Origin of the sequence: Streptomyces humi, from assembly GCF_001005085.2 — a bacterium.
GTDB classification, from domain to species: Bacteria; Actinomycetota; Actinomycetes; order Streptomycetales; family Streptomycetaceae; genus Streptomyces; species Streptomyces humi.
On the sequence record NZ_LBMU02000040.1, the window covers coordinates 57672 to 172169 of the forward strand.

General features: G+C 70.7%; 101 protein-coding genes and 3 tRNA genes (1 of these 104 cut by a window edge). 59 read left to right on the plus strand and 45 right to left on the minus strand.

Features of this window, described 5'->3' with window-relative positions; genetic code table 11:
- A protein-coding gene (gene trxA / locus AAW13_RS18715; RefSeq protein ID WP_046727607.1) for a thioredoxin crosses the window boundary here: on the plus strand, positions 1–19 show its end. 314 nt of this gene lie to the left of the window's left edge; the window shows 19 of its 333 coding nt (coding positions 315–333); its start codon lies beyond the left edge, outside the window; the stop codon is at positions 17–19.
- Between the two features lie 66 nt (positions 20–85).
- On the opposite strand, the gene AAW13_RS18720 is transcribed toward trxA, so the two are convergent.
- From AAW13_RS18720 to rpmH, 9 genes are all read right to left on the minus strand, one after another.
- Entirely contained in the window at positions 86–703 is a 618-nt protein-coding gene (locus tag AAW13_RS18720) for a GNAT family N-acetyltransferase (protein WP_046727608.1), read from the minus strand.
- Positions 704–1050: 347 nt separating this feature from the next.
- Positions 1051–2166 carry a ParB/RepB/Spo0J family partition protein gene (locus AAW13_RS18725; RefSeq protein WP_046727609.1) on the minus strand — a complete coding sequence of 372 codons (1116 nt, stop codon included), beginning with the start codon at positions 2164–2166 and terminating at the stop codon, positions 1051–1053.
- Positions 2163–3236, minus strand: a complete 1074-nt coding sequence (locus AAW13_RS18730) for an AAA family ATPase (protein WP_079178859.1) — start codon at positions 3234–3236, stop codon at positions 2163–2165. Before AAW13_RS18730 ends, AAW13_RS18725 begins: the two co-directional genes overlap by 4 nt.
- Before the next feature lie 288 nt (positions 3237–3524).
- A complete protein-coding gene (rsmG, locus tag AAW13_RS18735; protein WP_046727611.1) occupies positions 3525–4244 on the minus strand; it encodes a 16S rRNA (guanine(527)-N(7))-methyltransferase RsmG in 720 nt (239 codons plus the stop codon).
- A 117-nt stretch (positions 4245–4361) separates the two neighbouring features.
- Positions 4362–4874 carry a Jag family protein gene (locus AAW13_RS18740; protein ID WP_046727612.1) on the minus strand — a complete coding sequence of 171 codons (513 nt, stop codon included), beginning with the start codon at positions 4872–4874 and terminating at the stop codon, positions 4362–4364.
- A gap of 15 nt (positions 4875–4889) precedes the next feature.
- Positions 4890–6182, minus strand: coding sequence for a membrane protein insertase YidC (yidC, locus tag AAW13_RS18745; RefSeq protein ID WP_046727613.1), 1293 nt, complete (start codon positions 6180–6182; stop codon positions 4890–4892).
- Between the two features lie 3 nt (positions 6183–6185).
- The gene (gene yidD, locus AAW13_RS18750; RefSeq protein WP_046727614.1) at positions 6186–6548 is read right to left on the minus strand and encodes a membrane protein insertion efficiency factor YidD; all 363 of its coding nucleotides are present in this window, start codon (positions 6546–6548) and stop codon (positions 6186–6188) included.
- A complete protein-coding gene (rnpA, locus tag AAW13_RS18755) occupies positions 6545–6916 on the minus strand; it encodes a ribonuclease P protein component (RefSeq protein WP_071659599.1) in 372 nt (123 codons plus the stop codon). The genes yidD and rnpA overlap by 4 nt, the downstream gene beginning before the upstream one ends.
- Positions 6917–6936: 20 nt before the next feature.
- Complete coding sequence (rpmH, locus tag AAW13_RS18760) at positions 6937–7074, minus strand: 50S ribosomal protein L34 (RefSeq protein WP_015659252.1); 138 nt, start codon at positions 7072–7074, stop codon at positions 6937–6939.
- Between the two features lie 373 nt (positions 7075–7447).
- Here rpmH and dnaA point away from each other — a divergent pair, with 373 nt between their 5' ends.
- From dnaA to AAW13_RS18810, 9 genes are all read left to right on the plus strand, one after another.
- Entirely contained in the window at positions 7448–9448 is a 2001-nt protein-coding gene (dnaA, locus tag AAW13_RS18765) for a chromosomal replication initiator protein DnaA (RefSeq protein ID WP_071659600.1), read from the plus strand.
- Positions 9449–10422: 974 nt separating this feature from the next.
- On the plus strand, positions 10423–11553 hold the full coding sequence (gene dnaN / locus AAW13_RS18775) for a DNA polymerase III subunit beta (protein ID WP_046727617.1): 1131 nt from the start codon (positions 10423–10425) through the stop codon (positions 11551–11553).
- Between the two features lie 176 nt (positions 11554–11729).
- On the plus strand, positions 11730–12605 hold the full coding sequence (gnd, locus tag AAW13_RS18780; protein WP_046727618.1) for a phosphogluconate dehydrogenase (NAD(+)-dependent, decarboxylating): 876 nt from the start codon (positions 11730–11732) through the stop codon (positions 12603–12605).
- Between the two features lie 40 nt (positions 12606–12645).
- Positions 12646–13767: a DNA replication/repair protein RecF gene (gene recF, locus AAW13_RS18785; RefSeq protein WP_046727619.1), complete on the plus strand. Its 1122-nt coding sequence runs from the start codon at positions 12646–12648 to the stop codon at positions 13765–13767.
- Entirely contained in the window at positions 13764–14297 is a 534-nt protein-coding gene (locus tag AAW13_RS18790; protein ID WP_046727620.1) for a DciA family protein, read from the plus strand. The genes recF and AAW13_RS18790 overlap by 4 nt, the downstream gene beginning before the upstream one ends.
- Positions 14298–14717: 420 nt before the next feature.
- Positions 14718–16757, plus strand: coding sequence for a DNA topoisomerase (ATP-hydrolyzing) subunit B (gene gyrB / locus AAW13_RS18795; protein WP_046727729.1), 2040 nt, complete (start codon positions 14718–14720; stop codon positions 16755–16757).
- A 42-nt stretch (positions 16758–16799) separates the two neighbouring features.
- Positions 16800–19394, plus strand: coding sequence for a DNA gyrase subunit A (gyrA, locus tag AAW13_RS18800; protein ID WP_046727621.1), 2595 nt, complete (start codon positions 16800–16802; stop codon positions 19392–19394).
- A gap of 19 nt (positions 19395–19413) precedes the next feature.
- Positions 19414–20208 (plus strand): DUF3566 domain-containing protein, encoded by a 795-nt coding sequence (locus AAW13_RS18805; RefSeq protein WP_046727622.1) that lies wholly within the window; start codon positions 19414–19416, stop codon positions 20206–20208.
- 110 nt (positions 20209–20318) lie between these two features.
- Positions 20319–20395 (plus strand) — tRNA-Ile (locus AAW13_RS18810).
- A gap of 220 nt (positions 20396–20615) precedes the next feature.
- On the opposite strand, the gene AAW13_RS18815 is transcribed toward AAW13_RS18810, so the two are convergent.
- The 3 genes from AAW13_RS18815 to AAW13_RS18825 form a co-directional block, all read right to left on the minus strand.
- Entirely contained in the window at positions 20616–24650 is a 4035-nt protein-coding gene (locus AAW13_RS18815) for an NACHT and WD repeat domain-containing protein (RefSeq protein WP_046727623.1), read from the minus strand.
- A gap of 316 nt (positions 24651–24966) precedes the next feature.
- Positions 24967–25425: a hypothetical protein gene (locus tag AAW13_RS18820; RefSeq protein WP_046727624.1), complete on the minus strand. Its 459-nt coding sequence runs from the start codon at positions 25423–25425 to the stop codon at positions 24967–24969.
- Between the two features lie 219 nt (positions 25426–25644).
- Entirely contained in the window at positions 25645–26094 is a 450-nt protein-coding gene (locus AAW13_RS18825) for a DoxX family membrane protein (protein ID WP_046727625.1), read from the minus strand.
- 184 nt (positions 26095–26278) lie between these two features.
- Between AAW13_RS18825 and AAW13_RS18830 the strand changes: the two genes are divergently transcribed.
- From AAW13_RS18830 to AAW13_RS18840, 3 genes are read left to right on the plus strand one after another with little or no spacing between them, the layout of a single operon-like run.
- Complete coding sequence (locus AAW13_RS18830; RefSeq protein ID WP_046727626.1) at positions 26279–27490, plus strand: amidohydrolase family protein; 1212 nt, start codon at positions 26279–26281, stop codon at positions 27488–27490.
- 43 nt (positions 27491–27533) lie between these two features.
- Positions 27534–27809 carry a ferredoxin gene (locus AAW13_RS18835; protein WP_046727627.1) on the plus strand — a complete coding sequence of 92 codons (276 nt, stop codon included), beginning with the start codon at positions 27534–27536 and terminating at the stop codon, positions 27807–27809.
- Between the two features lie 3 nt (positions 27810–27812).
- Positions 27813–28742: an FkbM family methyltransferase gene (locus AAW13_RS18840; protein WP_046727628.1), complete on the plus strand. Its 930-nt coding sequence runs from the start codon at positions 27813–27815 to the stop codon at positions 28740–28742.
- Positions 28743–28849: 107 nt separating this feature from the next.
- On the opposite strand, the gene AAW13_RS18845 is transcribed toward AAW13_RS18840, so the two are convergent.
- The 3 genes from AAW13_RS18845 to AAW13_RS18855 form a co-directional block, all read right to left on the minus strand.
- On the minus strand, positions 28850–29629 hold the full coding sequence (locus AAW13_RS18845; protein WP_046727629.1) for a glycosyltransferase family 2 protein: 780 nt from the start codon (positions 29627–29629) through the stop codon (positions 28850–28852).
- Positions 29626–30414, minus strand: a complete 789-nt coding sequence (locus tag AAW13_RS18850) for a GntR family transcriptional regulator (protein ID WP_046727630.1) — start codon at positions 30412–30414, stop codon at positions 29626–29628. The genes AAW13_RS18845 and AAW13_RS18850 overlap by 4 nt, the downstream gene beginning before the upstream one ends.
- 188 nt (positions 30415–30602) lie before the next feature.
- Complete coding sequence (locus tag AAW13_RS18855) at positions 30603–30950, minus strand: DUF6344 domain-containing protein (protein WP_046727631.1); 348 nt, start codon at positions 30948–30950, stop codon at positions 30603–30605.
- Positions 30951–31289: 339 nt separating this feature from the next.
- On the opposite strand from AAW13_RS18855, the gene AAW13_RS46795 reads away from it, so the two are divergent.
- Together AAW13_RS46795 and AAW13_RS18860 are read left to right on the plus strand one after the other, a co-directional pair.
- Positions 31290–31418 (plus strand): DLW-39 family protein, encoded by a 129-nt coding sequence (locus tag AAW13_RS46795; RefSeq protein ID WP_003999697.1) that lies wholly within the window; start codon positions 31290–31292, stop codon positions 31416–31418.
- Positions 31419–31610: 192 nt separating this feature from the next.
- Complete coding sequence (locus tag AAW13_RS18860) at positions 31611–32981, plus strand: hypothetical protein (RefSeq protein WP_240528650.1); 1371 nt, start codon at positions 31611–31613, stop codon at positions 32979–32981.
- On the opposite strand, the gene AAW13_RS18865 is transcribed toward AAW13_RS18860, so the two are convergent.
- Complete coding sequence (locus AAW13_RS18865) at positions 32945–34471, minus strand: serine/threonine-protein kinase (RefSeq protein ID WP_046727632.1); 1527 nt, start codon at positions 34469–34471, stop codon at positions 32945–32947. The two genes, AAW13_RS18860 and AAW13_RS18865, sit on opposite strands and share 37 nt — an antisense overlap.
- A 163-nt stretch (positions 34472–34634) precedes the next feature.
- A complete protein-coding gene (locus tag AAW13_RS18870) occupies positions 34635–35183 on the minus strand; it encodes a helix-turn-helix domain-containing protein (RefSeq protein ID WP_046727633.1) in 549 nt (182 codons plus the stop codon).
- 184 nt (positions 35184–35367) lie between these two features.
- Between AAW13_RS18870 and AAW13_RS18875 the strand changes: the two genes are divergently transcribed.
- A tRNA-Ala gene (locus AAW13_RS18875) sits at positions 35368–35440 on the plus strand.
- A gap of 100 nt (positions 35441–35540) precedes the next feature.
- Here AAW13_RS18875 and AAW13_RS18880 read toward each other — a convergent pair.
- Positions 35541–36233, minus strand: coding sequence for a DUF5324 family protein (locus AAW13_RS18880; protein ID WP_046727634.1), 693 nt, complete (start codon positions 36231–36233; stop codon positions 35541–35543).
- Between the two features lie 327 nt (positions 36234–36560).
- On the opposite strand from AAW13_RS18880, the gene AAW13_RS18885 reads away from it, so the two are divergent.
- Entirely contained in the window at positions 36561–37094 is a 534-nt protein-coding gene (locus AAW13_RS18885; RefSeq protein ID WP_046727635.1) for a peptidylprolyl isomerase, read from the plus strand.
- A 95-nt stretch (positions 37095–37189) separates the two neighbouring features.
- Positions 37190–38089 carry a rhomboid family intramembrane serine protease gene (locus AAW13_RS18890; RefSeq protein ID WP_046727636.1) on the plus strand — a complete coding sequence of 300 codons (900 nt, stop codon included), beginning with the start codon at positions 37190–37192 and terminating at the stop codon, positions 38087–38089.
- Positions 38090–38376: 287 nt separating this feature from the next.
- Here AAW13_RS18890 and crgA read toward each other — a convergent pair whose 3' ends face one another.
- The gene (gene crgA, locus AAW13_RS18895) at positions 38377–38631 is read right to left on the minus strand and encodes a cell division protein CrgA (RefSeq protein ID WP_046727637.1); all 255 of its coding nucleotides are present in this window, start codon (positions 38629–38631) and stop codon (positions 38377–38379) included.
- Positions 38632–38783: 152 nt separating this feature from the next.
- Between crgA and AAW13_RS18900 the strand changes: the two genes are divergently transcribed.
- From AAW13_RS18900 to AAW13_RS18925, 6 genes are read left to right on the plus strand one after another with little or no spacing between them, the layout of a single operon-like run.
- Positions 38784–39584: a DUF881 domain-containing protein gene (locus tag AAW13_RS18900; protein WP_071659601.1), complete on the plus strand. Its 801-nt coding sequence runs from the start codon at positions 38784–38786 to the stop codon at positions 39582–39584.
- Between the two features lie 27 nt (positions 39585–39611).
- Entirely contained in the window at positions 39612–40295 is a 684-nt protein-coding gene (locus tag AAW13_RS18905) for a class E sortase (RefSeq protein WP_046727639.1), read from the plus strand.
- Between the two features lie 52 nt (positions 40296–40347).
- A complete protein-coding gene (locus AAW13_RS18910; protein ID WP_046727640.1) occupies positions 40348–40509 on the plus strand; it encodes a hypothetical protein in 162 nt (53 codons plus the stop codon).
- Complete coding sequence (locus tag AAW13_RS18915) at positions 40506–41144, plus strand: aminodeoxychorismate/anthranilate synthase component II (RefSeq protein WP_046727641.1); 639 nt, start codon at positions 40506–40508, stop codon at positions 41142–41144. Before AAW13_RS18910 ends, AAW13_RS18915 begins: the two co-directional genes overlap by 4 nt.
- The gene (locus AAW13_RS18920; protein ID WP_071659603.1) at positions 41141–42190 is read left to right on the plus strand and encodes a class E sortase; all 1050 of its coding nucleotides are present in this window, start codon (positions 41141–41143) and stop codon (positions 42188–42190) included. The genes AAW13_RS18915 and AAW13_RS18920 overlap by 4 nt, the downstream gene beginning before the upstream one ends.
- 28 nt (positions 42191–42218) lie before the next feature.
- Positions 42219–42968 (plus strand): class E sortase, encoded by a 750-nt coding sequence (locus tag AAW13_RS18925; RefSeq protein ID WP_046727642.1) that lies wholly within the window; start codon positions 42219–42221, stop codon positions 42966–42968.
- Positions 42969–43064: 96 nt separating this feature from the next.
- On the opposite strand, the gene AAW13_RS18930 is transcribed toward AAW13_RS18925, so the two are convergent.
- From AAW13_RS18930 to AAW13_RS18965, 7 genes are all read right to left on the minus strand, one after another.
- Positions 43065–44096: a restriction endonuclease gene (locus AAW13_RS18930; RefSeq protein WP_046727643.1), complete on the minus strand. Its 1032-nt coding sequence runs from the start codon at positions 44094–44096 to the stop codon at positions 43065–43067.
- A gap of 192 nt (positions 44097–44288) precedes the next feature.
- Positions 44289–46274: a Stk1 family PASTA domain-containing Ser/Thr kinase gene (gene pknB, locus AAW13_RS18935; RefSeq protein WP_046727644.1), complete on the minus strand. Its 1986-nt coding sequence runs from the start codon at positions 46272–46274 to the stop codon at positions 44289–44291.
- A gap of 169 nt (positions 46275–46443) precedes the next feature.
- The gene (locus AAW13_RS18945) at positions 46444–47928 is read right to left on the minus strand and encodes a peptidoglycan D,D-transpeptidase FtsI family protein (protein WP_046727645.1); all 1485 of its coding nucleotides are present in this window, start codon (positions 47926–47928) and stop codon (positions 46444–46446) included.
- Complete coding sequence (locus tag AAW13_RS18950; RefSeq protein WP_046727646.1) at positions 47925–49364, minus strand: FtsW/RodA/SpoVE family cell cycle protein; 1440 nt, start codon at positions 49362–49364, stop codon at positions 47925–47927. The genes AAW13_RS18945 and AAW13_RS18950 overlap by 4 nt, the downstream gene beginning before the upstream one ends.
- 27 nt (positions 49365–49391) lie before the next feature.
- A complete protein-coding gene (locus tag AAW13_RS18955; protein ID WP_206306238.1) occupies positions 49392–50951 on the minus strand; it encodes a Stp1/IreP family PP2C-type Ser/Thr phosphatase in 1560 nt (519 codons plus the stop codon).
- Between the two features lie 98 nt (positions 50952–51049).
- A complete protein-coding gene (locus tag AAW13_RS18960; RefSeq protein ID WP_046727648.1) occupies positions 51050–51571 on the minus strand; it encodes an FHA domain-containing protein FhaB/FipA in 522 nt (173 codons plus the stop codon).
- Positions 51572–51581: 10 nt separating this feature from the next.
- Positions 51582–52466, minus strand: a complete 885-nt coding sequence (locus tag AAW13_RS18965; protein WP_046727649.1) for an FhaA domain-containing protein — start codon at positions 52464–52466, stop codon at positions 51582–51584.
- 405 nt (positions 52467–52871) lie between these two features.
- Here AAW13_RS18965 and AAW13_RS18970 point away from each other — a divergent pair.
- Positions 52872–52955: transfer RNA gene (locus AAW13_RS18970), tRNA-Leu, on the plus strand.
- 532 nt (positions 52956–53487) lie between these two features.
- On the plus strand, positions 53488–53772 hold the full coding sequence (locus AAW13_RS18975; RefSeq protein ID WP_063777044.1) for a helix-turn-helix domain-containing protein: 285 nt from the start codon (positions 53488–53490) through the stop codon (positions 53770–53772).
- A gap of 19 nt (positions 53773–53791) precedes the next feature.
- Here the strand turns inward: AAW13_RS18975 and AAW13_RS18980 are convergent, their stop codons facing one another.
- Positions 53792–54586, minus strand: coding sequence for a hypothetical protein (locus AAW13_RS18980; protein ID WP_046727650.1), 795 nt, complete (start codon positions 54584–54586; stop codon positions 53792–53794).
- A gap of 620 nt (positions 54587–55206) precedes the next feature.
- On the opposite strand from AAW13_RS18980, the gene AAW13_RS18985 reads away from it, so the two are divergent.
- Genes AAW13_RS18985 through AAW13_RS19000 form a run of 4 tightly spaced genes read left to right on the plus strand, consistent with a single transcriptional unit; the run spans position 55207 to position 58280 of the window.
- The gene (locus AAW13_RS18985) at positions 55207–56625 is read left to right on the plus strand and encodes a DUF2252 domain-containing protein (protein WP_046727733.1); all 1419 of its coding nucleotides are present in this window, start codon (positions 55207–55209) and stop codon (positions 56623–56625) included.
- 15 nt (positions 56626–56640) lie between these two features.
- Positions 56641–57090 carry a hypothetical protein gene (locus AAW13_RS18990; RefSeq protein ID WP_046727651.1) on the plus strand — a complete coding sequence of 150 codons (450 nt, stop codon included), beginning with the start codon at positions 56641–56643 and terminating at the stop codon, positions 57088–57090.
- Positions 57091–57099: 9 nt separating this feature from the next.
- Positions 57100–57912: a hypothetical protein gene (locus AAW13_RS18995; RefSeq protein ID WP_046727652.1), complete on the plus strand. Its 813-nt coding sequence runs from the start codon at positions 57100–57102 to the stop codon at positions 57910–57912.
- Positions 57913–57950: 38 nt separating this feature from the next.
- Entirely contained in the window at positions 57951–58280 is a 330-nt protein-coding gene (locus tag AAW13_RS19000; protein ID WP_046727734.1) for a rhodanese-like domain-containing protein, read from the plus strand.
- A gap of 301 nt (positions 58281–58581) precedes the next feature.
- Here the strand turns inward: AAW13_RS19000 and AAW13_RS19005 are convergent, their stop codons facing one another.
- Complete coding sequence (locus AAW13_RS19005) at positions 58582–59724, minus strand: acyl-CoA dehydrogenase family protein (protein WP_046727735.1); 1143 nt, start codon at positions 59722–59724, stop codon at positions 58582–58584.
- 160 nt (positions 59725–59884) lie between these two features.
- Here AAW13_RS19005 and pepN point away from each other — a divergent pair, with 160 nt between their 5' ends.
- The 4 genes from pepN (at position 59885) to AAW13_RS19025 (ending at position 65229) form a co-directional block, all read left to right on the plus strand.
- A complete protein-coding gene (gene pepN / locus AAW13_RS19010) occupies positions 59885–62317 on the plus strand; it encodes an aminopeptidase N (protein WP_046727736.1) in 2433 nt (810 codons plus the stop codon).
- A 238-nt stretch (positions 62318–62555) separates the two neighbouring features.
- Positions 62556–63293, plus strand: coding sequence for a DUF5819 family protein (locus tag AAW13_RS19015; RefSeq protein WP_046727653.1), 738 nt, complete (start codon positions 62556–62558; stop codon positions 63291–63293).
- The gene (locus tag AAW13_RS19020) at positions 63290–64498 is read left to right on the plus strand and encodes an HTTM domain-containing protein (RefSeq protein ID WP_046727654.1); all 1209 of its coding nucleotides are present in this window, start codon (positions 63290–63292) and stop codon (positions 64496–64498) included. Before AAW13_RS19015 ends, AAW13_RS19020 begins: the two co-directional genes overlap by 4 nt.
- Positions 64495–65229 carry a TrmH family RNA methyltransferase gene (locus tag AAW13_RS19025; RefSeq protein WP_046727655.1) on the plus strand — a complete coding sequence of 245 codons (735 nt, stop codon included), beginning with the start codon at positions 64495–64497 and terminating at the stop codon, positions 65227–65229. The genes AAW13_RS19020 and AAW13_RS19025 overlap by 4 nt, the downstream gene beginning before the upstream one ends.
- 427 nt (positions 65230–65656) lie before the next feature.
- Here the strand turns inward: AAW13_RS19025 and paaN are convergent, their stop codons facing one another.
- Positions 65657–67348 (minus strand): phenylacetic acid degradation protein PaaN, encoded by a 1692-nt coding sequence (gene paaN, locus AAW13_RS19030; RefSeq protein WP_046727656.1) that lies wholly within the window; start codon positions 67346–67348, stop codon positions 65657–65659.
- A 149-nt stretch (positions 67349–67497) separates the two neighbouring features.
- On the opposite strand from paaN, the gene AAW13_RS19035 reads away from it, so the two are divergent.
- On the plus strand, positions 67498–69012 hold the full coding sequence (locus AAW13_RS19035; RefSeq protein ID WP_046727657.1) for a 3-hydroxyacyl-CoA dehydrogenase: 1515 nt from the start codon (positions 67498–67500) through the stop codon (positions 69010–69012).
- A complete protein-coding gene (locus tag AAW13_RS19040) occupies positions 69009–69596 on the plus strand; it encodes a TetR/AcrR family transcriptional regulator (protein WP_046727658.1) in 588 nt (195 codons plus the stop codon). The genes AAW13_RS19035 and AAW13_RS19040 overlap by 4 nt, the downstream gene beginning before the upstream one ends.
- A 28-nt stretch (positions 69597–69624) precedes the next feature.
- Here the strand turns inward: AAW13_RS19040 and AAW13_RS19045 are convergent, their stop codons facing one another.
- Positions 69625–70113, minus strand: a complete 489-nt coding sequence (locus AAW13_RS19045; RefSeq protein ID WP_046727659.1) for an Lrp/AsnC family transcriptional regulator — start codon at positions 70111–70113, stop codon at positions 69625–69627.
- 186 nt (positions 70114–70299) lie between these two features.
- On the opposite strand from AAW13_RS19045, the gene pdhA (AAW13_RS19050) reads away from it, so the two are divergent.
- The 7 genes from pdhA (AAW13_RS19050) to AAW13_RS19080 all read left to right on the plus strand — a co-directional run bounded on the left by pdhA (AAW13_RS19050) (position 70300) and on the right by AAW13_RS19080 (position 78477).
- Positions 70300–71448 (plus strand): pyruvate dehydrogenase (acetyl-transferring) E1 component subunit alpha, encoded by a 1149-nt coding sequence (gene pdhA / locus AAW13_RS19050; protein ID WP_046727660.1) that lies wholly within the window; start codon positions 70300–70302, stop codon positions 71446–71448.
- A complete protein-coding gene (locus tag AAW13_RS19055) occupies positions 71445–72449 on the plus strand; it encodes an alpha-ketoacid dehydrogenase subunit beta (protein ID WP_046727661.1) in 1005 nt (334 codons plus the stop codon). Before pdhA (AAW13_RS19050) ends, AAW13_RS19055 begins: the two co-directional genes overlap by 4 nt.
- Positions 72449–73885 (plus strand): dihydrolipoamide acetyltransferase family protein, encoded by a 1437-nt coding sequence (locus AAW13_RS19060; protein ID WP_046727662.1) that lies wholly within the window; start codon positions 72449–72451, stop codon positions 73883–73885. Before AAW13_RS19055 ends, AAW13_RS19060 begins: the two co-directional genes overlap by 1 nt.
- A 73-nt stretch (positions 73886–73958) precedes the next feature.
- Positions 73959–74915: an NTP transferase domain-containing protein gene (locus AAW13_RS19065; RefSeq protein ID WP_046727663.1), complete on the plus strand. Its 957-nt coding sequence runs from the start codon at positions 73959–73961 to the stop codon at positions 74913–74915.
- Positions 74912–76339 carry a molybdopterin molybdotransferase MoeA gene (locus AAW13_RS19070; RefSeq protein ID WP_046727664.1) on the plus strand — a complete coding sequence of 476 codons (1428 nt, stop codon included), beginning with the start codon at positions 74912–74914 and terminating at the stop codon, positions 76337–76339. Before AAW13_RS19065 ends, AAW13_RS19070 begins: the two co-directional genes overlap by 4 nt.
- Entirely contained in the window at positions 76336–77433 is a 1098-nt protein-coding gene (locus tag AAW13_RS19075; protein ID WP_046727665.1) for a potassium channel family protein, read from the plus strand. The genes AAW13_RS19070 and AAW13_RS19075 overlap by 4 nt, the downstream gene beginning before the upstream one ends.
- A gap of 63 nt (positions 77434–77496) precedes the next feature.
- A complete protein-coding gene (locus AAW13_RS19080) occupies positions 77497–78477 on the plus strand; it encodes an NAD(P)H-quinone oxidoreductase (RefSeq protein WP_046727666.1) in 981 nt (326 codons plus the stop codon).
- Positions 78478–78544: 67 nt separating this feature from the next.
- Here AAW13_RS19080 and AAW13_RS19085 read toward each other — a convergent pair whose 3' ends face one another.
- Positions 78545–79138 carry a hypothetical protein gene (locus tag AAW13_RS19085; protein WP_079178863.1) on the minus strand — a complete coding sequence of 198 codons (594 nt, stop codon included), beginning with the start codon at positions 79136–79138 and terminating at the stop codon, positions 78545–78547.
- 189 nt (positions 79139–79327) lie between these two features.
- Between AAW13_RS19085 and AAW13_RS19090 the strand changes: the two genes are divergently transcribed.
- The gene (locus AAW13_RS19090) at positions 79328–79867 is read left to right on the plus strand and encodes a bacterial proteasome activator family protein (RefSeq protein WP_046727667.1); all 540 of its coding nucleotides are present in this window, start codon (positions 79328–79330) and stop codon (positions 79865–79867) included.
- A 143-nt stretch (positions 79868–80010) separates the two neighbouring features.
- Here AAW13_RS19090 and AAW13_RS19095 read toward each other — a convergent pair whose 3' ends face one another.
- Positions 80011–81663, minus strand: a complete 1653-nt coding sequence (locus AAW13_RS19095; RefSeq protein WP_046727668.1) for a protein kinase domain-containing protein — start codon at positions 81661–81663, stop codon at positions 80011–80013.
- 319 nt (positions 81664–81982) lie between these two features.
- Here AAW13_RS19095 and AAW13_RS19100 point away from each other — a divergent pair, with 319 nt between their 5' ends.
- Positions 81983–83563 (plus strand): protein kinase domain-containing protein, encoded by a 1581-nt coding sequence (locus AAW13_RS19100; RefSeq protein ID WP_071659605.1) that lies wholly within the window; start codon positions 81983–81985, stop codon positions 83561–83563.
- A 79-nt stretch (positions 83564–83642) separates the two neighbouring features.
- On the opposite strand, the gene AAW13_RS19105 is transcribed toward AAW13_RS19100, so the two are convergent.
- On the minus strand, positions 83643–84689 hold the full coding sequence (locus AAW13_RS19105) for a phosphotransferase (protein ID WP_240528651.1): 1047 nt from the start codon (positions 84687–84689) through the stop codon (positions 83643–83645).
- A 486-nt stretch (positions 84690–85175) separates the two neighbouring features.
- On the opposite strand from AAW13_RS19105, the gene pdhA (AAW13_RS19110) reads away from it, so the two are divergent.
- Genes pdhA (AAW13_RS19110) through AAW13_RS19120 form a run of 3 tightly spaced genes read left to right on the plus strand, consistent with a single transcriptional unit; the run spans position 85176 to position 88805 of the window.
- Positions 85176–86402 (plus strand): pyruvate dehydrogenase (acetyl-transferring) E1 component subunit alpha, encoded by a 1227-nt coding sequence (gene pdhA / locus AAW13_RS19110; RefSeq protein ID WP_046727670.1) that lies wholly within the window; start codon positions 85176–85178, stop codon positions 86400–86402.
- A gap of 2 nt (positions 86403–86404) precedes the next feature.
- Positions 86405–87382 carry an alpha-ketoacid dehydrogenase subunit beta gene (locus AAW13_RS19115; RefSeq protein WP_046727671.1) on the plus strand — a complete coding sequence of 326 codons (978 nt, stop codon included), beginning with the start codon at positions 86405–86407 and terminating at the stop codon, positions 87380–87382.
- A gap of 10 nt (positions 87383–87392) precedes the next feature.
- The gene (locus AAW13_RS19120) at positions 87393–88805 is read left to right on the plus strand and encodes a dihydrolipoamide acetyltransferase family protein (RefSeq protein ID WP_046727672.1); all 1413 of its coding nucleotides are present in this window, start codon (positions 87393–87395) and stop codon (positions 88803–88805) included.
- A gap of 126 nt (positions 88806–88931) precedes the next feature.
- On the opposite strand, the gene AAW13_RS19125 is transcribed toward AAW13_RS19120, so the two are convergent.
- Positions 88932–89831, minus strand: a complete 900-nt coding sequence (locus tag AAW13_RS19125) for a D-alanyl-D-alanine carboxypeptidase family protein (protein ID WP_046727673.1) — start codon at positions 89829–89831, stop codon at positions 88932–88934.
- Between the two features lie 197 nt (positions 89832–90028).
- Here AAW13_RS19125 and AAW13_RS19130 point away from each other — a divergent pair, with 197 nt between their 5' ends.
- Both AAW13_RS19130 and AAW13_RS19135 read left to right on the plus strand, forming a co-directional pair.
- A complete protein-coding gene (locus AAW13_RS19130) occupies positions 90029–90679 on the plus strand; it encodes a GntR family transcriptional regulator (protein ID WP_046727674.1) in 651 nt (216 codons plus the stop codon).
- Positions 90676–91977 (plus strand): MFS transporter, encoded by a 1302-nt coding sequence (locus AAW13_RS19135; RefSeq protein ID WP_046727675.1) that lies wholly within the window; start codon positions 90676–90678, stop codon positions 91975–91977. The genes AAW13_RS19130 and AAW13_RS19135 overlap by 4 nt, the downstream gene beginning before the upstream one ends.
- A gap of 139 nt (positions 91978–92116) precedes the next feature.
- Here the strand turns inward: AAW13_RS19135 and AAW13_RS19140 are convergent, their stop codons facing one another.
- Together AAW13_RS19140 and AAW13_RS19145 are read right to left on the minus strand one after the other, a co-directional pair.
- On the minus strand, positions 92117–92881 hold the full coding sequence (locus AAW13_RS19140; protein WP_046727739.1) for an SAM-dependent methyltransferase: 765 nt from the start codon (positions 92879–92881) through the stop codon (positions 92117–92119).
- A gap of 68 nt (positions 92882–92949) precedes the next feature.
- Positions 92950–93774, minus strand: a complete 825-nt coding sequence (locus AAW13_RS19145) for a maleylpyruvate isomerase family mycothiol-dependent enzyme (RefSeq protein ID WP_046727676.1) — start codon at positions 93772–93774, stop codon at positions 92950–92952.
- Positions 93775–93958: 184 nt separating this feature from the next.
- On the opposite strand from AAW13_RS19145, the gene AAW13_RS19150 reads away from it, so the two are divergent.
- Complete coding sequence (locus AAW13_RS19150) at positions 93959–94756, plus strand: carbon-nitrogen family hydrolase (protein WP_046727677.1); 798 nt, start codon at positions 93959–93961, stop codon at positions 94754–94756.
- A 24-nt stretch (positions 94757–94780) separates the two neighbouring features.
- On the opposite strand, the gene AAW13_RS19155 is transcribed toward AAW13_RS19150, so the two are convergent.
- Entirely contained in the window at positions 94781–95275 is a 495-nt protein-coding gene (locus AAW13_RS19155; RefSeq protein WP_046727678.1) for an LURP-one-related/scramblase family protein, read from the minus strand.
- Entirely contained in the window at positions 95272–96279 is a 1008-nt protein-coding gene (locus AAW13_RS19160) for a GlxA family transcriptional regulator (RefSeq protein ID WP_046727679.1), read from the minus strand. Before AAW13_RS19160 ends, AAW13_RS19155 begins: the two co-directional genes overlap by 4 nt.
- 53 nt (positions 96280–96332) lie before the next feature.
- Here AAW13_RS19160 and AAW13_RS19165 point away from each other — a divergent pair, with 53 nt between their 5' ends.
- Together AAW13_RS19165 and AAW13_RS19170 are read left to right on the plus strand one after the other, a co-directional pair.
- On the plus strand, positions 96333–96725 hold the full coding sequence (locus AAW13_RS19165) for a cupin domain-containing protein (protein WP_046727680.1): 393 nt from the start codon (positions 96333–96335) through the stop codon (positions 96723–96725).
- A 65-nt stretch (positions 96726–96790) separates the two neighbouring features.
- A complete protein-coding gene (locus tag AAW13_RS19170) occupies positions 96791–98626 on the plus strand; it encodes an NHL domain-containing thioredoxin family protein (RefSeq protein WP_046727681.1) in 1836 nt (611 codons plus the stop codon).
- A 44-nt stretch (positions 98627–98670) separates the two neighbouring features.
- Here the strand turns inward: AAW13_RS19170 and AAW13_RS45945 are convergent, their stop codons facing one another.
- The 5 genes from AAW13_RS45945 to AAW13_RS19190 form a co-directional block, all read right to left on the minus strand.
- Positions 98671–98829, minus strand: coding sequence for a hypothetical protein (locus AAW13_RS45945; RefSeq protein ID WP_165941480.1), 159 nt, complete (start codon positions 98827–98829; stop codon positions 98671–98673).
- A 30-nt stretch (positions 98830–98859) separates the two neighbouring features.
- Positions 98860–99966, minus strand: a complete 1107-nt coding sequence (locus tag AAW13_RS19175) for a glycosyltransferase family 2 protein (RefSeq protein ID WP_046727682.1) — start codon at positions 99964–99966, stop codon at positions 98860–98862.
- Between the two features lie 166 nt (positions 99967–100132).
- A complete protein-coding gene (locus AAW13_RS19180; RefSeq protein ID WP_046727683.1) occupies positions 100133–100384 on the minus strand; it encodes a DUF6458 family protein in 252 nt (83 codons plus the stop codon).
- Positions 100385–100471: 87 nt separating this feature from the next.
- A complete protein-coding gene (locus AAW13_RS19185; RefSeq protein ID WP_046727684.1) occupies positions 100472–101758 on the minus strand; it encodes a M18 family aminopeptidase in 1287 nt (428 codons plus the stop codon).
- 73 nt (positions 101759–101831) lie between these two features.
- The gene (locus tag AAW13_RS19190; protein ID WP_046727685.1) at positions 101832–103658 is read right to left on the minus strand and encodes an acyl-CoA dehydrogenase; all 1827 of its coding nucleotides are present in this window, start codon (positions 103656–103658) and stop codon (positions 101832–101834) included.
- A 176-nt stretch (positions 103659–103834) separates the two neighbouring features.
- Between AAW13_RS19190 and AAW13_RS19195 the strand changes: the two genes are divergently transcribed.
- The 4 genes from AAW13_RS19195 (at position 103835) to AAW13_RS19210 (ending at position 108759) form a co-directional block, all read left to right on the plus strand.
- Positions 103835–104317: an SseB family protein gene (locus AAW13_RS19195; protein ID WP_046727686.1), complete on the plus strand. Its 483-nt coding sequence runs from the start codon at positions 103835–103837 to the stop codon at positions 104315–104317.
- A gap of 205 nt (positions 104318–104522) precedes the next feature.
- Entirely contained in the window at positions 104523–106472 is a 1950-nt protein-coding gene (locus AAW13_RS19200; protein WP_052768474.1) for a YncE family protein, read from the plus strand.
- Between the two features lie 111 nt (positions 106473–106583).
- The gene (locus tag AAW13_RS19205; protein WP_046727688.1) at positions 106584–107561 is read left to right on the plus strand and encodes a pirin family protein; all 978 of its coding nucleotides are present in this window, start codon (positions 106584–106586) and stop codon (positions 107559–107561) included.
- Between the two features lie 121 nt (positions 107562–107682).
- Positions 107683–108759, plus strand: a complete 1077-nt coding sequence (locus tag AAW13_RS19210) for an AI-2E family transporter (protein WP_046727689.1) — start codon at positions 107683–107685, stop codon at positions 108757–108759.
- Here AAW13_RS19210 and AAW13_RS19215 read toward each other — a convergent pair.
- Positions 108756–110894 carry a SpoIIE family protein phosphatase gene (locus AAW13_RS19215; protein WP_046727690.1) on the minus strand — a complete coding sequence of 713 codons (2139 nt, stop codon included), beginning with the start codon at positions 110892–110894 and terminating at the stop codon, positions 108756–108758. The genes AAW13_RS19210 and AAW13_RS19215 overlap by 4 nt on opposite strands.
- A gap of 157 nt (positions 110895–111051) precedes the next feature.
- Here AAW13_RS19215 and aspS point away from each other — a divergent pair, with 157 nt between their 5' ends.
- Both aspS and AAW13_RS19225 read left to right on the plus strand, forming a co-directional pair.
- Entirely contained in the window at positions 111052–112815 is a 1764-nt protein-coding gene (gene aspS / locus AAW13_RS19220; protein ID WP_046727691.1) for an aspartate--tRNA ligase, read from the plus strand.
- Between the two features lie 119 nt (positions 112816–112934).
- Positions 112935–113861: a dioxygenase family protein gene (locus AAW13_RS19225; RefSeq protein WP_079178860.1), complete on the plus strand. Its 927-nt coding sequence runs from the start codon at positions 112935–112937 to the stop codon at positions 113859–113861.
- A 27-nt stretch (positions 113862–113888) separates the two neighbouring features.
- Here the strand turns inward: AAW13_RS19225 and AAW13_RS19230 are convergent, their stop codons facing one another.
- Complete coding sequence (locus AAW13_RS19230) at positions 113889–114365, minus strand: hypothetical protein (RefSeq protein ID WP_046727693.1); 477 nt, start codon at positions 114363–114365, stop codon at positions 113889–113891.
- Between the last annotated feature and the right edge of the window lie 133 nt (positions 114366–114498).

Consider the following 114498-nt stretch of genomic DNA (forward strand, 5'->3'; position numbering starts at 1 on the left):
GGCCTTCATCGCCGAGTGATGTTTCACGTGAAACACGAATGGGCCAACCCCTCGGGGTTGGCCCATTCGCTTTGCAGCGGCCGCTTCAGAGCGGCCGGAGCGCCGGTTCCTTCTGTACCGCCCCCAGCAGCCGGTCGAGCGCCAGCTCCACGTCCTCCTTCCAGGAAAGCGTGGTCCGCAGCTCCAACCGCAGCCGGGGATGCACGGGATGCTGCCGCACGGTCTTGAAGCCCACGGCGAGCAGATGCTCGGCGGGCAGCAGACAGGCCGGCTCCTGGTACCGGGCATCGCCGAACGCCTCGATCGCCTTGAAACCGCGCCGCAGCAGATCCTTGGCGACCGTCTGGACCATCACCCGGCCGAGTCCCTGCCCCTGATAGCCGGGCATGATGAAACCAGTGATGAGCTGCACGGCGTCCGGCGAGACCGGGCTCGTGGGGAACGCCGTGGAACGCGGGACATAGGCCGGCGGAGCGTAGAGCACGAAGCCCACCGGAACGTCGTCGACATAGACCACGCGGCCGCAGGAACCCCAGTCGAGCAGTACGGCGGAGATCCAGGATTCCTTCTCCAGCGCGGGCGTCCCCGCTTTTACCGCTGCTTCGCCGCTGACGGGGTCCAGTTCCCAGAAGACACACGAGCGACAGCGCTTGGGAAGGTCCTGAAGGTTGTCCAGCGTGAGCGGTACGAGCCGACGCCCCATGAAGGCTGTTCCTCGCTTCCTTCGCCCGCGGCGTCGCGAGCGGCTGTCAGAGCGCTGCGTTCCCTGAGCAGACTGCCGACGAATCCTACGGTCGCGCCCAGTCCCAGGCCCGCGCCCACCAGTCCGGTGCGGCTCATCGATCGCATGGCCCCCGCCTCCCACTCAGAGGTGCCGCCAGCTGTCGGATGGATGCGCCATACCGAACGCATCGTATCCACACAGCGATTCCATCGATACCGCCTGAAAGCAAAGAGCGGATCGTGTTCCGGTACACACCGGACACGATCCGCTCTCTGAGCGGCCAGGTCTCGACAGAACGCCGACCGGACGGGAAACACCCGGGAAGGTCAGTCCTCGGGCTCCTCCCCGGTGCCCGCGGTGTCGCCGTCCTGGAGCCCGTGGTGGAGGACCGGGCCCTCGCCCGGGGCGAGCGTGCCGAGGATTCGTTCCAGATCCTCCATCGACGCGAACTCGACCGTGATCTTGCCCTTCTTCTGGCCGAGGTCGACCTTCACCCGTGTCTCGAACCGGTCCGAGAGCCGGGTGGCGAGATCGGTCAGCGCCGGCGAGACCCGGGCGCCGGCCCGCGGACCCTTGGCCCGGGTCGTCGTCTGGGGCCGCGAGCCCATCAGGGTCACGATCTCCTCGACGGCCCGCACAGACAGACCCTCGGCGACGATCCGGTGTGCCAGTCGGTCCTGCTCCTCCGAGTCGTCGACGGAGAGCAGCGCGCGGGCGTGCCCGGCCGACAGGACCCCCGCGGCGACCCTGCGCTGAACGGACGGCGACAGCTTCAGGAGCCGCAGCGTGTTGGAGACCTGCGGGCGTGAGCGCCCGATCCGGTCGGCCAGCTGGTCATGCGTGCAGTTGAAGTCCTTCAGCAACTGGTCGTAGGCAGCCGCCTCTTCCAGCGGGTTCAGCTGGGCACGGTGCAGGTTCTCCAACAGCGCGTCCAGCAGGAGCTTCTCGTCGTCCGTCGCCCGGACGATCGCCGGGATCGCCTCCAGGCCGGCCTCACGGCAGGCCCGCCAGCGCCGCTCACCCATGATGAGCTCATAGCGCCCGGGAGCCAGCTGCCGTACGACCACGGGCTGGAGGAGACCGACCTCCTGGATGGAGGTGACCAGCTCCTGAAGGGCGTCCTCGTCGAACACCTCACGCGGCTGACGTGGGTTCGGGGTGATCTCGTCGAGAGGGATCTCCGCGAAGTGGGCACCCATCGGAGGCGCGGGCGTCTCCGGGGCTGTGCCGAAGACCGAGGGCTCCTCGGTCTCCTGCACCACAGGGGGCAGGGTGGTCACCTTGGCGGCCGCGACCCCGCGGTCGGTCAGCGCCGGCGCCGCGGCAGAGGAGGCGGCTGCCCCGCCCTCCATCGCGGTCTGCGCCGGGGTACGTTCGGTCGGGGCGGCAGGGATCAGTGCGCCCAGACCACGGCCCAGGCCAATCCTCCGTCGGTCGCTCACTGCATCCCCTCCACCATGTTCGGGTTGGTCTGTGCGCCGATATGGGCCTGCGTCGGGTCATAGCTGACCCCCACGCCCCTCAGCGCGATCTCTCGTGCCGCCTCAAGATAGGAGAGGGCACCGCTCGATCCAGGATCGTAGGTCAGTACCGTCTGCCCATAGCTCGGCGCCTCGGAGATACGGACCGAGCGGGGAATGCTCGTCCGCAGCACCTCGTCGCCGAAGTGGCTGCGCACCTCGTCCGCGACCTGGGAAGCGAGACGCGTCCGGCCGTCGTACATGGTGAGCAGGATGGTCGACACATGGAGGTCGGGGTTGAGGTGCCCCCGTACCAGGTCGACATTGCGCAGCAGTTGTCCCAGTCCCTCCAACGCGTAGTACTCGCACTGGATCGGGATGAGGACCTCGGCGCCCGCGACGAGCGCGTTGACCGTCAGCAGCCCGAGCGAGGGCGGGCAGTCGATGAGGATGTAGTCCAGCGGCTGCTCGTAGGCCAGGATCGCCCGCTGAAGCCGGCTCTCCCGGGCCACCAGGGACACCAGCTCGATCTCCGCACCGGCGAGATCGATGGTGGCGGGAGCGCAGAAGAGACCCTCGACGTCCACCACCGGCTGGACGACCTCGGCCAGCGGCTTGCTCTCGACCAACACGTCGTAGATGGAAGGAACTTCGGCGTGGTGGTCGATCCCGAGCGCCGTTGAGGCATTGCCCTGAGGGTCGAGGTCGATCACGAGGACGCGACCACCGTGCAGGGCCAGTGACGCGGCAAGGTTGACGGTGGTCGTCGTCTTGCCCACGCCGCCCTTCTGGTTGGCGACCACGATGACTCTGGTCTGCTCCGGACGTGGCAGACCTTCGCCGGCGCGGCCCAGAGCCTCCACCGCGAGTTGGGCAGCACGACCGATGGGAGTGTCGTCCATCGGAGGCGGTGTTTCACGTGAAACATCCGCCCCCAGCGACTCGGTACGGGGACCGGGGACCGGATCGGTCATCGGTCCCGCGATGTTGGCGTCGGACCGCAAGGATTCACTCTCCTCGACTTCAGGCTCGCAATGAACAGAGCCTCCCATGTCTTCGGGGTCATGAACCAGTGAGGCCTGTTGTTCTGTGGAGAAATCCACCTCTGTGGACAACTCCGTGCCCCGTGGGGAGGCCGGAGTGTCACCAGCGGGGCCCCCTCCCAGGGAACCGAGGGGCTTTCGGTCACGCGGTTCGGCCGCAGCGCGGCCCCGGCCGATGATGCCGTGCAACAAGGAACGACGTTTCACGTGAAACACGATGCACAGCCCGCAGGGCCGAAAAGCCGCGACACTCCGTCGTGCGTAGGTTTGGCAGCTTGTGTGGAGTACGCCTCACTGTCATCCGCGTCGGCGGCGGGCACGTCCCGTACGGGCCGCCTTCGCCCGTTTAGCCGCGAAGCGCACACCGCCCGGGCTCTCCCCGACCTCCACCCGGACGACGGTGGACAGCGGGTCCACCACTCCCTCGCCCACCTGGAGGACGGACGTGGAGACCGCACCGAGCTTGGTCAGAGCGGTCGACGCGGCCTTCAGCTCCTCCTCCGCCGTGTCCCCCTTCAGGGCCAGCATCTCGCCGTAGGGACGCAGCAGCGGAATCCCCCAGGCGGCCAACCGGTCCAGCGGCGCCACAGCACGGGCCGTCACCACATGCACCGGCGGCAGCTTGCCCATGACCTCCTCGGCACGGCCACGGACCACGGTCACATGGTCCAGGCCGAGCAGCTCGACGACCTCGGTCAGGAAGTTGGTGCGCCGCAGCAGCGGCTCCAGCAGGGTGATGTTGAGGTCCTCACGGACCAGGGCCAGTGGAATGCCCGGCAGACCGGCACCGGAGCCCACGTCGCACACCGTCACCCCTTCGGGCACGGCCTCCGAGAGCACCGCACAGTTCAGCAGGTGCCGCTCCCACAGGCGGGGTACTTCCCGTGGGCCGATCAGACCACGCTGCACGCCTGCCTCGGCGAGCAGCTCCGCGTAGCGGACCGCATCGGCGAAGCGCTCGCCGAACACTTCCCGCGCCTGTTCCGGCGCCGGGGGGAGCTCCGCAGCCTCCGTCACGGGGACCGTCCTTCCGTACAGCGCCGGTGCTCCGCGCACCGGCCACCAAGAACTACCAGGCTGACAAAGTTCGGCCCCGTCTGCGGACAGACGGGGCCGGTAAAGCGGGGGGACCGATCAGGCGGGCAGCACGACGACGAACCGCTGCGGCTCCTCGCCCTCCGACTCGCTGCGCAGTCCGGCGGTCTTGACCGCGTCGTGCACGACCTTGCGCTCGAACGGGGTCATCGGCTTGAGCTTCACGGGCTCGCCGGTGCTCTTCACCTCGGCGGCGGCCTTGGCACCCAGCTCGGAGAGCTCGGCGCGCTTCTTGGCCCGGTAGCCCGCGATGTCGAGCATCAGCCGGCTGCGGTCACCGGTCTCCCGGTGTACGGCCAGACGGGTCAGCTCCTGGAGCGCCTCCAGCACCTCCCCGTCACGGCCGACCAGCTTTTGCAGGTCGCGGCCGCCCGCGTCGCTGATGATCGACACGGAGGCGCGGTCGGCCTCGACATCCATGTCGATGTCGCCGTCGAGGTCGGCGATGTCCAGCAGACCTTCGAGGTAGTCCGCCGCGATCTCGCCTTCCTGCTCCAGGCGGGTGAGGGTGTCTGCACCCTCGGCAGCGGCGGAGGTGGTGCCTTCCGTCACGGGATGGGCTCCTTCTTACTTCTTGGACGGGGACTTGGGGCGCTGCGGACCGCCCTTGCGCTGACCGGACTGGGCCCTGCTGCGGCCGTTGGACCCGGCCTTCGGGGGCTGCGGGGCGGCCGGCTTGGCGTCCTGCGGCTCGTCGGACTTCTCCAGCGAGGTCGTCTTCTCCGACGCGTCGGACTCATCAGACGTGGAGTCGTCGGCCGCCTTCGGACCACCGGACTGTCGCTGGGCCTTGGACTGGCGCTTGGGCTGCTGACGCTTGGCGGCACCGCTGGTCACGACGCCGTCCTCGGTCTGCGCCAGGGCCTGGGCTTCGCCCTTCATCACGCTGCCGTCGGCCTGGGCCGCGAGACCCGCCTTGGTCAGGGCGTTGATGAACTTGCGCTCGAACTCGTTGCGGTCGCGGCCCTTGGCGACGATGGCCTTGATGATGGTGCGCTCGCTGCGCGAACGGGTCTTGCCGTGGTGCGTGACGTGCTTGGTGAGGCGCTCCAGGTAGGCGGCCTGGGCCTTGGAACCCGGGGTCGGGTTGTTGCGGATGACGTACATCTGCTGGCCCATGGTCCACACGTTGGTGGTCAGCCAGTAGACGAGGACACCGACCGGGAAGTTGATGCCGAAGACGGCGAACATGACCGGGAAGACGTACATCAGCATCTTCTGCTGCTGCATGAACGGCGTCTTGACCGTGGTGTCGACGTTCTTCGTCATCAGCTGGCGCTGCGTGTAGAACTGCGACGCCGACATCAGGACGATCATGATCGCGGTGACGACCCGGACGTCGGTGAGGGAGGCACCGAGCGCCTCCACCTTCGCGGAACCGTCCGTGAACTTCGCGGCGAGCGGTGCCCCGAAGATGTGCGCCTTCTGGGCACTGGCCAGCAAGGACTCGTTGATCACGCCGATGGTCTGGTTCGACGCGATGCCGTTGAGCACGTGGTACAGAGCGAAGAAGAAGGGCGACTGCGCCAGGATGGGAAGGCACGAGGAGAGCGGGTTGGTACCCGACTCCTTGTACAGCTTCATCATCTCTTCGGACTGGCGCTGCTTGTCGTTCTTGTAGCGCTCCTGGATCTTCTTCATCTCGGGCTGGAGCGTCTGCATGGCCCGGGTCGCCTTGATCTGCTTCACGAAGAGCGGGATCAGGCAGATGCGGATCAGGATCACCAGGGACACGATGGACAAGCCCCAGGCCCAGCCCGTGTCAGGACCGAAGATCTTCCCGTACACGGAGTGGAACTGGACGATGACCCATGAGACGGGTGTCGTGATGAAGCTGAAGAGGCTGGCAATCGTGTCCACTAATCATGCTCCTTGGGCATGGGACGAGGTCTCTGCGGCCGGGCTCGAAGGAAGCTCGGTGTGAGGCTCCTCTTCGGTGGCCGAGGCGGCGGAGGGCCCGCCCCTGCGTGCACGCCAGGCGTCACGCAGCATTTCGTGCCACCGCGGGCGCTTGCGCGGCGGAACATGGTCCACACCGCCGAGCGACCACGGGTTGCACCGCAGGATGCGCCAGGCGGTCAGTGCCGTTCCCTTGATCGCACCGTGCCGGTCGATGGCCGTGTAGCCGTAGTGGGAGCACGACGGGTAGTACTTGCACACCGGTCCGAGCAGCGGACTGATCGTCCACTGGTACAGCTTGATCAGAGCCAGCAGCGGGTACTTCATCGCGCGCCCCCTCCCAGCAGCCGCTCGACGGCGGCGTCCAGGTCTCGGGCCAGCTGTGCGTGGTCGGCGTCGCCCGCTCCGGGCAGCGCTCGTACGACTACCAGGCTACCGGGGGGAAAAAGGGCGACTCGGTCACGCATCAGATGGCGAAGTCTGCGCTTCACTGTGTTGCGCACGACCGCACCACCCACAGCCTTGCTCACGACGAAACCCGCACGCGTCGGGGGAGCGCTCTCCCCAGGCGCGTGCGGGTCCGTGGCACCGCTACGAAAGTGGACGACGAGGGACGGGCGACCAGCCCGGCGCCCCCGTCGTACTGCGGTCGCGAAGTCCTCGCGCCGCCTCAGCCGATGCTCGGTAGGCAGCACGACGTCATGACCTGATCGGATCAGGCGGACAGGCTGGCGCGACCCTTTGCACGACGGTTCGCGAGAATCGCGCGGCCGGCACGGGTGCGCATCCGCAGGCGGAAGCCGTGGGTCTTGGCGCGACGACGGTTGTTCGGCTGGAAGGTGCGCTTGCTCACTCGGGGGCTCCAGAAATCAAATCGGTGTGGCGGGTGCCGTCCTGGCTGTCACCGTGCGCCCACGAGTAGCTCGTATCACGCCCGAGTGCACCGCTTCCCGATCACCTTCAGCGATCTGTGCCCATCGGAGGCAGGCGGCAGCAGCCATCGACAACTCGACCTGGTTACGGTACGCGGGGCTACGCCATTCGGTCAAACCAGCAGTGACGGAGAGACACTATCCACAGGCTGGGGACAACAACTTGAACCGCAGCCGCCACGCTGACTACCGTGGCTGAACTCCGATTCGTTCCTTTATCCCCGCCCGACCTGATTTTCATCCCTACCCGTCCTCGAACCACACGTTCGTGGGACCTGTGAGAGAGCGTGCCCTGTGGCTGACGTACCTGCCGATCTTGCCGCAGTGTGGCCACGAGTACTGGAGCAGCTCCTCGGTGAGGGCCGCGGTCAGGGTGTGGAGACGAAGGACGAGCACTGGATCCGGCGCTGCCAGCCGCTCGCGCTGGTCGCGGACACCGCCCTGCTCGCCGTACCGAACGAATTCGCGAAGAACGTACTGGAAGGCCGTCTCGCGCCGATCGTCAGCGAGAGCCTGAGCCGGGAGTGCGGCCGCCCGATCCGGATCGCGATCACCGTGGACGAGTCCGCGGGTGAGCCCCCGGCCCCGCCGGCGCCTCCCCTCCAGACACAGCGCTACGAGGAGCCCGAGCTTCCGTCGGCACCGCAGTACGACGGCGGGTACGGCCGGCACCGCGCCGAGCACCGGCCCGAGCCCCTCCCCGACCAGGGTGGCCGCGACGGCGGCCGGGACGCCGGACGCGACCAGCTGCCGACCGCCCGTCCGGCCTACCCCTCCGAGTACCAGCGTCCCGAACCCGGCGCCTGGCCGCGCCCCGCACAGGACGAGTACAGCTGGCAGCAGCCGCGGCTCGGCTTCCCCGAGCGCGACCCCTATGCCTCACCGGCCCAGGACTCCTACCGCTCGGACGGCTACGGCGACTCGTACGCCCAGGAGTACCGCCCGCAGCAGCCGATGGACCGGCCGTCGTACGAGAAGCAGCGCGCCGAGTACGAACCGCCCAGGCCCGAGTACGACCGTCCCGAATACGAGCGTCCCGAGTACGACCGCCCGGACTACGAGCGCGGTGACTACGACCGGTCGGACTACGAGCGCCCCGACTACGACCAGCGGGACACCGGGCGCCGTGAGCCGTCCGGCCCGTCGGGCGGACCGGTCCAGGGCCACCGCGGCGGCACCGGGCGCCCGGACCTGCCGGCAGGCGGCGGCGCGCCCGGCCCGCTGGGTGCCAAGCCCGCACCGGCCACGGGCCCCGGCGAGCCGACCGCCCGGCTGAACCCCAAGTACCTCTTCGACACGTTCGTCATCGGCGCGTCCAACCGCTTCGCCCACGCGGCCGCGGTCGCCGTCGCCGAGGCGCCCGCGAAGGCGTACAACCCGCTCTTCATCTACGGGGAGTCGGGGCTCGGCAAGACGCACCTGCTGCACGCGATCGGGCACTACGCGCGCAGCCTCTACCCCGGCACGCGTGTGCGGTACGTGAGCTCGGAGGAGTTCACCAACGAGTTCATCAACTCGATCCGCGACGGCAAGGGCGACAGCTTCCGCAAGCGCTACCGCGAGATGGACATCCTGCTCGTCGACGACATCCAGTTCCTCGCGGACAAGGAGTCGACGCAGGAGGAGTTCTTCCACACCTTCAACACGCTCCACAACGCGAACAAGCAGATCGTGCTGTCCAGCGACCGGCCGCCCAAGCAGCTGGTGACCCTGGAGGACCGGCTGCGGAACCGTTTCGAGTGGGGTCTGATCACCGACGTGCAGCCGCCGGAGCTGGAGACGCGGATCGCGATCCTCCGCAAGAAGGCGGTGCAGGAGCAGCTGAACGCCCCGCCGGAGGTACTGGAGTTCATCGCCTCCCGCATCTCCCGCAACATCCGTGAACTCGAGGGCGCGCTGATCCGGGTGACGGCGTTCGCGTCGCTCAACCGGCAGCCGGTCGACCTCGGGCTGACGGAGATCGTCCTCAAGGACCTGATCCCGGGCGGTCAGGACACCACGCCCGAGATCACCGCGACGGCCATCATGGCGTCGACCGCCGACTACTTCGGCCTCACCGTCGAGGATCTGTGCGGCAGCTCGCGGGGCCGGCAGCTGGTCACGGCACGGCAGATCGCCATGTACCTGTGCCGGGAGCTGACGGATCTGTCACTGCCGAAGATCGGGGCGCAGTTCGGCAACCGCGACCACACGACCGTGATGCACGCCGACCGGAAGATCCGGGCGCTCATGGCGGAGCGGCGGTCGATCTACAACCAGGTGACCGAGCTGACCAACCGCATCAAGAACGGGTAGCCGGTCCGGCGTAGCCGGCGGTTCCACGGCACTCAGGGCGCCCTTGGGAGAGATCCCGGGGCGCCCTTTTGGCGTCCTGGGGTGGTGCCGAGGCGTGGTCCGCTGCGGGTCCGTGGGGGCTTGTCGCGCAGTTCCCCGCACCCCTGACGGGGCGCGGGGACTGAACGGGGCCGCAGGCAAACGCCCCCGCTGTTCGATTACTGGCCTGGTTACGGCCGTCCTCCACAGATTTGCTGACTTTCTTGCGTCCACACCCTGGGGACTGTGAAGTTGTCCCGAACGTCGTCCACAGGCTGGCGGCCTAGAGAGCATCGGGGCAGCTCAGGGGGCTGTGGAATCGTGGACGACGGATCTCCACAGCTTGTGGACGACAAAAGCTTCCACAGGCTGTGCATGAAGTTGTCCACCGGTAGCCCACAGGCTGAGGGGCGGTTGTCCCCAGCATCCGCCCCCTTCTCCACACCTCTGTCCACTGTTCGGCAACGTGACGCGCCCGCTCACCGGGTCGAGTGAAAGGCGTCACATGAAGGTGCCGGATTGGCCTGTGGGAAAGCTGAGCAAAGCTGGGGACGACGCTGGGGAGAAGTCCCCGCGTCCTGTGCACGGTGTGTGCAGAACTTTCTGTTCTCCACAGAGACGGCAAGTTGTCCACCGGTGTCACCCACAGGGGCAGTGGACAAAATCTCGGCCCTGAGCTGGGCAAACGAGGTTATCCACGGTATCCACAGCCCCTACTACTACTGACAACTAGAGAGAGCTCGGAATCCGTTTCGAAGAGGGCCCTGTGCACAACTCGCTCTTCGGCCGCCGACCGCGCCTCGTCACGACTTGACCCCGAGAGGCACCAGCTGTCAGTGCGGTGCGTCAGACTGGTCCCCGGTGTTCTTCCCCTCCCCGGGGCCAGCGACACCGGGACAGACGACGAAGACGCAGCAGGGCGAGAAGCCCCGGCAACAGCAGGAGGCGGGCTTACGGTGAAGATCCGGGTGGAACGCGACGTACTCGCGGAGGCAGTCGCCTGGGCGGCACGCAGCCTCCCGGCCCGTCCGCCGGCGCCGGTCCTCGCGGGCCTGCTCCTGAAGGCCGAGGACGGCCAGCTGAGCCTGTCCAGCTTCGACTACGAGGTCTCCGCGCGGGTCAGCGTCGAGACCGAGGTCGACGAGGAGGGCACGGTCCTGGTCTCCGGCCGGCTGCTCGCCGACATCTGCCGTGCGCTCCCCAACCGGCCGGTGGAGATTTCCACAGACGGTGTACGGGCCACGGTGGTCTGTGGATCCTCGCGGTTCACGCTGCACACGCTGCCGGTGGAGGAGTACCCCTCGCTGCCGCAGATGCCGAACGCCACGGGCACGGTCCCCGGCGAGGTCTTCGCCTCCGCCGTCTCCCAGGTGGCCATCGCCGCCGGCCGTGACGACACGCTGCCCGTGCTCACCGGTGTGCGCATCGAGATCGAGGGCGACACGGTCACCCTGGCCTCCACCGACCGCTACCGCTTCGCGGTCCGTGAGTTCCTGTGGAAGCCGGAGAACCCGGAGGCCTCCGCGGTCGCCCTGGTGCCCGCCAAGACGCTCCTGGACACCGCCAAGGCCCTCACGAGCGGCGACAGCGTCATCCTGGCCCTGTCCGGCTCGGGTGCGGGCGAGGGCCTGATCGGTTTCGAGGGCGCCGGCCGTCGTACGACCACGCGGCTGCTCGAGGGCGACCTGCCGAAGTACCGCACGCTCTTCCCGACCGAGTTCAACTCCGTCGCCGTGATCGAGACCGCCCCCTTCGTGGAGGCCGTCAAGCGCGTCGCCCTGGTCGCCGAGCGGAACACCCCGGTGCGGCTCAGCTTCGAGCAGGGGGTGCTGATCCTGGAGGCCGGTTCCAGCGACGACGCACAGGCTGTGGAAAGGGTGGACGCCCAGCTGGACGGCGACGACATCTCGATCGCCTTCAACCCGACGTTCCTGCTCGACGGCCTGAGCGCGATCGACTCTCCGGTCGCCCAGCTGTCGTTCACGACGTCCACGAAGCCCGCGCTGCTCAGCGGCAAGCCGGCGCTGGACGCCGAGGCGGACGAGGCCTACAAGTACCTGATCATGCCGGTGCGACTCAGCGGCTGAGTTGTCCACAGCTGTGCACGGTGCCGGGTGCCCCCTGTGGGTACCCGGCACCGTGGCGTGGTGGGTCACCCCAGGTGAGCGCCTATGCCCACAACTGTGCGCAAAGGGCCGGGATTAGGCTCGGGCCCGGCACGAAAGTGCCTCTCCTGCCACACCGCAACCTAAGGAACCAACTGATGGAGCTCGGTCTCGTCGGCCTCGGCAAGATGGGCGGCAACATGCGCGAGCGGATCCGCCGCGCGGGCCACACCGTCGTCGGATACGACCGCAACCCGGACCTCGCCGACGTCCACAGCCTGGAAGAGCTTGTGGGCAAGCTCAGCGGGCCCCGCGTGGTGTGGGTGATGGTCCCGGCCGGGGCGCCGACCCAGTCCACCGTGGACGAGCTGGCCGCGCTCCTGGAGCCCGGTGACGTGGTCGTCGACGGCGGCAACTCCCGCTGGACGGACGACGAGCGGCACGCCGAGGAGCTGGCGGCCAAGGGCATCGGCTTCGTGGACTGCGGGGTCTCCGGCGGTGTCTGGGGCCTGGAGAACGGCTACGCGCTGATGTACGGCGGCGACGCCGAGCACGTCGAGAAGGTCCGGCCGGTCTTCGACGCGCTGAAGCCGGAGGGCGACTTCGGCTCGGTACACGCCGGCAAGGTGGGCGCGGGCCACTTCGCGAAGATGGTCCACAACGGCATCGAGTACGCGATGATGCAGGCCTACGCTGAGGGCTGGGAGCTGCTGGAGAAGGTGGACTCCGTCACGGACGTGCGCGAGGTCTTCCGCTCCTGGCAGGAGGGCACGGTCATCCGTTCCTGGCTGCTCGACCTCGCGGTCAACGCCCTCGACGAGGACGAGCACCTGGACCGGCTGAAGGGCTTCGCGCAGGACTCCGGCGAGGGCCGGTGGACGGTGGAGGCCGCGATAGACAACGCGGTGCCGCTGCCCGCGATCACCGCCTCGCTGTTCGCGCGGTTCGCGTCCCGCCAGGAGGACTCGCCGCAGATGAAGATGATCGCCGCGCTGCGCAACCAGTTCGGCGGCCACGCCGTAGAGGCGAAGTAGAGAAGAAGTAGCAGGTCACGGGGAGGTCGGCGAAACACCCATGCACGTCACGCATCTGTCGCTGGCCGACTTCCGCTCCTACGCCCGGGTCGAGGTCCCGCTCGACCCGGGCGTCACCGCCTTCGTCGGCCCCAACGGCCAGGGCAAGACCAACCTGGTCGAGGCCGTCGGATATCTCGCCACCCTCGGCAGTCACCGGGTGGCCACCGACGCCCCCCTGATCCGCATGGGTGCCGAGCGCGCGATCATCCGGGCGCAGGTCAGGCAGGGCGACCGGCAGCAGCTGGTCGAACTGGAGCTGAACCCGGGCAAGTCCAACCGCGCCCGCATCAACAGGTCCTCGCAGGTCAAGCCCCGGGACGTGCTGGGCATCGTGAGGACCGTGCTGTTCGCGCCCGAGGACCTCGCGCTGGTCAAGGGCGACCCCGGCGAGCGCCGCCGTTTCCTCGACGAGCTGATCACGGCCCGCTCCCCGCGAATGGCCGGGGTGCGGTCGGACTACGAGCGGGTCCTCAAGCAGCGGAACACCCTGCTGAAGTCGGCGGCGCTGGCCCGGCGGCACGGCGGGCGTTCCATGGACCTGTCCACGCTCGACGTGTGGGACCAGCATCTCGCGCGGGCCGGCGCCGAGCTGCTGGCGCAGCGGCTGGACCTGATCGCGGCGATCCAGCCGCTCGCCGACAAGGCGTACGAGCAGCTGGCGCCCGGGGGCGGCCCGGTGGCGCTGGAGTACAAGCCGTCGGCGCCCGGTGAGGCGCACGCGCGCGAGGACCTGTACGCCCAGCTGATGGCGGCCCTCGCGGACGCCCGCAAGCAGGAGATCGAGCGGGGGGTGACCCTGGTCGGTCCGCACCGCGACGACCTGGTCCTCAAGCTGGGGCAGCTGCCCGCGAAGGGCTACGCCTCGCACGGTGAGTCCTGGTCGTACGCGCTGGCGCTGCGCCTCGCGTCGTACGACCTGCTGCGCGCCGAGGGCAACGAGCCGGTGCTGGTGCTCGACGACGTGTTCGCCGAGCTGGACGCCAGGCGCCGGGAGCGGCTGGCCGAGCTGGTCGCGCCCGGCGAGCAGGTGCTGGTGACGGCCGCGGTGGACGACGACGTGCCGCACCTGCTCTCCGGTGCGCGGTACTCGGTGGCCGACGGGACGGTGGAGCGGGTATGAGCACCGACGGGCCCGCTTCCGGAGACCGGCAGGAGCCGTCCGGCGTCGACCTGGCGCGGGTGGCGCTCAGGGCGGCGAAGGAGGCGGCACGCGCGCGTGGCGACGCGGCGCAGCAGAAGAAGCAGGCGCGGCGCGGTGGTCTGCGCTCCGGCGCGCGCGCCGACGGCCGTGACCCCATGGCGCTCGGATCCGCCATCAACCGGTTGATCACCGAGCGGGGCTGGGAGACGCCGGCGGCGGTCGGCGGTGTGATGGGCCGCTGGCCGGAGATCGTCGGTGAGGACCTGGCCAAGCACTGTGTGCCCCAGCGGTACGACGAGGACGAGCGCGTGCTGGTGGTGCAGTGCGACTCGACGGCCTGGGCGACCCAGCTGCGTCATCTCGCGCCCGCGTTGGTCGCACGGTTGAACGAGGATCTGGGGCACGGCACGGTCCGCCTGATCAAGGTGCTGAACCCGGGTGGTCCGGTGCGCCGCTACGGCCCGCTGCGGGCCCCCGGGAGCACCGGGCCCGGCGATACCTACGGGTGACTTGCGTCACGCCCACAGCCGGGTGCGGTGCCGTCGTACGGCCCTCCCGGCCGATGGTCGTACAACCGCACGCGGTTGCGAATCGCGACCTGACCCCGGAGTAGTCAAGGGTTGACAGCCGGAAGCGCTGGGTGCCTCCGTGAGCCCCTTGGAGCCCCCATCCGTATATCGGGAGTCGGTGGAGGCGGGTTCAGGGCGGCACATGCGGACTCAGGTACCGGCAAACCCCCATCACTGTCGGCGCTACCGGTAGACTGGGAGACAATCCCGCCCCGAACCTGGGGACCGTCCGGGAAAAGCTGAGCAACGCTGATCAAGGCTTACCAACGCAACATGCCGCAGCCGCTCCGGCAGCCCTCCCCCAAGGGGGTATCCCCAGGAGCCCGGCTCGTGCTGTGCCAGTGCCAGAAAGGGCGCTTCGTGGCCGATTCCGGCAACCCCAACGAGAACATCCCGTCCACCGACGCCGGCGCCAACGGTGAGGTCACCGCCTCCTACGACGCCAGCGCCATCACCGTCCTCGAAGGGCTGGACGCGGTCCGCAAGCGACCCGGTATGTACATCGGCTCCACCGGCGAGCGCGGTCTGCACCACCTCGTCTACGAGGTCGTGGACAACTCCGTCGACGAGGCTCTGGCGGGCCACGCGGACACCATCGACGTGACGATCCTGGCCGACGGCGGCGTGCGCGTCGTCGACAACGGCCGTGGCATCCCGGTCGGCATCGTGGCGTCCGAGGGCAAGCCGGCCGTCGAGGTCGTGCTGACCGTGCTGCACGCGGGCGGCAAGTTCGGCGGCGGCGGCTATGCGGTCTCCGGTGGTCTGCACGGCGTCGGTGTCTCCGTCGTGAACGCCCTGTCGTCCCGGGTCTCGGTCGAGATCCGCACGGACGGCCACCGCTGGACGCAGGACTACAAGCTGGGCGTCCCGACGGCTCCGCTGGCGCAGCACGAGGAGACCGGCGAGACCGGCACCTCGGTCACGTTCTGGGCGGACCCGGACATCTTCGAGACCACCGAGTACTCCTTCGAGACGCTGTCGCGGCGCTTCCAGGAGATGGCGTTCCTCAACAAGGGCCTGACCATCCGGCTCACCGACGAGCGTGAGTCGGCGAAGGCCGTGGCCGGCGCGGACGAGGCCGGCGCGGACGAGAAGTCCGAGGTCAAGACGGTCACCTACCACTACGAGGGCGGCATCGTCGACTTCGTGAAGTACCTCAACTCCCGCAAGGGGGACGTGGTGCACCAGACGGTGATCGACCTGGAGGCCGAGGACAAGGACAAGAGCCTGTCCCTCGAGGTCGCCATGCAGTGGAACAGCGGCTACAGCGAGGGTGTGTACTCGTTCGCCAACATCATCCACACGCATGAGGGCGGTACCCACGAGGAGGGCTTCCGCGCCGCGCTGACCTCGCTGATCAACAAGTACGCGCGCGACAAGAAGCTGCTCCGTGAGAAGGACGACAACCTCACCGGTGACGACATCCGCGAGGGCCTGACCGCGATCATCTCGGTCAAGCTGAGCGAGCCGCAGTTCGAGGGTCAGACGAAGACCAAGCTGGGCAACACGGAGGCCAAGACCTTCGTGCAGAAGGCGGTCTACGAGCACCTGAACGACTGGCTGGACCGCAACCCGGTGGAGGCCGCGGACATCGTCCGCAAGGGCATCCAGGCGGCCACCGCGCGCGTGGCGGCCCGCAAGGCGCGCGACCTGACCCGTCGCAAGGGTCTGCTGGAGAGCGCGTCGCTGCCGGGCAAGCTCTCCGACTGCCAGTCGAACGACCCCACCAAGTGCGAGATCTTCATCGTCGAGGGTGACTCCGCCGGCGGCTCGGCCAAGTCCGGCCGCAACCCGCAGTACCAGGCGATCCTCCCGATCCGGGGCAAGATCCTCAACGTCGAGAAGGCGCGGATCGACAAGATCCTTCAGAACCAGGAGATCCAGGCGCTGATCTCCGCGTTCGGCACCGGTGTGCACGAGGACTTCGACATCTCGAAGCTCCGCTATCACAAGATCATCCTGATGGCGGACGCCGACGTCGACGGCCAGCACATCAACACCCTGCTGCTGACCTTCCTGTTCCGCTTCATGCGGCCGCTGGTCGAGGCCGGCCACGTGTTCCTGTCCCGCCCTCCGCTGTACAAGATCAAGTGGGGTCGGGACGAGGTCGAGTACGCGTACTCGGACCGCGAGCGCGACGCCCTCCTGGAGCTGGGCCGGCAGCGCGGCAAGCGGGTTCGTGAGGACTCCATCCAGCGCTTCAAGGGTCTCGGCGAGATGAACGCCGAGGAGCTGCGCGTGACCACCATGGACGTCGACCACCGCGTCCTCGGCCAGGTCACCCTCGACGACGCCGCCCAGGCCGACGACCTGTTCTCGGTCCTGATGGGCGAGGACGTCGAGGCCCGCCGCCAGTTCATCCAGCGCAACGCCAAGGACGTCCGCTTCCTCGACATCTGAGTCGGTCTCAGCTGACCGCACCAGGAAGGATCTTCACCAGCAATGGCCGACGAGAACACTCCTGTCACCCCTGAAGAGGGCGGCGACGTCGTGATGCGGATCGAGCCCGTCGGGCTCGAGACGGAGATGCAGCGCTCGTACCTCGACTACGCGATGTCCGTCATCGTCTCCCGCGCCCTGCCCGACGTCCGGGACGGTCTCAAGCCCGTCCACCGGCGCGTGCTGTACGCGATGTACGACGGCGGCTACCGGCCCGAGCGCGGCTTCTACAAGTGCGCCCGTGTCGTCGGCGACGTCATGGGCAACTACCACCCGCACGGCGACTCCTCCATCTACGACGCCCTGGTCCGCCTGGCGCAGCCGTGGTCGATGCGGATGCCGCTGGTCGACTCCAACGGCAACTTCGGTTCCCCGGGCAACGACCCGGCGGCCGCCATGCGGTACACCGAGTGCAAGATGGCGCCGCTGTCGATGGAGATGGTCCGCGACATCGACGAGGAGACCGTCGACTTCACGGACAACTACGACGGCCGCTCCCAGGAGCCGACCGTCCTGCCGTCCCGGTTCCCGAACCTGCTGATCAACGGCTCCGCCGGTATCGCGGTCGGCATGGCCACCAACATCCCGCCGCACAACCTGCGCGAGGTCGCGGCGGGCGCCCAGTGGTACCTGGAGAACCCGGAGGCCTCCCACGAGGAGCTGCTCGACGCGCTGATCGAGCGCATCAAGGGTCCGGACTTCCCGACCGGCGCGCTGGTCGTCGGCCGCAAGGGCATCGAGGAGGCGTACCGCACCGGCCGTGGCTCGATCACCATGCGGGCGGTCGTCGAGGTCGAGGAGATCCAGAACCGCCAGTGCCTGGTGGTCACGGAGCTGCCGTACCAGGTGAACCCCGACAACCTCGCGCAGAAGATCGCCGACCTGGTGAAGGACGGCAAGGTCGGCGGTATCGCGGACGTCCGTGACGAGACCTCGTCGCGGACGGGCCAGCGTCTGGTCATCGTGCTGAAGCGGGACGCGGTCGCCAAGGTCGTCCTGAACAACCTGTACAAGCACACCGACCTCCAGACCAACTTCGGCGCCAACATGCTGGCCCTGGTCGACGGCGTGCCGCGCACCCTCTCGCTGGACGCGTTCATCCGGCACTGGGTGACGCACCAGATCGAGGTCATCGTCCGCCGGACGCGTTTCCGGCTGCGCAAGGCCGAGGAGCGGGCGCACATCCTGCGCGGTCTGCTCAAGGCGCTGGACGCGATCGACGAGGTCATCGCGCTGATCCGGGCCAGCGACACGGTCGAGATCGCGCGCACGGGCCTGATGGAGCTCCTGGAGATCGACGAGATCCAGGCGAACGCCATCCTCGAGATGCAGCTGCGCCGGCTGGCCGCCCTGGAGCGCCAGAAGATCATCCAGGAGCACGACGAACTCCAGGCGAAGATCACCGAGTACAACGCGATCCTTGCCTCGCCGGTGCGCCAGCGCGGCATCGTCAGCGCCGAGCTCGCCGCGATCGTGGAGAAGTTCGGCGACGACCGCAAGACCATGCTGGTGCCCTACGACGGTGACATGTCCATCGAGGACCTGATCGCCGAGGAGGACATCGTCGTCACGGTCTCGCGCGGCGGGTACGTCAAGCGCACCAAGACCGTCGACTACCGGGCGCAGAAGCGCGGCGGCAAGGGCGTGCGCGGCACGAAGCTGAAGGAAGACGACATCGTCGACCACTTCTTCGTCTCGACCACGCACCACTGGCTGCTGTTCTTCACCAACAAGGGCCGGGTGTACCGGGCGAAGGCCTACGAGCTGCCGGACGCCGGCCGGGACGCGCGCGGTCAGCACGTGGCGAACCTGCTGGCCTTCCAGCCGGACGAGGCGATCGCCGAGATCCTCGCGATCCGCGACTACGACGCGGCGGACTACCTGGTGCTCGCCACCAAGGCCGGTCTGGTCAAGAAGACGCCTCTGAAGGATTACGATTCGCCCCGCTCAGGCGGTGTGATCGCGATCAACCTGCGGGAGCGCGAGGACGGTTCCGATGACGAACTGATCGGTGCCGAACTGGTCTCGGCAGACGATGATCTGCTTCTGATCAGCAAGAAGGCGCAGTCGATCCGGTTCACCGCCTCCGACGACACGCTGCGTCCCATGGGCCGGGCCACCTCCGGTGTCAAGGGCATGAGTTTCCGCGCGGACGATGAACTTCTGTCGATGAATGTTGTTCGACCCGGTACGTTCGTGTTCACTGCCACCGACGGGGGGTACGCGAAGCGGACCCGCGTCGACGAGTACCGCGTCCAGGGCCGCGGCGGCCTCGGCATCAAGGCCGCCAAGATCGTGGAGGACCGCGGTTCGCTGGTCGGCGCGCTGATCGTCGAGGAGAACGACGAGATCCTCGCCATCACCCTGTCCGGCGGTGTGATTCGTACGCGAGTCAGCGGGGTCAGGGAGACGGGCCGTGACACCATGGGCGTCCAACTGATCAACCTGGGCAAGCGCGATGCCGTCGTCGGTATCGCACGTAACGCCGAGGCCGGCAGCGAGGCGGAGGAAGTCGACGGCGTGGACGCCGTGGACGAGTCCGCCGAGGGTGTCGCGACCAGCGGCACGGACGAGGGTGAGGCGCCCTCGGCCGAGTAGGCACGAGGAGTGAGTCATCGTGAGCGGAGCCACGGGCGCCGGATCGGCCGGTACCTCTACGGGTACGGATGCGGACGGCGGCGGCCGTGGCTCCGCCGCGTCCGGCGGGGGCGGCGCGCCGCAGCCGCAGCCGGCGGACACGCACACCACCCAGCTGAAGGCGATCAAGGCGCCCGCGAAGGGGGCCGGTCCGGACGCTCAGGGAACCCAGGGGGGAACCGTGACCGACAGCCGAGGCCCGGGTGCACCCGGGGCGCCGGGCGCCCAGCCGGCGACCGCGCAGCCGCAGCAGGCCCCTTCCCCGCTGCCCGGGGAGCGCCGCCAGGAGCAGCCCGCCGGGCCCTACCACCCGCCGCAGGCCTACCCGGCGACGGAGGCCGCGCAGACGCCCACGGGGGCGGTACGACGGCCCCGCACCGGTGCCGGCGCGCGCACCGCGCCGCGCACCCGCAAGGCCCGGCTGCGGGTCGCCAAGGCCGACCCGTGGTCGGTGATGAAGGTCAGCTTCCTGCTCTCCATCGCGCTGGGCATCTGCTCGATCGTGGCGGCCGCGGTGCTGTGGATGGTGCTGGACGCGATGGGCGTGTTCTCCACGGTCGGCGGCACGATCTCGGAGGCGACCGGATCCAACGAGTCGAACGGCTTCGACCTCCAGTCGTTCCTGTCCCTGCCGCACGTCCTGATGTTCACGGCGATCATCGCGGTCATCGACGTCGTCCTCGCGACGGCGCTGGCGACCCTCGGCGCGTTCATCTACAACCTCTCCGCGGGTTTCGTCGGCGGCGTCGAGCTGACCTTGGCCGAGGACGAGTAACCGGGTTCAAACCTCTCCTGTCGGTCCCCCGACAACCGATTTTGGGACTGCCCCGGTCGTGCGCTAATCTTCAGGAGTCAGCGCGCGGGACACACACCGCAAAGCGCGGCGGGGCTATAGCTCAGTTGGTTAGAGCGCATCCCTGATAAGGATGAGGCCACAGGTTCAAATCCTGTTAGCCCCACCAGCGAGGAGACCCCCGGTCCATCAGGACCGGGGGTCTTCTGCGTGTGGTCCTGGAAGGGAGGACAGGGCACAAAAAACCCGACCGCTGGCGACGGGGGATGCACCAGCGATCGGGCTGTGGCCAGCGTAACAAGGTGGCCTGTGCGGTGGGAGTCAACTTCTCAGCCGTCATGAGCAGTTGTGATCGGGATCACTCAAAGACGGTCTGATATGGGGTCGGATCAGTCGTCGCAGGGCGGGTCGTAGGTGAGGCGGGGGAGGTACTCGCGCCATCTGGCCGGGGTGAGCACGTTGCGGGTGGCCGAACAGATGCGGGTGACCGCCTCGTCGACGTCCAGGCTCCACAGGCGGACCGTGTCGGCGCCGCTGGAGACGCCCAGCATGTCGCTCTGCGGGCCGAAGGAGAGGAAGTTGCCGGTCTTGGCGTTGGGGCTCATCGACTGCCCGATGGGGTGGGCGGCGGCGGGGTCGGAGACGTTCCACAGACGGACCGTGTTGTCGTTGCCGCCGCTGGCCAGGGTCCTGCCGTCCCGGCTGAAGGTCAGGGAGACCACGGCCTCGGTGTGACCGGTGAGGACCGCGCCGAGCCGCCTCGCGTGCTCCGGGTCGGAGACGTCCCAGAGCCGGACCGTGTCGTCGTCGCTGCCGCTGGCCAGGGTGTGCCCGTCGGGGCTGTAGCCCAGGGTGTTGACCGGGCCCAGGTGTCCCGTGAGGGGGCTGCCCAGGGACTTGGCCGAGGCCGGGTCGGAGACGTCCCACAGGCGGACGGTGCCGTCCGCGCTGCCGCTGGCCAGGGTCCGGCCGTCCGGGCTGAAGACGAGCGCGTTGACGTACCCGGTGTGGCCCTTGAGGGGTTCGCCGAGGCGCCTGGGCCGGGCCGGGTCGGAGATGTCCAGGAGCTGCACCGTGCGGTCGTCGTAGTCGGCGGCCACGGTGTGCCCGTCGGGGCTCAGAGCCAGTGCCTCGGCGCCTGCGTAGCGGGTGTCCAGCCGGACCGGTCTGCCGTACTGCGCGGGGTGCGCGGGGTCGGAGACGTTCCACAGCTGCACCCAGTTGACGTTGTTCTCGCCGGTCAGGATGACCAGGGTGCGGCCGTCGCGGGTGAACACCATCGAGCGCAGGTCCCGCCACCCGGTCCGGAACGGCTCCCCGAGCGCCGTGGGCCGGGCCGGGTCCGTGATGTTCCACAGCCTCATCCGGCTGTCGCCGCCCCCGGTGGCCAGGACCCGCCCGTCCGGGCTGAACGTCCCCGACTCGCCGATCATGTCCGCTCCCGGGACCGACCAGAGCCGCACCTTGCCGTCACCGCTGCCGGTGACGAGGGTGTGGCCGTCCGGGCTCCAGCCGACGGCGTACATCTCGCCGCTGCTGCCCGCGAGCGGCTCGCCCACCTGGGAGGGGAACGCCGGGTTGTCGACGTTCCACAGGCTGGCCGTGGAGTCCGCGCTGCCCGCAGCGAGCATGGAGCCGTCGGGACTGAAGGCCACCGACCAGACGGGCCCGGTGTGGCCGGTGAGCGGACCGCCGAGGGCCTTGGCGTGGGTCCGGTCGGAGACGTCCCACAGCCGTACGGTGTCGTCCTTGCTGCCGCTGGCCAGGGTCCGGCCGTCCGGGCTGAAGGCCACGGAGTGCACGGTCATGGAGTGTCCGAGCAGCGGAGCGCCGACGCGTCCGGGGTGCCGTGGGTCGGACACGTCGTAGAGCAGGATCGAGTTGTCGTCGCTGCCGGCCGCGAGCGTGTGGCCGTCCGGGCTGAACGCGATGGAGCGTACGGCCTCGGTGTGGCCGGTGAGGGTGCCCAGCGAGGCCGGCCGGCGTGGGTCGTGCACGTCCCACAGGCGTACGGTGCGGTCCTCGTCGGCGGTGGCCAGGGTGCGGCCGTCCGGGCTGAACGCGGCCAGGTAGATGGTGCCGTCGTGGCCGGTCAGGGGGGCGGCCAGGGCAGTGGGGTGCGTCGGGTCGGAGATGTCCCACAGGCGTACGGTGCCGTCGTCTCCGGCACTGGCCAGGGTGCGGCCGTCCGGGCTGAAGACCGCGCTGGAGACCCAGCTGGTGTGGCCGCGCAGTGGCTTGCCCAGGGGTTCGGGCCGGGTCGGGTCGCTGACGTCCCACAGCCGTACCGTGCGGTCGTAGGCGGCGGTCGCCAGCAGCTTGCCGTCGGGGCTGAAGGAGGTCAGGTAGACGGCGCCGGTGTGACCGAGGAGAGGTGTGGCCAGGGGCGCGTTCACGATCGATATCAGGCGGTTGCCGGCGCCCTCGTCGTCCCGGCGCAGGCCGTGCGCGACCAGGTCCAGCTGGGCGGAGAGCGACGGGTCCGAGTACTGGAACCGGTCGGCCTCCGCGATGACCTGCTCGAACACCGCGTCGTCCCGCTGCTGCCGGGCGATCACCGCGGAACCCGCGGCCAGGACCGCGAGCACGACCAGCGCCGACACCGCGGCCCGGCTGAGCCAGACCGTGCGCCGGCGCAGCCGGACCGAGGCGGCCAGGAACTCCACCGCGCTGCGGGTCAGGGAGGTGTCACCGGCCGACTTCGCCCAGGTGTGGGCCTGCTCGAGCCGTGAACCCCGGTAGAGCAGCGCGGAGTCGTGGTGTGAGTCGTCCCAGGCCCGGCCGTCCTCCTCCAGCCGCTGGCGCAGCAGGTTGCCGTTGCGGTCCTCGTCCAGCCACTCCCGTAGCCGGGGCCAGGCGTGCAGCAGGGCCTCGTGGGTGATCTCCACGGTGTCCGCGTCCAGTGTCACCAGCCGGGCCCGGACCAGGGCTTCGAGGGACTCCTCGGTCTTGTTCGGGTCGGTGGACTCGGCGGCCAGCTGGCGGCGGGTGCCGCGTCTGCGGGTGGCCTGGGTGTCCTCGCCGAGCCGCACCAGACGGAGCAGGAGCAGCCGGGCGGCGGTCCGGGCGGCCGGGTCGAGCCCGGACCAGGCGCGTTCGGCGGTCGCGGCGACGGCACCCTGGATGCCCCCGGCCGACCGGTAGCCGGCCAGGGTCAGCCGGCCGCCCTTGCGGCGCTGCCAGGTGGCGAGCAGGGCGTGGGAGAGGAGCGGCAGGACACCGGCGTCGTGGGCGCCGCGCGGGCCGTCGGCACTCACCTCACGGACGATCAGTTCGGGCAGGCCCGACTCCAGTTCCAGACCCACCGCCCTGGCCGGACCGGTCACGGCCTCGCGCAGTTCGGCGGTGGTCAGCGGGCCGAGCACCATGTGCCGGTGCTGGAGCGCGTCGGCGAGCTCCGGGTAGCCGAGGCACTGCTCGTAGAAGTCGGCACGGATACCGAGGACGACCAGGGCGGGGGCCGGCCGGCCGGAGGGGGCGGGGGTGCTGGCCGAGTGCAGGAGCTGGACGAAGGTGCGCCGGTCCGCCTCGTCGGCGCAGAGGGTGAAGGTCTCCTCGAACTGGTCCACGATCAGGACCGGACGGGGCGGGGCGGCGGGCGAGGGGGATGTTTCACGTGAAACATCGCCTATCGGCTTCCGAGCCCAGTTCCTGACCGCTTCCCGGACGGCGTCCGGGTCGTCCGGGTCCGCCAGCTCGGCCAGCTGGGGTATCCGGCGGGTCAGCTCCTTCACCGGGTCCGCGCCCGGGACGAGCTGAAGGATCTCGCGGGGGCCGCTCGCGTCACCGTCCAGGGCGCCCTGCTGCAACGCGGTGACCAGGCCGGCGTTCAGCAGTGAGGACTTCCCCGCGCCCGAGGCGCCGACCAGCATGACCAGGCCGCCGGCCGTCCGTACCGAGCGGAGCTGGGCGACCAGGGCGTCGGTGCTGCGTTCCCGGCCGAAGAACCAGCGGGCGTCCTCACGACGGTAGGAGGCCAGACCGCGGTACGGGCAGACGCTGTCGACCGGCGGTGCCTCCGCCTCCTCGGCCGCTTCCGGCACGGGTGGTTCGGCGACCGGGTCGGCCAGGGCCCGCTCCCACAGCTTCTGCCAGTGGGGCAGCTCGTACAGGCCGGGAGAGACCGGCGTCGGCTGGGAGCGGCGGGCCTGCGGGATGAGGACGTGGAGTACGGCGGAGAGCGCGGCGAACTGCGCGGGGACGTTCTTCGCCCGCCGCCAGTCGCTGATCCGCTGGGCGGAGACCCGTACGGCCCGCCCCCGCTCGTCCATGCGATGCAGCCGGTCGACCGCCTCCGCGACGCGTTTGAGCGGAGGATTGCCGGCCTCCTTGTACAGCAGCGCGAGACGTTCCGCGAAGGCTGTGCGTGCCCCAGCGTCGGGACCCAAGGCGCTCCACCCCTTACTTCCCCCGCTGCTGGACATCCGGACCGGAAAACTCACTTTATACGGCTGACCTGCGGTGAAGCCCTGAGCCGGATGTCGTGGCCTCCTCAGATCCGGGCCTGGGCTGGCAGGATTTCGCCTCAGCAACGCGGTAATCGGGTGTCGCCCGACGGGCCGACCAGCTCAGCAGTGGCTGAGACAGTTCACGGCACCGCACGTTCTCGGTCACCTTCGCCCGACGCCACCCGCGCCGTTCGGCGCCGGTCCCCACGTGGGGAGGGACCGGCGCCGAACGGCACGGGAAACCGCGTGCCGCCGCCCGGCGGGACGCGGCTCCGCCGGACCGCCGGTGACCTCAGTGTCGTGTCCAGCCTGCCGCGCGTGCCGTCTCCGTCGCGTGTTCCTCCGCCTCGTCGGCCGCCGCGTTCAGCGCGGAGTCCTGTCCCGCCGCCATACCGCCGGCCGCCTTCGCGGCCGCCTGGGACGCGGTGAGGGCGGCGCGCAGGGCCGTGGTCGCGGCGGGGCTGTCGTCCAGGGTTCCGGCGACCTGTGCGGCCAGTGCCGCGGCGGCGGCGGCGTTGCGGGCGCAGCGGGCGGCTGCCGCCGGGTCCGCCTCGGCGCCGTCCAGGGTGGTGAGGGACTGGGCCGAGAGCCGCAGTGCGTTCGCGGCCCGGCCGACGGGGGTCGTCGGGACGGTCTGGGCCGCGTCGGGGGTGACTCCCGCGTGGTGGCAGGTGGCTGCCGCGCGTTCGTATGCGCTGCGGGCGCGGGCCGCGTGCAGTTTTCTGAGGGTGTCTGCCGCGGAGGTGGTCATGGGTGTCTCCTCGCTGACAGGGTCGTAGCGGGACGGCGGGACGGCGGGACGGCGGGACGGCGGGACGGCGGGACGGCGGGACGGTGGGGCGGCGGGGCGGTGGGATGGCGGGACAGTGGGGCGGTGGGTCGCTGGGGGTGCGTTGCGGCTGGTCGCGCAGTTCCTCGTCCGGCCTTCGGCCGGGGGACCCCCAGCGCGCCCTTCGGGCTGATGCGCCGGTCAGCCGAACAGGCCCAGTGCGTCGTCCAGGGACCAGGTCTGCCAGCTGATCGCGAACAGGCCGGTCAGCGAGATCAGGGCCATCATCAGGTTCTGTCCCTGTTCCGCCCAGTCGTGGATCATGAGGACCAGGTAGATCAGGTTGAGCAGGAACCCGGCCACCAGCGCGATCGGCGTGAGGAATCCGGCGATCAGGCCGAGGCCCAGAGCGAGCTCCGCGTACGCCACCACGTGGGCCATCAGCCGGGGCCGGGGCGCCACGACGGTGTCGAAGCCCCGCCGGACCACCGGCCAGCGGTGTTTCTCCGCGACACCGGCGGCCCACCTGATGCCCCCGCCGCCGAACCACTGCTTCTTGTCCTTGTGCCGCCAGCTCTCCAGCCACCACAGGCCGAGCCCGATGCGGAGCACCGCGAACCATTCGGCACCGCTCAGCAAGGCTGATCGCATTCCGCACCCTCCCCGGATCCCTGCATGTACCTGACGATCCGTCAGTTCAGCGGAAGGCGGCGCGGGTCGCAAGGGGTCCGGCGGCCCTTGCTGGTACCGGCTTGCGGGCCTAGCCTGAATGCCGACGCCTTATCTGATGGGCCGTCAGATTTTTCTGGGACTCCGCAGGCAGCAGGGGGTAGGCATGGCAGACGACGCGACCGGCACCCGGGATCTGCCCAGGGTGATCAGCGTGGACGACCACGTGATCGAGCCCGCGCACCTCTTTGAGAGGTGGCTGCCGGGCAAGTACCGGGACAAGGGGCCCAGGCCCTTCACCGCCGGCATCGGCGAACTCGCCTACGTCGGCGGCAAGTACCGGTTCACCACCGACCCCGAGGGCCAGATCACCGACTGGTGGGAGTACGAGGGCCTGCTCTTCCCGTACAAGCGGATCATCGCGGCCGTCGGCTTCTCCCGGGACGAGATGACGCTCGACGGCATCACCCGGGAGCAGATGCGCCCCGGCTGCTGGGATCCCAAGGAGCGCCTCAAGGACATGGACATCAACCATGTCGAGGCCTCCCTCTGCTTCCCGACCTTCCCCCGGTTCTGCGGACAGACCTTCGCCGAGGCCGAGGACAAGGAGGTCGCCCTGGCCTGCGTCCGCGCCTACAACGACTGGATGGTGGAGGAGTGGTGCGGGGACAGCGGCGGCCGGCTGATCCCGCTGTGCCTGATCCCGCTGTGGGACATCGACCTGGCCGTCGCCGAGATCCGGCGCAACGCGGCGCGGGGCGTCCGCGCGGTCACCTTCAGCGAGATCCCCACCTATCTCGGCCTGCCGTCCATCCACTCCGGCTACTGGGACCCGTTCTTCGCGGTCTGCGAGGAGACCGGCACGGTCGTCAACATGCACATCGGGTCGAGCTCCCAGATGCCGGCGGCCTCCCCGGACGCCCCGCCCGCCGTGCAGGCCTCGCTGAGCTTCAACAACGCCATGGCCTCGATGATGGACTTCCTCTTCTCCGGGGTCCTGGTGAAGTTCCCCCGGCTCAAGCTGGCCTACAGCGAGGGCCAGATGGGCTGGATCCCGTACGCCCTGGAGCGCGCCGACGACGTCTGGGAGGAGCACCGGGCCTGGGGCGGGGTCAAGGACCTGATCCCGGAGCCGCCGTCGACGTACTACTACCGGCAGATCTTCTGCTGCTTCTTCCGTGACAAACACGGCATCGAGGCGATCGAGACCGTCGGGGTGGACAACGCGACCTTCGAGACGGACTACCCGCACGTCGACTCGACCTGGCCGGAGACCAGGCGGGTGGCCGAGGAACACGTGGGCGGCCTGGACCCCGAGGTTGCCTACAAGCTGCTGCGCGGCAACGCCATCCGGATGCTGGAACTGCCCTTCGCCTGACCCGGCCGGTTCAGCGGGCCGTCCGGTGGGCAGGGGAGTCGGCATGAGGGTCTCCGTCGATGCCGACGTCTGTTACGGGTCGGGTGAGTGCGCCTTCCGGGCACCCGCTGTGTTCGGTTTCGCGGACGGGTACGGTTTCGTCCTGCCCGGACGCGCGGAGAACGGAACGGACGCGGGGACCGGACGGGACGGGGAGCCCGGGCAGGATGCCGGGTCCGGGCGGGACGGGGAGTCCGTGGACGACGAACTGCTCCGGGACATCGCCGAGCGCTGCCCGTCCCAGGCGATCCGGATCGACGGCAAGAGGGTCACTGACTAACGGATGAGCAGCACCGGCACGGAACTCACCGACCTCCTGGCCACGTTCGGCCGCCGCTACGTCCGCGACCTCCCCGGTCCGTGGGGCAAGGCCCGCGCCGCCCGCGTGCTCAACGCGTACCTGCGCGACCACCCCCGCCGGCGGGTCGTGGAGACGCTCTCCGGCGACCGGTTCGCCGTCGACACCCAGGACCTCATCCAGCGCTACCTGTACCTGTTCGGGGTGTGGGAGCCGCACATGACCCGCTGGCTGCGCGGCCGGCTGGCGCCCGGGGACTGCTTCGTCGACGTCGGCGCCAACATCGGCGTCTTCAGCGTCCTCGCCTCCCGGCTGGTCGGCCCGCGGGGCCGGGTGGTCGCCGTGGAGGCCTCCCCCGCCTTCCACCGACGGCTGCGGCAGCAGAGCGCGCTCAACGGCTGCCGGAACATCCGCGCGGTCAACGCCGCCGTCTCCGACAGCCACCGCACCCTCACCTTCGTGCTCGTCAGCTCCCGGAACATGGGTGCCAACAGCATCGTGCCGTGGGACGGACCCGCCGAGTCCACCTTCGACATCGAGGCCGTTCCCCTGCCCGAACTGCTGCTGCCGGAGGAGATCGAGACGGCCCGGGTCGTCAAGATCGACGTGGAGGGCGCCGAGGGCGCGGTGGTACGCGGGCTCGCCCCGCTGCTGGAGAAGCTGCGGCCGGACGCCGAGATCACCGTCGAGGTCACCCCTGAGCGGATGGCCCAGCTCGGCGACTCGGCCGACGACCTGCTGCGCACCATGACCGACGCGGGCTACCACGTCTACCGGCTCGCCAACAGCTACGCGGCCGACAGCTACCCCCGCGCCCTGCACGGCGAGCCGGTGGTGCCGGTGCGCTGGGAGGGACCGGTGACACAGGAGAGCGACCTGGTGTTCTCCAGGGTGGACGCGACGACCCTGCCCTAGCCGCTGGTACGACGCCTCGCCCCAGCCGCTGGTACGACGCCTCGCCCCAGCCGCTGGTACGTCGGACACCTCGCCCTGGCCGCTGGTAGCCGACGCCGTCCTGGCCGCTAGTAAGCCGGCGGGTACTGCCACTTGTAGTCCGCCAGCGCTCGGGCCCGGGCCGCCACCACCGCCATGCGGGCCTCCCGCTCCGCCGGGTCGGTGTGTGCGGACTGGCCGGTGACCTGGCCCTCCCATTTGCGGTACAGCAGCCCCACCCGGGCCGAGAACCAGCCCCGGCTCACCGCGTTCAGCGCGAGCAGCAGCCCGGTGTCCTCGGAGGCCGGCAACGCCATCCAGCCGCCGAGGGCGAGCAGCAGCTCCCGGCGGACGCAGAGGGTCGCCGGGTGGACCTGGGCCCGGAAGTCGTTCGCCGTCCAGAAGTCCAGCACCACGCCGCGCTCGATCGGGCCCTCGTCGGGGTCGCCGGGGAAACCCGCCGTCGTACCGTCGGGCAGCAGGTCGAGGGCGCGTGCGGTGGACCAGCCGATACCGGGGTCGGCCTCCAGCGCCGCCAGATCACGGGCCAGCGCCCCCTCCGGCAGCTGGTCGTCGGCGTCGAGGATCTTGACGTACGGCCCTTCGGCGCGCGCCAGGGCGATGGTGCGGGCGACTCCGGGGCCGCCCGGACGGCCCTGCCGGAACGACACCCGGGCGTCGTCGGGGACGTACGGACGGACCTCGTCCCCGTATCCGTCCTCCTGGATCAGCCACCGCCACTGCCAGCCGGCCGGCAGCCGCTGCCCGCACAGGGACCGGTAGGCGTCCGGCAGGAAACGGGCCGCGGGGGCATGGACCGCGGTGACGACGGTGACGACCCGGACAGGCCCGCTCACGGCCGCGCTCACCACCTTTCCAGACGGGTCGTGAACAGCAGTTCGGTGCGGTCGCCGGGGAGCGTGACCGCGGTGACGTCCACGACACGGTCCCGGGTGTCGTACGACGTCTTGCGCAGCACGATCACCGAGGTGCCGGCCGGCAGGTCCAGCTCGCGGGCCTCCTCGGGCGTCGGCGGGCGGGCGGTGCAGCGCTCCTCGACGCGGTCGACCTCGATGCCGACGGTGTGCAGCTGGTGCTGGGTGCCGCCAGGCCAGGGTTCCCTGGTCTCGTCCAGGAGAGCCGGGTTCGCCGCGACCAGGTCACGGACGAGGTAGGAGGTCACCAGGCTGAAGGGGGCGGTCTCGGCCGTGTGCCGGGTGCGGTAGGTGCGCTCCAGGAGAACGGTGCCCTCGGGCACCCCGAACGCGTCGGCGAGGTCCGTGGGCGCGGTGAGCTCGCGGTACCGGGCGAAGAAGACCAGGTCGTCGAGGACCAGGCCGGTGTCGTGCTCGGTGGCGCCGGTCTGGGCCCGGGTCGCCTCCGGCATCCGGGCGCGGTCCTTCTCCCACTGGTACCGGCCGTTGTCACGGATCGCGCGGGTGCGGGGGCGGCGCACGAAGGTGCCGCTGCCGTGCCGTCTGTCGATCAGACCCTCGGCGCCCAGCAGGCGCAGCGCGTTCTGGACCGTCGGCACGCTCCGGCCGTAGTGCCGGGCCAGCTCCGCCTCGGAGGGCAGCCGGCCGCCGGGCTTGCGTTCGCCGTCCCTGATGGACCGGCGGAGATCGTCGGCGATCTCCTCGTAGGCCTTGGGCACGGAGCCAGCCTACGACTCCTCAGCAGGAGTCGACGGGTCGAGTGGTTCCGCACGGGGGATGCGGGCGGTGTGCGGGGGTGGTGTGCGAAGGCCCGCGGCCGGTTCCCGGCCGCGGGTCTGAGTCGCAGTAGGCGCTGGTACGTACGCAAGTCGCCCTTGCGCCGTTGCGTCTGGACTGTCCGTGCGGCTCAGCAGTCGAGCGGGGCGGCGGGGTGGTCGTCCGTGGTCTCCGACTCGGTGCCGTCGAGGGGCCGGTGCCGGCAGCTGGGGGACTTTCCGTGGGCCTCGGCCCGGATGCGCTGCTTCATCGTGGGGGGCAGTGACCTGGCATGGGACCAGAGCCAGTGGGTCTGTGCCGGGATCATCACCCGGTCGGTGCCCTTGTCGTGGTCGTCACCGCTGCTGTTGCGCGGGGCCTCGGTCCCCGGTACGGCGGTGGCGGTGGTGGCGGCGACGAATCCGAGCGCCGTGAACAGCGCGAGGAATGCGGTGACGATGGCGGTCCACAGCTTCATGACCTTGGCGTTCCCGGCCATGGCCCCTCACTTTCGGGTTGGGCGATTTGCGTACTTTCCTCATGATGTGTATGGGGATCGCGAAGTGGGGGACCTCGACCCGTGGCGCGTCGATGTTCAGATGAACACCACCCGTATGGGCGCACGAAGGTCGGAAAACCTCTGAAACCCGGCGAGAGCGGAGCAAAGTAACCGTCCGTGGGGGTGTGATCACCCTCCGATCGGAACGGCGCCGTCCCGTGCAACGCCTTGCGACGGGCCGGAGTTGGGGCCCGGCGCCAGGTCACCGATCGGTCTCGGCCGGTGTGTATAGTCGGGCGCCAGAGGTCCCCTACGTCAAGGAAGAGACGAGGTCGCGCGGTGAAGAAGCTTCTCCTGGTCGCACTGGCCGCCATCGGCGGGCTCCTCGTGTACCGCCAGATCCAGGCGGATCGCGCCGAGCAGGATCTGTGGACGGAGGCGACTGACTCCGTGCCCACGGGTTCGTGAGTACTACCGACAGCAGACGACACTGAGACCCCGGCCGCCGTAGCGGTCGGGGTTTTGCGTTCCCCAGGGCGACACCCGCACGGCGGGTGTTTCGGACGGTCGTACGGATCCCCGGGTGGCGCGGGGGCGCGCGGGGCAGTATGGGCCCCGTCCGGAACTTCGACGGCGGGCGAGCGACGGCTGGGGGCGCGCGTGATACTGCGGTTGCGTACGGCGGGACGGCGGGGTGACCGTACGGCCGGCGCCCTCCGGTGGACGGCGTGCCTGGCCCGCCTGCTCCCGCGGGGGACGCCGGCCGTCCTCGCACCCGCCGTGCTGCTGACGGCGCTGCTGCCGGCCCCCTCGGCCATGGCGGACGGGGGCAGCGGATACGCCTTCGCCGCGCACGCCCGCACCGTCCGCGGGGCGACCGGCACCGCGGACGCGGTACCGCTGGAGCCCGGCACCGTCTACCGCAGCAGCCTCCCGGACAAGGGCGCACGCTACTACCGCCTGGAGCTGCCCGCCGCCGACACGGCCTACGTCCCCGTCACCGCCGTGCCGCCCGCCGACGCCACCGTCTCCGCGAGCGACGGCATCGCGGTCTCCGTCGAGAACGCCAACGGGACCTCCTGTGACTACCAGGGCGCCCGCTTCGGCGCCGGACTGAGCCCCCGGCCGGTCACCGCGGTGGGACGACGGGACGCGGGCCGGGCGCTGTGCCAGGACGCGGGCACCTACTACGTGGTCGTCGAACGGCTCGTGACCGGCTCGAAGACCACGACCCCGGGCAGCTGGGACCTGGAGATCGCGCCCGTCACCGAACCCGCCCTGGCCAGAGCGGCCGCCACCACCGCGCCGCAGTCCTGGAACTCCGCGTCACCCCGACCCCTCACCGGCGACCCCCGCCGCCGCACCGGGGGCGCCGGCTTCAGCACGGCCCGCACCCTCGGCGAGGGCGTCTGGGGGACCGACATCACCCCCGGCCAGACCCTCTACTACGCCGTCCCGGTCGACTGGGGACAGCAGCTCCACGCCACCGTGGACCTGGGCAGCACCAGCGGCGACGCCCACGGCTACGTCAGTGCCGCGCTCAACCTCTCCCTCTACAACCCCGTCCGCGGCTACGTCGACGACCTCTCCCTCGGCTACGACGGCACCCAGAAGTCGTCCTCCCTCGACCCGCTGCCACCGGTGACCTACGCCAACCGGTACGCCGTCTCCGGCGAGGAGAACGCCGTCCGCTTCGCCGGCGCCTACTACCTCGTCGTCCATCTCACCGGGCAGACAGCGGACACCTTCGGGCAGGGACCGTACGGTGTGACCCTCCGGATCCGGGTCGACGGCACCCCGGACTCCGGCCCGGCGTACGCCGGTTCACCGGTACCGAAGGACGTCTTCGACGCGCCGGCGGCGGACCGGGGAGACCTCGTCGGCGCGGCCGGCGGCGACGACCCGGCGATGCGGGCGCTCGCGGTCGCCGGGATCGGCACGGGGACGGCGCTGCTGCTCGTCCTGGGCGTGTGGACCCTGACCGCCAGGCGCGCTCAGACCCGGGCCAACGCCCAGAAACCCACGGCGTAACAGGCCAGCGCGAGAAGCAGGATCGGGACCGCGGCCCTCGCCGGCGGACCGGCCCGCCGCACCCGCCGCCGACGCCGGCCGTGTGTCCGGGTGGCCGGCGGCGGACTCGGGCGGTCACGGGCGGTGTAGGTGGCGGTGGTCCCGTCGGCGTCCGGTGTGCGGGCCGGGGGGAGCGGCTGCGCCGGAGGCCAGGGCGTGACGGCCGGCTGCTCCGGTCGAGGGTGCGACGGGGGCAGAGGCAGGGGCAGGGACTGCGGTTGGACCAGCGGCTGCTGCTCATCCAAGGGCTGTGCCTGCGGCTGTGCCTGCGGCAGGGGCTGTGGCTGGGGCTGTTGACCGGCGGACGGCGTGGGGGGCGTCGGCGCCTGCGGTGGGGGGAGGCGGAAGCTGCCGGTGTCGGACATGGAGACGGGAACCTGACCGGTACCGGCGGCAGGCGGAGCGTCCGGGTCGCCCGTCCCGGGCCGGGACTCCGCGGAGGCGGGGGCGCGATACGACGGCGTTCCCGGACCTGTCGTGTACGTCGTTCCCGTCCTCGTGTCTGAACCCGGGCTGGGGCTCGGGCCCGTACTCGCCGCCCCCCGCCGCGCATCCACCCCGGAAGCGGGCCTGGTCGGGCCCGACGGTCCGAATCCCTCGGGCAGGGGCCCCAGTTGGTCGAAGATCTCGATCGACTCGTCGTCCGCGTCCGTCTCCGGGAGAAGCTCCCTGGCCTCGGCGAGCGCCCTGCGGGCTCCGGTGGCCGTGTGGAAGCGCGCGCGGGGGTCCGGCTGGAGGAGACTGGCGACGACCTGCCAGAGCGGATCGGGGATGCCCTTGGGGGCACCCGGGGTGCCGTGTTCGGCGAAGTACTGGACGAGCGCCTTGGCGTCGGGCTTGGCGCCTTCGAGGAGATACAGGGCGACCAGGCCCACGGCGAACAGGTCGGCCGTGAAATCGGGCTCTGCGCCCAGGAGTTGCTCGGGGGCGATGTAACCCGGCGTACCGACCACGAGGTTGGTCTCGGTCAGCCGGGCCTCGCCGAGCCGCATCGCGATGCCGAAGTCGGACAGTCTCAGCCGGGGACGGCCGGTGCCGGTGGCCTCCAGCAGGATGTTGGCGGGCTTGACGTCCCGGTGGACCACGTCCTCCGCGTGCACCGCCGCGAGACCGGAGAGCAACTGGTCGAGCAGGACGCAGACGAACGACGGGGGCAGCGGACCGTAGTCCCCCACGAGGTGGACCAGCGAGCCGCCGGCGACCAGGTCCATCGTGAACAGGACCTTGTCGTCGTCGGCGGCCCAGCTGGCCGGTGCCAGCACATGGGGATGGTCGATGCGCAGCGCCTGCTCCCGCACGAAACGCAGCAGCGCGTGGGCGTCGCTCTGCTGGAGCACCTTGGCCGCCACGTAGCGCTTGCGCCGGTGGTCCCAGGCACGCCAGACGGCGCCCACTCCGCCATGACCGATCGGGTCGGCCAGTTCGTACCGGCCCGCGAAGACCTCACCCATGACTGCCCGCAGCCCTCCCCCTCGAGTCCCCCCGGCAACCCCCGTGCCCGCTACCCCCCTTGCTTCCCCCGGATGAGCGATACGACCCCTCTCGTGTGACCCCCACGCCAGGACCGCGTCCCGCCCGGTGCACCGGACCCCCTCCGGTGTACCGGGCCGAGGCTCAGCTCTGGTGCGACTGGTAGTGCGTGACCGCGTCCGAGGTGCGGCCGGCGCCGTACACCCGGAGGAACTCCGCGAGCTCCGGGTGGGTCGGCGCGAGCGTGTCGGCGGCGTCGATGATGTCCCCCGCGGCGGCCACCGAACGCAGCAGCGACTGGATCTCGCGGACCACCCGCTTGACCGTCGGCGCTCCCGAACCGCTCGTCGTCTGCGTGGTGTTGCTGAGCACCGAGCCCCCCTGGGACTTCTTGATCTCGTCCATGCGCTCGGTCGCCTCGGCCGCGCTCACGCTGCCGTCGGCCACCTGGGCCGCCAGGTCCTGGAGCAGCTGCACCCGCTGGACCACGGCCGGGTTGCCGATCTTCGCCCGCTGGCCGCTCATCAGCTGCGACAGCATGGGCGCGGACAGTCCGAGGACCGCCGCCAGACGAGCCTGGTTGAGCCCCAGGTCGTCGATGAGCTTACGGAAGAGCGCCCCCAACGGCTCTCCGTACCAGTTCCGCTGTAGCTCCCGCGCTCTGGCGGTGGCTTCCTGCTGTGCGGCGTCCATTGCGTCTCCCCATCGCTTCCCCAAAAAAACCACGGTTCGCTACAGCGAACCTCGTCGAGCATCTTACGGAGAGTGGTCATCTGCGGGGACCCCCAATCTTTTTGCGAGGTACGGGGGGTGACCCGGTACTCTGGTGTGCGGCACCGACCGGCGGACCTCCCGCTCGGCCGGTCGCTTCCCGTACGGGGCCTTAGCTCAGTTGGTAGAGCGCCGTCTTTGCATGGCGGATGTCAGGGGTTCGACTCCCCTAGGCTCCACAAAAAACCCCTCTGACCTGCGTAAAAGCGGGTCAGAGGGGTTCTTCGTGTTCAGGTGTGTCCACAGGCCGTTTCACGTGAAACACCGTGGCGGGACGAGTCAGCGCTGATCGTCCGGGGACGCGCCCTCCTCCGCCTCCTTGGCCTGGACCTCGGGGTCGAGGGGAGAGGTCCCGTCCACCGAGTCGAGGCGGCCCGCCTCCGGGACCTCCGTCGCGGCGGGCGGCTCGACCAGCCAGTCCGGGTTGGCCTGCTTGTCCCACCACTTCCACGCGGCGAAGGCCGCACCGGCCGCCGCGCCGGCCACCACGAGCGCCCTGAACACCCGGCCGTACACCGAGCGCCGTGCGTTGCGGCGCGACAGCTTCTCGATCTGCTCGGCCGATACGTTGCCGCGCAGCGCGGCCAGCGCGGCGGCGCCCCGCGTGGTGGCCTCCTCGCGGACCGGCCCGGCCGCCGCCACAGCCTGCTCGATCTTCGGACGTGAGTAGTCGGCGGCCTGCCGGGCGGCCTTACGCGTCAGGTCGGCGGCGTCGTGCGCGGCCTGGTCCACCATCGGTGGCACATGGGCACGGGCCTGTTCCAGACGGGGCACGAGACGGGCGTCGTACTGGACGCGGGCCTGCTCAGCGGCCTGCGACACCACGGGCGCGAGCCGTACGCGTGCCTCCTGCGCGTAGTACGCGGCACGCTCCTTGGCCGTGTCGGCGTAGGGCGCCACCACTTCCGCGGCGTGCCGCACGCTGTCCTTCGCCGAGCTGGTCGCGGCGCGCACGCTCTCTTTGCGGGTCACGGGTTTTCCTCCTCCTCGGTGGCGTACGGTAATTCGACTTTCCACCCTTTTACGGATCATGCCTGCCGACGGGCCGAGCGGCGCGCGAGGACGGGCATACGGGTGCAACCAGAGCTAAGAGGGGCTTGCCGACGACAATGCCACGGATCGGCTCCCCACGCTCCCGTGCGACGGGGACTCCGCCGGGTTTCCGCAAGCGATTGGTGAGGATGTCCGCCAGGAGGCGGCCGACGGGCTCCGCGGCCGCCGTACCGTGCGAGGATCGTCGCGTCACATCCAACGTGGGGCCGAACCCCGCGCACACGCGAGCACGACGGAAGGCGGATCGTGGCCGAGCAGCTGTACGCCACCCTGAGGACCAGCCTCGGCGACATCGAGGTCCGGCTCTTCCCGAACCACGCGCCGAAGACGGTCAGCAACTTCGTCGAGCTGGCGCAGGGTGAGCGTGAGTGGACCCACCCGGGAACCGGCGAGGTCTCCACGAACCGGCTGTACGACGGCACCCTCTTCCACCGGGTGATGAGCGGCTTCATGATCCAGGGCGGCGACCCGCTCGGCAACGGCCTCGGCGGCCCCGGCTACAAGTTCGAGGACGAGTTCCACGTAGAGCTGCGCTTCGACCGCCCCTACCTGCTCGCCATGGCCAACGCCGGACCCCGGACCAACGGCTCCCAGTTCTTCATCACGGTCAACCCCGCTCCCCACCTCAACCGCAAGCACACCATCTTCGGCGAGGTCACCGACGCGGCCGGCCAGAAGGTCGTGGACGCCATCGCCGCCGTCCCGGTCACCGGGCCCAACAAACGGCCGGTGAAGGACGTGGTCCTGGAGACCGTCGTCATCGAGAAGCGCGAGGGCTGAGCGGCCGGTACGGAGCTCCGAAGGGAACCAAACGCCCCGCCCGTCCGTAAGGATGTGCGGGGCACAATGTCGCCCACGACGAACGAGGGGACCCCATGGAGGACCAGGCGGCAGGCAGCACGCACGACGCGCACAGCCTGCCCAAGTGCTACCGGCACCCGGACCGGGAGACCGGCGTGCACTGCACCCGCTGCGAGCGCCCCATCTGCCCCGAGTGCATGGTCAGCGCCTCCGTCGGCTTCCAGTGCCCCGAGTGCGTCCGCGGCACCACCGCCGGCCAGAGCGGCCCGCCGGCCGCCGCCTCCCGGCCGCGCACCCTCGCCGGCGGTACCGTCACCGCCGACCCCAGGCTGCTCACCAAGATCCTGATCGGCGTCAACATCGCGATCTTCCTGGTCCAGCTCTCCGTAGGGGACAGCTTCACCAACCGCTTCGATCTGATCGGGCAGGCCTGGTTCCCGCAGTTCGGCGATGTCGAGGGCGTCGCGCAGGGCCAGTACTACCGGATGCTGACCGCGATGTTCCTGCATGACAGCTCGAACTACATGCACATCGTGTTCAACATGCTCAGCCTGTGGTGGATCGGCGGCCCCCTGGAAGCGGCCCTCGGCCGTGCCCGCTACCTCACGCTCTACTTCGTCTCCGGCCTGGCCGGCAGCGCCCTCAGCTACCTGCTCGCCGCCCAGAACCAGCCCTCGCTCGGAGCGTCCGGCGCGATCTTCGGCCTCTTCGGCGCGACCGCGGTGCTGATCCGCCGGCTCAACTACGACATGCGGCCGATCATCGCCCTGCTGGTGATCAACCTCATCTTCACGTTCAGCGGCGGCATCGCCTGGCAGGCCCACATCGGCGGTCTGGTCGCCGGTGTGATCACCGGGTACGCGATGGTGCACGCCCCGCGCGAGCGGCGGAACCTCGTCCAGTACGGCACCTGCGCACTGGTCCTGCTGGTCACAGTGGTGATCACGGTCATCAGGACCGCACAGCTCACCTGAGCCTGGTTCACGGCGGCTCACCGCACCTATACCGAACCGTTGTCCACAGTCGGTGGCCGATCTTGTGCACAACGTGCGCGTACACCTGTGCCCCCTGTAACTCACCTGCGTCTCCGCAGGTCAGGCAGGGGGCACAGGGGTGGGCGGCGAACGTTGTGGTAGTCGTACCGGCGTCAATGGCTGATGGGTTATCCACAGATCGTCGTCTTTTCCCCAGGGGGGTGTGGACAGCAGATCAGGGCTGTGGATAACTCAGCGAACAGCCCTGGGGAGAGCTGTCGGCCGGGCTACTTCCACTGGGTGGAGACGCCGAAGCCGGCCGCGATGAAGCCGAAGCCCACGACGATGTTCCAGTTGTCGAGGCTGTCGATGGGGAGCGAACCGTCGGTCACGTAGAAGACGACGATCCAGGCCAGTCCGATGAGGAACATGGCCAGCATCACCGGCGCGACCCAGGCACGGCTGTTCAGCTTGATGGCGGTCGCCTGCTTCGCCGGGGGCGGCGTGTAGTCGGCCTTCTTGCGGATACGTGACTTCGGCACGAGGGTCTCTCCTGTCGATGCGCTGCGTGGCCGCGCAGGTAACTGGGTCGGGCTCGGGGCAGCGTACAAGGGGACAGTAAGGGCTCACTGAGCGCTCCCCCGGGCGTCCGTTAGCGTAGTGCTTCTACGGCGCCGAAGGAGATAAGGGTACGTTGAGCAATTCTGCCGACTCCAACGCGACCGGATCAACGCCTTCCGGGCCTCCTTCCGGGCCGGCTCCCAGGCGGGGCTTCCGACCGGTGCGGATTCTCACCGTGGGCGTCTTCGCCCTCGCCGGTCTCCTCTTCTTCACCAGCTTCAACACGGCCAAGGGCACCGACATCCGCTCGGACGACAACCTGCTGAAGCTGTCCGACCTGATCCAGGAGCGCAGCCGCAAGAACAAGGAGCTCGACGAGTCCAACGCGAGCACCCGCGACGGCAACGAGAAACTCGCCGAGCGCGACGACGGCTCCACCAAGGCCCAGGACGACAAGCTCACCGGCCTGGAGAAGGACGCGGGAACCCGGAAACTCACCGGCAGGGCGATCACGGTCACGCTCAACGACGCCCCGCCGAACGCCACCGCCAAGCTCCCCGGCTATCCCGAGCCGCAGCCCGACTACCTGGTCATCCACCAGCAGGACCTGCAAGCCGTGGTGAACGCGCTCTGGCAGAGCGGCGCCCGGGGGATCAAGGTCATGGACCAGCGGCTGATCTCCACCAGCGCGGTGCGCTGTGTCGGCAACACCCTGATCCTCCAGGGGCGGGTCTACTCGCCGCCGTACAAGATCCAGGCGGTCGGGGACCCGGCGAAGATGCAGCAGGCGCTCGCCGACTCCGAGGCGATCCAGAACTACATGGTGTACGTCAACGTGTACGGCCTCGGCTGGAAAGTCACCGAGGACGGGACGGTGACTCTTCCGGGCTACTCGGGCACAGTGGACCTGCACTACGCGAAGCCCGTGAAGTAAGCAGCTCGTCACTTTCTGGAGCCGCCGGTGCGCGTGATCGTCAGGACCGTCAGCGAGCTCTGCATCACCGTCGGCGCGCTCATCGTGCTCTTCGTCGCGTACGTGCTGTTCTGGACCGGGGTGAAGGCCGACAGCGTCATGCACGACCAGATCGACCAGTTACAGAGGCAGTGGTCGGACAGCGCCACGGTGCGCCCCACGGCGCGGGCCTCCGCCGTCGCGGTCCGGCCCGCCGCGTACCACTACGGCAGGCCTTTCGCGATCATGTACATCCCGCGGTTCGGTTTCACGTGGAACAAGCCGGTCCTCGAGGGCACCGGCACCGACGTGCTGAAGAAGGGCCTCGCCCACTACGCCAGGACGGCCCGGCTCGGCGGGCAGGGCAACTTCGCGGTCGCCGGCCACCGGCGTACGTACGGTGACCCGTTCCTCGACTTCCCGGAGCTCCGTAAGGGTGACGCGATCGTCCTGACCGACGGGACGACCTGGTTCACGTATCGGATCGACAAAGGCCCTTACAAAACAGTTCCGACGGACGTTGAAGTGATCGACCCTGTGCCACGTAAGTCGGGGTATACGCGTCCGGGGCGCTATCTCACGCTGACCACGTGCGATCCGGAGTGGGGGCACAGTCATCGGCTGATCGTCTGGGCGCATCTGGACTCCACACAGCCTGTGGAGGCAGGCAGACCGGCGGCGCTGCGCCGTTAGTCTGGTGCAGTACGGCGGGATTCTGGTGCCGTGGCGGAACGGAAGGGACGGCATGTACGGCTGGATCTGGCGGCATCTGCCGGGGAACGTGTGGGTGAGGGCGCTGATCTCGCTCGTACTGGTCCTGGCCGTGGTCTACGTCCTGTTCCAGTACGTCTTCCCCTGGGCCGAACCACTGCTGCCCTTCAACGATGTGACGGTGGACAACCAGTGAGTGCGCGGATTCTCGTCGTCGACAACTACGACAGCTTCGTCTTCAACCTGGTCCAGTACCTGTACCAGCTGGGCGCCGAGTGCGAGGTGCTGCGCAACGACGAGGTGTCGACGGCGCACGCCCAGGACGGCTTCGACGGCGTCCTGCTGTCGCCCGGCCCCGGCACCCCGGAGCAGGCGGGTGTCTGCGTGGACATGGTCCGGCACTGCGCCGCGACCGGCGTCCCGGTCTTCGGGGTCTGCCTGGGCATGCAGTCGATGCAGGTGGCGTACGGCGGTGTGGTGGACCGGGCGCCCGAGCTGCTGCACGGCAAGACCTCGCTGGTGGAGCACGCGGGCAAGGGGGTCTTCGCCGGCCTGCCGACCCCGTTCACCGCGACCCGCTACCACTCGCTCGCCGCGGAACCGGCCACGGTCCCGGCCGAGCTCGAGGTGACCGCCCGCACCCACGACGGGATCATCATGGGGCTCAGGCACCGCGAACTCCCGGTCGAGGGCGTGCAGTTCCATCCCGAGTCGGTGCTGACCGAGCACGGGCACCTGATGCTGGCCAACTGGCTGGTGGAATGCGGTGACCAGGGGGCCGTGGCGAGGTCGGCGGGGCTCGCCCCGGTGGTGGGCAGGGCCACGGCGTGACCGCGCTGCGCCCCGAGCGCGAGACCGATACCCCGTACGGGGGTCAGTCGTACGGGGGATCCGGCGCGCACGGGGAGACGGCGTTTCTTCCGCCGGTCGGGGAGCCGACGGCGTACCTCCCGCCGATCGACGAGGAGACCGTCGCCCTGCGGATCCCCGATCCGCCCCCCATATCGGCTTCTGCGGGCACGGCAGCCTCTCTCACCACGGGAGTCCCAGGGGGCGGCCGAGCGGCCCGCAGAAAGGCCGCCAAGCGCCGCGGTGGCCGTCACGGCGGGGCACCGGAGACTCCGGCCCAGGAGGCGCAGGGGAACCGGGCGTCGGGGCGTCCCCTGTCCCGGGTGGAGGCGCGTCGCCGGGAGCGGCTGCGCAAGCCCGGTCCGGCGGTCGTGGCGAGCCGGGCGATAGGCGAGGTGTTCATCACCACCGGTGTGCTGATGCTGCTCTTCGTCACCTACCAGCTGTGGTGGACGAACGTGCGCGCGCACGCCCAGGCCGGCAGCGAGGCCAGTTCGCTCCAGAAGGACTGGGCGAGCGGCAAGCGTGCCCCCGGGGTCTTCGAGCCCGGCCAGGGCTTCGCCATCCTGCACATCCCCAAGCTGGACGTGGTGGCGCCGATCGCCGAGGGCGTCAGCAACAAGAAGGTCCTCGACAAGGGCATGGTCGGGCACTACGGCGAGGGTGCGCTGAAGACCGCGATGCCGCAGGACAAGACCGGCAACTTCGGTCTGGCCGCGCACCGCAACACCCACGGTGAGCCGTTCCGGTACATCAACAAGCTGGTGGCCGGGGACGCCGTGGTGGTCGAGACGCAGGACGAGTACTTCGTGTACAAGGTGACGTCGATGCTGCCGGTGACGTCGCCGAGCAATGTGAGCGTGCTGGATCCGGTCCCGAAGGGCTCGGGATTCACCAAGGCGGGCCGGTACATCACCCTGACCACCTGTACGCCGGAGTTCACCAGCAAGTACCGGTTGATCGTCTGGGGCAAGATGGTGGAGGAACGCCCGCGCAGCAAGGGCAAGCCAGACGCGCTCGTCGAATAAGGGCTTAAGGGCTAAGGGCAGAGGAACAGTGGCAGCGACCGCCGACGACACCGCAGAGCAGACCGACGCGCCGGAGGCGGGGCCCGTGCCGGGCCGTCGGCCGATCGGCAGGATCGCGACCGCGGTCAGCGTCCTGGGGGAACTCCTCATCACGGCGGGCCTGGTGCTCGGCCTGTTCGTCGTCTACTCGCTCTGGTGGACGAACGTGATAGCGGACCGCAAGGCGGACCGGGAGGGCGACAAGGTGCGTGACACCTGGGCCCAGCAGGACACCGGCCCCGGCGCGCTGGACACGAAGGACGGCATCGGGTTCCTGCACGTGCCGTCCATGAGGAACGGCGAGGTGCTGGTCGAGAAGGGCACCTCGACGGAGATCCTCAACGACGGCGTGGCCGGCTACTACACGGACCCGGCGAAGGCGACGCTGCCCACCACCGGGAAGGCCGGCAACTTCACGCTCGCCGCGCACCGGGACGGCCACGGCGCGAAGTTCCACAACATCGACAAGGTGAAGGTCGGCGACCCGATCGTCTTCGAGACCCGTGACGACTGGTACGTCTACAAGGTCTACGACATCCTCCCGGAGACCTCGAAGTACAACGTCAAGGTCCTCTCCCAGGTCCCGACGGAGTCGGGCAGGAAGAAGCCCGGCCACTACATCACCCTGACCACCTGCACCCCGGTCTACACGAGCCGCTACCGCTACGTCGTCTGGGGCGAACTGGTCCGGGTCCAGAAGGTCGACAGCAAGCGCACCCCGCCGAAGGAACTGGGCTGACAGAGGTCCTTCGAGGACCTCTGTCGCCTGGCATGACGAGGGCCCGAAGCCGCAACTGTTCCTTGCGACTTCGGGCCCTTCCACGTCAGGCCGTACCTACTCCAGGATCCTGAGCGGTTCCCCGGTGCTCCACTCCTCCAGCACCCCGCGGTGGACGGCGGTGATACCGGCCTCGGTGGCGATGCTCAGGGCCTCGGGGGTGAACGGGCAGGTCGCCACGTAGAGCGCCACGTCCGCGCTGTACAGAACCTTGGCGGCGCCGATGAACTTCTGGACCTCGGGGCTGGTGATGTTGAGGTAGGGCGCGAACCTCTTGCACTGGACGACAAGGCGCCGGCCGTCGGCCGTGAGTCCGATGATGTCGACGCCCCGGTCGCCGTGGCCGCCCTGTACGACGACGTTGGTGCACCCGTCGCGGATCAGCAGTTTGGCGACGTGCCGCTCGAACGCGCGGCCGTTCATGGCGTCCATGGCTGCCATGACTCCGATGGTGGGGCGGTCGTCCCGGATTCCTTCGAGCCTTTTGAGCCGGGTGTGGTGCTGGTGGAGCCGCCGCTCGATGCGCTGGACTCCCGTCCGCAGCGCGATCAGCTCCGCGCGGTGTTCCCCTGATGTCTCGATCAGGGCGTTGAACATCGGGACGACGGTTTTTCCGAGGATGTGGGTGATGCGCCGGTCGATGCGGTCGTCGAGACCGGGGAACTCGGTCGGGGCAGAGTTTTCCACAGGCTGTGTTCGGGCCAGGTACTCCATGTCGAGGAGATACACACGCACCTGACGTGCGACTTCGCTGTCCCGGAGCAGCATGGCGATGTTGAGGATGGTGCGACGAGAGAGGAGGGCGAGGGACCTTGTGCGTGACTGGATCCCACTGAGTTCCTTGAAGGAAGTCAGTTCTGAACCTGTCAACACGCGGTAGCCGCTGGCTTCGAGTTCTTCCCGATGGTCATGGACGAGGGATGAGATGGCAGTGAGCCCTACCTCGAAGTACGCCGCCACCATCGCCGTAGTCACATGCGTCCCGTCCGGCAGCAGGGACAGCGCCTTCACCCTGTCGAGTACGTCGGTGCGGTCCAGCACGCTGCTGCGCAGGGTCTTCGACTCCAGCAACGCTGATTCGTTGATCATGTTCTGCCCTTCGGCTCGTGGTCGTGCGGCCGGGGCGGAGCTGTCGGTTCCCACCCCACCCGTTCAACGAGTCGCGACATGCGAAGGCACGACCGGTGAGGGCACTGAGGTGCGATTGCGGAGCGAAGTTCCACGACATGGAAGGGCCCCGCCTGGGAAGCCCAGGCGGGGCCCGTTCGCAGGTGCGGGGCGTCAGCCGGTGGTGCCGCCGAAGAAGTTGGTACCGCCGTTGTTGCCGCCGTTGTTGTTCCCGTTGCCCACGTTCACCGTGGTGAGGGTGATCTGTGTGCTGCCGGGGTCCTGGACGCTGGTGTTGGCCTGCGGGTCCTGGCTGGCGACGAGGGCGTTGTCGCCGGAGTCGCCGTTGAACTGGATGTTGGTGAAGCCGGCCGCCTGGAGGGTCTGCCTGGCCTGCTTCACGGTCTGGCCGACCACGCTCGGCACGGCCGTCTGCTGCTTGGCCTTGCCGATCTGGATGTTCACCGTGGAGTTCTTGTCGACCTGCGTACCGGCCTGCGGGTCGGTCGAGACGACCTTGCCGACCAGGTTGGCGTCGTCGGTCTCCACCTCGGAGCAGTTGCCGGTGAGGTTGTTGGCCTGCATCTGCGCCTTGGCGTCGTCACAGCTCTTGCCGCTGACGTCGGGGACCGTGGACTTCTCCTCGGCCTTGGCGACCTCCAGCGTGATGACCGAGCCCTTCTCCTTCTCGGTGCCCGGGTCGGGGTCCTGGCTGAGGACCGTACCCTCGTCCTGGGTGGAGACGGTCTTGGTGATCTTGACCTTGAAGCCCTTGTTCTCCAGCTGCGTGGTCGCATCGTCGACGTTCTTGCCGATCACGTTGTCGACCGCGACCTTCGGCGCGCCCGTCGAGATGACCAGGTTGACCGTCGAGCCCTTCTTGACGTCGGTGCCCGACTTCGGGTCCTGGTCGCAGACGCTGCCCTTGGGCTGGTCGGCGCAGGTCTTGCTGGTGGTCGCCAGGACGAGACCGATGTTGTCGGCCATCTTCTTGGCGGAGTTCTCGGTCTGCCCGACGAAGGCCGGCGTGGAGACCGTGTCGTTGCCGGCCCCGCCGCCCCCGAACGCCCACTTGCCGATCAGGATCGCGCCGACCAGCACCAGGACGCCGGCGACCACGAGCAGGATCGTCGACGTGTTGTTCTTCTTCTGCTGGCGGCGGCGGTCCGGGCGGTCGTCGTAGCCGTAGCCGCCGTCGTCCGGGTTCATGGGCGGCAGCATGGTGGTGGCGCCGGCGTCCGCGCGCAGCGCCGTGGTCGCCTGGTCGTCCGGGTAGCCGCCGTAGCCGACGGAGCCCATGGCGGCGGTGGCCGCGACCGGCTGGCCGTCCAGGCACGCCTCGATGTCGGCGCGCATCTCGTCGGCCGACTGGTAGCGGTAGTTCGGGTCCTTGACCAGGGCCCGCAGGACGATCGCGTCCATCTCGGGCGTGATCTCCGGGTCGAACACCGACGGGGGCTGCGGTTCCTCACGTACGTGCTGGTAGGCGACGGCCACGGGGGAGTCGCCCACGAAGGGCGGCCGTACCGTCAGCAGCTCGTAGAGGAGGCAACCGGTCGAATAGAGGTCGGAGCGGGCGTCCACCTGCTCGCCCTTGGCCTGCTCGGGAGAGAGGTACTGGGCGGTGCCGATGACCGCGGCCGTCTGGGTCATGGTCATGCCGGAGTCGCCCATGGCGCGGGCGATGCCGAAGTCCATCACCTTGACCTGGCCGTTGCGCGTCAGCATGACGTTCGCCGGCTTGATGTCACGGTGGACGATGCCGCTGCGGTGCGCGTACTCCAGGCCCTGGAGGATGCCGATGGTCATCTCCATCGCGCGCTCGGGCAGCAGCTTGCGTCCGGAGTGCAGCAGCTCGCGCAGCGTCGAGCCCTCCACGTACTCCATGACGATGTACGGGATCGAGACCCCGTCGATGTAGTCCTCGCCCGTGTCGTAGACCGCGACGATCGCGGGATGGTTGAGCGAGGCGGCCGACTGAGCCTCCCGGCGGAACCGGGCCTGGAAGGACGGATCACGCGCGAGGTCCACGCGGAGCGTCTTCACGGCCACCGCGCGGCCGAGCCGCGTGTCATGCGCGAAGTAGACCTCCGCCATGCCACCACGGCCGAGCACGTGGCCCAGCTCGTACCGGCCGCCGAGGCGACGCGGCTCTTCCATAGCTACCTACCAGCCCTCTCCGTCGGTCCCGGCCGCCACGGGTGTGTGGCCGGAGGCTGCCGTCCGGGCCTACCGTACCCGGCTGTGTTTGTGTGACCTGGCCAAGCCCGTAACCCGATACAGGACCGGTATCGCAACGTGCACCGATGTGAAGCGAACGTGATCGGGCTCACTTCTTGGAGTTGATGACCGCCTCCATCACGCTCTTCGCGATCGGGGCCGCGAGGCCGCCGCCGGAGATGTCGTCACGGTTGGCCTGGTCGTCCTCGATCACCACGGCGACCGCGACCGGCTTGCTGCCGTCGGGGAGCTTGGCGTAGGAGATGAACCAGGCGTAGGGGTTCTCGCTGTTCTCCACGCCGTGCTGGGCGGTACCGGTCTTTCCGCCCACGGTGACGCCGTTGATCTGCGCGTTCTTGCCCGTGCCGTCCTTGACGACGGTCTCCATCATGGACTGGAGGATCTGGGCGTTGGAGGAGGAGAGCGGCTGGCTCATCTCCTCGGGGTCGGTCTGCGAGATCGTGTCGACGCCCGACGACTGTAGCTTGTCGATCATGTACGGCTTCATCAGCTTGCCGTCGTTGGCGACCGCGGAGGCGACCATGGCCATCTGTAGCGGGGTCGCGGCGGTGTTGTACTGGCCGATCGAGGACAGCGCGGTCTGCGAGTCGTTCATGTCGTCGGAGAACACCGAGGCGCTGGAGCGGACCGGGGTGAACTGCTCGGAGTCGAAGCCGAACTTCTTCGCCTCGGCGAGCATCTTGTCGTTGCCGAGGTCGGAGCCGATCTTGCCGAAGACAGTGTTGCAGGAGACCCGCAGCGCGACCCGCATGGTCGCGTTCTTGCAGGGGATGTTGCCCTCGTTCTTCAGCTCGGTCGTGGTGCCCTTCATGATGTAGGGCAGCGGTGAGTCGGTGGCCTGGTCGGCCGAGGTGTACAGCCCGTTCTGGAGCGCGGCCGCTGCGGTGACCACCTTGAAGGTGGAGCCCGGCGGGTAGGTCTCGCGCAGCGCCCGGTTGAGCATCGGGTCGTTCGGGTCGTACTTCTTCTGAAGCTTCTTCCACGCGGCGGCGTCGGTGTTCGAGTTGCCGGCGAACACCGAGGGGTCGTACGACGGGTACGAGGCGAGTGCCAGGATCTTGCCGGTGGACGGGTCCAGGGCCACGACCGCGCCCTTGCCGCCCTGGCTCTTGAGACCGTTGTACGCGGCCTTCTGCGCGGCCGCGTTCAGCGTGGTGACGACGTTGCCGCCCTGCTTCTGCTTGCCGGTGACCATGTCGAGGGTGTTGCGGAAGAAGAGCCGGTCGTCGTTGCCGGTGAGGATGCCGTCCTCGAGGGACTCCAGCTGGTTGGCGCCGAAGGCCTGCGAGGCGTAACCGGTGACCGGCGCCCACATGGCGCCGTTCTTGTAGGTGCGCTTGTACTTGAGGTCGTTGAGACCGGACGAGCTGGACGCGGTGGAGCCGGTGATCGGGTTGCCGTCGACGATGATGTCGCCGCGCGGGGTGGAGTAGCGGGCGATGGTGACGCGGCGGTTCTTCGGGTCCGTCCGCAGGGTGTCGGCCTTGACGTACTGGAGCCAGTTGTCGCGCAGCAGCAGGGTGAGGACCAGGAGGCCGCAGAAGATCGCGATCCGGCGCAGGGGCTTGTTCATGACGGGCGGACCACCTGGGTCATCTCGGCGTCGGGGGTGGCGGCGGGGGCGGGTGCCGGGCGGCGTGCCGTGTCGCTGATTCTGATGAGGATGCCGATGAGGGCCCAGTTGGCGATGACGGAGGAACCGCCGTAGGCCAGGAACGGCATGGTCATACCGGTCAGCGGGATGAGGCCCATGACACCGCCGGCGACGACGAAGACCTGGAGCGCGAAGGCGCCGGAGAGGCCGACGGCGAGCAGCTTGCCGAACGGGTCGCGGGCGGCGAGCGAGGTGCGCACACCGCGTTCCACGATCAGGCCGTAGATCAGCAGGAGCGCCATGATGCCGGCCAGGCCCAGTTCCTCGCCGAAGGTGGCGAGGACGAAGTCCGAGTTGGCGGCGAACCGGATCAGGTCCGAGTGGCCCTGGCCGAGGCCGGTGCCGAGGGTGCCGCCGGAGCCGAAGGCCCACAGCGCCTGCATCGACTGCTCGGAGTGGCCGGCCACGCCCTGCTGGCTGAGCGTGTACTCCTTCATCGGGTCGAGCCAGGCCTGGACACGCTGCTGGACGTGCGGTTCGAAGCTGGCCACGCCGACCGCGCCGGCGCCGGACATCAGCAGTCCGAAGACGATCCAGCTGGTCCGCTCGGTGGCGACGTACAGCATGATCACGAACATGCCGAAGAACAGCAGTGAGGTACCGAGGTCGGTCTCGAAGACCAGGATGAGGATGGAGATGAACCAGACGACCAGGATCGGGCCGAGGTCGCGGCCGCGCGGCAGGTAGAGGCCGATGAAGCGACGGCTGGCGAGCGCGAGGGCGTCCCGCTTCACCATCAGGTAGCCGGCGAAGAAGATCGCCAGGACGATCTTGGCGAACTCACCGGGCTGGATGGAGAAGCCGGCGACCGAGATCCAGATCTTCGCGCCGTAGATGTTGGCGCCGAGGCCCGGGACGAGCGGGAGCAGCAGCAGGAAGAGCGCGCCCACCATGGAGATGTAGGTGTAGCGCTGGAGGACGCGGTGGTCCTTGAGGAAGATCAGCACCACGATGAAGAGCGCGATGCCCATCGCCGTGTAGAGCAGCTGGCGGGGGGCCGCGGTGCCGGCCTGCTTGATGGACTGGAGCAGTTTGGACTGGTCCAGCCGCCAGATGACGACGAGTCCGAGGCCGTTGAGCAGTGTGGCCAGCGGCAGCAGCAGCGGGTCCGCGTAGGGGGCGAACTTGCGTACGGCGAGATGGGCGACGCCGGCCATCAGGCCGAGGCCCAGGCCGTAGCTCAGCAGGCCCGCGGGGACCTTGTCGTCGATGGCGAGGCCCACGTTGGCGTAGGCGAAGACCGGGATGACGACCGCGAACACCAGGAGGGCGAGCTCGGTGTTGCGCCGGCTCGGCGCGCCGATCGCACCGATCGTGGACGTGTGGTGTGTCGAGGTGTTGGTGGAACTGCTCATGGTGTGACGGGGCCTCTCACGGCTTGCCTACTGCTTACCGCACAGCGAGACGACCTTCTGCTCATCCTCCGAGAGGGTGGGGCCGGGGCTGGGGGTCGCTGAGGGGGACGGGGACGGTGACGCCGTGGAGGACGCCGATTTCGAAGGGCTTGGCGAGGCCTTGGACGTGAGAGAGGTCTTGGTGGTTCCCGTGGTGCCGCCGGCCTCGCCCTGGCCGGTCTTGGAGCTGGTCTTCGACTCGGACGCGGCGCGCTCCGACTCCTTCTTGCAGGCGGACGCCTGCACGGACAGCTCCTGGACCTTGGACTGGGCGTCCTTGAGGCCGCCCTCGGCGATGGTGGCCTTGACCTGCTTCTGCTGGTAGGGCGGCAGGTACTTGAGTTCGATCTCGGGGTGGTCCTGTTCGACCTTCGACAACGACACCCAGGCCAGGTCCTGGCTGATGCCCTGGTACAGGGCGACGTGCTCGCCGTTGGCGCCGACGTAGTACTGGGTCTGGGTCCAGCGCCAGCCGCCGTAGAGGCCCCCGCCGATGACGGCGAGGGCGAGCACGCTGTAGAAGGATCTCTTCAGCCACTTGCGGCCCTTGCGGGGCTTCACGAAGTCGTCGTCGGTGTAGTCGCCGAAGCTGCCGTCCGGGACGTAGCCGGTGGTGTCGCCGGAGCCGGGGGGACCGAACTCGCCGCCTCCGCCGTGGCCCTGCCTGCCGAGGCTGGCGGCGCGGCCCGCCGGGGTCTGCATGAAGCCGTTGTCGTGCAGGTGCTGCTGGTTCTCGGCGACGGCGCCGACCACCACGGGGGTGTCGGAGAGCTGGCTCGCGAGGGTGTCGCCGGTGTCCAGGTCGAGGACGTCCGCGATGATGACGGTGATGTTGTCGGGGCCGCCGCCGCGCAGCGCGAGCTGGATCAGCTCCTGCACGGTCTCCTGCGGGCCCTGGTAGCTGGCGAGGGTCTCCTCCAGGGTCTGGTGGGAGACGACGCCGGAGAGTCCGTCGGAGCAGATGAGGTACCGGTCGCCGGCGCGCACCTCGCGGATGGAGAGGTCCGGTTCGACGTGGTCGCCGCTGCCCAGCGCGCGCATCAGCAGGGAGCGCTGCGGGTGGGTGGTGGCTTCCTCTTCGGTGATCCGGCCCTCGTCGACGAGCCGCTGCACCCAGGTGTGGTCCTGGGTGATCTGGGTGAGCACACCGTCACGCAGCAGGTACGCGCGGGAGTCGCCGACGTGGACGAGGCCGAGGCGCTGGCCGGTCCACAGCAGGGCGGTGAGGGTGGTGCCCATGCCCTCGAGCTGCGGGTCCTCCTCCACCATGGCGCGCAGCTGGTCGTTGGCGCGCTGCACGGCGTGGCCGAGGGAGGTGAGGATGTCGGAGCCGGGCACGTCGTCGTCGAGCGTGACGAGGGTGGAGATCACCTCGGAGGAGGCGACCTCGCCGGCGGCCTGGCCGCCCATGCCGTCGGCGATGGCGAGCAGGCGGGGACCGGCGTAACCGGAGTCCTCGTTGCCCTCCCGGATCATGCCTTTGTGCGATCCGGCGGCGAAGCGCAGTGACAGACTCATGCGCACCTCGCCCGTCGGCTCCGGGTACATCCGCACGGTGCCCACCCTCCGGTCGGGAGCGCGCAAGGGGCCGGCGTCCGGTCCGCCGCTGCGTGCTCGCTCCGCTCGCGCCTAATCATGATGTAGCACTACTTCCGCAGCTCGATGACGGTTTTCCCGATGCGGATCGGTGCGCCCAGCGGGATCGGCGTCGGAGTCGTCAGCCGGGACCGGTCCAGGTACGTGCCGTTGGTGGAGCCGAGGTCCTCGACGATCCACTGGCCGTCGCGGTCCGGGTAGATCCTGGCATGGCGGCTGGAGGCGTAGTCGTCGTCCAGCACGATCGTCGAGTCGTGGGCGCGGCCCAGGGTGATGGTCTGGCCCTGGAGGGCGACCGTCGTCCCGGTCAGCGTGCCCTCGCTGACGACCAGCTTGCTGGGGGCGTTGCGCCGGCGGCCGCCGCTCGCGGGCTGCTGGCCGCGCTGCTGCGGGGGCGCGGCCTGCTGCCGGGCGGCGGGCTGCTGCCGGCGGCCTTCTTCCCTACGCGATCCGCGCTGGGTGACGCGCGTACCGAACAGGTCGCTGCGGATGACCTGCACGGCCACGATCACGAACAGCCACAGTACGGCCAGGAAACCCAGCCGCATGACCGTGAGGGTCAGCTCTGACATTGCCCCCGCTTCACCCTTCGGCTTGCCGGTAAATGATGGTGGTACTGCCCACGACGATCCGCGAGCCGTCGCGGAGCGTAGCGCGGGTGGTGTGCTGCCCGTCCACCACGATGCCGTTGGTGGACCCGAGATCCTGGATCGTCGAGGGCGTTCCGGTCCGGATCTCGCAGTGCCGGCGGGAGACGCCGGGGTCGTCGATCCGCACGTCGGCCTCGGTGCTGCGGCCCAGCACGAGCGTCGCGCGGGAGATCTGATGGCGGGTGCCGTTGATCTCGATCCAGTAGCGGGTGCGGGAGCCGGGCGCGGAGGCGCCGACCGGGCCCGAGGGGCCGGCGGGGCGCTGGCCCGCGGGCTGCGACGGCTGTGGGTAGCCGTAGCCGCCGGGGCGCTGCGGGGCGCCGGGCGGCGGTGCGCTCGGCATCGGCGGGGCTGCGGCACCGCCGGCCGGCGGGTAGCCGTAGCCGCCCGGCCGCTGCGGGGCGCCGCCCGCGGGGGCCCGGTCCGGTGCCTGCTGGTTGCTGGAGGAGGCGAGCGTACGGCTGCGCACCCGGTACAGGCCGGTGTCGAGGTCGTCGGCCTTCTCCAGGTTGACCTTGATCGGCCCCATGAAGGTGTAGCGCTGCTGCTTGGCGTAGTCGCGGACCATCCCGGCGAGCTCGTCGCCGAGCTGCCCGGAGTAGGGGCTGAGCCGCTCGAAGTCGGGGGCGCTCAGCTCCACGATGAAGTCGTTGGGTACGACGGTCCGGTCGCGGTTCCAGATGGTCGCGTTGTTGTCGCACTCGCGTTGCAGCGCACCGGCGATCTCAACGGGCTGGACCTCGGACTTGAACACCTTGGCGAAGGTGCCGTTGACCAGACCTTCGAGACGCTGCTCGAACTTCTTCAGGACTCCCACAGGGCACCTCCTCTGTCGCCTTGCCCGTACTGCCTGCCGTTACCGCTACTGCTCACTGATCGTATCTACGCGCCCGGCAATCAGCCGGTTCCCCGAGCGGCCCCCCTTCGAACCGATCGGTTCGCTTCTCCTGTCAAGGATCGGCGCTTCTTCTTCCCAGGATCGTAGAGGTGGCTCACGACCAGTGTCCCGCACCTGACTGTGGACCCGATCCGTCTCCTGGACAGATGGCACGGACCGGTACGAGGTTGATACGTGAACGCCGACTGCTGGGTACGTGATCTTCAGGTGAGCGCTGCCCAGGGACAAGGGATGTGAACCCACCCTGTCCCACGTGCTAGTGTTCTGGATGTCGGAAGGGGCCAGCCCGGGAGAACGGGGCGGGAACCGGAGGACACACCCAATGCGCGGGTGGCGGAATAGGCAGACGCGCTGGATTCAGGTTCCAGTGCCCGCAAGGGCGTGGGGGTTCAACTCCCCCCTCGCGCACAGAGAGATACCGAAGAAACGGGTCTCCGCCGGTGACGGAAGTCACGGCGGGGGCCCTTTCTCGTTGTCCCGACTCCCGCCAGGCCTGTGAGCCATCGCACCCCCGACCGCGTCCCGGCCGGCCCGCCGTGCGCCGACTCGTGAGCTATCTCACGGGCGGTGCCTCGGCCGGGATGAACGCCGAAGAGACGGACCGGCCCTTCCGGCAGCGGTGGTCCGGGAAAGAAGGCGGAGAGCGTGGGGCGTGGGGTCGGTCGCTACCGGGCGGGGCGGAGTGCTGCTCCATCGGAGTGACGTCCGGTCGGCCATGGACGAGCGGGTTCGAGGGCTCGTACGTGCAGGTCACGGGCGGTTGTGGGGGCTGTTTCGCGCCATCGTGGGGGAGGCTTCTGCGCGAATCCGGTGTTTAGCTAGACCTAAAGGTGGCATCCTTGAGGAAGCGCCAACGTCCGCTGTGGCAGCTTGAGTTGGGGGTCGTACGATGAGCATATTCGCTCGTGGTGAAAGCAACGCCGAGTTAGTCGGAGCCCAGTTGGCACGGCAGGCGTCCGCATCCCTGGCCGGTCTGCTGGCCGGGCTCGGCACGTCGCGTTCCGACCTCGCCAAGGCCATGGGGGTGAGCCCTGGCCGGGTCAGTCAGATCATGTCCGGCGACGCGAACCTGACGATACGCACGCTGGCCGCCGCGGCGGAGGCGCTCGGAGCCGATGTGGAGATCAGGTTCTCGCCTCGGCTGCCGGAAACCGCCCAGGGCCTGCCGGTGACCGGCGCGGAGCCGTTGTCCCTGCACAAGAGCGGTGTCTCCGCGCACCGTTGAACGCGCCGGGTCGCCGCCGCTAGACGCGGTTGCGGCGGAGGCCGAACCGTCGTCGTTGCACGGGCAGCGCCGAACTGTGGAAGGCGTCGCTCGGCAGCGCGTCGGCCCGCAGTCTCTCCAGCTCGGCCTGCTCCGTGCGGCGCCCGTGCAGATAGGCGCAGAGCAACAGGTCCCCGCAGCGGTTGAAAGCCTCACCGAAAGCACTGCGGCACCGGTAGACCTCCTCGGCGGTGGGATCCCGCAGCCACCCGTCCACGTCCCGGCGGGCCTGGTCGGTCTTCGTCTGCACGTCGAGCGCGTGGATCATGGCTCGGTCGGCCGTGTCGAAGAGACCGTTGACCGTCTTGTGGAGCGTGGGATGCCGGTCCACCAGGTAGTTCCTGAGATCGTGCACGAACACGCGAAGCTGCGTCGGTTTCTCGAAGCCGTCCAGGAACCCGGTGCTCCAGCTGTGCGCGTCCAGCAGCATCCGGTACTCGAGCCGGTCCCTGAACCAGGCGATGCCGAGCGTCATGAACTTGACGTAGGGCTGGGTCGTGTCGTCCTGCCTCTTGCGGGGCATGGTCGTGACCCCGGTCGCCAGGCCCGCGGCCACCGGTGGCAGCTTGGCCAGATGGGGAAGGGCCAGCCCGGCGGCGACACCCACCGCACCCGTCAGCACGAGGACCAGGACCGTCAGGCCGGTGGACCGCCAGCTGCCCGTCAGCCGGCCCTTGCCGACGGAGTGCCGGACCAGGCCGATCCACGCGAGACCGGCGCTCAGCATGGCCGGTAAGGCGTAACCGGACAGCCAGCTGTGGTGGTACCAGGTCATGAACGGCCCCAAGTCGGCACGGACAGGGAGGACCGTCGCAGGCGAGCAGAGGGCGAGCCGGGCTCCCCGTCGGCGTGTGCGCCCGGCCCTCTCACCACAGGCCCGTCGCGGGTCGATTGCAGCGAGTACCGGAGATGATGTCACCCACCGCGTCCCCGTGGCGTTACTTTGCGCAACAGGCCGCCACGGAATGCGGCGATCCGGCCACCCCGGGGTTTCGCACGGCCGAGCGACCCGTGCCCGCAGGGAGGAGGTGACGGTCACTTCGCTACTGCGACCCGGGCCGAGTGTCCACATTCCGAGTCGGACCGGCCGCGGGGGACCGTGGCGACCGGATTGGCTCGATAACTTCGCTCGGCACCTACGGTCGACGGCCATGCTCGGCACCCGCTCGCCGGGGCTCGGTCCTGGGCCGGGGTGGTCGGTCGGGTGGTCGTCGGGTGTTCGTCGGGTGGTCGTCGGGTCTCCTCGGGCGGGTACACGCGGCGACACCGGCCCACCTCGCCCAAACCACCCCGAAGTTGTCCACAGGGTCTGACGGGTTTCGGCCCCCGCCTGTACCGTCTCCACGAGTTGATGTTCGAGCGTGTGCGGTGTGGCGTACGGGGGAGGCGGTCGACGTGACCGGAGTTGACGGGCCGACGACGGCGGGGGTGCGCGTGCTGCCCTCGCCGAAGGGCTTCGCGCAGTGGCCGCCGAAGGGCTCGCCCAAGGAGGAGGGCAAGGCGCTGCGTTCGGCTGTCCCGCGTGCCGCCCACGCCACCCTCGACCTGGACGCCTCCCGGCCCGACGCGGTGAGCGCGGTCGAGGAGTCCAACCGGGACCGCCTGGCGGAGCTGGTCCCGATAAGGGTCGGCAGGATGGCCGCGTCCCCGTTCGCGTTCCTGCGCGGTTCGGCCGGGCTCATGGCGCACGACCTGGCGCGCACCCCGATGACCAGGATCGCCACCCAGATCTGCGGCGACGCCCACGCGGCCAACTTCGGTCTGTACGGCGACCCGCGCGGCGACCTCGTCATCGACCTGAACGACTTCGACGAGACGGTGCGCGGCCCCTGGGAGTGGGACCTCAAGCGGCTCGCCGCCTCCCTGGTGCTGGCCGGCCGGGAGGCGGGCGCCGACGAGGACATGTGCCGCAAGGCGGCGGGCGACGCGGCCGGTGCCTACCGCCGCACCATGCGCCTGCTGGCCAGACTCCCGGTGCTGGACGCGTGGAACGCCATCGCGGACGAGGAACTGGTCTCCCACTCCGACGCCCACGACATGCTGGGCACCCTGCGCCGGGTCTCGGAGAAGGCCCGCGCCAACACCAGTGGCCGGTTCGCGGCCCGGTCCACCGAGCCCACCGAGGGCGGCGGCCGCCGCTTCGTGGACGCCGCGCCGGTGCTGCGCCGGGTCGCGGACGCGGAGGCGGCGGCGGTCACCGCGGCCCTGGAGCACTACGTCGGCACGCTCTCCGAGGACCGCCATCCGCTGCTCGCCCGGCACGCTCCGCACGACGTCGCCTTCCGGATCGTCGGCACCGGCAGCGTCGGCACCCGCTCCTATGTCGTCCTCCTTCTCGACCACCGCGGCGAGCCGCTGATCCTCCAGGTCAAGGAGGCCCGGCCGTCCGCGCTCGTGCCGCACCTCGCCACGGCCGGCTTCGAGACGCCGGTGGCCGACCACGAGGGCCGCCGGGTGGTGCTCGGCCAGAAGCGGATGCAGGTGGTCAGCGACATCCTGCTCGGCTGGACCACGGTGGACGGCCGCCCCTTCCAGGTCCGCCAGTTCCGCAACCGCAAGGGCAGCGTCGACCCGGCGGCCCTGTCCCCCGACCAGATCGACGACTACGGCAGGATGACCGGCGCCCTGCTGGCCCGCGCCCACTCGCACAGCGCCGACCCGCGCCTGATCGCCGGCTACTGCGGCAAGAACGAGGAACTGGACGAGGCGGTCGCCGCGTTCGCGGTCACCTACGCCGACCGCACGGAGGCGGACCACGAACACCTGGCGACCGCGGTGCGCACGGGACGGATCGCGGCGGAGCTGGGGGTGTGACCCGGAGGTGCGCAGATGAAGTACGTCGACATACGGGGCGACTGTGACCCCGGCCCCTACCTGGTGCGGCTGCCGGAACTCGCCGGCGGCCTGCCGCCCGGTGCCCGTGCCTTCGCCACCGACCCCCGTCACTACGCCCCGGGCGACCGCCACTGCGTCCAGGACCTGCACCCCCTGGACGCGCGGCGCCCCGCCCGGGACGCCGTGGAACTCCGTTTCCGGCACCACCGCGCCGGACCCGGCGAGGACCTGGTCGTCCGCTACACGGGTGTCTCCCGGTTCCAGACGGACATCCTGGGCGCCTGCGACCTGGCCTCGCTCGGCGAGGTCATCCTCGACGAGATCCTGCCGCACCCCGACGGCTGCACCCACGAGCTCGCCTGCCGACCCGGCACCCTGGTGGTGGCCTGCACGGACCTGGTCGCCGAGTGGGTCCCGGCCACCGACGACGAGAACAGGCCCTAGTCTGGTCGGGTGACGACCCCGGAAGCTGAGCAGTCCAAGGCACCGCGGCCCGAGGAACGCCTGGAGCGGGCCGTGCGGGCCGCCGAGCAGGCGTTGATCGAGTACGAGATCGCCGTCGAGACCTTCCGTGTCGAGGTCGAGAACTTCTCCCGCCTGCACGAACAGAAACTCGGCCCCCTCTACCTCCGCCTCGAGGAACTGGACGCGCGGATCGCGGAGGCCAAGGCCGCCCGCACCGGCGACCCCGCGGACATCCGCGCCGCCGAGGAGGCCCGCGCCCGGGTCATGCCCATCCCCGGCGTCGAGGAACTGCTGCACGGCTGGATGGACAGCGACGGTCTGTTCCCGGAGGCCGTGTCCATGCTCACCGAGCAGGAGGTACGGCCCCCGCAGCGGGTGCGGCCCAGCGAGGAGGCCCGTCGGCTCTACCGCGAGCTGGCCCGCAAGGCCCACCCCGACCTGGTGCAGGAGGGCGCCGAGCAGGAGCGGCGCGAGGAGTTCCTGAGCCGGGTCAACGCCGCCTACGCCCGTGGTGACGAGGCCCTGCTGCGCGAACTGGCCGAGGAGTGGGCGGCCGGCCCGGTCCCGCCGGAGCGCAAGCCGAGCCGCGCCGAGGAACTGTACGCCCGCCTCGAATGGCTCGCCCAGCGCAAGGAACTGCTCGGCCTGGTCGCCAAGGAACTGGAGGACGGCCCCATCGCCGGGCTGCTCCGGCTGGCCCCCGACGACCCGGACACCCTCCTCGACGAGATCGGCGAGCGGCTCCGCAAGGACGTGGCCGAGCGCGAGGCCGAACTGGCCACGCTGCTCGTACAGGAGTAGCGGTCGGGTAGCGTCGGAGCATGAACTTCGCAGCGCGTGTGCCCACGGTCGAGGTCACGGACCTCAAGGACGGCGACTTCCTGCTGGACGTCCGCGAGGACGACGAGTGGCAGGCGGGCCACGCCGGGGGCGCCCTGCACATCCCGATCAGCGAGTTCGTGGCCCGCTACGGCGAGCTGACCGAGGCCGCCCCCCAGGACGGCCGTGTCCACGTCATCTGCCGCTCCGGCGGCCGTTCGGCCCAGGTCACGATGTACCTGGTCCAGCAGGGCATCGACGCGGTGAACGTGGACGGCGGCATGCAGGTCTGGCAGGCGGCGGGCCGAGCGGTCGTGACGGACACGGGCGAAGAGGGCTTCGTCCTCTGAATCGCCCTGAAGCACCAAGCGCCCCGTCAGAAGCGCGAACCCCTGCGCAACCAGCCTCCTAGCGCCCCGCAAGTAGCGCGGGCCCCTGCGCGACCAGCCTCCTAGCGCCTCGTAAGGGGCGCGGGCCCCTGCGCGACCAGCCTCCTAGCGCCCCGTAGGGGCGCGGGGAACTGCGCGACCAGCCCCCACCCCGCCGCACTGAACACACGACCGGCCGCCCCCCCGTCTCTCCGCTCTACCCGTTTCTCCGCTCTACCCGTTTCTCCGCCCTACCCGTTTCTCCGCTACCCGTCCCTCTCCGCTACCCCAGCGGATAGGCGGCCAGCAGGTCCCCCAGCGCCTCCTCATGCGCCCCCGCCCCGCCGAGCGCCAGCTCGATCTGCTTCGCCCAGGCGTGGTACCGGTGCAGCACGTACTCCGTGTCGGCCCCGAACCCCCCGTGCAGATGCTGCGCGGTCTGCACCACCCGCCGCACCCCCTCCGCCGCCCAGATCTTCGCCACGGCCACGTCCCCCGCCAGGGGCAGTGCCCCGGCCGCCCCCGACGCGATCCGCCAGGCCGCCTGCCACAGCGTCGCCTCCATCGCCCGCAGGTCGATGTACCGGTCGGCGGTCTGCACGGCCACCGCCTGGAAGGTGGCGATCGGATGCCCGAACTGCTCCCGCTTCCCGGTGTACTCACTGGTCAGCCGCAGCACCCGGTCACCCACGCCGAGCGCCAGCGCACACGTCCCGGTCGCGAGCAGCTCCCGCAGCCACTCCCAGGCCCCCGGCTTCTCCAGCACGTCCCCCGCGGCGACCCGTACCGACTCCAGCCGCAGCTCACCGAGCCGTTCCCCGCTGGTCGACACCTGCTCGGCGAGCGTGACCCCGTCCGCTCCCGGGGCCCCCGGCGCCACCAGCGCCAGCACGTTCCGGTCGGTGCCGGTGTGCGCGGGTACGACGACGAGATCGGCGTCGTACGCCCATGGCACCGCCGTCTGCACCCCGTCCAGCACCCACTCGGCACCGTCCCGTCGCGCGGTCACCGCCAGTTCCGCCGCGTCGTGCCCGGTGCGTCCGCTCGCGGCCACGGTCAGCACCCGCTCGCCGCGCCCCGCCCGTGACAGCAGCCGGTCCCGCAACTCCTCGTTCCCGTAGGCCTGCACGGTCGCCAGGGCCGCGCTGTGTTCCAGCAACGGCACCCGGGCCAGCACCTTCGCCGACTCCCGCAGCACCAGGCACAGCGCGATGGCGTCCTGGCCCGACCCGCCGTACTCCTCTGCCAGCGGCAGACTCAGCAGGTCCGCGGCCGCCAGCCTGTCCCACAGTTCCCGGTCGAAGCCCTCGGCCACGGCGCCGGTGGTCAGCGCCGGGCTCGGCGCCGCGTCCGGCGCCACCCCGGCGAACACCCCCCTTGCCGCCTCGGCCGCCGCCAACTGCTCCTCGGTGAAGGTGAAGTCCACGGTCCTGTCCTCCCGGCGGTCCACGCTGATCTGACGGTCCGTCAAGATAGAACAGGTTCTAGAAGAAGGGAACCTAAAACCGCTGCGACCACCGGTGTCCGCCGTCGTACGCTGTCGGCCGCTGTCCGCCGACGGGGACGGACACACGAGGGAGGACACCATGGGGATCCGAAGCCTGACCCGTGCCGAGGCCGAGAGCCGGGCCGCGCTGATCTCGGTCGACCGGTACGACGTGGACATCGACCTCACCGCCCTGCCCGAAGGACCGGAGATCCGCTCTGTCTCCACCATCACCTTCACCTGCTCCGAGCCGGGCGCCGAGACCTTCGTCGACTGCGCGGCAGAGGTCCGCGCCGCCACCCTGAACGGCACCCCGCTCACCCCCTCCGGCGACGGCCGGATACCGCTGCCCGGCCTCGCCGCGCACAACGTGCTGCGTGTGGAGAGCGTCCAGGCCGACACCGCGGCCGGCGAGGGCGTGCACAGGGCGACCGACCCCGCCGACGGCGAGGTCTACGTCTGGACGAGCTTCGAACCCGACGAGGCCCGGTACGTCTGGGCCTGCTTCGACCAGCCCGACCTGAAGGCCCCGCACGCCTTCACCGTCACCGCCCCGGCCGCCTGGACCGTGCTCAGCAACTCCGGCGGTCCGCGGGTCGAGGAGCAGGGCGACGCCCGCCGGTGGACCTTCCCGGACACCCCGCCGCTGTCCGCGTACAACACCGTCGTCAACGCGGGCCCCTTCCACGGCATCCGCCGCGAGGCCGACGGCCACGACCTCGGCATCTACGCCCGCCGTTCGCTCGCCGAGATCCTCGAACGCGACGCCGACGAGATCTTCACCCTGACCCGGCAGGGCCTCGCCTTCTACGCCGAGGCCTTCGCGATGCCGTTCCCGCAGCGCAAGTACGACCAGGTGTTCATGCCCGAGTTCGGCGGCGCGATGGAGAACTACGGCTGTGTGACCTGGTCGGACGGGTTCCTGCGGCGGGCCGAACCGACGCCCGCCGAGCGGGAGCTGCTCGCCGTGGTACTGCTGCACGAGATGGCGCACATGTGGTTCGGCAACATCGTCACCATGCGCTGGTGGGACGACCTCTGGCTGAACGAGGCCTTCGCCGAGTTCGCCTGCCACTGGGCCGCCGAGGGCGCGACCCGTCACACCGACGCCTGGGCCGGCCACCTCGCGAGCGACAAGCTCAAGGCCTACCTCTCCGACCAGGGCCCGGTCTCGCACCCGATCCACCAGCCCATCCACGACGTCGCCCAGGCCGCGTCGATCTTCGACAACATCACCTACCCCAAGGGCGCCTCCGTCCTCCACCAGCTGATGACCTACGTCGGCGAGGACCGCTTCCGCACCGGCATGGCCGCCTACTTCGCCCGGCACGCCTGGGGGACCACCACCCTCCAGGACCTGATCGACGCCCTCGCCGAGGCGAGCGGACGTGACCTGACCGGCTGGCGGAAGGCCTGGCTGGAGACGGCCGGCACGGACCGCTTCACCCTGGAGCACGACGGTGACACCGTCACCCTGGTCGCCGACGGCACCCCGCGTCCCCAGGTCCTGGCGGTCGGCGCGTACGACCGTCACGGCGAGGCCCTGGAGCGCACCTCGCTCGTCCGCGTCGAGGTCACCGAGGCCCGCACCCCGGTCACCGGTCTGCCCGCCACCGCCGACCTGCTCCTCATCAACGACGACGACCTCACCTTCGCCACCGCCCGCCCCGACGCGGCCACCCGCGACACCTTCCTGCGCGCCGCCGCCCTGCTGCCCACGGCCATCTCCCGGGGCGTGGCCGCCGCCACCGTCTGGGACATGCTGACGGCGGGCGAGGCCACCGCCGCCGAGGCCGGGCGCTGCCTCACCGCGGTCCTGGCGGCCGAGACGTCCGACGCGGTGATCGAGCCCTGTCTGACCCTCACCACCAACATCGCCGAACTCTGGGCCCCGCCCGGCGAACGCCCCGCCCTGACGGCGGCCGTGGCCGAGGTCTGCCGGCGGCTCGCCGCCGACCCGGGCCGCCGCCAGGTCGCCCTGCGCGGCCTCGCCCGCACCGCGGACGCGGAGAGCCTCGCCTGGCTGCGCGACCAGGCGGGCGACGACATCGACCTGCGCTGGCGCGTCCTCGTCCGGGAGGCCGAACTCGGTGGTGACGTCGCCGCCGAGTCCGCCGCCCTGCTCGAACGCGACCCCGACCCGGAGGCCTGGGTCCGTGCCCTCACCGTCCGGGCCGCTCTCCCGGACGCCACGGCGAAGACCGAGGTCTGGCAGCGGCTGGCCGTGGACCGCGCGGTGCCCGTCCAACTGGTGGGCACGGTGGCCGCCTCCTTCTGGCGCCCCGGTCAGGACACCCAGCTCGCCCCCTACGCCGAGCACTACCTCGACGCGGTCCCCGGCCTGGACCAGGGCGGCATGATCCCGGCGATGACCTACACCTTCCAGCTCTTCCCGTTGTTCGCCGTCGACACCGCGTATGTCGAGAAGGCCCAGCAGGCCGCCAGGCAAGCGGCCCCCGTGGTCCGCAACTCCCTTCTGGAACGCTCGGACGCCGTCCGCCGGATGCTCCGCTCCCGGACCGCGGCCGTCTGACCTGCGGTGACCCCGGCTGCGGCGCCCCGGCACCGGTTGCCGGGGCACCGCGGCACCGGTTTCCGGGGCGCCGCGGCACCTTCCGGAGTGGTGACTGCCACGTCCACGGGACCGTCCCCGGGGCTGCGCCCGGCGGCCCGTGCTGAGTACCGTTCCGTGCGAGTGCCGGGCGGCGGCACACGGGCGGTCCCGGACCGGCCGTCCGGACAGTGCGGCGGGATCGGCGAACGGGGCGGGCATGGACGCGTACGACGAGGAGCCGGCCGGTGACCCGGCCGGCTCCCCTGGCCCACCCCCGGTCGTCGGCGTGGACGCACCCGCCGGCCCTCGTACCGGTGTCGCCGCGCTCTCGCCCCGCTACCAGGTCGGCGCGGCCCTCGCCCTGGCCCTGGTCGCGGTCGTCGTCTGTGTGCACCTCGGGATGGTCTTCCTGAGCGTCGCGCCGGCGAACACGGTGACCAGGCAGCACGGCAAGGCGATCGAGGAGTGGGTGTACCCGGAGTTCGAGCAGAACTGGAAGCTCTTCGCGCCCAACCCGCTCCAGCAGAACATCGCCGTGCAGGTGCGCGCCGACGTGCTGATGCCGGACGGCTCCACGACCACCACCGGCTGGAACGACCTCTCGGTCCAGGACGGCAGGGCGATCGACGGCAGTCTGCTGCCGAGCCACACCGTGCAGAACGAGCTCCGCCGGGCCTGGGACTTCTTCGTCACCACGCACGGCGCCGACAACCGCCCGATCGGTATGCGCGGCTCCCTGTCCGAGCAGTACCTGCGCCGGATCGTCGTGATGCGCATGTACGAACAGGACGCCACCAGCGAGAAGGGGACCATCCAGCGCGTCGAGGTGCGTTCCAGCACCACCAACGTGCCCCCGCCGGACTGGAGCGGCGAGAAGGTCTCGGACACCCCCGTCTACCGGGTGCTGCCCTGGTGGACGGTCACGTCCGACGAGGCGAACGGAAGTGTGCGGTGAGCCGTCTCGCCCTGTGCCTGTCCCGTGCCATCGCCCGGGTGACCGAGTCGGCGCTCGGCCCGTACCAGACGGCCGTCGTCCGGATCGGCTTCGCCGCCACCTGGCTGCTGTTCCTGCTGCGCGAGTACCCGCACCGGCAGGAGCTGTACGGCCCCGACGGCCCCTGGAGCTTCGGCCTGGCCCAGCGGCTGACGGCCGACAACCACGCCTTCACGGCGCTGCTGGTCTCCGACGGCCGGGTCTTCTTCGAGGTCTGCTACTTCCTGGCGGTGCTCTCCAGTGCCCTGCTGCTGGTCGGCTGGCGCACCCGTGCCACGTCGGTGCTGTTCATGGTGGGTGTGCTGTCCCTCCAGAACCGCAGCGTCTTCATGGGCGACGGCGGCGACAACGTGCTGCACCTGATGTCCGTCTACCTGGTGTTCACCCGCTGCGGCCAGGTGTGGTCCCTGGACGCGCGCAGGGCGGCCCGCGCGAGCACGGCACGCGCGCTCGGCGAACCGGTGCGCGACCGGGTGGGCCCCGCCCTGTGGGCGGTCTGCGGGCTCGTCCTGGGCGCGGCGGCCCTCACCGGCCGTACCGGAGGCGGCTGGCTGATCCCGGCCCTCATGTGGGCGACCTGGGCGGGTGCCGCCCTGTGGTGGGCGGTGGGCCGCTGGGCGCGCACTCCCCAGCCGCGGATCCTCCTGGACGTGATCGCCGACATCCTGCACAACGGCGCGATCTTCGTGATCATGGCCGAGGCCTGTCTGATCTACGCCACCGCCGGCTGGTACAAGATCCAGGGCTCCCGCTGGCAGGACGGAACGGCCGTCTACTACCCGCTCCACCTGGACTACTTCTCCCCCTGGCCGGCCCTCGCCGACCTGCTGTCCGCCAACGGCACGATGGTGATGCTGGTGACCTACGGCACCGTGATGGTGCAGGTCGCCTTCCCGTTCACGCTCTTCAACCGGCGTGTCAAGAACGTGCTGCTGGCCGCGATGATGACCGAGCACGCGGTGATCGCGGTCGTCCTCGGACTGCCGTTCTTCTCCCTCGCGATGATCGCGGCGGACTCGGTCTTCCTGCCGACGTCCTTCCTGCGCCGCCTCGGCGGCTGGGCGGCACGCGGGCGGGACCGGGTCCTGCGGCGCGAGGACCGGCCGCTGCCCGTGCCGCGCTCCCCCGAGGCCGACGAACAGCCCCGCGTAGGCTTCGGGGCATGACCGACCCCCTCGACCACTGGGCACGGCAGGCGGGCTCGGCCGTCCTGCTGGACGGCTTCCACGCCCTCAAGCACGCGCTGCGCTTCGGCGCGGAGGTGCCGGTGGCGGTCACGACGGACCGGACGGCGGCACTGGCCCTGGCCGGCGAACTGGCTCCGGACGTACGGGAGGCGCTGGACGCGCTGCTGACCGAGGTGGACGCGGCGTCGTACGCCACGCTCGTGCCGCGGCCGCACCCGACGGGCGTCGCCGCGTTGGCCGTACGACCGTCCCGCGAGGCCAACCTGCGCAGGCTGGCGCAGGCGCCGCGCACCGCCCCGATCGTCGTCCTCGACGAGCCCCGCAACCTCGGCAACGCGGGTGCGGTGATCCGCCTGGCGGCGGGCTTCGGGGCGACGGGAGTCGTCACGACGGGCACGCTCGACCCCTGGCACCCGACGGTGGTGCGGGGCGGCGCGGGACTGCACTTCGCGACGGCGGTGGAGCGCGTGCCGGTGGCCGAGCTGCCGGACGGGCCGGTGTACGCCCTGGACCCGGAGGGCGAGGACATCCGGGGCACGAAGCTCCCGGACGACGCCGTGCTCGCGTTCGGCTCGGAGCGCGCGGGGCTCTCGGCCGGGCTGCGCGCACGTGCCGACCATCTCCTCCGCCTGCCGATGCGCCCCCAGGTGAGCAGCTACAACCTGGCGACGAGCGTGGCGATGACCTTGTACCACTGGAGCGCGTTCTAGCGCGTTCTAGGGGACCCCGCCTGCGCCAGGGGCGGGGGGAACCCCGCGTCCGGCCCCGACGGCGCCGCACGATGCCGGCGGCCGGTACCCCAGAGCGCGGGCACCGGCCGCTCCGGCACCGCCGGTCACCACCGTCGCGGCCGCGCACCGTCGCGGCGGTCGAAAGCTGACGGCGATCGTAAGAAGCCGGCGTTCGAGAGAGGCGGCCGGCCGAGAGAGGCGGCCGGCCGGGGGCGGCGGTCCGGACGGGGGCGGCGGTGCGGAAGGTGACGGTGGTGCGGAGGGTGACGGCCGTCGGAAGGGGGCAATGGTGCGGAAGGTGACGGCGTCCGGAGGGTGACGGCCGTTGGAAGGGGACGGCCGTTGGAAGATGACGGCCGTCGGGAAGCGACGGCCGTCTGAAGGGGGCGGCGGTTCTACTTGGCGGTTATGCCTCTCGGCGGACCTCGATCACGCGGAAGCGGTTGGCTACGAACGCGCCGTCCGTCAGGGCCGCGTTCGCCGCCGCGTTGCCGCCCGACCCGTGGAAGTCGGAGAACGCGGCCGTCTGGTTCACGTACACCCCGCCGACCAGGTTCAGCGACAGCTGGGCCGCCTCCTCCAGGCAGACCTCCTCGACGGCGCGCTCCACGTCGGCGTCGACCGTGTACGCGCCGACCGTCATCGCGCCCTTCTCCCGTACCGTGCGCCGCAGCAGTTCCACCGCGTCGGCTGCCGAGTCGACGGCCACCGCGAAGGAGACCGGGCCGAAGCACTCGCTCATGTAGGCGGCCTCGTCGTCCGGCTTGGCCCCGTCCAGCTTGACGATCACCGGGGTGCGGACCACCGCGTCCGGGAACTCCGGGTTGGCGATCTCCCGGGAGGCGAGGGCGACCTCGCCGAGCCCGGCGGCGGCCTCCAGGCGGGCCTTGACGTCGGGGTTGACGATCGCGCCGAGCAGCGCGTTCGCGCGGGCGTCGTCGCCGAGCAGACCGTCGACCGCGCGGGCGATGTCGGCGACCACCTCGTCGTACGACTTCGGGCCCTCGTCGGTGCGGATGCCGTCGCGGGGGATCAGCAGGTTCTGCGGGGTGGTGCACATCTGGCCGCTGTAGAGGGAGAGCGAGAAGGCCAGGTTGGCCAGCGCCCCCTTGTAGTTGTCGGTCGACTCCACCAGCACCGTGTTGACGCCGGCCTTCTCCGTGTACACCTGTGCCTGCCGGGCGTTGGCCTCCAGCCAGTCGCCGAAGGCGGTGGACCCGGTGTAGTCGATGATCTTGATGTCGGGGTGGGTGGCGAGCGTCTTCGCGATGCCCTCGCCGGGGCGCTCGGCGGTCAGGGCGACCAGGTTCGGGTCGAAGCCGGCCTCGGCCAGGACCTGCCGGGCCACCCGCACGGTGAGGGCCAGCGGCAGCACCGCGCGCGGGTGGGGCTTGACCAGGACCGCGTTGCCGGTGGCGAGGGACGCGAACAGACCGGGGTAGCCGTTCCACGTCGGGAACGTGTTGCAGCCGATGACCAGGGCCGTCCCGCGCGGGACCGGCTTGAACGTCTTCGTCAGCGCGAGCGGGTCGCGCTTGCCCTGCGGCTTGCTCCACTCGGCCGTGTCAGGGGTGCGGACCTGCTCCGCGTACGCGTAGGCCACCGCCTCCAGGCCGCGGTCCTGGGCGTGCGGGCCGCCCGCCTGGAACGCCATCATGAACGCCTGGCCGCTGGTGTGCATGACGGCGTGCGCGAACTCATGGGTGCGGTCGCTGATCCGCTTGAGGATCTCCAGGCACACCACGGCGCGCGCCTCCGCGCCCGCGTCACGCCACGCGCGCTGCCCGGCCCGCATGGCCGGCAGCAGTGTGTCGACGTCGGCGTGCGGGTAGGTCACGCCCAGCTCGATGCCGTAGGGGGAGACCTCGCCGCCCACCCAGTCGTCGGTGCCGGGCTGGCCGAGGTCGACGCGGTTGCCGAGGAGGGCGTCGAAGGCGGCCTTGCCGGCCGCCGCGTCCAGGCTGCCGTGCTCGCCGTAGGCCTTGGGGTGCTCGGGGTGCGGGGACCAGTAGGCGCGCGTGCGGATCGCCTCCAGTGCCTGGTCAAGCGTGGGCCGGTGCTTGGCGATCAGCTCGTGCACGGTGAGTTCGGCGGTCATGCGGGACCAACTCCTCGTTCGGGTGAGCTCCCCTTCGAGCTCATGACCTGGGCAGAAACAGCCGGACAGGGTTAGAGTAACCGAACGATCGGTCGGGACAAGGGGGCCTGCCGCATCTGTGGAAAACCCCGTGCGGGAGGATCGCGCACATGACAGCACTCGACCTCAGCAGCACCGTGGGCGTCGTCGGCAGCGGCACCATGGGCCAGGGCATCGCCCAGGTCGCACTCGTCGCGGGCCATCCCGTCCGGCTGTACGACACCGTCCCCGGGCGGGCCGCCGAGGCGGCCGCGGCGATCGGCGCCCGCCTCGACCGGCTCGTCGAGCGGGACCGGATGACGGCCGGTGACCGGGACGCGGCCCGCGCCCGGCTGCTGCCCGCCGAGCGGCTCACCGAGTTCGCCGACTGCGCCCTGGTCGTGGAGGCCGTCCTGGAGCGGCTGGAGGCCAAGCAGGAGCTGTTCCGGGACCTGGAGGACATCGTCGCCGACGACTGTCTGCTCGCCACCAACACCTCCTCGCTGTCGGTGACGGCGATCGGTGGCGGCCTGCGCAGCGCCTCCCGGCTGGTGGGCCTGCACTTCTTCAACCCGGCCCCGCTGCTGCCGCTGGTCGAGGTGGTCTCCGGGTTCGCCACCGACGTCACGTCGGCCACGCGCGCGTACGAGACCGCCCGTTCCTGGGGCAAGACGCCGGTCGCCTGTGCGGACACCCCCGGCTTCATCGTCAACCGGATCGCCCGGCCCTTCTACGCCGAGGCGTTCGCGGTGTACGAGGCGCAGGCCGCCGACCCGGCCACGATCGACGCGGTGCTGCGCGAGAGCGGCGGCTTCCGGATGGGCGCCTTCGAACTCACCGACCTGATCGGCCAGGACGTCAACGAGTCCGTCACGCACTCCGTGTGGCAGGCCTTCTTCCAGGACGTCCGCTTCACGCCCTCGCTGGCCCAGCGCCGGCTCGTCGAGTCCGGCCGGCTCGGCCGCAAGACGGGACACGGCTGGTACGACTACGAGGACGGCGCGGAACGCCCCGAACCGCACACCGCCGAACCGGCCGAGCCACCCGCGTACGTCGTCGCCGAGGGCACCCTGGGCCCGGCCGCCGAGCTGCTCGCGATGATCCGCGAGACCGGCATCCAGGTCCGCGAGGAGGACGAGGACCACGGCACCCGCCTGGTGCTGCCCAGCGGCGGCCAGCTGGTCCTCGCCGACGGCCAGACCTCGGTGGAGTTCCGGGACGTCGTCTACTTCGACCTCGCCCTGGACTACCGCCGCGCCACCCGGATCGCCCTGTCCGCCGGGCACGACACGCTGCCCCGGACGCTCACCGAGGCCGTGGGCCTCTTCCAGGCGCTCGGCAAGCAGGTCAGCGTCATCGGAGACGTCCCCGGCATGATCGTGGCCCGCACGGTCGCCCGGATCGTCGACCTCGCGCACGACGCCGTCGCCAAGGGAGTCGCCACCGAGGAGGACATCGACACCGCGATGCGCCTGGGCGTCAACTACCCGCTCGGCCCCTTCGAGTGGAGCCGCCGTCTGGGCCGCGACTTCGCCTACGACCTCCTCGACGACCTGCACCTGCGCGACCCGAGCGGCCGCTACGCGCCCTCCCTCGCGCTCTACCGGCACGCCTACGCCACCGAGAAGCGGGAGGGCGCCTCATGACCACCGCCAAGCGCGACACCTACACCCCCGAGACGCTGCTCTCGGTGGCCGTCCAGGTGTTCAACGAGCGCGGCTACGACGGCACCTCCATGGAGCACCTCTCCAAGGCGGCCGGCATCTCCAAGTCCTCGATCTACCACCACGTCTCGGGCAAGGAGGAACTGCTGCGCCGCGCGGTCAGCCGGGCCCTGGACGGTCTGTTCGCGATCCTCGACGAGGAGGCCGCGCGCGTGGGCGGTGCCGCCGACCGCCTGGAGCACGTCGTGCGCCGCATGGTCGAGGTGCTGATCACCGAACTGCCGTACGTGACGCTGCTGCTGCGGGTGCGGGGCAACACCGACACCGAGCGGTGGGCGCTGGAGCGGCGCCGGGACTTCGACCACCGGGTGGCCGACCTGCTGAAGGCGGCCGCCGCCGAGGGCGACGTGCGCGGCGACATCGAGGTGCGGCTGGCGACCCGGCTGGTGTTCGGCATGGTCAACTCGATCGTGGAGTGGTACCGGCCGGACGGGCACGGCGCGAGCGAGCGCGAGGTCGCCGACGCGGTCGTGCGGCTGGCCTTCACCGGCCTGCGCGCCCACTGACGGCGCCCCCGGCCGCCGTCGGCGGGGGTCAGCCGTTGTCCAGGTCCAGGTCCTCCTCCTCGAACACCAGCAGCGTGCGGGTGCTGAGCACCTCGGGGATGGCCTGGAGCCGGGTCAGCACCAGCTCGCGCAACGCCCGGTTGTCGGGCGTGTGCACCAGCAGCAGTACGTCGAAGTCCCCGCCCACCAGGGCGATGTGGGAGGCGCCGGGCAGCTCCCGCAACCGCTCGCGGACCGTGCGCCAGCTGTTCTGGACGATCTTCAGCGTGATGTACGCCGAGGTGCCCTGGCCGGCCCGCTCGTGGTCCACCCGGGCGCCGAAACCACGGATCACCCCGTCCTCGACGAGACGGTTGATACGCGCGTAGGCGTTGGCGCGCGAGACGTGGACGCGTTCGGCGACCGCTCGTATCGAGGCGCGGCCGTCCGCCTGGAGGATTTGCAGGATGTCCTGGTCGATGGCGTCCAGCGGCCGGGCGGGCGGCAGCGCGGCACGGTCCTGCGGGCCTTCGGCCATTTGTTCAGGTGCCATGTCCCCCCGCCTCCCTGTCATGGACGTACTGCGTTCATTCCAGGTTGTGGAGAACCGTTTGTCCACAGCCTCGGGGCGCCTGTAGCCAAAATGTGTCGGCGACCGAACAATCGGTAGGTGGGACGGGTCACAGGCGATCCGTCTCCCGTACCCCCACGAGGAGGTGCCGTCATGACGGTCATGGAGCAGCGCGACGCCTACCGTCCGTCGCCGCCGCCCGCCTGGCAGCCCCGGACGGACCCCGCGCCGCTGCTGCCCGACGAGCGTCCGTACCGCGTCCTGGGCACGGCGGCGGCCGCCAAGGCCGACCCGGAGCTGCTGCGCCGGCTGTACACCCAGCTCGTCCGCGGCCGCCGCTACAACGCACAGGCCACCGCCCTCACCAAACAGGGCCGGCTCGCCGTCTACCCCTCCAGCACCGGCCAGGAGGCCTGCGAGGTCGCCGCCGCGCTCGCCCTCCAGGAGCGCGACTGGCTCTTCCCCAGCTACCGCGACACCCTCGCCGTGGTCGCCCGGGGCGTGGACCCGGTCGAGGCGCTCACCCTGCTGCGCGGCGACTGGCACACCGGCTACGATCCCGGCGCCCACCGCGTGGCCCCGCTCTCCACCCCGCTCGCCACCCAGCTCCCGCACGCCGTCGGCCTGGCCCACGCGGCCCGCCTCAAGGGCGACGACGTGGTGGCGCTGGCCATGGTCGGCGACGGCGGCACCAGCGAGGGCGACTTCCACGAGGCGCTGAACTTCGCCGCCGTCTGGCAGGCGCCGGTCGTCTTCCTGGTCCAGAACAACGGCTTCGCCATCTCCGTGCCGCTCGACAAGCAGACCGCCGCGCCCTCCCTGGCCCACAAGGCCGTCGGCTACGGCATGCCGGGCCGCCTGGTCGACGGCAACGACGCGGCCGCCGTGCACGAGGTCCTCTCCGACGCCGTGCGGCACGCGCGCGAGGGAGGCGGCCCCACCCTGGTCGAGGCGGTCACCTACCGGATCGACGCCCACACCAACGCCGACGACGCCACCCGCTACCGCGGCGACTCCGAGGTCGACGCCTGGCGCGACCACGACCCGATCCTGCTCCTGGAGCGCGAGTTGACCGACCGCGGACTGCTCGACGAGGACTTCGCGCGCCACGCACGCGAGGACTCCGAGACCATGGCCGCCGACCTGCGCGAGCGCATGAACCGCGACCCGGAACTCGACCCCATGGACCTCTTCGACCACGTCTACGCCGAGACCACCACGCAGCTGCGCGAGCAGCGCGCGCTGCTGCGGGCCGAGCTGGAGGCCGAGCAGGACGACCACCCGGAAGGCGGCCCGCGATGACGACCGTCGCCGTCAAACCGGCCACCATGGCCCAGGCGCTCACCCGCGCGCTGCGCGACGCGCTCGCCGCCGACCCGTCCGTGCACGTCATGGGCGAGGACGTCGGCACCCTCGGCGGGGTCTTCCGGGTCACCGACGGCCTCGCCAAGGAGTTCGGCGAGACCCGCTGCACCGACACCCCCCTCGCGGAGGCCGGCATCCTCGGCACCGCCGTCGGCATGGCCATGTACGGGCTGCGCCCGGTCGTGGAGATGCAGTTCGACGCCTTCGCCTACCCGGCGTTCGAGCAACTGATCAGCCACGTCTCCAGGATGCGCAACCGCACCCGGGGCCGGATGCCGCTCCCGATCACCGTCCGCATCCCCTACGGCGGCGGCATCGGCGGCGTCGAGCACCACAGCGACTCCTCCGAGGCCTACTACATGGCCACCCCCGGTCTGCACGTCGTCACCCCGGCCACCGTCGCCGACGCCTACGGCCTCCTCCGGCAGGCCATCGCCTCCGACGACCCGGTCGTCTTCCTCGAACCCAAGCGGCTGTACTGGTCCAAGGACTCGTGGAACCCCGAGCACCCGGCGGACGTTGAACCCATCGGCCGCGCGGTGGTGCGCCGTACCGGGCGCAGCGCCACGCTCATCACCTACGGCCCGTCCGTACCGGTCTGCCTCGAAGCCGCCGAGGCCGCCCAGGCGGAGGGCTGGGACCTGGAAGTCGTCGACCTGCGCACCCTGGTGCCGTTCGACGACGAGACGGTCTGCGCCTCCGTACGGCGCACCGGGCGTGCGGTCGTCGTGCACGAGTCGGGCGGGTTCGGCGGCCCGGGTGGAGAGATCGCGGCACGCGTGACCGAGCGCTGCTTCCACCACCTGGAGGCGCCGGTGCTGCGCGTGGCCGGGTTCGACATCCCGTATCCGCCGCCGATGCTGGAGCGTCACCACCTGCCCGGTGTGGACCGCATCCTGGACGCGGTGGCGCGTCTGCAATGGGAGGCCGAGGGCTGATGGCACAGGTGCTGGAGTTCAAACTGCCCGACCTCGGGGAGGGGCTCACCGAGGCGGTGATCGTCACCTGGCTGGTCCAGGTCGGCGAGGTCGTCGCGATCGACCAGCCGGTCGTCGAGGTCGAGACGGCCAAGGCGATGGTCGAGGTGCCCTGCCCCTACGGCGGTGTGGTCACCGCGCGCTTCGGCGAGGAGGGCACCGAACTGCCCGTCGGTTCTCCCCTGCTGACGGTCGCCGTCGGCGAAACCGCCAGCGTCCCCGAGGCGGAGGGCTCCGGCAACGTCCTGGTGGGCTACGGCACGGGTACGCCCCCGGCACGCCGCCGACGGGTGCGCGCCGCCGTCCCCGAGCGGCCCGACGGCACGGCCGACACACGTGTGCCTACACCGCCGGTCCAGGTCACCCAGTCCCCGGTCACCCAGACCAGGGTCGCCCAGACTCAGGCCACCCGGGCGCCGGTCGCCCAGACCCAGGCCACCCAGGCCCCGGTCGCCGAGACCCGGGTCGCCCAGGTTCCGGTCGCCCAGACCCCGGTTGCCGAGACCCTGCTCACCGAGGCCCCTGTCGCCGAGGGGCCCGTCCCGGTGATCTCGCCGCTGGTCCGCCGTCTCGCCCGGGACAACGATCTGGATCTGCGCCGGCTGTCCGGATCGGGTCCCGACGGACTCATCCTGCGCGCCGACGTCGAGGACGCCCTGCGGGTCAACGCGGCCCGTGCCGCCGTCAAGGCCGCACCGCCGAAGCCCGCGGGTACCCGCACGCCCCTCAAGGGGATCCGGGGCGCGGTCGCCGACAAGCTCTCCCGCAGCCGCCGGGAGATCCCCGACGCGACCTGCTGGGTGGACGCCGACGCGACCGAGCTGATGCGCGCGCGGACCGTGATGAACGCGGCAGCCGGTCCGAGGATCTCCCTTCTCGCGCTGCTCGCCCGGATCTGCACGGCGGCCCTCGCCCGCCACCCCGAGCTGAACGCCTACGTCGACACCGAGGCCCGCGAGATCGTCCAACTCGACCACGTCCACCTGGGGTTCGCCGCCCAGACGGACCGGGGCCTGGTCGTGCCGGTGGTCCGGGACGCCCACACCCGCGACGCCGAGTCCCTGACGGCCGAGTTCGCCCGCCTCACCGAGTCCGCCCACGCCGGCACCCTGACCCCCGGGGAACTCACGGGCGGCACCTTCACGTTGAACAACTACGGCGTCTTCGGCGTCGACGGCTCCACCCCGATCATCAACCACCCGGAGGCGGCGATGCTGGGCGTGGGCCGCATCGTCCCCAAACCGTGGGTGCACGAGGGGGAGTTGGCGGTCCGCCAGGTGGTCCAGCTGTCCCTCACCTTCGACCACCGGGTCTGCGACGGCGGCACGGCAGGAGGGTTCCTGCGCTACGTGGCCGACTGCGTGGAGAACCCGGCGGTACTTCTCAGAACGCTCTAGGCCCCGCCCACCGAGAGGCACGGGGAACCGACCGCCTGTTCCCCGTGATCAGAACGCACCCCATACTCGAAAGGTGACCGCCACCGACCCACCCCTCTACGACGCGATCGTGCTGGCCGGCGGCGCCGCCCGGCGCCTCGGCGGAGCCGACAAGCCCGCCGTCCGGGTGGGCGGCCGCCCGCTGCTCGACCGGGTCCTCGCGGCCTGCGCCGGTGCCGAACAGACCGTCGTCGTGGCGGACCCCCGCCCCACCTCCCGCCCGGTCCGCTGGACCCGCGAGGACCCCCCGGGCGGCGGCCCGGTCGCCGCCCTCGGCGCAGGTCTGCGCCACAGCACCGCCGCCTACGCGGTCGTGCTCTCGGCCGACCTTCCGTTCCTCGAAGAGGCCACGGTGCGGCGGCTGTTGACGGTCCTCGCCGCCTCCGGCGCCGACGCCGCGCTGCTCACCGACGTCGACGGCAGGGACCAGCCCCTGGTGGCGGCCTACCGCACGGCCGCGCTACGGCAGGCCCTCTCGGCTCTCGTCGTGGGCGACCAGGGCCTCACCGGCCTTCCCCTGCGGCGCCTCACCGCCGCGCTGAACCTCACCCGCGTCCCGGACCCCCTCGCGTCCTTCGACTGCGACACCTGGGACGACATCGCCGACGCCAGGGCACGTATCAGGGAGCATGGTCACGTGTTGGATGAATGGATCTCCGCAGTCAAGGACGAGCTGGGCATCGACCTGGACGTCGACTTCCGCCTGCTGCTCGACGTGGCCCGGGACGCCGCGCACGGGGTGGCCCGCCCGGCCGCCCCGCTGACCACGTTCCTGGTCGGCTACGCGGCCGCCCAGGGCAAGGGCGGCCCGGAGGCGGTCGCCGAGGCCGCGCACAAGGCCGCCGCGCTGGCGCTGCGCTGGGCGGAGGAGACGAAGGCCGCGGACAGCCCGGCCGCCGCCGACAGCCCGGCCGTGGACAGTCCGGCAGCCGGCGACCCGGCAGCCGGCGACCCGGGTTCCGAACCCCCCGCCCCCGGGCCCGGCCGGTGACCGCCCCAGGCGTCCGGACCGGCGCGCCCGCCGGGGACACCGACGACGAGCTCGACGTCGAGGAGGCGCTCGCCCTCGTGAGAGAGCCCCGAGAGCCCACGGAGTCCGGAGAGTCCAGGGACCCCCGGGACTCCCGAGGTCCCCGAGGGGACGCGGCCCCCGCTCCCCACGGCGAGCACCCGCACGACCGGCCCGCCCACGGCGACCCCGCGGCCCACCGCCACCGCGCCACCCCCTGGCCCCAGGCCCGCGAGATCGCCGCCCGCGCCGCCCGGGCCGGTGCCCGCCGCGCCCCCCTCTCCGTCCCGCTGGCCGACGCCCTCGGCCTGGCCCTGGCCGCCCCGCTGGACGCACTGACCGACCTGCCCTCCTTCGACACCTCCGCGATGGACGGCTGGGCGGTGGCCGGTCCCGGCCCCTGGGACGTCCGGGAGGAGCGTGTGCTCGCCGGACACACCCAGCCGGAGCCGCTCACCGACGGCGAGGCGGTCCGCATCGCCACCGGTGCCCGGGTCCCGGCGGACAGCACCGCGGTGCTGCGCAGCGAGCACGGCCGTACCGACGCCCAGGGCCGGCTGCACGCCACCCGCGAGACCGCGCACGGCCAGGACATCCGCCCGCGCGGCCAGGAGTGCCGGAGCGGCGACCAGCTGCTGCCCGTCGGCACCCTGGTCACCCCGGCCGTCCTGGGTCTCGCCGCGGCGGCCGGCTACGACACCGTCACCGTCGTCCCCCGTCCTCGCGCCGAAGTCCTGATCCTGGGCGACGAGTTGCTCACCGAGGGGCTGCCGAGCGAAGGGCACATCCGGGACGCGCTCGGCCCGATGCTGCCGCCCTGGCTGCGCGCACTCGGCGCCGAGGTCACCGCCGTCCGCCGGCTCGGCGACGATGCCAGGGCCCTGCGCAAGGCGATCACCTCCTCGACGGCCGACCTGATCGTCACCACCGGCGGCACCGCCTCAGGCCCGGTCGACCACGTCCACCCCACCCTGGAACGCCTCGGGGCCGAACTGCTCGTCGACGGCGTCAAGGTGCGCCCGGGCCACCCGATGCTGCTCGCCCGCACCAAGGAGGGCCAGCACCTCGTCGGCCTCCCCGGCAACCCCCTGGCCGCCGTCTCCGGCCTGCTCACCCTCGCCGAACCGCTGCTGCGCACCCTCGCCGCCCACCCGGCGCCCGAGCCGTACGCGCTGTCACTGGCGGAAACGGCGCACGGGCACCCGTACGACACCCGGCTCATCCCGGTCGTGCTGCGCGGGGACAGCGCGATCCCCCTGCACTACAACGGCCCGGCCATGCTGCGCGGGGTCGCCGCGGCCGACGCGCTCGCGGTCGTACCGCCGGGCGGAGCGCAGCGGGGTGCGGAGACGGAGCTTCTCGACCTGCCGTGGGCGGCCGCGGGCATCGGAGTGTGTTTCACGTGAAACTTCCCGGCCATGACGCCATAGCCCGCCAGGCGGACGAACACCTGGTGCCCCATCGGGTGAAACTGCCGAGGAAGGTGGTGGAGCGCCCGATCCGCCAGGTCGCCAAGCGGCTGATCATGGCCCTGCTGGTGCTCGTCGCCACCGCGTTGATCGTCTACGCCGACCGTGACGGTTACAACGACACCTCGGACAGCTCGATCGACCTGCTCGACGCCTTCTACTACGCGACCGTCACCCTCTCCACGACCGGCTACGGCGACATCACCCCGGTCAGCGACGGCGCCCGGCTCATCAACATCTTCGTCATCACGCCCCTGCGCGTGCTGTTCCTGATCATCCTGGTCGGCACCACGCTGGAAGTCCTCACCGAACGCACCCGGGAGGAGTGGCGGCAGAACCGCTGGAGGTCCACCTTGCGCGATCACACCGTCGTCGTCGGCTTCGGCACGAAGGGACGCTCGGCGATCCAGACCGTCTGCGCGACCGGGCTGAAGGCCGAACAGGTCGTGGTGGTCGATCCCAGCTCCAAGGTGATCGAGGCGGCCACCGCCGAGGGATACGCGGGGGTCATCGGGGACGCGACCCGCAGCGAGGTGCTGAAGCGCGCCGAGGTGCAGCGGGCCCGGCAGATCATCATCGCCACCCAGCGCGACGACACCGCGGTCCTGGTCACCCTGACCGCCCGGCAGCTCAACAAGGGCGCGAAGATCGTGGCGGCGGTCCGCGAGGAGGAGAACGCGCCGCTGCTCAAGCAGTCCGGCGCCGACGCCGTCATCACCAGCGCCAGCGCGGCCGGCCGGCTGCTGGGTCTTTCCGTGCTCAGCCCCGCCGCCGGCATGGTCATGGAGGACCTCATCCAGCAGGGCAGCGGCCTGGACCTGGTGGAGCGCCCGGCGGTCAAGTCCGAGGTCGGCAGGACCCCGCGCGAGACGACCGACCTGGTGGTCAGCGTCCTGCGCGGACACCGGGTGCTCGGTTACGACGACCCGGCCGTCGGCACCATCCAGCTGACCGACCGCCTGATCACCATCGTCCGCGCCTCCCCGGGCGCCCAGGTCGCGCCGGACATACGGCCGCTGCCCCGCGCCTGACCGGGCGAGCGGCCGGTCCTGCCACCGTCGGGGCCGGACCGGGTGGGGAGTAGCGTCGCCGGCATGCATGCGATCACGATTCCCGAACCCGGAGGACCCGAGGCGCTGGTGTGGGACGAGGTCCCCGACCCGGTGCCCGGCGAAGGCGAAGTGCTGGTCGAGGTGGCGGCCAGCGCCGTCAACCGCGCCGACATCATGCAACGACAGGGCTTCTACGACCCGCCGCCGGGCGCGTCCGTGTATCCCGGTCTCGAGTGCTCAGGGCGGATCACCGCGATCGGCGCCGGAGTCTCCGGCTGGTCGGTCGGCGACGAGGTGTGCGCGCTGCTCGCGGGCGGCGGCTACGCCGAGCAGGTCGCCGTCCCGGCCGGGCAGCTGCTGCCGGTCCCCGACGGAGTGGACCTCCGGCAGGCCGCCGCACTGCCCGAGGTGGCCTGCACGGTCTGGTCGAACGTCTTCATGATCTCCCACCTGCGCCCCGGCGAGACGCTGCTCGTGCACGGCGGTTCCAGCGGCATCGGCACCATGGCGATCCAGTTGGGCAAGGCGGTCGGCGCCAAGGTCGCGGTCACCGCGGGCACCAAGGAGAAGCTGGACTTCTGTGCCGAACTAGGTGCGGACATCCTCGTCAACTACCGCGAGCAGGACTTCGTCGAAGAGGTGAAGGCGGCCACCGACGGCGCCGGCGCCGACGTCATCCTCGACAACATGGGCGCCAAGTACCTGGACCGGAACGTGCAGGCCCTCGCGGTCAACGGACGGCTGGCGATCATCGGTATGCAGGGTGGCGTCAAGGGCGAGCTGAACATCGGCGCGCTGCTCGGCAAGCGGGCCGCGATCAGCGCGACCTCGCTGCGGGCCCGACCGCTCGCCGAGAAGGCGGCGATCGTCGCGGCGGTACGGGAGCATGTGTGGCCGCTGATCACCCAGGGTCATGTCCGTGCGATCGTCGACCAGGAGCTGCCGATGGCCGAGGCCGCCCAGGCACACCGGGTGGTGGAGGCCAGCACGCACATCGGCAAGGTCCTGCTGACCGTCGGCTAGCGGGCTCCCGGGCCGGGCTCCCGGCTCCCGGGCCGCGGTGGTCGGTCCGGGAGCCCGGACAGCACACCTAGCTCCGCCGCACCCGCAGTCCTATGAAGGCGAGGCCGAGTCCGAGGCCGACCAGGACCAGGCCGCTGCCGAGCGGCAGGATGTCCAGCACGGGCTCGGTGCCGTCGTCCTGGCCGGGGGCGATGGCCTGGTGGACGGGCGGCGGCTGCGGCGAGGCGGGGACCAGGACGGCGTCCCCGGGCGGCTGCGCGGCGGTGGCGGACGGTCTCCCGGCGTCGTTCCCCGCGGGCTCCGACGCCGTCGTCCCGTCCGGGTCGTCGTCCGGTACGGCGCCCGGGTCGTCGGCCTGGTCGGCGCCCGGGTCATCGGCCTGGCCGTCGTCCGGTGCCGCGTCCGGGTCGTCGTCACCCGCCACCGCCACCGCCGGTCCCAGGGGCCGCCCCGGTCGCAGCCGGCCCTCACCGGCCACGGTTCCGGCCAGGGACGGCTCGGGGGAGGCCGGGGAGCCGGTGGAGTCCGAAGGCCCGGGCCTGGGTCCGGGCTCGTGGGCGGTGGCCGTGCCGCAGGGCAGCAGGGCCGTCGCGAGCACGAGCAGCAGGCGGGCCGGCGTGAGCCGTATACCGCCGAGGGTGGTTCGCAGCCTTGGAGTCACGTCGGTGACCTCCTGGAGCACGGTCGAACGTCGGGGCCGACGCTCCTCAGACTCACATGTGCCGGCATACCCGGCATTTCTGGTTCGGCCGATGGGTCTACGGGCGGTCCTGGGCCCGTGGGAACGGTGGATCAGTCCCGATGGGGGGCGCCACGGTGGTGAGGTGTACGGGTGCGAGAGAATGGCGGCATGGAGATGCCGAGGAACGAACGGTCGCCCGAGAACCCGCAGATCCTGGTCGTGGGCCAGGACGGAATGGCTCTCGGCGGCGGCAACGGGGACGAGGACTCCCGCGAGATCCCGGTGACGGAGATGGTGGAGCAGCCCGCCAAGGTCATGCGGATCGGCAGCATGATCAAGCAGCTGCTGGAGGAGGTGCGGGCGGCTCCCCTGGACGAGGCCAGCCGGGTCCGGCTCAAGGAGATCCACGCCAGCTCCGTGAAGGAGCTGGAGGACGGGCTGGCGCCGGAGCTGGTGGAGGAACTGGAGCGGCTCTCGCTGCCGTTCACCGAGAACTCGACCCCCTCCGACGCGGAACTGCGCATCGCGCAGGCTCAGTTGGTGGGATGGCTGGAGGGGCTCTTCCACGGTATCCAGACGACCCTGTTCGCCCAGCAGATGGCTGCCCGCGCCCAGCTGGAGCAGATGCGCCGCGCGCTGCCGCCGGGCGTCGGTCACGACGGCGAGGAGCACGGCCAGGCCGGCCGCACCGGCGGGCCGTACCTCTAGCAGGACCTCGTAGCAGGACCTCGTAGCAGCACCCCACAGCAGGACCTCGTAGCAGGCGAAAGGGCCCGGCGCGCCACCGCCGGGCCCTTCCTATGTCCTCGTGCCTTTCTTACGCCCCCGTACCCCTCTTGTGTCCTCGTGCCTCAGCCGGTGGCCGGGTTGCCCGTGGACACCTTGAGCTCGATGGTCGGCACGTCCTTCGGGTCGACGTCCGTACCGGAGGACGGGAACTGGTCCATGATCGTGCCGTCGCCGTACGTGTTCTCGTCCACCGGGGTGACCTTCATCTTCCAGCCCGCGGCCTGGAAGCACGCCTTGACCGACTTGATGTACTTGAACTTGAAGTCCGGGACCCGCACCTTCTTGGGGTCGTTGTAGGACTCCTCGGGCTCGGTGCACTCGGTCGTCTCGATCGTCTTGGCGGTGTCGGGCCCGCGGTAGCCCGAGGCGTGGGAGGCCGAGGCGCTCGCGGTGCCGCTGCCGCCTGCGTCGTCCGAGCCGCCGCCGTCGCCGTTGTCGTTCAGCGTCAGGGCCACGACCAGGCCGATCACCGCGATCAGCGAGACCGCGATCGACCCGATGACCACCGGCCGGTTGCCCTTCCCGCCGCCACCGCCCCCCGCACCGGTGGAAACCGTCTGCGGGGTCATGTTGTACGGCGGCGGGGTCGACGGCGTCGGCTGGGCGTACCCGGCCGGGGTCGGGTAGCCCGCCTGCTGCGGATAGCCGTAGGCGGGTGACGGGGCCGGTGCCGGGGTGCCGTACGGATTCGGGCCGGGGGCCGGCTGGTACGGCGTCTGCACCGGCCCGGGAGGCGCCGGGGTGGCCTGGTCGACGGGCGGGAACACCGCGGAGCCGACCCCGGAGCCGCTCTGGGTCCGCGGGACGCCCGGCACGATGCTGGGCGCGGCCGGCTGGAGCGAGGCGGCCACCCGCAGGCACTCGTCGCGCATGGACTCGGCGGTCGGGAAGCGCTCGTTCGGGTTCTTCTTCAGGGCGCGGGCGATCAGCGCGTCCACGGCCGGGGGCAGGGAGCTGTTGATCGAGGAGGCGACGGCCGGCTCCTCCTGGACATGCGCGTACGCGATCGCCAGCGGCGAGTCCGCGTCGAACGGCAGCCGTCCCGTGACCAGCTGGAACAGCATGATGCCGACCGAGTACAGGTCGGAACGGGCGTCCACGCCCCGGCCGAGGGCCTGCTCCGGGGAGAGGTACTGCGGGGTGCCGACGACCATGCCGGTCTGGGTCATCGAGGTGACCCCGGACTGCATGGCACGGGCGATGCCGAAGTCCATCACCTTGACGACCCCGCGCTTGGTCATCATCACGTTGCCGGGCTTGATGTCGCGGTGGACCAGGCCCATCTCGTGGCTGATCTCCAGCGCGGCCAGCACATCGGCGGTGATCTTCAGCGCCTTGTCGGCGGGCATCGCGCCGTGCTGCCGTACGTCCTCGTCCAGCACCGAGCCGAGCGGGCGGCCCTCGACGTACTCCATGACGATGTACGGCATCGTGGCGCCGTCGAGCGCGTCCTCGCCGGTGTCGAAGACGGAGACGATGTTGGTGTGCGTGAGCTTGGCCACGGCCTGGGCCTCGCGGCGGAAACGCTCGCGGAAGGCCTGCTCCCGGCCGAGTTCGGTGTGCAGGGTCTTGATCGCGACCTGCCGGTCCAGGACCGAGTCGTACGCCAGGTGCACGGAGGCCATGCCGCCCTCGCCGAGCAGGTCGCGCAGCTGGTAGCGGCCGCCGGCCAGAGCCCGCCCCGTGTAACGGCCATGTGTGCCGTCCTGGCTCATTTTCCCCGTCCCCCGCCCGGCAACTCAGGCACCCTTGTTGATCGAATGTCTCATTCCCGCCCAAGTCTGCCCCAGGGCACTGACACGTCAAGCGCGGTGCCCGTTCCGTGACCGTACGCGAAAGAAGAGTCGCGGAAGCGTTACAGCGGGCGTACGCCCGGTACACAGAATTTGCACGACGGCGAGTGGTAGGGGTTTGATGACCGGTCCGTCCACGGGCCGGATCCCGGACCTGCGGGTTGCGCGGAGGCTGTAGCGTGGCCGACGGAGACCGTGACAACACCGCGCGCACCGCGGGCAGAAACGACGGCGAGGACCGATGGCACAGACGCACAGCGCCCAGGGCCCGTCCGACCCCGAGGCGACTGGCGGCGGTATGTCAGACGCGCCGGAGATGTGGGGCAACCAGGGCCTGGTCGGCGACGGCCGGTACCGGCTGACCCACCGTCTCGGCCGGGGCGGCATGGCCGAGGTGTTCGCCGCCGAGGACGTACGGCTCGGCCGTACCGTGGCGGTCAAGCTGCTCCGGGCCGACCTGGCGGAGGACCCGGTCTCCAAGGCCCGCTTCACGCGCGAGGCACAGTCCGTCGCCGGCCTCAACCACCATGCCATCGTGGCGGTGTACGACTCCGGCGAGGACGTCGTCGGCGGCCAGTCGGTGCCGTACATCGTGATGGAGCTGGTCGAGGGGCACACCATCCGTGACCTGCTGATCAACGCCGAGGCGCCGGGCCCCGAGCAGGCCCTCACCATCGTCTCCGGGGTGCTGGACGCGCTGGCCTACTCGCACCAGCACGGCATCGTGCACCGCGACATCAAGCCGGCCAACGTCATCATCACGCAGACCGGTTCCGTCAAGGTGATGGACTTCGGCATCGCCCGCGCCCTGCACGGCGCGTCCACGACGATGACGCAGACCGGCATGGTCATGGGCACGCCCCAGTACCTGTCGCCGGAGCAGGCGCTCGGCAAGGCCGTCGACCACCGCTCCGACCTGTACGCCACCGGCTGCCTGCTGTACGAACTCCTCGCGCTGCGGCCGCCGTTCATCGGCGAGACCCCGCTGTCGGTGGTCTACCAGCACGTCCAGGACATCCCGGTGCCGCCGTCCCAGACCTCCGAGGGCGCGGCCCCGCCGGAACTGGACGGCCTGGTCATGCGCTCGCTCGCCAAGGAGCCCGACGACCGTTTCCAGACCGCCGAGGAGATGCGCGGCCTGGTCCAGTACGGCATCCAGATGCTGTACGACCAGGGCGGCCACACCGGCACCTGGAACACCGGCCCGGTCGCCGTGCACGACGGCCGGCACACCCCGGCGGCGGGGTTCGCCGGTACGACCGTGATGCCGCATCCGACCGCCTCCGGGACCACGCAGATCCCGCAGCCGATCCTGCCGTCCGGCTACGGCGGCGGGGACGAGGGCGGTTTCGAGGGCCACGGCAACAAGGGCAGCGGGCGCGGCAAGCTGTGGATCCTGGCCGTCCTCGCGGTGATCGCCATCGCGGCGGGCGTCGCGCTGGCGCTGAACAAGGGCGGTGGCGGCGACGGCGGCGGGTCGGGGGCGACGGAGTCCCCGTCCGTCTCGCAGAGCACCAAGGACGAGACGCCCAGCTCCAGCCCCTCCGACGAGGCCAGCGACACGGCCACGGACACGGAGACCGGCACGAGCGGTTCGGGCACCGGCAACAACAACCACTACACGCCGTCGCCGACCCCGACGTACAGCCAGTCCCAGGAGCAGAGCAGCGAGCCGAGCGACGAGCCGAGCGACACGGCGAGCGCCTCGCAGCCCACCGACACGGCGAGCTCGCCGGACACCCAGCCCTCCGACACGACGGGCACGGGTGGCGACGACGGCGGGGACGTCGGCAACACGATCTCGGGCGTGGGCGGCGGTTGAAGGACACCCACACCCTTCGGTCACTGAGAAGGTGCCCTCCGGCGATCCGGGGGGCACCTTCTCGTGCGACGGGCCGGCGTCACGCCACGAACGCGTCGCACACCGCGTCGTACTCCCCGGTCCACCACACGGCGAGGGCCGAGGCGGCCGGGAACTGCGGGTCGGCGCGGGTGTCGCCGCGCTCGTAGTGCCAGCGCAGCATCCAGAAGTCGTTGAGCCGCTCCCACCACACCCGGTGCACGGCCGCCGCCAGTTCCGAGGGCGTGGCGCCGGCCGCGCGCCGGTACGCGCGCGCGTACGCGCGCACCTTGCGCAGGTCCAGCGCGCCCGCCGGGCGGACGAAGAAGATCACGGCGGCGCGTACCGCCTCCTCCGCGCGGGGCTGCACCCCGAGCCGGTCCCAGTCGACGATCGCGGCGGGGGCGTCGTCGTCCTTGTAGAGCAGGTTGAACGGGTGGAAGTCGCCGTGCACCCAGCCCACCGAACCACCGCGCGGCGGGCGCCGGCCGGCGTGCTGTTCCAGGAGCGCCCGGCGTTCGAGGAGCCGGTGGCGGGCGAGTTCGTCGAAGGCGTCGGCGGGGCGGTGGCGGCTGACCTGGGTGAGCAGGTCGTCGATGAGCGCGAAGGTGTCGGCGGGGTCGGCGCTCTCCACGGGATGAGGGCTGGTGGCCGGTCGGGTGCGCCCCTTGGGCGGCATCACGCGCTCCAGACAGGCGTGCACGGCGCCCAGGAGCGCACCGAGCCGTACGCACTCCCCGCGCGTGAGCTGTCCGCCGTGCCGGTGCCTGCCGTCGATCCAGGGGTGCAGCGCGTAGGCGTGCCCGCCGACCACCGCGACCGTACGGCCCTCGCGGTGGGCCAGCGGCGGGGCGACCGGGACGCCGAGGGCGGCGAGGCGCTGGGTGGCCAGATGACGGCGCTCGATGGCCGCCGGGTCGGCCGTGTCCGGGTCGAAGTGGTGTTTGAGGAAGTAGCGGCCGCGGGTGGTGCAGAGGCGGTAGCCGCGGTTGAGCAGGCCCTGTTCGACGGGCTCGCAGGCGAGCGCGGAACCGGCGGCGTACAGCCGGAGCAGGGCGCCCAGAGGGGGCGCGTGGGGCACGAGGGGTGGTACGGATAAGCGCGGCACGCGGGAGATGCTAGGGCACGTATTCCAGCCGTGACCTGGGGATTGTTGCACACAGTCGCTGATGGTCGCTTTCGGTCACAGCATGGACCGTGACGAACTCGGGTGCGACGGATTCGCGCTCGGGCGCGCCGACGCGGCGGGGCCGGTTACTCACTGGGACTCTTCCCGTCACCTGGTCCCGCGGGATAACGTGCCGTTGCTCCGGCGTCCTGCAAGGCTCTGACCAGCTAGCTTCCGGCCCGCGTCGCTCCACTGGGGAACCCAAGCGGAAAGTACTTGGATTTCCAAGCAAAAACGCAGGTCAGGAGGGGTTTCACAGAAATGTGGAGCACTGGGTAACGTGCATGTTGCAGGGCGCTCGCCGGGGCACCTGTCACGCCTGTTCCCGGCCGAGTGGCACACACCCCGTGCCACGGGTGTCGGAAGCAGGTGAGCCGCACTGGTTCACCCGGCAACCCCGGGGGCCGGACCGACGGAGGAGCACACGTGAGCGTGGACAGCAGTGCCGCGGGCACACCGCGACGCAGCGCCGCAGGCAAGGCCGGTACCACCGGCAGCAAGACCGGCACCAAGCGCACCACCAGCCGCACCACCAGCCGCACCACCACTCGTACCACGGCCAAGAAGAGCACCGATCCCGAGCTCGTACAGCTGCTGACCCCCGAGGGCAAGCGGGTCAAGAACGCCGAGTACGACGCCTATGTCGCCGGGATCACCCCCGACGAACTGCGCGGCCTGTACCGCGACATGGTGCTCACCCGCCGTTTCGACGCCGAGGCCACCGCCCTCCAGCGCCAGGGCGAACTGGGCCTGTGGGCCTCCCTGCTCGGCCAGGAGGCCGCGCAGATCGGCTCCGGACGCGCCACCCGCGAGGACGACTACGTCTTCCCGACCTACCGCGAGCACGGCGTCGCCTGGTGCCGCGGGGTCGACCCGACCAACCTGCTGGGCATGTTCCGCGGCGTCAACCACGGCGGCTGGGACCCCAACAGCAACAACTTCCACCTCTACACGATCGTCATCGGCTCCCAGACGCTGCACGCCACCGGCTACGCGATGGGCGTCGCCAAGGACGGCGCGGACAGCGCGGTGATCGCCTACTTCGGCGACGGCGCGTCCAGCCAGGGCGACGTCGCCGAATCGTTCACCTTCTCCGCGGTCTACAACGCGCCGGTGGTGTTCTTCTGCCAGAACAACCAGTGGGCGATCTCCGAGCCGACCGAGAAGCAGACCCGCGTCCCGCTCTACCAGCGTGCCCGGGGCTTCGGCTTCCCCGGTGTCCGCGTCGACGGCAACGACGTGCTGGCCTGCCTCGCGGTCACCAAGTGGGCGCTGGAGCGGGCCCGCAACGGCGAGGGCCCGACGCTGGTCGAGGCGTACACCTACCGGATGGGCGCCCACACCACGTCCGACGACCCGACCAAGTACCGGGCCGACGAGGAGCGCGAGGCCTGGGAGGCGAAGGACCCGATCCTGCGCCTGCGCCGGTACCTGGAGGCCGCAAACCACGCGGACGAGGGATTCTTCGCGGAACTCGAGACCGAGTCCGAGGCGTTGGGCAGGCGAGTGCGCGAAGCGGTACGGGCCATGCCGGACCCGGACAACTTCGCCGTCTTCGAGAACGTGTACGCGGACGGGCATGCGCTCGTCGACGAGGAACGAGCCCAGTTCGCCGCCTACCAGGCGTCGTTCGCGGACGTCGAGGGGGTCTGATCATGGCGGAGAAGATGGCTCTGGCCAAGGCGATCAACGAGTCGCTGCGCCGCGCCCTGGAAACGGACCCGAAGGTCCTCGTCATGGGCGAGGACGTCGGCAAGCTCGGTGGCGTCTTCCGGGTCACCGACGGCCTTCAGAAGGACTTCGGCGAGAGCCGTGTCATCGACACCCCGCTCGCCGAGTCCGGCATCGTGGGCACCGCGATCGGCCTCGCCCTGCGCGGCTACCGCCCGGTGGTGGAGATCCAGTTCGACGGCTTCGTCTTCCCGGCCTACGACCAGATCGTCACCCAGCTCGCGAAGATGCACGCCCGCTCGCTGGGCAAGGTCAAGATGCCGGTCGTGGTCCGGATCCCCTACGGCGGCGGCATCGGCGCGGTGGAGCACCACTCCGAGTCCCCGGAGGCGCTGTTCGCGCACGTGGCCGGCTTGAAGATCGTCTCCCCGGCCAACCCCTCGGACGCCTACTGGATGATGCAGCAGGCCATCCAGAGCGACGACCCGGTGATCTTCTTCGAGCCCAAGCGCCGCTACTGGGACAAGGGCGAGGTCGACACGGAGGCCATCCCCGGCCCGCTGCACAAGGCCCGCGTGGTCCGCGAGGGCACCGACCTGACGCTCGCCGCCTACGGCCCGATGGTGAAGCTCTGCCAGGAGGTCGCCGACGCGGCCGCCGAGGAGGGCAAGTCCCTGGAGGTCCTTGACCTCAGGTCCGTCTCCCCGCTGGACTTCGACGCCGTCCAGGCCTCGGTCGAGAAGACCCGCAGGCTCGTCGTGGTCCACGAGGCACCGGTGTTCTTCGGCTCCGGCGCGGAGATCGCCGCCCGCATCACCGAGCGCTGCTTCTACCACCTGGAGGCCCCGGTGCTCCGGGTCGGCGGCTACCACGCGCCGTACCCGCCGGCCCGCCTGGAGGAGGAGTACCTACCGGGTCTGGACCGGGTGCTCGACACCGTCGACCGTGCCCTGGCGTACTGAGGAGAGGGTCGTGACGACGATGACGGAAGCGTCCGTACGCGAGTTCAAGATGCCGGACGTGGGCGAGGGGCTCACCGAGGCCGAGATCCTCAAGTGGTACGTCCAGCCCGGCGACACGGTCACCGACGGCCAGGTCGTGTGCGAGGTCGAGACCGCCAAGGCGGCCGTCGAACTGCCCATCCCCTACGACGGGGTGGTGCGCGAGCTGCGCTTCGCCGAGGGCACCACGGTGGACGTGGGCACCGCGATCATCGCGGTCGACGTGGCGGGCGGGGCCCCCGCCGAGGCCGCGGCGGAGGAGCCCGCCGCCGCGGCGCCGGAGGCGGAGCCGAAGCCGGAGGGCCGCCAGCCGGTCCTCGTCGGCTACGGCGTCGCCGCCTCCTCCACGAAGCGGCGCCCGCGCAAGGGTCCGGAGCCGACGGCCGCCGAGGCCGCGGTCCAGGCGGCGGTCCAGGGCGAACTGAACGGGCACACCCACGAGCCCGCCGCCGCCCTCGCCCCGCAGGAGCGCCCGCGGCCGCTTGCCAAGCCGCCGGTGCGCAAGCTGGCGAAGGACCTCGGGGTGGACCTGGCCACGGTGACCCCGTCGGGTCCGGACGGCGTCATCACGCGCGAGGACGTGCACGCGGCGGTGGCGGCCGTGCCCACGGAAGCCCCTCAGCCGGCGGCCGTCCCGGCGGCCTCTGCCGCTCCCGCGGCCCCCGTCGCCGCGTACGACACGGCCCGCGAGACCCGCGTCCCCGTCAAGGGCGTCCGCAAGGCCACTGCGGCGGCGATGGTCGGCTCGGCGTTCACGGCGCCGCACGTCACGGAGTTCGTGACGGTGGACGTGACGCGCACGATGAAGCTCGTCGAGGAGCTGAAGCAGGACAAGGAGATGCAGGGCCTGCGGGTCAACCCGCTGCTCCTCATCGCCAAGGCCCTGCTGGTCGCCATCAAGCGCAATCCGGACATCAACGCGTCCTGGGACGAGGCGAACCAGGAGATCGTGCTCAAGCACTACGTCAACCTGGGCATCGCCGCGGCCACCCCGCGGGGGCTGATCGTCCCGAACATCAAGGACGCCCACGCGAAGACGCTGCCGCAGCTGGCCGGGTCGCTGGGTGAACTGGTCACGACCGCCCGGGACGGCAAGACGTCGCCGGCCGCGATGCAGGGCGGCACGGTCACCATCACCAACGTCGGCGTCTTCGGCATCGACACGGGCACCCCGATCCTCAACCCGGGCGAGGCGGCGATCCTGGCGGTCGGCGCGATCAGGCTCCAGCCGTGGGTCCACAAGGGCAAGGTCAAGCCCCGTCAGGTCACCACGCTGGCGCTCAGCTTCGACCACCGCTTGGTGGACGGCGAACTGGGCTCGAAGGTCCTGGCGGACGTCGCGGCCATCCTGGAACAGCCGAAGCGGCTGATCACCTGGGGCTGACCGTCTGCGAGAAGTGAGAGAAGGGCGGGACCGTGACTTCCAGTCACGGTCCCGCCCTTCTTCGAGCTGTCCCGGTATGCCGAAGGCCCGCCGCGCAAGTCGCGGCGGGCCTTCGGGAGGAGCGGGTCAGATCGTCGCGAAGCCGTAGTTCAGGAGCTTCGTGGCGTCCGTGGCGCGCTGGGTGATCGACGAGGAGGCGAGGACGGTGCCGATGACCGTCTTGCCGTTGCGGGTGGCGGCGAACACCAGGCAGTACTTGGCCTCGGGGCCGGAGCCGGTCTTGATGCCGATCGCACCGCTGTAGCTGCTGAGTAGCGTGTTGGTGTTGGTCCACGCCGACATGGTGCGGGTGGAACCGGTCTTGGTGATCGTCTTCGCCGTGTACTTCTTCGTCTTGACGACCGTGCGGAAGGTGGAGTTCTTCATCGCGCTGCTGGCGATCTTCGTCAGGTCGCGCGGCGTCGAGTAGTTGTTGCCGTTGCCGATGCCGTCGAAGGAGTCGAAGTGGGTGTGCGTCAGACCCAGGTTCTTCGCGGCGGTGTTCATCTTGCCGATGAAGTTGGAGACGCGCTTGGCTCGCGTGGTGCCGGAGCCGTACTTGTCGGCGAGGGCGTAGGCCGCGTCGCAGCCGGAGGGCAGCATCAGCCCGTAGAGCAGCTGGCGGACGGTGACCTTGTCGCCGACGATGAGGTGCGCCTGGGAGGCGTTGTTGGCGACGACGTAGTCGCTGTAGGCCTTCTGGATGGTGACCTTGGCGTCCAGGTTCAGGTTGGACTGCGCGAGCACGACCTTGGCGGTCATGATCTTCGTGGTCGAGCCGGTGGACAGCTTGGTGTCCGCCGCCTTCGTGTACAGCGTCTTCGCGTTGGCGTTGTTCATCACGTAGCCGCCCTTGGCCACGATCGAGGGCTTGGTGACGGCCTGCGCGGGCGCCGCGGTGAGGGCCCCGGTCGCCAGCATCGCGCCGGACGTGACGGCGACGGCGACGGCCTTGCGGAGGCGGGTGCCCTTAATACCGGTAATCAACTGAAATACCCCGAGTCGAGTCGAGTCGTAATGCCCCTGGCGTGCGGCCGAGTTGGGGGTGCCGAAGCGAGTGGGGCCGCATGTGTGTGACACGTAAGTAGCACAGATGGTTGTGCGGCCGCTGAGAGCGATTTACGTCACGTCCGGATGGTGGACGAAGGGGCCGCTTGCGTACGTGTTGTATCTATGCTGTAGGCATGCCTCTGGCCGTCAAACAGCCCCCTGCCGCCGACCGTGTCTACTCCCATGTCAAACAAGCAGTCCTGGACCGCCGTTACGAAGGCGGCACGCTGCTCACCGAGGGCGAGCTGGCCGAGGCCGTCGGGGTGTCCCGCACCCCGGTCCGCGAGGCGCTGCTCCGCCTCGAGGTCGAGGGTCTGATCAGGCTCTACCCGAAGAAGGGCGCCATGGTGCTGCCCGTCTCCGCGCAGGAGATCGCGGACGTGGTGGAGACCCGGATGCTGGTCGAGGAACATGCGGTGCGCAAGGCCGTACCGGCCTCGCCGACGCTGGTGGCCCGCCTCGGGGAACTGCTGGAGCGGCAGAAGACCGAGGCCGCCGCGGGTGACCTGGCCGCCGCGGCCGTCACCGACCGCTGCTTCCACGCCGAGATCGTCCGCGACGGCGGCAACGAGATCCTCTCCCGCCTCTACGACCAACTGCGCGACCGTCAGCTGCGGATGGGGGTCGCGATCATGCACGCCCACCCCGACCGGATCGCCAAGTCCCTGACCGAGCACGAGGAGATCCTGGACGCGCTGCGGGCCGGGGACGCCGACCGCGCCGTCGAGCTGGTGCACCGGCACGTCGACTGGTTCTCGCACCTGGCGCGGGGTGAGGTCCGATGAGCCGCAGCGGTACGACGCTGCCCGACGACCCTCCGGGCGGCCGCCGGGCCGCCGCCGTCTGGGGCATAGGCGTCTCGGTCTACTTCGTCGCCGTCATCTTCCGTACGTCCCTCGGGGTCGCCGGCCTCGACGCGGCCGACCGCTTCCACGTCGGCGCCTCGGCGCTGTCCACCTTCTCCATCCTCCAGCTGCTGGTCTACGCCGGCATGCAGATACCCGTCGGCCTGCTGGTCGACCGCCTCGGCACGAAGAAGGTGCTGTCCATCGGCGCGGTGCTGTACACCGCCGGACAACTGGGCTTCGCGTTCTCGCCCTCGTACGGCACCGCGCTCGCCTCCCGCGCGCTGCTCGGCTGCGGTGACGCGATGACGTTCATCAGCGTGCTGCGGCTCGGCACCCGCTGGTTCCCGGTGCGCCGCGGGCCGATGATCGCCCAGTTCGCCGGCCTCGTCGGCATGGCGGGCAACCTCGTCTCCACCCTGGTCCTGGCCCGGCTGCTGCACGGCATCGGCTGGACCCCGGCGTTCGCGGGCAGCGCGCTGGCCGGTGTGGTGGTGCTGGTCCTCGTGCTGTGCTTCCTCAAGGACCACCCCGAGGGGTACGAGCCGGAGCCCTTCCCGCACCAGGGAGCGGCCTACGTACGGAAGCAGATCGCCGAGTCCTGGCGGGAGCCGGGGACCCGGCTCGGCCTGTGGGTGCACTTCACCACCCAGTTCCCGGCGATGGTGTTCCTGCTGCTGTGGGGGCTGCCGTTCCTGGTGCAGGCGCAGGGGCTGTCCCGTGCCACGGCCGGGGAACTGCTGACCCTGGTGGTGCTGTCCAACATGGCCGTCGGACTGGTCTACGGCCAGATCGTCGCCCGGCACCACACGGCCCGGCTGCCGCTGGCGCTGGGCACGGTGGCGGCGACCGCGGCGGTCTGGGCGGCGACGCTGGGGTATCCCGGCGACCACGCCCCGATGTGGCTGCTGGTCGTGCTGTGCACGGTGCTCGGCGCGTGCGGGCCGGCGTCGATGATCGGCTTCGACTTCGCGCGGCCCGCCAACCCGCCCGAGCGACAGGGGACCGCGTCCGGGATCACCAACATGGGTGGTTTCGTGGCCTCGATGACGACGTTGTTCGTGGTCGGCGTGCTGCTGGACGCGACCGGTGACAACTACACCGTGGCGTTCTCCTGCGTGTTCGTGCTCCAGGCGCTGGGCGTGAGCCAGATCCTGCGGCTGCGGGCGCGGGCGGTCCGGCGGGAACGGGAGCGGTTGGTGGCGAGCCGGGTGGAGACGGTGCACGTACCCGCGTAGGCCTTCTCCCGCGGGCGATCGGCGGGCGATCGGCGGGCGATCGGCGGGCGAGCCGTGAGGGATCGGCGGGCGAGCCGTGAGCGGTCCGTGGGCGAGCCGTGAGCGGTCCGTGGGCGACCCGCTGGCCGCCGTGACGCGCTCAGGCGGTCGTCGGTACGAGCGTGAGGTAGGCGATGCCCAGGACGCCCCGGTACGTCAGCCAGGCCGCTCGGTGGCTGTCGAGGCGTTCACGGGTCTCCCGCGCCAGGGGATGGGCGGGGTTGGCCGCCAGCCAGACCTCCGTGTCCGCCTGGTAGCCGGACTCGAACTCCTCCCACTCGTCGGGGTTCGCCGTCTCGGTCCACTCGGGGCGGAAGCCCGCGGCCACCGCCAGGTCGACCAGCGCCGGGAGCCCGTGGTGGTCGTCGGCCGAGGCACCGGGCCACATCCGGGAGAGCTCCGCGTCCGTCGGGACGCGCTGCCAGAAACCCTCGCCCAGCAGGACCCGCCCGCCGTCGGCGACCAGGCGGCGCAGCTCCCGCAGGGCGGTCACCGGATCGTCGCCCAGCGCCTGGCTCGCGCCCAGGCACAGCACCACGTCGGCCGGTCCGCGCCCGGTCCCGGTAGCGGACTCCTCGGCGAACTCCACCCGGTCCGCCAGCCCCCGCGCCTCGGCGGCCCGGCGCCCCCGCTCCAGGTCCGCCGCGTTCAGATCCACCCCGACGCCTCGCGCGCCCGGTACGGCGGCCAGCAGCCGGAGCAGCAACTCGCCCCAGCCGCAGCCGATGTCGAGCACGGTGGCCGGACGGGTCGCGGCGAGGCGCCGCACCATCGCGGTCGCGCGGGTCTCGGAGAGCGGGCCGTGGAAGGTGAGGCGGGTGAGACGGGGCGGCAGGTCTTCGCGTGGCGTGGTGGCAGCGGTCATGCCGGGCAAGGTAGGCCGCGACGCCCGCTGGGGGACAGCGAATTACCGGCGCGCGCCGTGCGGTCGCCCTACTGCGTGACCGCGAAGTGCCGCAGGATCGCCGCGGTCAGTTCCGGGTCGCCCTCCGCCTTCACCCGGTCCGCGACCGCCTCCGGGGTGGTGCGGCCGCAGGCCAGCCGGACGTAGGTCTCCCAGTCCAGGGTGAAGATGGCGGCCGGCCCGAGTGCCGGAGTGGCCTCCAGGGTGCCGCGGCCCTGGATGTCGATCCGGATCGTGCGCAGGAACTCCACCGGCCCGTGCACGTCGAAGATGACGGACGAACTGCGGGGCGCGTCCGCCTCGGTGGCCACCACCCGGGGCAGCTCGCCGAGCAGTACGTCCCGGGCGACCTGGGCGCCCGGCGAGTCCAGGTTGCCGGGCCGGCCGAGGGCCGCCCGCAGGTCCTGCTCGTGCACCCACACGTTGAACGCGTGGTTGCGCATGGCCTCTTCGAGGGGGATCTCCTTGCCCATCGGCCCGCGCACGAGGTGCCCCGGCTCCCGCGACTCGTTGCGCAGCTGGCGGTTGCGGCGGATGACCGTGTACTCCAGCTCGGAGGTCATCTCCGGCGCCGTGTGGTGGCGTCGTACGTCGACCTGCATCTCCGTGTACCGCTGGTGCTCGTTCGTGACGTGGTAGAGGTCGCGCGGCAGGGTGTGGATGGGGCGCGGGTCGCCGAGCATCTCGGAGTCCATGCCGATGACATGGGAGACGACATCGCGCACCGACCACCCCGGGCACGGCGTCCGCCGGTTCCACTCGCCCTCGACGAGGGGCGTCACCAGCTCGGATATCGCTTCGATGGAGTGGGTCCAGGCGTCGGCGTAGGGCTGGAGGGTGGGATGCAGACTCACGGAAACGGGACCCCTCGGCGGTCGGTACTCGGGCAGGTTGTGGCGGCGCTGCCAGCTGGAGGTGGGCTGCTGTCGGCGGGTGTCTTGAGACGCTAAGTTACGCTGCTGTGAGGCACCCCGGCAGTGCTTTCGTGTGACGATCGTAGGCCCGTGTGGACGACTCGAATGCCAGGACGGTGGTAGTGTGCGCGCCTCGCTCATCCAGATCGATGTAAACGAGGGTGAATCGGTCGAATCTCGTCGGCAGCGCGTGACCGCACTGGTGCGCGAGCAGGCCGGGGCCGATCTGGTGGTGCTGCCCGAGCTGTGGACGACGGGCGCGTTCGCCTACGAGCAGTTCACCACGGAGGCCGAGCCGCTCGAGGGCCCGACCTACGAGGCCATGGCGAAGGCGGCGAGCGACGCGGGCGTCTGGCTGCACGCCGGTTCGATCCCGGAACGGGACCCTGACGGCCCCCTCTACAACACGGCTCTCGTCTTCTCCCCCTCCGGTGAGCTGGCCGCGGCGTACCGCAAGATCCACCGCTTCGGCTTCGACAAGGGTGAGGCGGTACTGATGGGCGCCGGGCAGGAACTGGTGACCGTCCGGCTCCCCGAGACCACCCTTGGCGTGACCACCTGCTACGACCTCCGGTTCCCCGAGCTCTTCCGCGGACTCGTCGACGCCGGCGCCGAGACCATGGTGGTCTCCGCGGGCTGGCCCGAGCGGCGACGCGGGCACTGGACGCTGCTGGCCCAGGCACGGGCGGTCGAGAACCAGGCGTTCGTGCTCGCTTGTGGAACGGCCGGCACGCATGCCGGAGTTCCGCAGGCGGGTCACTCGATCGTGGTCGATCCGTGGGGCGAGGTGCTGGCCGAGGCGGGCGCCGGCGAGGAGGTCCTCACCGTCGACCTCGACCCGGCCAGGGTCGCCGCGACCCGCGAACAGTTCCCGGCCCTCAAGGACCGCCTGCTCGGCCTGGACCCGCCCCGCCGCCGCTAGCCCCTCCCGCCGGCCGACGCCCCGTCAGTCCTCGTCCCGCTCCTTGTCGGCGAGGTGGATCACGCACACCGCGACGGCGATCAGCAGCGCCGGGTCCGCGTCGTCCCGTACGACGTCGACGCCGTAGGTCTCCCGTACGTGCAGCCAGCGCCGGGAGATCACGGCGAGCAGCTCACCGTCGTACTCGACGGCGAACTCGCGGTCGAGGATCTTGCCGCTGACGTCCAGTTCGGTGCCCTCGGCCAGCCGGACCCGGTAGTGGTTGCGCAGCAGCGAGAGCCGCTTGCGCCTGATGGTGGCCAGCGGCTCGCCCTCGCGCTCGATCACCATCGTGTCGCGCAGGGCGAACATCTTCTGGTGGAAGTCGACGAGGACCCGCCCGTGCCGGTCCTTCAGCTCGAAGGTGTCCCGCAGCCGCATGGCCTTGCCGTCGACGAGGAACACCTTGTCGCCGTGCTCGTCCTCGATCCAGTAGTCCTCGCCGAAGCCGAGGAGCCGGTCGCGCACCTGGAATCTCATGTCCGTACCCCTTCCCGGCCGACCGGCCCGAAACGCCGACGGTAGCCCGACGGGCTGAGCCCCGTCTCGCGCCGCAGCCGGGCGCGCAGGTTGGCGGCCGTACCGAGACCGCTGCGGGCCGCCACCACGTCCAGCCGTTCCTCCCCGCGCTCGATCAGACGGCAGGCCAGGGCCACCCGTTCGGCCGTCAGCCAGGCCAGCGGGGTGACGCCGAGCTGGGCGCGGAACCGTCGGTGCAGGGTGGCGGGGGAGACGGCCGCCCGCGCGGCCAGGTCCGCCACGGTCAGCGGTTCGCCCAGCCGTTCCTGCGCCCAGGCCAGCAGCGGGCCGAGCGACTCGGCCGGCACGTCGGGCACCGGCCGCTCCACGAACTGCCGCTGGCCGCCGTCGCGGTGCGAGGCGAACACCAGCCGCCGGGAGACCGCGTTGGCGACCTCGGCGCCGTGGTCCTGCCGCCAGATGTGCAGCCCCAGGTCGAGCGCGGCCGCGCTGCCGGAGGCGGTGAGCAGGTCGCCGTCGTCGACGAAGAGCACGTCCGGCCGGAGCAGCACCCGGGGGTGCAGTTCCCGGAACGCGTCCGCCCAGCGCCAGTGCGTGGTGGCCGGCCGGCCGTCCAGCAGACCGGCCTCGGCCAGCGCGAAGGTCCCGGTGCAGAAGCTCACCACCCGCGCCCCGCGCGCGTGCGCGCGCCGGACGGCGTCGAGGACGTCGGCACCGCGCGGGACGACGTTGTCGGGCCGTCCCGGTACGAGGACCGTGTCCGCCTCGTCCACGGCCGTCAGCCCCGCCACTCCGCTGAGCGTGAAGAAGCCGTGGTTCATGCGCACCTCGCGGGTGGGCGCGCAGAGCGTCACCTCGTACGGCGGCACGGGCAGCCCCAGCTCGGGCCGCGGCAGCCCGAACAGCTCGGTGGCCACGCCGACCTCGAAGGGATTGGTGCCCGCGTCGACGATCACGGCGACCCGATGGCTCGACCGCGCCGACTGAGAGGATCCTTGCGACATGTGCGATTTCTAGCACTCACGCGGGTGCCGGCCGAGGCTCCAGGATGATCGCCATGACCAGCCAACCCGTCTCCCTCGCCCACGCCCTCGCCTCCTTCGAGGACCTGTGGAGCCCGCGCATCGTCACCGCCGTGAACGACTACGACGTCCGCGTCGCCAAGGTCGAGGGCGAGCACCTCTGGCACGTCCACGACCACACCGACGAGTTCTTCCTGGTCCTGGCGGGCGAGCTGCGCATCGCCCTGCGGGAGCCGGCCGGTGAGCGCACGGTCGTCCTCCCGAAGGGCTCGGTCTTCACCGTCCCCCGTGGCACGGAGCACAAGCCGGCCGCCCCGGCCGGAGCGTCGATCCTCCTCTTCGAACCGACCGGCACCTCCACGGTCGGCGACCGCCACGACGACGTCCCGGACCACGTGGATGCCACGACGGGTCACGCACTGCCCTGACCAGCGAAGATCCCGGTTGTCCACAGGCTGGACCGCTTGTCGGCGGTGAGTGGCACCCTTGATCCATGAGCGACACATCCCCGGCCCCCACCCCGCGCCGCGTTCGCGTCCGTGCCCCCGAGCTGATCGGCAAGGGCGGCTGGCTGAACACAGGTGGCAAGCAGTACACCCTCGCGGACCTGCGAGGGCGCATCGTCGTCCTCGACTTCTGGACTTTCTGTTGCGTGAACTGCCTGCACGTCCTCGACGAGCTGCGTGAGTTGGAGGAGCGGCATCGGGACACGGTGGTGGTCGTCGGGGTGCATTCGCCGAAGTTCGTGCACGAGGCGGAGCACCGGGCCGTCGTGGACGCCGTGGAGCGGTACGGCGTGGCGCACCCGGTGCTCGACGACCCGGAGCTGGCCACCTGGAAGCAGTACGCGGTCCGGGCCTGGCCGACGCTGGTGGTGATCGACCCCGAGGGATACGTGGTCGCGCAGCACGCCGGTGAGGGGCACGCGCACGCGATCGCGCGGCTGGTGGAGGAGCTGGAGGCGGAACACGGGGCGAAGGGCACCCTGCGGCGCGGCGACGGCCCGTACGTGGCGCCGGAGCCGGAGCCGACCGCGCTGCGTTTCCCCGGCAAGGCGCTGCTGCTTCCCTCTGGGAACTTCCTGGTCAGTGACACCACCCGGCACCGGCTGGTGGAGCTGGCGGAGGACGCGGAGACCGTCGTGCGGCGGATCGGCTCCGGGACGCGCGGCTTCGCGGACGGCACGGCGGCCGAGGCCTCCTTCAGTGAGCCGCAGGGGCTGGCGCTCCTCGACGACGGTTCGGTGGTCGTCGCCGACACCGTCAACCACGCGCTACGGCGCCTGGACCTGACCACCGGTGAGGTCACCACCCTCGCCGGCACCGGACGCCAGTGGTGGCAGGGCTCCCCGACCGCGGGGGCGGCCCGCGAGATCGACCTGTCCTCCCCCTGGGACGTGGCGGTCTTCGGCGGAAAGGTGTGGATCGCCATGGCGGGCGTGCACCAGCTGTGGACGTACGACCCGCGGGCGGGGACGGTGGCGGTGGCCGCGGGCACCACCAACGAGGGGCTGGTGGACGGTCCGGCCGGTGAGGCCTGGTTCGCCCAGCCGTCCGGTCTCGCGGCCACCGAGGACCGGCTGTGGCTCGCGGACTCCGAGACGAGCGCCCTGCGCTGGGTCGACCTGGAGGGCCACGTCCACACCGCGGTGGGGACGGGGCTGTTCGACTTCGGGCACCGCGACGGCGCGGCCGGGCAGGCCCTGTTCCAGCATCCGCTGGGGGTGACCGTCCTTCCCGACGGTTCGGTGGCGGTGTCCGACACCTACAACCACGCGCTGCGCCGCTACGACCCGGCGACCGGTGAGGTCAGCACGCTGGCGACGGACCTGCGGGAGCCGAGCGGCGCGGTGCTGGCCGGCGACGACATCGTGGTGGTGGAGTCGGCCCGGCACCGGCTGACCCGGCTGCGCCTGCCCGAGGAGGCGGTCCGGGTGGCGTCGGTGGCCCACCGCACCCAGCGGGCGGCCACCGAGGTCGCTCCGGGCGAGCTCCGCCTGGACGTGATCTTCCAGGCTCCGGCGGGCCAGAAGCTGGACACGAGGTACGGCCCGTCGACGCGGCTCCTCGTGTCGTCGACCCCGCCGGAACTGCTCGCCGAGGGCGAGGGCGCCGACACCGGCCTGTCCAGAGCCCTGACGCTGAACCCGGCGGTCCAGGAAGGGGTCCTGCACGTCTCGGCCATGGCCGCCTCCTGTGACGACGACCCGGCGAACCAGTACCCGGCCTGCCATGTGCACCAGCAGGACTGGGGGGTGCCGGTGCGGATCACGGAGGGTGGGGCGAGCCGGCTGCCCCTTGTCCTGGCCGGGATGGATCAGGACACCTGAGGGCGGCGCCCCGGCAGGGGCGCGGGGGCGGTGCCGATCTGCGGCTACCGCCGTCGCGGGGCCAGCTTGAACAGGGCCACCCCGGCCGCCACCAGCGTCGTGGCCGCCACCACCATCGCCATGCTGTTGATCCACAGCCCGGTGGCGGCCAGGGTCGCACCTCCGGCGCCGGTCGTGCCCGCGCCGATCACTCTGCCGTACATCGCTTTTCTCCTATGCGAATTGAAGGGGTCTCACGTCGCCACCCACTTCTCCTCGCTGCGGCGGACCAGCCCCCACAGCGAGGTGAAGTAGACGGCGTGCTGGAAGAGGTCGTAGAGCATCTCCGGGACCATCAGCGCGGCGACCAGGACGGCCTTGGGCCCCGCCCGCCGTACGGAGACGGTCTTCTCGACCACGAAGATCAGGCCGATCGCCGTCCAGAACGGCGAGAAGCCGGGCCAGCCGTACAGCGCGGTGTAAGTGGCCATGTAGGTCAGGTAGATCAGGAAGGAGAGCGCGCCGAAACCCATCAGGAACTGCTGCATGAAGTAACGGGCGGTGACCCGGGTCCAGCCGTAGTCGCGGAGGTTCTCCAGCGCGCCGCGCTGCCAGCGCAGCCGCTGGTGCCACAGTTTCGGCAGGGTCGGCATGACCTCGGTGGTGACCGAGCAGCCGGCCGGGGACATGGCCCGGTAGCCGAGGGTCTTGACCGCCTTGGTCATCTCGTCGTCCTCGGTGAGCGAGGCGAGGCTGTAGTAGCTGGTGCCGCCGCCGAGTTCGCCGGCCCGCCGGGCCGCGCGGACCTCGCGCAGCACCCGGGCGCGGAACATCGTGCCGGTGCCGGTGAGGACCTGGGCCTTGCCGCCGGTGCGTTCCAGCTCCCAGGCGTAGCGGTGGAACTCCATGCGCTGGAGCAGGCCGAGGAAGCCGCCGCCGTCCTCGCCGTAGAAGACGCCGCCGACCGCGCCGACCTTGCGGTTGAAGGTGGCGATGGCGGTCTCGGCGAACCAGGGGTTGAGGACGGTGTCGGCGTCCTGGACGAGGACCAGGTCGCGGTCGTCCAGGTGCGGCAGTGCCCAGGAGATGGCCTGGTTGAGGGCGCCGGCCTTCTTGTGGGTGTTGCCCTGGGTCTGGAAGACCTGGGCGCCGTGCGCGGCGGCGATGACGGCGGTGTCGTCGGTGCAGTTGTCGGCGACGACCACGATCAGGTCGGGGCGCCGGGTCTGCTCCCAGAGGCCGTCGATCGCGGCGAAGATACGTTCCTGCTCGTTGTGGGCCGGGATCAGGACGACGAGTCTCGGCCGGTCGGCGGGCTCCTCCGGGGCGGCGTGGGCGCGGCGCGCGGCATGACGGCGCACGGCTCGTACCCCCCGTCGTGAAAAGCCGTGGTGGGCCCGGAAGGCGATATTCCGGACCCGTCAGTGATCCACAGTCTTCACCAAACCCCTACAACTCCGGTAGTTGAACCCTGTAACGGATTGCTCACGGTTGCCTGTGATGGCCCTGTGAGTACGGCCTTGTCCGTTACACGCCATACCCGTCCGTGTATCCGTCACGGTGGTGATGGTGCCGTTCCTCCTCGACGACCGTCGCGGCGGGCGGCACCATGACCCGCCGACGGCGGGCGATGCTGCTGAACGTGGCGACGCCGATGATGCCGACGGCCATCAGGATCAGGCCCACGACGTCGAGGTTGACGCCCTGCATGTGCCAGTCGGTCGCGAACGTGAGGATGGCCCCCACGGCGATGAGGATGATGCACCCGCCGAGCCCCATGAGCGTTGCCTCCCCTTCAGGTTCGGTGGTGGTTCCGGTGCACTCCGGGTACCCAGGGGCGGGCGGGCCATGTCAACTCCCCTGCCGCTACCCCTCCAGGAACGCCACCAGAGCGTTCGCCAGCAGGAACGGGTCGTCGGCGCCGCAGAGTTCGCGGGCGCTGTGCATGGAGAGGATCGCCGCGCCGATGTCGACGGTCCGGATGCCGTGGCGGGCCGCGGTGATCGGGCCGATCGTGGTGCCGCACGGCATGGAGTTGTTGGAGACGAAGGTCTGGAAGGGCACCCCGGCCCGCTCGCAGGCGGCGGCGAAGACCGCGCGGCCCGTGCCGTCCGTCGCATAGCGGTTGTTGACGTTGACCTTGAGGATCGGACCGCCGTTGACCCGGGGGTGGTGCGTCGGGTCGTGCCGCTCCGCGTAGTTGGGGTGGACGGCGTGACCGGTGTCGGAGGACAGGCAGACGGTGCCCGCGAAGGCCCGGGCCCGGTCCTCGTACGAACCGCCGCGCGCCAGCACCGAGCGCTCCAGGACGTTGCCGAGCAGCGGTCCGTCCGCGCCGGTGTCCGACTGGGAGCCGGTCTCCTCGTGGTCGAAGGCGGCCAGCACGGGGATGTACGGCGGTTCCGCGGCGCCGGTCGCCACGGCCGCCAGCGCCGCCGTTCCGGCGTGCACGGAGAGCAGGTTGTCCATCCGGGGACCGGCCAGCAGTTCCTCGGAGCGGCCCAGGTAGGCCGGCGGCTCGACGGCGTAGGTCATCAGGTCCCAGCCGGTGACCGAGCCGGGCGCCAGGTCCGCCTCCTGCTCCAGGAAGGCGATCAGGTCGCCGTCGCGGATGTCGTCGCCGAGGCCCCAGATCGGCTGGAGGTGGCGCTGCTTGTCCAGCTTGAGCCCGTCACTGCTGACCGTCCGGTCCAGGTGGATGGCGAGCTGCGGCACCCGCAGCAGCGGCCGGTGCACGTCGACCAGGCGGGTGGAGCCGTCCCGCAGGCTGAGCCGGCCCGCCAGCCCCAGGTCGCGGTCGAGCCAGGAGTTCATCAGCGGGCCGCCGTAGATCTCCACGGCGACCTGGCGGAAGCCGTGCGCCCCGGTGTCCGGGCGGGGCTTGACCCGCAGGTTCGGGGAGTCGGTGTGCGCGCCGACGATCCGGAACGGCGTGTGCGGCGCGGCCCCCTCCGGGACGTACCAGGCGATGAGCGCCCCACCGCGCAGGACGTACCGGCCGCCGCTCGCCCCCTCCCACGCATCCGTCTCGGCGACCTGCCGGAAACCGGCCTTCTCCAGCCGCTCGGCGGCGTTCGCCACCGCGTGGTAGGGCGTCGGACTGGCCGCGAGGAAGGACATCAGGTCGTCGGTGTGGCCGCGATCGAAACTCATGTGCTTCACCTTAACGACGTACGGAGGCCCGCTCCCCTCAAGGGGAACGGGCCTCCGGGAACGGACCGGTGGATCAGAAGGCGGCCTCGTCCAGCTCCATCAGGTCGAGGTCGACGTCGGCCGCGATCCTGCGGGCCAGGGTGACGCTCGGCAGCACGTTGGCCGCGAAGAACTTCGCCGCCGCGATCTTGCCGGTGTAGAACGCCTTGTCCTTGCTGGAGGCCGTCTCGAGCTTCTCGGCGGCGATCGCGGCACCCTTGAGGAGCAGGTAGCCGACGATCACGTCACCGGAGGCGAGCAGCAGGCGGGAGGTGTTCAGGCCCACCTTGTAGATGTTCTTGACGTCCTGCTCGGTGGCCGCGAGGTCGGTCAGCATCAGGCCGACGATCGCCTCCAGCTCGACGGCCGCCTTCGCGAGGTGCTCGCGGGCGCCCGCCAGCTCCTCGCCGCCGGTGCCGAGCGCGAGGAACTTCTTGATGTCCTCGGCGAGCGAGTTCAGGGCCGCGCCCTGGTTGCGGACGATCTTCCGGAAGAAGAAGTCCTGGCCCTGGATGGCGGTGGTGCCCTCGTACAGGGTGTCGATCTTGGCGTCCCGGATGTACTGCTCGATCGGGTACTCCTGGAGGAAGCCGGAGCCGCCGAAGGTCTGAAGCGACTGGGCGAGCTGCTCGTAGCCCTTCTCGGAGCCGTAGCCCTTGACGATCGGCAGGAGCAGGTCGTTGAGCGCGTGCTCGGCCTTGGCGTCCTCGCCGTCCGCCTCCTTGACCGCGATCGCGTCCTGGATCGAGGCGGTGTAGAGGACGAGGGCGCGCATGCCCTCGGCGTACGCCTTCTGCGTGATCAGCGAGCGGCGCACGTCGGGGTGGTGGGTGATGGTGACCTTGGGCGCGGTCTTGTCCATGAAGTTCGCGAGGTCCGGACCCTGGACGCGCTCCTTGGCGTACTCCAGCGCGTTGAGGTAGCCGGTCGACAGCGTCGAGATGGCCTTCGTGCCGACCATCATCCGGGCGAACTCGATGATCCGGAACATCTGGCGGATGCCCTCGTGCCTGTCGCCGATCAGCCAGCCCTTGGCCGGGTGCCGGTCGCCGAAGGTCATCTCGCAGGTGTTGGAGGCCTTCAGGCCCATCTTGTGCTCGACGTTCGTGGCGTAGACGCCGTTGCGCTCGCCCAGCTCGCCGGTCTCGAAGTCGAAGAGGTACTTCGGGACGAGGAAGAGGGACAGGCCCTTGGTGCCGGGGCCGGCCCCCTCGGGACGGGCCAGCACGTAGTGGAGGATGTTCTCCTCCATGTCGTGCTCACCCGAGGTGATGAAGCGCTTCACGCCCTCGATGTGCCAGGAGCCGTCCTCCTGCTGGACCGCCTTGGTACGGCCGGCGCCCACGTCCGAACCCGCGTCGGGCTCGGTGAGGACCATGGTCGAACCCCAGGTCCGGTCCACGGCGAGCTGCGCCCACTTCTTCTGCTCCTCGGTGCCCTCCTCGAAGAGGATGCGGGCGAACGCCGGGCCGGAGGAGTACATCCACACGGCCGGGTTGGCGCCGAGGACCAGCTCCGCGTACGCCCAGATCAGCGACGGGGGTGCGGTGGTGCCGCCGATCTCCTCGGGCAGGCCGAGGCGCCAGTACTCGGAGTCCATGAAGGCCTTGTAGCTCTTCTTGAAGGACGCCGGGACCGGCGCGGTGTTGGTCTCCGGGTCGAAGACCGGCGGGTTGCGGTCGGCGTCGGCGAAGGACTCCGCCAGCTCGTTCTCGGCGAGCCGGGTCAGCTCCTCCAGGACGCTCTTGGCGGTGTCGGTGTCCATCTCGCCGAACGGGCCGGTGCCGTACAGCTTGTCGCGACCGAGCACTTCGAACAGGTTGAATTCGATGTCGCGGAGGTTGGACTTGTAGTGCCCCATGGTGACGGCTCCGTATCCGGATCGGCGAGGCACTGAATCCTCGCGCAAGCGTTCACATACCAACGAGTGGCTCCGATGATGCTACCCGTCGGTAATAAGATGCAACCCCGATCGGCTGAAGTGTGAGAAGGGTCTACCTTCTCGTACGCACCGCGTGTCTCGGTAGGCTTGCGCGCATGTATGGATACGGCCAGCCCATGGACGGTGGGGCCGCGCAGCAGCAGTACGCCCAGCCGCAGCAGCAGATGCCGGGCGACCTCGGCGGCTACGGCCAGCAGGCGCCGCTCTATCCCGAGCCGTCCCCGCCGTCCCTCGCGGACGCGGTCCGTGCCTTCACCACCGGCCAGGTGACCGCCGAGGACTTCCAGCAGGTCTTCGCCACGTCCAAGGTGTACTGCCCGCGCGGCGACAACCCCGGGTTCCTCGCGCTGCACAACACCCAGCAGCCGGTGATCCCGATGTTCACCTCGCTGAAGGAACTGCGCCGGTACGCGGGCAAGGAGTCCAAGTACTTCGTCATCACCGGCGCCGAGGTCATCGACCTCCTGCCGACCGGCTACGGCTTCGTCCTCGACATGGAGGGCGAGCACCGGATGGTCTTCGACGCCAAGGCGGTCGAGCAGATGGTGGAGTTCGCGATGCGGCGGATGTATGGCTAGACGCCATTGCTCCGCGGACGGCTAGACACCGGATCCGGACGGCCCTCCGGAAGTCACCCCCTCTTTGTCACAGGCATGCCATAGGCTGCCCGGGCAGCCGCGCCCCGCGCGCAACCGCTCCTCCGCGGTCGCGTCCGGGTGCTGCGCGGCGCTCTCATCCACCCGGCGAACCCGGGTTCTCACTGGGGGTTGCATCACTGTGCGCATGCGCAGCACTTCGATCGCGACGGCGCTCGCGGTCGTCCTCGGCTCGGCGGCGCTGAGCGTCGGGGCGGCGGGGACCGCATCGGCGGTCCCCGTCACCATAGGTTCCAACGCGGGCATCGTCGTGGACGCGGCCCTGGGGCGGGTGTTCGTCGGCAACGACACCGACGACAGCGTCGTGGCCGCCGACTACAACGGCAACCGCGTCGACTCGGTGAGCGGCATCGACGGCGTCTTCGATCTCGCGCTGTCCGACGACGGTGCCACCCTGTACGCCGCCGCGCGGGTCAGCCACGAGATCGTGGCGCTCGACGCGGCCACCCTCGAGGTCAAGGCGCGGTACCCGGTGACCACGAGCATCGGGCCGCTCTACCTCGAGGTCGCCGCCGGGAAGGTCTGGTTCACCTACCAGAACGGCGACGGCAAGGCCGACCTGGGCTCGGTCGACCCGGCCCTGGATCCGGCCGGCGGCGACCCGGTGGCGCTCGGACTGTTCCCGCAGGACCAGGACCATTCCCTGATCGCGGGCGCGGCCCGGCTCGACACCGATCCGTCCGAGCCCGGACTGCTGGCCTTCGGCGCGAGCGACTACTACTCCGGCGACGGCATCAAGGACCTCATGGCCGTCCTCGACGTCTCCGGCGCCGCGCCGCGGCTGACCGCCTGGCGCGGCGACGACCATCCGATGTACCACGTCAACGACATCGACCTGGTGCCGGGCACCGCACAGGTCCTGGTGGACGGCACCGAACGGCACGCCCACGCGGACGGCGGGTTCAGCGCGGCGGGCTCCTACCCCTCCGGGCGGAGCGCCGACATCGCTCCGAACGGCCTGGTCGCCCAGTGGGACGAGGAGAAGGTCGCCGTCTACCGGCCGGACACGACCGTGCCGGTGCGCACGTACGCCGGTTACGTGGCCGACGCCGCCTGGGCGCCGGACTCCTCCCGGCTCTTCGCCCTGGTGTCCGCGCCCGCCGGCTACCAGCTCAGGGTGCTCACCGACCCCGCGCTCAGTGTCCCGGCCCTCACGGTCGCCGCGCCGGCGTCCGCGCCCCGCGCCAAGAGGCTCACCGTCACCGGAAAGCTCACGGCCAGCGTCCCGTTCCCGGCGGGCACGCGGCTCGCGGTCACCCGGACCGACCTGGAGTCCCCGAACGGCAAGGCGCTCGCCGCCGTCACGGTCGGGGCGGACGGCACCTACTCCTTCGCCGACACCCCGCCGGCCGGCGGCACGGTCACGTACAAGGTGAGCTTCGCGGGCGACGCCGGCCACACCGCGGCGACCGGCTCCGACAAGGTCGCGGTCTCCCGTGCGGCGACGGGCCTGAGCCTGAACAACAACGGCAAGCTGTACGACTACGGCACCGACGTCAAGTTCACCGCCCATCTCGGGACGACGTACAAGAACCGTTCGGTGAGGCTCTACGCGGACCCCTTCGGCGCCGACAAGCCGAAGAAGCTCGTCAAGACCGGCAAGGTGGACTCCCACGGGAACATCGCCGCCTGGGTGGACATGGCCCGGGACACGGCCGTCACCGCGGTCTTCGACGGGGACGCCCGCTACTCGCCGAAGACCGTGAAGGCCACGGCGTACGCGCGGGTCAGGGTCTCCACCGCCGTCTCCAAGCACTACCGGACGGCGAAGATCGGCTCGACGTCGTACTACTGGTTCCACAAGAACACCGACCCGGTGCTCACCACGTCCATGACCTACTACCAGGGCCGCAAGTACCGCCTCGACCTACAGGTCTACTACCAGGGCAGGTGGTACACGACGGACGCCGAGTACTTCGCGCTCGGCTCGAACGGCAGGTCGGCCGTACGGCTCGGGGCGCCGGGTGAGTCCGGGATCCGGGCGCGGATGCGGTCGGTGTACGTCAACGGCTCGTCCGGCGACACGGTGAACTCCACGACGTACGGCGCCTGGAAGTACCTGTACTTCAGCAACTGATCCCCCGGTCGGGGGGTGGGAGCCCGGAGGGAATGTCCTCCGGGCTCTTCCCGTTGAGGGTGGCAGAAAGTTCAATGCTCAACTAAACTGGGCGCACAAGGAGGAGCCAACATGCCAGCAGTGACTGTCGAGAACCCGTTGACCCTGCCCCGGGTGGCCGCGTCGGCCGACGCCGTGGCCCGTCCCGTGCTCGCGGTCACGACCGCGCCGAGCGGTTTCGAGGGTGAGGGCTTCCCGGTGCGCCGGGCGTTCGCCGGGATCAACTACCGCCATCTCGACCCGTTCATCATGATGGACCAGATGGGCGAGGTGGAGTACGCGCCCGGAGAGCCCAAGGGCACCCCGTGGCACCCGCACCGCGGCTTCGAGACCGTGACCTACATCATCGACGGCGTCTTCGACCACCAGGACAGCAACGGCGGCGGTGGCACCATCACCAACGGTGACACCCAGTGGATGACGGCGGGCGCCGGTCTCCTCCACATCGAGGCCCCGCCGGAGTCCCTGGTGGTGTCCGGCGGGCTCTTCCACGGGCTCCAGCTCTGGGTGAACCTCCCCGCCAAGGACAAGATGATGGCGCCGAGGTACCAGGACATCCGCGGTGGCCAGGTCCAGCTGCTGACGTCCCCGGACGGCGGTGCGCTGCTCCGTGTCATCGCCGGTGAGCTCGACGGCCACGCCGGTCCCGGTGTCACGCACACCCCGATCACCATGATCCACGCGACGCTCGCCCCGGGCGCCGAGATCACGCTGCCCTGGCGCGAGGACTTCAACGGCCTGGCGTACGTCATGGCCGGCAAGGGCTCGGTGGGCGCCGAGCACCGGCCGATCCACCTCGGCCAGACCGCGGTCTTCGGCGCCGGTTCGGCCCTGACGGTCCGCGCCGACGAGAAGCAGGACGCGCACACGCCGGACCTGGAGGTCGTCCTCCTCGGCGGACAGCCGATCCGCGAGCCGATGGCCCACTACGGCCCGTTCGTCATGAACACCAAGGACGAGCTGATGCAGGCCTTCGAGGACTTCCAGAAGGGCCGCCTGGGCACCGTCCCGGCCGTCCACGGCATGACGGAGACCGGCCCGCAGGCCTGACCGAGCCGACCGGAGAGGCCTGACGCATCCCCTGCGTCGGGCCTCTTCCCGGCTGTGCCCGTTCACCCGGGAGGGGGCGCAGCGCAGGGCGTCGACGCGGTGCGCGTGGTGCGCTGGACGCGTGTCCCTGCTGCCCGAGCCCGTGCGCCGGTTCGCCGCCTGGTGCGTGGTGATCCTGCTGGCGGCCGGCGTCGGCTACGTCGGGATCCGGCTCTGCTCGGAGTTCCGCACCGCGGTCACCCCCGTGCTGCTCGCCCTCCTCGGCACCGCGCTGCTCGGCCCCCTGTACCGGCGGCTGGTGCGGGTCGGGGTGCAGCGGTCCCTCGCCGCCGGGCTCACCTGTGTCGCGGTCGTCGCGGTCGTCGGGGGTGCCGTCTACATCGTGGTCGCCGCGCTCATCGACACCGGTGACCAGATCATCGCCTCGCTCAGGTCCGCGGCGATCTCGCTCGCCCGGCACTTCGGGGCCGCCGGCACCTCGATCGGCGACCTGGCCGGCAACGCCAGGAAGCTGCTCGGCGAGTTCGGCGGCACCGCGGCCTCCAACGTCATCAGCGGGGTGAGCGTGGTCGGCGAGAGCATCGCCCTGGCCGTGCTCGCCCTGCTGCTCGTCTTCTTCTTCCTGCGTGACTCGGACCGGGTCGTCGCCACCGTCCGGGCCCTCGCGCCCGGCTCCAGCGCCGACATGACCGAGGCCATGGCCCGCCGTGCCTTCGAGGGCATCGAGGGGTTCATGCGCGGCACCACCCTCATCGCCCTCATCGACGCCGTCTGCATCACCGTCGGCCTGCTGATCCTCCGGGTGCCGGGCGCCGTGGGCCTCGGCGCGCTCGTCTTCGTCGGCGCCTACATCCCCTACCTCGGCGCGTTCATCTCCGGTGCCGTCGCCGTCCTGGTCGCCCTCGCCGACCGCGGCTTCGTGATCGCGCTGTGGGCCCTGGGCGTCGTGCTCGCCGTGCAGGTGCTGGAGGGGCACGTGCTCCAGCCGGTCATCCAGAGCAGGACCGTGCAGATGCACCCGGCGGTGGTCATGCTGGCCATCACGGCGGGCGCCTCCGTCGCCGGGATCCTCGGCATGCTGCTGGCCGTACCCCTCACCGCGGCCGCCTTCGGCGTCGTACACGAACTGCGTGCCCGGTACGCGGCCCCGCGACCGCCCGGCAACGACGACGGGCCCCTGGGGCGCAACACGCCCTAGGACTCGGGAAGGTCGCCGTCGCCCTCGTGCAGCTCGAACCAGATGCTCTTGCCCTCGCCGCGCGGGTCGACGCCCCAGGCGTCCGCCAGGAGTTCGATCAGCATCAGGCCGCGCCCGGAGGAGGCCAGTTCACCGGGGCGGCGCTTGTGCGGGAGGTCGTCGCCACCGTCGGTGACCTCCACGCGCAGGCGCCGCTCGGGGGCCTGGCCGGCGACCTCGGCGAGCAGCAGGGCGTCCGCGTCGGTGTGCACCAGCACGTTCGTGAGCATCTCGGAGACCAGCAGGACAGCCGAGTCGACCTGGTCGGGCGAGCCCCAGTCGTGCAGCAGCTCGCGCAGCTGCTGGCGGGCCTCGGCGATCCGCTCGGGTTCGTCCTGGGCCACCGACAGGAGCGTGCGGCGGATCCGCGGCCGTACCGCGAGGGGCCCGGCGCCGGGGCGGGAGAGCAGCAGCACCGCGATGTCGTCCTCGCGGCGGTCGGCCAGCGGCCCGGTGGTGTGGTGCGAGGACGGCCCGTGCACGGCCTGGACCAGGGCGTCGGCCAGTTTCTCCAGGTCGCCGTCGTGCTCCTCCAGGATCGCCCGGATCCGCTGCCAGCCGCTCTCGATGTCGTGGCCGCCGGTCTCGATCAGACCGTCGGTGCAGATCATCATGGTCTCGCCGGCCTCCAGGGCGAACCGTGTCGTCGGGTAGTCGGCGTCGGGGTCGATGCCGAGCGGCAGGCCGCCCGCCGTCGGCCGCCGCAGCACCGTGCCGTCGGCCATCCGGATCGTCGGGTCGAGATGCCCCGCGCGGGCGATCTCCAGCACGCCGGTCGCCGGGTCCGCCTCGGCGTACAGGCAGGTCGCGAAACGCGGGTCGGACAGCTCCTCGTCGGCGGTGATCCCGTGCAGGAAGCGGGAGGCCCGGGAGAGCACCGCGTCCGGGCGGTGTCCCTCGGAGGCGTAGGCGCGCAGCGCTATCCGCAGCTGGCCCATCAGGCCCGCCGCGCGGACGTCATGGCCCTGGACGTCGCCGATGACCAGGGCGTACCGGCCGCCGCCCGCGGACTTCGCCCGGGAGGTACCGCCGGGCAGCGGGATGATGTCGTACCAGTCGCCGCCGACCTGGAGGCCGCCGCCGGTCGGTATGTAGCGGGCCGCCGCCTCCATGCCGGGGATCTCGGGGCCCAGCGTCGGCAGCATGGAGCGCTGGAGGCCGTCCGTCAGCTCCCGCTCGGAGTCGGCGATCCCGGCCCGGGACAGGGCCTGCGCCAGCATCCGGGCCACCGTGGTGAGCACGGAACGTTCGTCGGGGGTGAACGACACCGGGTAGGCGAAGCCGGCCATCCAGGCGCCCATGGTCCGTCCGGCCACCGTCAGGGGCAGGAAGGCCCAGGACTTGCGGGCGAAACGCTCGGCGAGCGGCCAGGTCACCGGGTAGCGGGACTTGTACTGCTCCGGGGAGGAGAGGTAGACGGCCCGGCCGGTTCGTACCACCTCCGCCGCCGGGTAGTCCGTCTCCAGCGGCATGCTGGTGAACGGGCTCTCCTCGTCGATCTGCTGACCGTGGTGGCCGATCATCGTCAGCCGGTCGCCCTTGGCCCCGAAGACGGCCAGTCCGTCCGGGGAGAAGCCGGGCATCGACAGGCCCCCCGCGACCCGCAGCACCTCCTCGGTGGACCGCGCCTCCGCCAGTGCGCGGCCCGCGTCCAGCAGGAACGCCTCGCGGGAGCGCCGCCAGTCCCCGGTGACCGGATGCCGGGCCGCGGAGCCGGGAGCGGGCTCGGAGACCTCCTGGATGGTGCCGGTGACCCGGTAGACGCGCTCGTCGGTGTCGTACACCGGTCGGAAACGGCTGCGGACGGTCCGGATCAGCCGGCCCCGCTCGTCCATGACCCGCAGCCGGACCTCGGCGACGGTTCCCTCGACGGCGGCCAGCCGGGTGATGCTGGTGTTCTCGTTCCAGTCGACGGGGTGGAAACGGGACCGGACCAGGGCCTCGGACAGGACGGAGGCCTCCGCGGGCAGCCCGATCAGCCGTGCCGCCTCCGCATCCGTGGTGACCAGCCCGGTGGCGGTGTCCCAGTGCCAGAGCCCGGTCGCGAGGGCGGCGAGGACGTCCTCCACGGCGGGCAGGGGCTCGCCAGTTCGCATTGCCCCACTTTAAGAAGAGCCGATCAAAAAATGCTACTGATCACCGACCCCGTAATGGGGGGAGGGGGCCTTGGGGCGCCCGGTACGCTGGGTGGTGTTTCACGTGAAACGTCAGGCTGGCAACACACCCCGATCCGCGAAGGCTGGATGAACCACGATGCATCGGTACAGGTCCCACACCTGCGGCGAGCTCCGCTCCTCTGACGTCGGCACCGACGTCCGGCTGAGTGGCTGGCTGCACAATCGGCGCGACCTGGGCGGCATCCTCTTCATCGATCTGCGCGATCACTACGGAATCACCCAGCTCGTCGCCCGTCCGGGTACCGCCGCCTACGAGGCCCTGGACAAGCTCAGCAAGGAGTCGACCGTACGGGTCGACGGCAAGGTCGTCTCCCGTGGCGCCGAGAACATCAACGCCGACCTGCCCACCGGCGAGGTCGAGGTCGAGGTCGGCGAGGTCGAGCTGCTCGGTGCGGCCGCCCCGCTGCCGTTCACGATCAACGCCGAGGACGGGGTCAACGAGGAGCGGCGCCTGGAGTACCGCTTCCTGGACCTGCGCCGCGAGCGCATGCACCGCAACATCATGCTGCGCACGGCCGTGATCTCGGCCATCCGCCACAAGATGGTCGCCCTCGGCTTCAACGAGATGGCCACCCCGATCCTCACCGCGACCTCCCCCGAGGGCGCCCGTGACTTCGTGGTGCCCTCCCGTCTGAACCCGGGCAAGTTCTACGCGCTGCCGCAGGCCCCGCAGCAGTTCAAGCAGCTGCTGATGATCTCCGGCTTCGACCGCTACTTCCAGATCGCGCCCTGCTTCCGCGACGAGGACGCCCGCGCCGACCGCTCGCCGGGCGAGTTCTACCAGCTCGACGTCGAGATGAGCTTCGTCGAGCAGGAGGACGTCTTCCAGCCCATCGAGCGGCTGATGACCGAGCTGTTCACGGAGTTCGGCGGCGGCCGCGAGGTCACCTCGCCGTTCCCGCGGATCCCGTTCCGCGAGGCGATGCTGAAGTACGGCTCCGACAAGCCGGACCTGCGCGCCCGGCTGGAGCTCGTCGACATCACCGACATCTTCGAGGGCTCCGAGTTCAAGGCCTTCGCCGGCAAGCACGTGCGTGCCCTCCCGGTGCCGGACGTCTCCGCGCAGCCCCGGAAGTTCTTCGACCAGCTCGGTGACTTCGCCGTCTCGCAGGGCGCCAAGGGCCTGGCCTGGGTGCGCGTCGCGGAGGACGGTTCGCTGTCCGGTCCGATCGCCAAGTTCCTCACCGAGGAGAACGTGGCCGAGCTGACCAAGCGGCTCCAGCTGGCCGCCGGTCACGCCGTGTTCTTCGGCGCGGGCGAGTTCGACGAGGTCTCCAAGATCATGGGTGCGGTGCGCGTCGAGGCCGCCCAGCGCGCCGGGCACTTCGAGGAGAACGTCTTCCGGTTCTGCTGGATCGTCGACTTCCCGATGTTCGAGAAGGACGAGGACACCGGGAAGATCGACTTCTCGCACAACCCGTTCTCGATGCCGCAGGGTGGCATGGAGGCCCTGGAGACCCAGGACCCGCTGGACATCCTCGCCTGGCAGTACGACATCGTCTGCAACGGCGTCGAGCTGTCCTCCGGCGCCATCCGGAACCACGAGCCCGACATCATGCTCAAGGCCTTCGGTATCGCCGGCTACGAGGCGGAGACCGTCGAGCGCGAGTTCGCCGGCATGCTGCGCGCGCTCCGCTTCGGCGCCCCGCCGCACGGTGGCATCGCCCCGGGTGTGGACCGCATCGTGATGCTCCTCGCCGACGAGCCGAACATCCGCGAGACCATCGCCTTCCCGCTCAACGGCAACGCCCAGGACCTGATGATGGGCGCGCCGACCGAGCTGGAGGAGGCCCGCCTGCGCGAGCTGCACCTCTCCATCCGGAAGCCGCAGCCGAAGTAACCCCGGGCGTCACGAAAGGCTCGAAACCGGCGTCGGTTTCGAGCCTTTCCCATGCGCACGCCGATTCACAGCTCTCTCCGATGTTCCCACAGGCCAGGCCTTGTCTACGGTCCCTGACCATGACAGACACCCACACCCCCGCAGACGAACAATCGCTCGAAGAGAAAAGGAAGTTGGCCCGCCGTACCGTGCTCGCGGCCGGCAGCGTGGCCGTGACCGCGGTGGGCGTCGGCAGCGCCTTCGCCGCGAGCGACGGAACGGCCGTGGAGCAGGGCACCGAAGCGGCGGCCGCCTCGGCCTCGGAGGGCGCCTGCTACACGCTCACCTCCGAACTGGTCGAGGGCCCCTACTACATCGACGCCGACAAGCTCCGCCAGGACGTCACCGAGGACCAGGAAGGCATCCCGCTGTTCCTCACCCTCAAGGTGATCGACGCGGACACCTGCAAGCCGCTGAGGAACGCGGCCGTGGACATCTGGCACTGCAACGCCTCCGGCATCTACTCGGGGTACGAGGAGATGGGCAGCGGCGGAGGCGGTGGCGGCACCCCGCCGACCGACGCGCCCACCGGGTCGCCCACCGCCACCCCGACCGACCTGCCCTCCGGGCCCCCGCCCGGCGGTGGCGGCGGTCACCAGGAGCCCACCGACGACACCCGCTACCTGCGCGGCACGTGGCACACGGACCGGCACGGGCACGTCGGCTTCAAGACCGTCTTCCCCGGCTGGTACCAGGGCCGGTGCGTCCACATCCACGTCAAGGTGCACGTGGACGGCGAGTGGACGGACGCCGGGTACGAGGGCGGTCACACCTGCCACACCGGCCAGCTGTTCTTCGACGAGAAGTCGGTGCTGCTGTCCGCGGAGGTGGAGCCGTACGCGAGCAACACCACCACCCGCACCACCCTCGACGAGGACACGATCTACCCGGACAACGGGCACGCGGGCGGCCTGCTCTACCTCAGGTACGACCGCCACCACATCGCCCGCGGCGTACACGCCCGCCTGACCCTGGGCGTCGAGCCGGACGACACGGACAACGGCTGAGCCGGTGGCTTCGGGGCGGCCGGTGCCTCAGGTGTCGTACCGGCCGTCCCAGGGCTCGCCGAAGCCCAGGTGGTCCGGGTAGAGCTCGGCCCAGGGACCGTCGTCGTCCTCCTTGGCGACCAGTCCGAAGAAGACGCCGTCCACCGTGAGCTGGAACGGGCGGATCGCGATGTCCGTGTAGGTGCGCCGCGGCAGGCTGCGCAGCATCGTCGCGAGGTGGGCGCGGGCCCGGGACAGCACCGAGCCGGCGCCCTCCGGGTCGCGCTGCTGCTCGGCCCAGCTGCCCGCGCACCAGATCTGGGAGTCCCGGTACCGGCCCTCGGCGTCGAACAGGTGGACCACCGAGTAGAGCCGTTTCTGCTCCTCCCAGCCCTCGTCGAGCCGGAACCCCTCGGGGAACGCGTAGGTGACCGACGCGAGGAACTGTCCGTCGGCGTAACGACCGATCGCGTCGGTACGGCCGTGCGGCTCGTAGGCGATCGGGATGAGCTCAGGGGGTGCCATGGCGAAACCATACGGATGTGTCGTGGACATGCGGGTATTGGGGTGGGCCGGTGACCGCCGGTCCGTCCGGCCGGAAAACGGCTGCCCGGGTCAACTTTCGCTGCCCGTACTCGAAAAGGCCGCCGTATCGCAC

What these genes read in the sequence shown, in the direction of transcription:
- AAW13_RS18720 (WP_046727608.1), bottom strand. Translation starts at nt 703, where the DNA reads ATGGGGCGTCGGCTCGTACCGCTCACGCTGGACAACCTTCAGGACCTT.
- AAW13_RS18730 (WP_079178859.1), bottom strand. Translation starts at nt 3,236, where the DNA reads ATGGGAGGCTCTGTTCATTGCGAGCCTGAAGTCGAGGAGAGTGAATCC.
- yidD (WP_046727614.1), bottom strand. Translation starts at nt 6,548, where the DNA reads ATGAAGTACCCGCTGCTGGCTCTGATCAAGCTGTACCAGTGGACGATC.
- gnd (WP_046727618.1), top strand. Translation starts at nt 11,730, where the DNA reads ATGGAGCTCGGTCTCGTCGGCCTCGGCAAGATGGGCGGCAACATGCGC.
- recF (WP_046727619.1), top strand. Translation starts at nt 12,646, where the DNA reads ATGCACGTCACGCATCTGTCGCTGGCCGACTTCCGCTCCTACGCCCGG.
- AAW13_RS18790 (WP_046727620.1), top strand. Translation starts at nt 13,764, where the DNA reads ATGAGCACCGACGGGCCCGCTTCCGGAGACCGGCAGGAGCCGTCCGGC.
- gyrA (WP_046727621.1), top strand. Translation starts at nt 16,800, where the DNA reads ATGGCCGACGAGAACACTCCTGTCACCCCTGAAGAGGGCGGCGACGTC.
- AAW13_RS18815 (WP_046727623.1), bottom strand. Translation starts at nt 24,650, where the DNA reads ATGTCCAGCAGCGGGGGAAGTAAGGGGTGGAGCGCCTTGGGTCCCGAC.
- AAW13_RS18820 (WP_046727624.1), bottom strand. Translation starts at nt 25,425, where the DNA reads ATGACCACCTCCGCGGCAGACACCCTCAGAAAACTGCACGCGGCCCGC.
- AAW13_RS18825 (WP_046727625.1), bottom strand. Translation starts at nt 26,094, where the DNA reads ATGCGATCAGCCTTGCTGAGCGGTGCCGAATGGTTCGCGGTGCTCCGC.
- AAW13_RS18830 (WP_046727626.1), top strand. Translation starts at nt 26,279, where the DNA reads ATGGCAGACGACGCGACCGGCACCCGGGATCTGCCCAGGGTGATCAGC.
- AAW13_RS18835 (WP_046727627.1), top strand. Translation starts at nt 27,534, where the DNA reads ATGAGGGTCTCCGTCGATGCCGACGTCTGTTACGGGTCGGGTGAGTGC.
- AAW13_RS18840 (WP_046727628.1), top strand. Translation starts at nt 27,813, where the DNA reads ATGAGCAGCACCGGCACGGAACTCACCGACCTCCTGGCCACGTTCGGC.
- AAW13_RS18855 (WP_046727631.1), bottom strand. Translation starts at nt 30,950, where the DNA reads ATGGCCGGGAACGCCAAGGTCATGAAGCTGTGGACCGCCATCGTCACC.
- AAW13_RS18865 (WP_046727632.1), bottom strand. Translation starts at nt 34,471, where the DNA reads ATGGGTGAGGTCTTCGCGGGCCGGTACGAACTGGCCGACCCGATCGGT.
- AAW13_RS18870 (WP_046727633.1), bottom strand. Translation starts at nt 35,183, where the DNA reads ATGGACGCCGCACAGCAGGAAGCCACCGCCAGAGCGCGGGAGCTACAG.
- AAW13_RS18890 (WP_046727636.1), top strand. Translation starts at nt 37,190, where the DNA reads ATGGAGGACCAGGCGGCAGGCAGCACGCACGACGCGCACAGCCTGCCC.
- AAW13_RS18910 (WP_046727640.1), top strand. Translation starts at nt 40,348, where the DNA reads ATGTACGGCTGGATCTGGCGGCATCTGCCGGGGAACGTGTGGGTGAGG.
- AAW13_RS18930 (WP_046727643.1), bottom strand. Translation starts at nt 44,096, where the DNA reads ATGATCAACGAATCAGCGTTGCTGGAGTCGAAGACCCTGCGCAGCAGC.
- pknB (WP_046727644.1), bottom strand. Translation starts at nt 46,274, where the DNA reads ATGGAAGAGCCGCGTCGCCTCGGCGGCCGGTACGAGCTGGGCCACGTG.
- AAW13_RS18945 (WP_046727645.1), bottom strand. Translation starts at nt 47,928, where the DNA reads ATGAACAAGCCCCTGCGCCGGATCGCGATCTTCTGCGGCCTCCTGGTC.
- AAW13_RS18950 (WP_046727646.1), bottom strand. Translation starts at nt 49,364, where the DNA reads ATGAGCAGTTCCACCAACACCTCGACACACCACACGTCCACGATCGGT.
- AAW13_RS18955 (WP_206306238.1), bottom strand. Translation starts at nt 50,951, where the DNA reads ATGTACCCGGAGCCGACGGGCGAGGTGCGCATGAGTCTGTCACTGCGC.
- AAW13_RS18960 (WP_046727648.1), bottom strand. Translation starts at nt 51,571, where the DNA reads ATGTCAGAGCTGACCCTCACGGTCATGCGGCTGGGTTTCCTGGCCGTA.
- AAW13_RS18980 (WP_046727650.1), bottom strand. Translation starts at nt 54,586, where the DNA reads ATGACCTGGTACCACCACAGCTGGCTGTCCGGTTACGCCTTACCGGCC.
- AAW13_RS18990 (WP_046727651.1), top strand. Translation starts at nt 56,641, where the DNA reads ATGAAGTACGTCGACATACGGGGCGACTGTGACCCCGGCCCCTACCTG.
- pepN (WP_046727736.1), top strand. Translation starts at nt 59,885, where the DNA reads ATGGGGATCCGAAGCCTGACCCGTGCCGAGGCCGAGAGCCGGGCCGCG.
- AAW13_RS19015 (WP_046727653.1), top strand. Translation starts at nt 62,556, where the DNA reads ATGGACGCGTACGACGAGGAGCCGGCCGGTGACCCGGCCGGCTCCCCT.
- AAW13_RS19025 (WP_046727655.1), top strand. Translation starts at nt 64,495, where the DNA reads ATGACCGACCCCCTCGACCACTGGGCACGGCAGGCGGGCTCGGCCGTC.
- paaN (WP_046727656.1), bottom strand. Translation starts at nt 67,348, where the DNA reads ATGACCGCCGAACTCACCGTGCACGAGCTGATCGCCAAGCACCGGCCC.
- AAW13_RS19035 (WP_046727657.1), top strand. Translation starts at nt 67,498, where the DNA reads ATGACAGCACTCGACCTCAGCAGCACCGTGGGCGTCGTCGGCAGCGGC.
- AAW13_RS19040 (WP_046727658.1), top strand. Translation starts at nt 69,009, where the DNA reads ATGACCACCGCCAAGCGCGACACCTACACCCCCGAGACGCTGCTCTCG.
- AAW13_RS19045 (WP_046727659.1), bottom strand. Translation starts at nt 70,113, where the DNA reads ATGGCCGAAGGCCCGCAGGACCGTGCCGCGCTGCCGCCCGCCCGGCCG.
- pdhA (WP_046727660.1), top strand. Translation starts at nt 70,300, where the DNA reads ATGACGGTCATGGAGCAGCGCGACGCCTACCGTCCGTCGCCGCCGCCC.
- AAW13_RS19055 (WP_046727661.1), top strand. Translation starts at nt 71,445, where the DNA reads ATGACGACCGTCGCCGTCAAACCGGCCACCATGGCCCAGGCGCTCACC.
- AAW13_RS19060 (WP_046727662.1), top strand. Translation starts at nt 72,449, where the DNA reads ATGGCACAGGTGCTGGAGTTCAAACTGCCCGACCTCGGGGAGGGGCTC.
- AAW13_RS19080 (WP_046727666.1), top strand. Translation starts at nt 77,497, where the DNA reads ATGCATGCGATCACGATTCCCGAACCCGGAGGACCCGAGGCGCTGGTG.
- AAW13_RS19090 (WP_046727667.1), top strand. Translation starts at nt 79,328, where the DNA reads ATGGAGATGCCGAGGAACGAACGGTCGCCCGAGAACCCGCAGATCCTG.
- AAW13_RS19095 (WP_046727668.1), bottom strand. Translation starts at nt 81,663, where the DNA reads ATGAGCCAGGACGGCACACATGGCCGTTACACGGGGCGGGCTCTGGCC.
- AAW13_RS19100 (WP_071659605.1), top strand. Translation starts at nt 81,983, where the DNA reads ATGGCACAGACGCACAGCGCCCAGGGCCCGTCCGACCCCGAGGCGACT.
- AAW13_RS19115 (WP_046727671.1), top strand. Translation starts at nt 86,405, where the DNA reads ATGGCGGAGAAGATGGCTCTGGCCAAGGCGATCAACGAGTCGCTGCGC.
- AAW13_RS19130 (WP_046727674.1), top strand. Translation starts at nt 90,029, where the DNA reads ATGCCTCTGGCCGTCAAACAGCCCCCTGCCGCCGACCGTGTCTACTCC.
- AAW13_RS19135 (WP_046727675.1), top strand. Translation starts at nt 90,676, where the DNA reads ATGAGCCGCAGCGGTACGACGCTGCCCGACGACCCTCCGGGCGGCCGC.
- AAW13_RS19140 (WP_046727739.1), bottom strand. Translation starts at nt 92,881, where the DNA reads ATGACCGCTGCCACCACGCCACGCGAAGACCTGCCGCCCCGTCTCACC.
- AAW13_RS19155 (WP_046727678.1), bottom strand. Translation starts at nt 95,275, where the DNA reads ATGAGATTCCAGGTGCGCGACCGGCTCCTCGGCTTCGGCGAGGACTAC.
- AAW13_RS19160 (WP_046727679.1), bottom strand. Translation starts at nt 96,279, where the DNA reads ATGTCGCAAGGATCCTCTCAGTCGGCGCGGTCGAGCCATCGGGTCGCC.
- AAW13_RS19165 (WP_046727680.1), top strand. Translation starts at nt 96,333, where the DNA reads ATGACCAGCCAACCCGTCTCCCTCGCCCACGCCCTCGCCTCCTTCGAG.
- AAW13_RS19170 (WP_046727681.1), top strand. Translation starts at nt 96,791, where the DNA reads ATGAGCGACACATCCCCGGCCCCCACCCCGCGCCGCGTTCGCGTCCGT.
- AAW13_RS45945 (WP_165941480.1), bottom strand. Translation starts at nt 98,829, where the DNA reads ATGTACGGCAGAGTGATCGGCGCGGGCACGACCGGCGCCGGAGGTGCG.
- AAW13_RS19180 (WP_046727683.1), bottom strand. Translation starts at nt 100,384, where the DNA reads ATGGGGCTCGGCGGGTGCATCATCCTCATCGCCGTGGGGGCCATCCTC.
- AAW13_RS19185 (WP_046727684.1), bottom strand. Translation starts at nt 101,758, where the DNA reads ATGAGTTTCGATCGCGGCCACACCGACGACCTGATGTCCTTCCTCGCG.
- AAW13_RS19190 (WP_046727685.1), bottom strand. Translation starts at nt 103,658, where the DNA reads ATGGGGCACTACAAGTCCAACCTCCGCGACATCGAATTCAACCTGTTC.
- AAW13_RS19195 (WP_046727686.1), top strand. Translation starts at nt 103,835, where the DNA reads ATGTATGGATACGGCCAGCCCATGGACGGTGGGGCCGCGCAGCAGCAG.
- AAW13_RS19200 (WP_052768474.1), top strand. Translation starts at nt 104,523, where the DNA reads ATGCGCAGCACTTCGATCGCGACGGCGCTCGCGGTCGTCCTCGGCTCG.
- AAW13_RS19205 (WP_046727688.1), top strand. Translation starts at nt 106,584, where the DNA reads ATGCCAGCAGTGACTGTCGAGAACCCGTTGACCCTGCCCCGGGTGGCC.
- AAW13_RS19215 (WP_046727690.1), bottom strand. Translation starts at nt 110,894, where the DNA reads ATGCGAACTGGCGAGCCCCTGCCCGCCGTGGAGGACGTCCTCGCCGCC.
- aspS (WP_046727691.1), top strand. Translation starts at nt 111,052, where the DNA reads ATGCATCGGTACAGGTCCCACACCTGCGGCGAGCTCCGCTCCTCTGAC.
- AAW13_RS19225 (WP_079178860.1), top strand. Translation starts at nt 112,935, where the DNA reads ATGACAGACACCCACACCCCCGCAGACGAACAATCGCTCGAAGAGAAA.
- AAW13_RS19230 (WP_046727693.1), bottom strand. Translation starts at nt 114,365, where the DNA reads ATGGCACCCCCTGAGCTCATCCCGATCGCCTACGAGCCGCACGGCCGT.